At 53.8% G+C, this 115343-nt stretch carries 104 protein-coding genes and 1 tRNA gene (2 of these 105 running past the window's edge); 30 read left to right on the top strand and 75 right to left on the bottom strand.

All coding sequences use genetic code 11. From position 1 onward, the window contains the following. The 3 genes from R2K28_RS04765 to R2K28_RS04755 form a co-directional block, all read left to right on the top strand. Nucleotides 1–1990, top strand: partial view of a nitric oxide reductase activation protein NorD gene (locus tag R2K28_RS04765; RefSeq protein WP_316368233.1) — the 3' portion only. Its footprint begins 242 nt before the window's first position; only the last 1990 of its 2232 coding nucleotides appear in the window; the start codon falls outside the window, past its left edge; its stop codon occupies nt 1988–1990. 185 nt (nt 1991–2175) lie between these two features. After that, entirely contained in the window at nt 2176–3240 is a 1065-nt protein-coding gene (aroG, locus tag R2K28_RS04760) for a 3-deoxy-7-phosphoheptulonate synthase AroG (RefSeq protein WP_316368232.1), read from the top strand. Between the two features lie 29 nt (nt 3241–3269). Then, nucleotides 3270–5357 (top strand): EAL domain-containing response regulator, encoded by a 2088-nt coding sequence (locus tag R2K28_RS04755; protein WP_316368231.1) that lies wholly within the window; start codon nt 3270–3272, stop codon nt 5355–5357. Nucleotides 5358–5381: 24 nt separating this feature from the next. Here R2K28_RS04755 and R2K28_RS04750 read toward each other — a convergent pair whose 3' ends face one another. The 8 genes from R2K28_RS04750 to R2K28_RS04715 all read right to left on the bottom strand — a co-directional run bounded on the left by R2K28_RS04750 (nt 5382) and on the right by R2K28_RS04715 (nt 15792). Beyond that, nucleotides 5382–5903, bottom strand: a complete 522-nt coding sequence (locus tag R2K28_RS04750; protein ID WP_442871423.1) for a hypothetical protein — start codon at nt 5901–5903, stop codon at nt 5382–5384. Nucleotides 5904–6107: 204 nt separating this feature from the next. Continuing rightward, nucleotides 6108–6686, bottom strand: a complete 579-nt coding sequence (locus R2K28_RS04745) for a DUF302 domain-containing protein (RefSeq protein ID WP_316368230.1) — start codon at nt 6684–6686, stop codon at nt 6108–6110. A gap of 65 nt (nt 6687–6751) precedes the next feature. Beyond that, the gene (locus R2K28_RS04740) at nt 6752–7387 is read right to left on the bottom strand and encodes an AAA family ATPase (RefSeq protein ID WP_316368229.1); all 636 of its coding nucleotides are present in this window, start codon (nt 7385–7387) and stop codon (nt 6752–6754) included. A gap of 95 nt (nt 7388–7482) precedes the next feature. Continuing rightward, nucleotides 7483–8337, bottom strand: a complete 855-nt coding sequence (locus R2K28_RS04735) for a hypothetical protein (protein WP_316368228.1) — start codon at nt 8335–8337, stop codon at nt 7483–7485. 602 nt (nt 8338–8939) lie between these two features. Further along, on the bottom strand, nt 8940–9560 hold the full coding sequence (locus tag R2K28_RS04730; protein ID WP_316368227.1) for a hypothetical protein: 621 nt from the start codon (nt 9558–9560) through the stop codon (nt 8940–8942). A 398-nt stretch (nt 9561–9958) separates the two neighbouring features. After that, nucleotides 9959–14056, bottom strand: coding sequence for an efflux RND transporter permease subunit (locus R2K28_RS04725; protein WP_316368226.1), 4098 nt, complete (start codon nt 14054–14056; stop codon nt 9959–9961). Between the two features lie 123 nt (nt 14057–14179). Beyond that, nucleotides 14180–15337: an efflux RND transporter periplasmic adaptor subunit gene (locus R2K28_RS04720; protein ID WP_442871422.1), complete on the bottom strand. Its 1158-nt coding sequence runs from the start codon at nt 15335–15337 to the stop codon at nt 14180–14182. A gap of 59 nt (nt 15338–15396) precedes the next feature. Further along, on the bottom strand, nt 15397–15792 hold the full coding sequence (locus R2K28_RS04715; protein WP_316368225.1) for an SCP-2 sterol transfer family protein: 396 nt from the start codon (nt 15790–15792) through the stop codon (nt 15397–15399). A 433-nt stretch (nt 15793–16225) separates the two neighbouring features. Here R2K28_RS04715 and R2K28_RS04710 point away from each other — a divergent pair, with 433 nt between their 5' ends. After that, complete coding sequence (locus R2K28_RS04710) at nt 16226–17728, top strand: dynamin family protein (RefSeq protein WP_316368224.1); 1503 nt, start codon at nt 16226–16228, stop codon at nt 17726–17728. 41 nt (nt 17729–17769) lie between these two features. Here R2K28_RS04710 and R2K28_RS04705 read toward each other — a convergent pair whose 3' ends face one another. Both R2K28_RS04705 and R2K28_RS04700 read right to left on the bottom strand, forming a co-directional pair. Then, nucleotides 17770–18948 (bottom strand): diguanylate cyclase, encoded by a 1179-nt coding sequence (locus R2K28_RS04705; RefSeq protein WP_316368223.1) that lies wholly within the window; start codon nt 18946–18948, stop codon nt 17770–17772. A 12-nt stretch (nt 18949–18960) separates the two neighbouring features. Beyond that, entirely contained in the window at nt 18961–19827 is an 867-nt protein-coding gene (locus R2K28_RS04700; protein ID WP_316368222.1) for an HDOD domain-containing protein, read from the bottom strand. Between the two features lie 294 nt (nt 19828–20121). Between R2K28_RS04700 and R2K28_RS04695 the strand changes: the two genes are divergently transcribed. Both R2K28_RS04695 and nadA read left to right on the top strand, forming a co-directional pair. Continuing rightward, entirely contained in the window at nt 20122–20817 is a 696-nt protein-coding gene (locus R2K28_RS04695) for an NUDIX hydrolase (protein WP_316368221.1), read from the top strand. Nucleotides 20818–20832: 15 nt separating this feature from the next. Then, nucleotides 20833–21897, top strand: a complete 1065-nt coding sequence (gene nadA / locus R2K28_RS04690; protein WP_316368220.1) for a quinolinate synthase NadA — start codon at nt 20833–20835, stop codon at nt 21895–21897. Between the two features lie 40 nt (nt 21898–21937). On the opposite strand, the gene R2K28_RS04685 is transcribed toward nadA, so the two are convergent. Continuing rightward, a complete protein-coding gene (locus R2K28_RS04685; RefSeq protein WP_316368219.1) occupies nt 21938–22504 on the bottom strand; it encodes a hypothetical protein in 567 nt (188 codons plus the stop codon). A 195-nt stretch (nt 22505–22699) separates the two neighbouring features. Between R2K28_RS04685 and R2K28_RS04680 the strand changes: the two genes are divergently transcribed. Continuing rightward, nucleotides 22700–23572 carry a sterol desaturase family protein gene (locus R2K28_RS04680; protein WP_316368218.1) on the top strand — a complete coding sequence of 291 codons (873 nt, stop codon included), beginning with the start codon at nt 22700–22702 and terminating at the stop codon, nt 23570–23572. Then, nucleotides 23569–24357, top strand: coding sequence for a hypothetical protein (locus tag R2K28_RS04675; RefSeq protein ID WP_316368217.1), 789 nt, complete (start codon nt 23569–23571; stop codon nt 24355–24357). Before R2K28_RS04680 ends, R2K28_RS04675 begins: the two co-directional genes overlap by 4 nt. Before the next feature lie 41 nt (nt 24358–24398). Here R2K28_RS04675 and R2K28_RS04670 read toward each other — a convergent pair whose 3' ends face one another. After that, entirely contained in the window at nt 24399–25313 is a 915-nt protein-coding gene (locus R2K28_RS04670) for a DUF3108 domain-containing protein (protein ID WP_316368216.1), read from the bottom strand. A gap of 134 nt (nt 25314–25447) precedes the next feature. On the opposite strand from R2K28_RS04670, the gene R2K28_RS04665 reads away from it, so the two are divergent. Continuing rightward, the gene (locus R2K28_RS04665; RefSeq protein ID WP_316368215.1) at nt 25448–25804 is read left to right on the top strand and encodes a hypothetical protein; all 357 of its coding nucleotides are present in this window, start codon (nt 25448–25450) and stop codon (nt 25802–25804) included. 36 nt (nt 25805–25840) lie between these two features. Here R2K28_RS04665 and R2K28_RS04660 read toward each other — a convergent pair whose 3' ends face one another. From R2K28_RS04660 to R2K28_RS04650, 3 genes are all read right to left on the bottom strand, one after another. Further along, nucleotides 25841–26569, bottom strand: coding sequence for a potassium channel family protein (locus tag R2K28_RS04660; RefSeq protein WP_316368214.1), 729 nt, complete (start codon nt 26567–26569; stop codon nt 25841–25843). After that, a complete protein-coding gene (locus R2K28_RS04655) occupies nt 26569–28122 on the bottom strand; it encodes a potassium channel protein (RefSeq protein WP_316368213.1) in 1554 nt (517 codons plus the stop codon). Before R2K28_RS04655 ends, R2K28_RS04660 begins: the two co-directional genes overlap by 1 nt. A 169-nt stretch (nt 28123–28291) precedes the next feature. After that, a complete protein-coding gene (locus R2K28_RS04650; protein ID WP_316368212.1) occupies nt 28292–28684 on the bottom strand; it encodes a hypothetical protein in 393 nt (130 codons plus the stop codon). A 93-nt stretch (nt 28685–28777) separates the two neighbouring features. Between R2K28_RS04650 and R2K28_RS04645 the strand changes: the two genes are divergently transcribed. Both R2K28_RS04645 and R2K28_RS04640 read left to right on the top strand, forming a co-directional pair. Next, nucleotides 28778–29425: an ankyrin repeat domain-containing protein gene (locus R2K28_RS04645; RefSeq protein WP_316368211.1), complete on the top strand. Its 648-nt coding sequence runs from the start codon at nt 28778–28780 to the stop codon at nt 29423–29425. Between the two features lie 41 nt (nt 29426–29466). Next, nucleotides 29467–29751 (top strand): hypothetical protein, encoded by a 285-nt coding sequence (locus R2K28_RS04640; RefSeq protein WP_316368210.1) that lies wholly within the window; start codon nt 29467–29469, stop codon nt 29749–29751. Between the two features lie 100 nt (nt 29752–29851). On the opposite strand, the gene sbcB is transcribed toward R2K28_RS04640, so the two are convergent. Together sbcB and R2K28_RS04630 are read right to left on the bottom strand one after the other, a co-directional pair. After that, nucleotides 29852–31288, bottom strand: coding sequence for an exodeoxyribonuclease I (gene sbcB / locus R2K28_RS04635; protein WP_316368209.1), 1437 nt, complete (start codon nt 31286–31288; stop codon nt 29852–29854). Nucleotides 31289–31500: 212 nt separating this feature from the next. Next, nucleotides 31501–32427: a histone deacetylase family protein gene (locus R2K28_RS04630; RefSeq protein WP_316368208.1), complete on the bottom strand. Its 927-nt coding sequence runs from the start codon at nt 32425–32427 to the stop codon at nt 31501–31503. Nucleotides 32428–32678: 251 nt separating this feature from the next. Here R2K28_RS04630 and R2K28_RS04625 point away from each other — a divergent pair, with 251 nt between their 5' ends. Beyond that, on the top strand, nt 32679–35360 hold the full coding sequence (locus R2K28_RS04625; protein ID WP_316368207.1) for a bifunctional acetate--CoA ligase family protein/GNAT family N-acetyltransferase: 2682 nt from the start codon (nt 32679–32681) through the stop codon (nt 35358–35360). Between the two features lie 113 nt (nt 35361–35473). Here the strand turns inward: R2K28_RS04625 and rplS are convergent, their stop codons facing one another. The 5 genes from rplS to ffh all read right to left on the bottom strand — a co-directional run bounded on the left by rplS (nt 35474) and on the right by ffh (nt 38957). Then, nucleotides 35474–35818 (bottom strand): 50S ribosomal protein L19, encoded by a 345-nt coding sequence (gene rplS / locus R2K28_RS04620; RefSeq protein ID WP_116446832.1) that lies wholly within the window; start codon nt 35816–35818, stop codon nt 35474–35476. Between the two features lie 3 nt (nt 35819–35821). Then, entirely contained in the window at nt 35822–36583 is a 762-nt protein-coding gene (gene trmD, locus R2K28_RS04615) for a tRNA (guanosine(37)-N1)-methyltransferase TrmD (RefSeq protein ID WP_316368206.1), read from the bottom strand. Continuing rightward, nucleotides 36583–37089: a ribosome maturation factor RimM gene (gene rimM, locus R2K28_RS04610; RefSeq protein ID WP_316368205.1), complete on the bottom strand. Its 507-nt coding sequence runs from the start codon at nt 37087–37089 to the stop codon at nt 36583–36585. The genes trmD and rimM overlap by 1 nt, the downstream gene beginning before the upstream one ends. Nucleotides 37090–37138: 49 nt before the next feature. After that, complete coding sequence (rpsP, locus tag R2K28_RS04605; RefSeq protein ID WP_116446829.1) at nt 37139–37390, bottom strand: 30S ribosomal protein S16; 252 nt, start codon at nt 37388–37390, stop codon at nt 37139–37141. Between the two features lie 184 nt (nt 37391–37574). Beyond that, entirely contained in the window at nt 37575–38957 is a 1383-nt protein-coding gene (gene ffh, locus R2K28_RS04600) for a signal recognition particle protein (RefSeq protein ID WP_316368204.1), read from the bottom strand. Nucleotides 38958–39112: 155 nt separating this feature from the next. On the opposite strand from ffh, the gene R2K28_RS04595 reads away from it, so the two are divergent. Continuing rightward, complete coding sequence (locus R2K28_RS04595) at nt 39113–39907, top strand: cytochrome C assembly family protein (protein ID WP_442871421.1); 795 nt, start codon at nt 39113–39115, stop codon at nt 39905–39907. Nucleotides 39908–39950: 43 nt separating this feature from the next. Here the strand turns inward: R2K28_RS04595 and fliT are convergent, their stop codons facing one another. The 18 genes from fliT to R2K28_RS04505 all read right to left on the bottom strand — a co-directional run bounded on the left by fliT (nt 39951) and on the right by R2K28_RS04505 (nt 56272). Then, nucleotides 39951–40265 (bottom strand): flagellar protein FliT, encoded by a 315-nt coding sequence (gene fliT / locus R2K28_RS04590; RefSeq protein ID WP_316368203.1) that lies wholly within the window; start codon nt 40263–40265, stop codon nt 39951–39953. 49 nt (nt 40266–40314) lie between these two features. Continuing rightward, nucleotides 40315–40737 (bottom strand): flagellar export chaperone FliS, encoded by a 423-nt coding sequence (gene fliS / locus R2K28_RS04585; RefSeq protein WP_316368202.1) that lies wholly within the window; start codon nt 40735–40737, stop codon nt 40315–40317. A gap of 45 nt (nt 40738–40782) precedes the next feature. Continuing rightward, complete coding sequence (gene fliD / locus R2K28_RS04580) at nt 40783–42138, bottom strand: flagellar filament capping protein FliD (RefSeq protein WP_316368201.1); 1356 nt, start codon at nt 42136–42138, stop codon at nt 40783–40785. Nucleotides 42139–42175: 37 nt separating this feature from the next. Beyond that, on the bottom strand, nt 42176–42556 hold the full coding sequence (locus R2K28_RS04575) for a flagellar protein FlaG (protein WP_316368200.1): 381 nt from the start codon (nt 42554–42556) through the stop codon (nt 42176–42178). Between the two features lie 67 nt (nt 42557–42623). Next, the gene (locus tag R2K28_RS04570; protein ID WP_316368199.1) at nt 42624–43394 is read right to left on the bottom strand and encodes a flagellin N-terminal helical domain-containing protein; all 771 of its coding nucleotides are present in this window, start codon (nt 43392–43394) and stop codon (nt 42624–42626) included. 598 nt (nt 43395–43992) lie between these two features. Then, a complete protein-coding gene (flgL, locus tag R2K28_RS04565) occupies nt 43993–44898 on the bottom strand; it encodes a flagellar hook-associated protein FlgL (RefSeq protein WP_316368198.1) in 906 nt (301 codons plus the stop codon). A 4-nt stretch (nt 44899–44902) separates the two neighbouring features. Continuing rightward, nucleotides 44903–46864, bottom strand: a complete 1962-nt coding sequence (flgK, locus tag R2K28_RS04560) for a flagellar hook-associated protein FlgK (protein ID WP_316368197.1) — start codon at nt 46862–46864, stop codon at nt 44903–44905. Next, entirely contained in the window at nt 46865–47815 is a 951-nt protein-coding gene (gene flgJ / locus R2K28_RS04555) for a flagellar assembly peptidoglycan hydrolase FlgJ (RefSeq protein WP_316368196.1), read from the bottom strand. Then, nucleotides 47815–48933 (bottom strand): flagellar basal body P-ring protein FlgI, encoded by a 1119-nt coding sequence (locus R2K28_RS04550; protein ID WP_316368195.1) that lies wholly within the window; start codon nt 48931–48933, stop codon nt 47815–47817. Before R2K28_RS04550 ends, flgJ begins: the two co-directional genes overlap by 1 nt. An 11-nt stretch (nt 48934–48944) precedes the next feature. Beyond that, nucleotides 48945–49658 carry a flagellar basal body L-ring protein FlgH gene (gene flgH, locus R2K28_RS04545; protein WP_316368194.1) on the bottom strand — a complete coding sequence of 238 codons (714 nt, stop codon included), beginning with the start codon at nt 49656–49658 and terminating at the stop codon, nt 48945–48947. 14 nt (nt 49659–49672) lie between these two features. Beyond that, a complete protein-coding gene (gene flgG / locus R2K28_RS04540) occupies nt 49673–50458 on the bottom strand; it encodes a flagellar basal-body rod protein FlgG (protein ID WP_116446817.1) in 786 nt (261 codons plus the stop codon). A gap of 93 nt (nt 50459–50551) precedes the next feature. Continuing rightward, the gene (locus R2K28_RS04535) at nt 50552–51292 is read right to left on the bottom strand and encodes a flagellar basal body rod protein FlgF (RefSeq protein ID WP_316368193.1); all 741 of its coding nucleotides are present in this window, start codon (nt 51290–51292) and stop codon (nt 50552–50554) included. Between the two features lie 224 nt (nt 51293–51516). Further along, on the bottom strand, nt 51517–52791 hold the full coding sequence (gene flgE / locus R2K28_RS04530) for a flagellar hook protein FlgE (protein ID WP_316368192.1): 1275 nt from the start codon (nt 52789–52791) through the stop codon (nt 51517–51519). Between the two features lie 60 nt (nt 52792–52851). Further along, the gene (locus R2K28_RS04525) at nt 52852–53529 is read right to left on the bottom strand and encodes a flagellar hook assembly protein FlgD (RefSeq protein ID WP_316368191.1); all 678 of its coding nucleotides are present in this window, start codon (nt 53527–53529) and stop codon (nt 52852–52854) included. Between the two features lie 10 nt (nt 53530–53539). After that, nucleotides 53540–53953 (bottom strand): flagellar basal body rod protein FlgC, encoded by a 414-nt coding sequence (flgC, locus tag R2K28_RS04520; protein ID WP_316368189.1) that lies wholly within the window; start codon nt 53951–53953, stop codon nt 53540–53542. 2 nt (nt 53954–53955) lie between these two features. Then, nucleotides 53956–54345: a flagellar basal body rod protein FlgB gene (gene flgB / locus R2K28_RS04515; protein WP_116447653.1), complete on the bottom strand. Its 390-nt coding sequence runs from the start codon at nt 54343–54345 to the stop codon at nt 53956–53958. Nucleotides 54346–54484: 139 nt separating this feature from the next. Beyond that, nucleotides 54485–55318, bottom strand: coding sequence for a CheR family methyltransferase (locus R2K28_RS04510; RefSeq protein WP_316368188.1), 834 nt, complete (start codon nt 55316–55318; stop codon nt 54485–54487). 36 nt (nt 55319–55354) lie between these two features. Beyond that, nucleotides 55355–56272, bottom strand: a complete 918-nt coding sequence (locus tag R2K28_RS04505) for a chemotaxis protein CheV (protein WP_316368187.1) — start codon at nt 56270–56272, stop codon at nt 55355–55357. A 159-nt stretch (nt 56273–56431) separates the two neighbouring features. On the opposite strand from R2K28_RS04505, the gene flgA reads away from it, so the two are divergent. From flgA to R2K28_RS04490, 3 genes are all read left to right on the top strand, one after another. Continuing rightward, on the top strand, nt 56432–57145 hold the full coding sequence (gene flgA, locus R2K28_RS04500; protein ID WP_316368186.1) for a flagellar basal body P-ring formation chaperone FlgA: 714 nt from the start codon (nt 56432–56434) through the stop codon (nt 57143–57145). Nucleotides 57146–57262: 117 nt separating this feature from the next. Then, nucleotides 57263–57571 carry a flagellar biosynthesis anti-sigma factor FlgM gene (flgM, locus tag R2K28_RS04495; protein WP_116447649.1) on the top strand — a complete coding sequence of 103 codons (309 nt, stop codon included), beginning with the start codon at nt 57263–57265 and terminating at the stop codon, nt 57569–57571. A 5-nt stretch (nt 57572–57576) separates the two neighbouring features. Next, the gene (locus R2K28_RS04490) at nt 57577–58062 is read left to right on the top strand and encodes a flagella synthesis protein FlgN (RefSeq protein WP_316368184.1); all 486 of its coding nucleotides are present in this window, start codon (nt 57577–57579) and stop codon (nt 58060–58062) included. 41 nt (nt 58063–58103) lie between these two features. On the opposite strand, the gene R2K28_RS04485 is transcribed toward R2K28_RS04490, so the two are convergent. Genes R2K28_RS04485 through arsS form a run of 3 tightly spaced genes read right to left on the bottom strand, consistent with a single transcriptional unit; the run spans nt 58104 to nt 60439 of the window. Beyond that, the gene (locus R2K28_RS04485) at nt 58104–58730 is read right to left on the bottom strand and encodes a TIGR04282 family arsenosugar biosynthesis glycosyltransferase (RefSeq protein ID WP_316368183.1); all 627 of its coding nucleotides are present in this window, start codon (nt 58728–58730) and stop codon (nt 58104–58106) included. A 7-nt stretch (nt 58731–58737) separates the two neighbouring features. Further along, complete coding sequence (locus R2K28_RS04480; protein ID WP_316368182.1) at nt 58738–59424, bottom strand: TIGR04283 family arsenosugar biosynthesis glycosyltransferase; 687 nt, start codon at nt 59422–59424, stop codon at nt 58738–58740. Nucleotides 59425–59473: 49 nt separating this feature from the next. Then, the gene (arsS, locus tag R2K28_RS04475; RefSeq protein ID WP_316368181.1) at nt 59474–60439 is read right to left on the bottom strand and encodes an arsenosugar biosynthesis radical SAM (seleno)protein ArsS; all 966 of its coding nucleotides are present in this window, start codon (nt 60437–60439) and stop codon (nt 59474–59476) included. A gap of 277 nt (nt 60440–60716) precedes the next feature. Here arsS and R2K28_RS04470 point away from each other — a divergent pair, with 277 nt between their 5' ends. The 4 genes from R2K28_RS04470 (at nt 60717) to R2K28_RS04455 (ending at nt 62038) form a co-directional block, all read left to right on the top strand. Continuing rightward, the gene (locus R2K28_RS04470) at nt 60717–60962 is read left to right on the top strand and encodes a hypothetical protein (protein ID WP_116447645.1); all 246 of its coding nucleotides are present in this window, start codon (nt 60717–60719) and stop codon (nt 60960–60962) included. A gap of 210 nt (nt 60963–61172) precedes the next feature. Then, nucleotides 61173–61249: transfer RNA gene (locus R2K28_RS04465), tRNA-Arg, on the top strand. A gap of 23 nt (nt 61250–61272) precedes the next feature. Further along, the gene (locus R2K28_RS04460) at nt 61273–61755 is read left to right on the top strand and encodes a thermonuclease family protein (protein ID WP_316368180.1); all 483 of its coding nucleotides are present in this window, start codon (nt 61273–61275) and stop codon (nt 61753–61755) included. Nucleotides 61756–61774: 19 nt separating this feature from the next. After that, the gene (locus tag R2K28_RS04455; protein WP_316368179.1) at nt 61775–62038 is read left to right on the top strand and encodes a DUF2934 domain-containing protein; all 264 of its coding nucleotides are present in this window, start codon (nt 61775–61777) and stop codon (nt 62036–62038) included. A 31-nt stretch (nt 62039–62069) separates the two neighbouring features. Here the strand turns inward: R2K28_RS04455 and R2K28_RS04450 are convergent, their stop codons facing one another. After that, nucleotides 62070–62306, bottom strand: coding sequence for a fumarate hydratase (locus R2K28_RS04450; protein WP_316368178.1), 237 nt, complete (start codon nt 62304–62306; stop codon nt 62070–62072). 373 nt (nt 62307–62679) lie between these two features. On the opposite strand from R2K28_RS04450, the gene R2K28_RS04445 reads away from it, so the two are divergent. The 4 genes from R2K28_RS04445 (at nt 62680) to R2K28_RS04430 (ending at nt 69352) form a co-directional block, all read left to right on the top strand. Continuing rightward, nucleotides 62680–65538, top strand: coding sequence for a 2-oxoglutarate dehydrogenase E1 component (locus tag R2K28_RS04445; protein ID WP_316368177.1), 2859 nt, complete (start codon nt 62680–62682; stop codon nt 65536–65538). After that, nucleotides 65535–66728, top strand: a complete 1194-nt coding sequence (gene odhB / locus R2K28_RS04440; protein WP_316368176.1) for a 2-oxoglutarate dehydrogenase complex dihydrolipoyllysine-residue succinyltransferase — start codon at nt 65535–65537, stop codon at nt 66726–66728. The genes R2K28_RS04445 and odhB overlap by 4 nt, the downstream gene beginning before the upstream one ends. A 107-nt stretch (nt 66729–66835) precedes the next feature. Beyond that, nucleotides 66836–68359 (top strand): fumarate hydratase, encoded by a 1524-nt coding sequence (locus R2K28_RS04435; RefSeq protein ID WP_316368175.1) that lies wholly within the window; start codon nt 66836–66838, stop codon nt 68357–68359. A gap of 6 nt (nt 68360–68365) precedes the next feature. Continuing rightward, nucleotides 68366–69352 carry an oxidoreductase gene (locus R2K28_RS04430; protein ID WP_316368173.1) on the top strand — a complete coding sequence of 329 codons (987 nt, stop codon included), beginning with the start codon at nt 68366–68368 and terminating at the stop codon, nt 69350–69352. Nucleotides 69353–69406: 54 nt separating this feature from the next. Here R2K28_RS04430 and R2K28_RS04425 read toward each other — a convergent pair whose 3' ends face one another. Continuing rightward, nucleotides 69407–70630, bottom strand: coding sequence for a glucose-1-phosphate adenylyltransferase (locus tag R2K28_RS04425; protein WP_316368172.1), 1224 nt, complete (start codon nt 70628–70630; stop codon nt 69407–69409). A 454-nt stretch (nt 70631–71084) separates the two neighbouring features. On the opposite strand from R2K28_RS04425, the gene R2K28_RS04420 reads away from it, so the two are divergent. Both R2K28_RS04420 and R2K28_RS04415 read left to right on the top strand, forming a co-directional pair. After that, nucleotides 71085–72242: an ATP-grasp domain-containing protein gene (locus R2K28_RS04420; protein WP_316368171.1), complete on the top strand. Its 1158-nt coding sequence runs from the start codon at nt 71085–71087 to the stop codon at nt 72240–72242. Between the two features lie 34 nt (nt 72243–72276). Then, complete coding sequence (locus R2K28_RS04415) at nt 72277–73212, top strand: isoaspartyl peptidase/L-asparaginase family protein (protein ID WP_316368170.1); 936 nt, start codon at nt 72277–72279, stop codon at nt 73210–73212. An 87-nt stretch (nt 73213–73299) separates the two neighbouring features. Here R2K28_RS04415 and R2K28_RS04410 read toward each other — a convergent pair whose 3' ends face one another. Both R2K28_RS04410 and R2K28_RS04405 read right to left on the bottom strand, forming a co-directional pair. Next, nucleotides 73300–73509 carry an acetyltransferase gene (locus R2K28_RS04410; RefSeq protein ID WP_316368169.1) on the bottom strand — a complete coding sequence of 70 codons (210 nt, stop codon included), beginning with the start codon at nt 73507–73509 and terminating at the stop codon, nt 73300–73302. Between the two features lie 187 nt (nt 73510–73696). After that, nucleotides 73697–75277 carry a peptide chain release factor 3 gene (locus R2K28_RS04405; protein WP_116448578.1) on the bottom strand — a complete coding sequence of 527 codons (1581 nt, stop codon included), beginning with the start codon at nt 75275–75277 and terminating at the stop codon, nt 73697–73699. Between the two features lie 239 nt (nt 75278–75516). On the opposite strand from R2K28_RS04405, the gene R2K28_RS04400 reads away from it, so the two are divergent. Beyond that, on the top strand, nt 75517–76218 hold the full coding sequence (locus tag R2K28_RS04400; RefSeq protein WP_316368168.1) for a putative metalloprotease CJM1_0395 family protein: 702 nt from the start codon (nt 75517–75519) through the stop codon (nt 76216–76218). Between the two features lie 45 nt (nt 76219–76263). Here the strand turns inward: R2K28_RS04400 and rimI are convergent, their stop codons facing one another. The 22 genes from rimI to R2K28_RS04290 form a co-directional block, all read right to left on the bottom strand. Then, entirely contained in the window at nt 76264–76731 is a 468-nt protein-coding gene (gene rimI, locus R2K28_RS04395) for a ribosomal protein S18-alanine N-acetyltransferase (protein ID WP_316368167.1), read from the bottom strand. Beyond that, nucleotides 76728–77492, bottom strand: a complete 765-nt coding sequence (locus R2K28_RS04390) for a uracil-DNA glycosylase (protein ID WP_316368166.1) — start codon at nt 77490–77492, stop codon at nt 76728–76730. The genes rimI and R2K28_RS04390 overlap by 4 nt, the downstream gene beginning before the upstream one ends. 4 nt (nt 77493–77496) lie before the next feature. Further along, nucleotides 77497–79047 (bottom strand): 2-isopropylmalate synthase, encoded by a 1551-nt coding sequence (locus tag R2K28_RS04385; protein ID WP_116445547.1) that lies wholly within the window; start codon nt 79045–79047, stop codon nt 77497–77499. Nucleotides 79048–79291: 244 nt separating this feature from the next. After that, nucleotides 79292–80062, bottom strand: coding sequence for a CDP-diacylglycerol--serine O-phosphatidyltransferase (gene pssA / locus R2K28_RS04380; protein ID WP_316368165.1), 771 nt, complete (start codon nt 80060–80062; stop codon nt 79292–79294). Between the two features lie 302 nt (nt 80063–80364). Beyond that, complete coding sequence (locus R2K28_RS04375) at nt 80365–81669, bottom strand: DUF58 domain-containing protein (protein ID WP_316368164.1); 1305 nt, start codon at nt 81667–81669, stop codon at nt 80365–80367. Beyond that, the gene (locus tag R2K28_RS04370) at nt 81666–82640 is read right to left on the bottom strand and encodes an AAA family ATPase (protein ID WP_316368163.1); all 975 of its coding nucleotides are present in this window, start codon (nt 82638–82640) and stop codon (nt 81666–81668) included. The genes R2K28_RS04375 and R2K28_RS04370 overlap by 4 nt, the downstream gene beginning before the upstream one ends. After that, nucleotides 82615–83784, bottom strand: coding sequence for a DUF4350 domain-containing protein (locus tag R2K28_RS04365; RefSeq protein WP_316368162.1), 1170 nt, complete (start codon nt 83782–83784; stop codon nt 82615–82617). The genes R2K28_RS04370 and R2K28_RS04365 overlap by 26 nt, the downstream gene beginning before the upstream one ends. After that, nucleotides 83774–85231, bottom strand: coding sequence for a DUF4129 domain-containing protein (locus R2K28_RS04360; RefSeq protein ID WP_316368161.1), 1458 nt, complete (start codon nt 85229–85231; stop codon nt 83774–83776). Before R2K28_RS04360 ends, R2K28_RS04365 begins: the two co-directional genes overlap by 11 nt. A 13-nt stretch (nt 85232–85244) precedes the next feature. After that, nucleotides 85245–86234, bottom strand: a complete 990-nt coding sequence (locus tag R2K28_RS04355; protein WP_316368160.1) for a stage II sporulation protein M — start codon at nt 86232–86234, stop codon at nt 85245–85247. Beyond that, complete coding sequence (locus tag R2K28_RS04350) at nt 86234–86947, bottom strand: RDD family protein (RefSeq protein ID WP_316368159.1); 714 nt, start codon at nt 86945–86947, stop codon at nt 86234–86236. Before R2K28_RS04350 ends, R2K28_RS04355 begins: the two co-directional genes overlap by 1 nt. Nucleotides 86948–86950: 3 nt before the next feature. Then, a complete protein-coding gene (locus R2K28_RS04345; protein ID WP_316368158.1) occupies nt 86951–88213 on the bottom strand; it encodes a BPSS1780 family membrane protein in 1263 nt (420 codons plus the stop codon). 452 nt (nt 88214–88665) lie between these two features. Then, nucleotides 88666–89082, bottom strand: a complete 417-nt coding sequence (locus tag R2K28_RS04340; protein WP_316368157.1) for a hypothetical protein — start codon at nt 89080–89082, stop codon at nt 88666–88668. Nucleotides 89083–89135: 53 nt separating this feature from the next. Then, nucleotides 89136–91706 (bottom strand): TRAP transporter fused permease subunit, encoded by a 2571-nt coding sequence (locus tag R2K28_RS04335; protein WP_316368156.1) that lies wholly within the window; start codon nt 91704–91706, stop codon nt 89136–89138. Between the two features lie 54 nt (nt 91707–91760). After that, complete coding sequence (locus tag R2K28_RS04330; RefSeq protein WP_316368155.1) at nt 91761–92720, bottom strand: TAXI family TRAP transporter solute-binding subunit; 960 nt, start codon at nt 92718–92720, stop codon at nt 91761–91763. 333 nt (nt 92721–93053) lie between these two features. Continuing rightward, the gene (locus tag R2K28_RS04325; protein WP_316369687.1) at nt 93054–93731 is read right to left on the bottom strand and encodes an alpha/beta fold hydrolase; all 678 of its coding nucleotides are present in this window, start codon (nt 93729–93731) and stop codon (nt 93054–93056) included. A gap of 281 nt (nt 93732–94012) precedes the next feature. After that, the gene (lpdA, locus tag R2K28_RS04320) at nt 94013–95740 is read right to left on the bottom strand and encodes a dihydrolipoyl dehydrogenase (RefSeq protein WP_316368154.1); all 1728 of its coding nucleotides are present in this window, start codon (nt 95738–95740) and stop codon (nt 94013–94015) included. Nucleotides 95741–95879: 139 nt separating this feature from the next. Beyond that, nucleotides 95880–99113 carry an EAL domain-containing protein gene (locus R2K28_RS04315; RefSeq protein WP_316368153.1) on the bottom strand — a complete coding sequence of 1078 codons (3234 nt, stop codon included), beginning with the start codon at nt 99111–99113 and terminating at the stop codon, nt 95880–95882. Beyond that, a complete protein-coding gene (locus R2K28_RS04310) occupies nt 99110–100057 on the bottom strand; it encodes a cytochrome-c peroxidase (protein WP_316368151.1) in 948 nt (315 codons plus the stop codon). The genes R2K28_RS04315 and R2K28_RS04310 overlap by 4 nt, the downstream gene beginning before the upstream one ends. Nucleotides 100058–100362: 305 nt before the next feature. Next, a complete protein-coding gene (gene aceF, locus R2K28_RS04305; protein WP_316368150.1) occupies nt 100363–101709 on the bottom strand; it encodes a dihydrolipoyllysine-residue acetyltransferase in 1347 nt (448 codons plus the stop codon). A gap of 105 nt (nt 101710–101814) precedes the next feature. Further along, a complete protein-coding gene (aceE, locus tag R2K28_RS04300) occupies nt 101815–104469 on the bottom strand; it encodes a pyruvate dehydrogenase (acetyl-transferring), homodimeric type (RefSeq protein WP_316368149.1) in 2655 nt (884 codons plus the stop codon). Nucleotides 104470–104860: 391 nt separating this feature from the next. Next, entirely contained in the window at nt 104861–105541 is a 681-nt protein-coding gene (locus tag R2K28_RS04295) for a sulfur globule family protein (protein ID WP_316368148.1), read from the bottom strand. 95 nt (nt 105542–105636) lie between these two features. Continuing rightward, nucleotides 105637–105981 (bottom strand): sulfur globule family protein, encoded by a 345-nt coding sequence (locus tag R2K28_RS04290; protein ID WP_116476261.1) that lies wholly within the window; start codon nt 105979–105981, stop codon nt 105637–105639. A 189-nt stretch (nt 105982–106170) separates the two neighbouring features. On the opposite strand from R2K28_RS04290, the gene pyrC reads away from it, so the two are divergent. Next, entirely contained in the window at nt 106171–107202 is a 1032-nt protein-coding gene (gene pyrC / locus R2K28_RS04285) for a dihydroorotase (protein ID WP_316368147.1), read from the top strand. Between the two features lie 6 nt (nt 107203–107208). Here the strand turns inward: pyrC and R2K28_RS04280 are convergent, their stop codons facing one another. Then, nucleotides 107209–107958: an MlaA family lipoprotein gene (locus R2K28_RS04280; RefSeq protein WP_316368146.1), complete on the bottom strand. Its 750-nt coding sequence runs from the start codon at nt 107956–107958 to the stop codon at nt 107209–107211. A gap of 306 nt (nt 107959–108264) precedes the next feature. Here R2K28_RS04280 and rnt point away from each other — a divergent pair, with 306 nt between their 5' ends. Next, nucleotides 108265–108915, top strand: coding sequence for a ribonuclease T (gene rnt / locus R2K28_RS04275; protein ID WP_316368145.1), 651 nt, complete (start codon nt 108265–108267; stop codon nt 108913–108915). 12 nt (nt 108916–108927) lie between these two features. Here rnt and apbC read toward each other — a convergent pair whose 3' ends face one another. After that, entirely contained in the window at nt 108928–110019 is a 1092-nt protein-coding gene (apbC, locus tag R2K28_RS04270) for an iron-sulfur cluster carrier protein ApbC (protein WP_316368144.1), read from the bottom strand. 117 nt (nt 110020–110136) lie between these two features. Here apbC and R2K28_RS04265 point away from each other — a divergent pair, with 117 nt between their 5' ends. After that, on the top strand, nt 110137–110331 hold the full coding sequence (locus R2K28_RS04265) for a hypothetical protein (RefSeq protein WP_316368143.1): 195 nt from the start codon (nt 110137–110139) through the stop codon (nt 110329–110331). 28 nt (nt 110332–110359) lie between these two features. On the opposite strand, the gene R2K28_RS04260 is transcribed toward R2K28_RS04265, so the two are convergent. From R2K28_RS04260 to der, 4 genes are all read right to left on the bottom strand, one after another. Continuing rightward, nucleotides 110360–111013 (bottom strand): TetR/AcrR family transcriptional regulator, encoded by a 654-nt coding sequence (locus R2K28_RS04260; protein ID WP_316368142.1) that lies wholly within the window; start codon nt 111011–111013, stop codon nt 110360–110362. Between the two features lie 255 nt (nt 111014–111268). Then, nucleotides 111269–112717, bottom strand: a complete 1449-nt coding sequence (putP, locus tag R2K28_RS04255) for a sodium/proline symporter PutP (RefSeq protein WP_316368141.1) — start codon at nt 112715–112717, stop codon at nt 111269–111271. Next, complete coding sequence (locus R2K28_RS04250; protein WP_316368140.1) at nt 112707–114005, bottom strand: SPL family radical SAM protein; 1299 nt, start codon at nt 114003–114005, stop codon at nt 112707–112709. Before R2K28_RS04250 ends, putP begins: the two co-directional genes overlap by 11 nt. Nucleotides 114006–114030: 25 nt before the next feature. Further along, nucleotides 114031–115343, bottom strand: partial view of a ribosome biogenesis GTPase Der gene (gene der, locus R2K28_RS04245; protein ID WP_316368139.1) — the 3' portion only. It continues 79 nt past the right edge of the window; 1313 of the gene's 1392 nt are visible here — the last part of the coding sequence; the start codon falls outside the window, past its right edge; its stop codon occupies nt 114031–114033.

Raw genomic sequence — 115343 nt, 5'->3', positions numbered from 1 at the left:
GAAGCTCTCGCGCAGTCCCAACGGCAAAGCAATCCTCCCGTTCCTGCAGATGCTGCCTGAGGCCAGCCGCAGGCTGGGCAGTGTGGAGATGATGGAGCGGTTCATCAACCTGCTATTGGATATGATGGAGCAGACCTCTGGCTCCATTCACGGTTTTCATACCACCATACCCAGCCCGTCACTGCCGAATCTGCTGAAAAAGGTCCCCTATCTGCTAAGCCAACTCTCGCTGGAGGGTTTGAGCAACTGGATCGATTACGGCGTCCGCAACTACCGCACCCATCCGCAACGGCAGATCGACTACTTCAGCCTGCAGTCCGCCGACAGTCGCGCTATCCTGCAGCGGGAACGGCACGGCACCCTGTTTGCTGACCATGAGCGCAAGCTCGATCTCTACCTGCGATCCCTATGGCGCAGTAAGGCCCACTTCGTACCCTACTCTGAAGGCTTTGACGAACTGCGCAAACCCATGCCCTACTTCGACTCGCTGGGGATTCGTATACCCGACGTTTACGATGATCTGCACCAGGTCTCAGGTATCGATCGCTACCGAGCCCTGCTGGCCCATGTAGCCGCCCATCAGCGCTGGACCAGTCATGTGGTTGCGGACAACTACAGCCCCTTTCAACGGGTTGCCATCGAGACTTTCGAGGATGCCAGGGTCGATCTCCTCGCCACCCGTGAGTATCCAGGTCTGCGCAAGATCCTGCTGAAACTGCATCCCTGTCCCGATGAGAATGACTGCGACCCTGAAGTGGAGTCGTGCATTCGCCATCGCCTGGCGATGTTCTCCCATGCCGCCCTGAATCCGCACCATGGCTACACCAATCCGGATCTGCTGGAGTTTCTGAGCCGTTTCCATGCCGCCCTGGTTGACAACGCTTCGAGCACCCAGGAGATGGCTGCACTTGCCATCTCCTATATCGCCCGCACCCGCCGCCAGGCGGATCTCTCCGCGAATGTCTACTTCACCGATACCGAAGTCAGCTACCGCGATGACAACCGCCATATGTGGATCTACATCGAAGAGGGGGATGAGGAGGAGATGTTCGATGCGGAGCAAAAACCCAAAACCTCAGACCAGGAGATCCAGGGCCTGCCGCCTCGCCACTACCCGGAGTGGGACTACAAGAACAAGACCTACAATCCCGATTGGGTGAGCCTCTACGAGAGCCTCCACCCCCAGGGGGATGCGGGTTATATCGATGCCCTGCTGCACAAACACCAGGCCCTGGCAAAGCAGCTGAAACGTCTGCTGGACCTGCTCAAGCCGCAACAATATGTGCGTATCCGTTATCAGGAAGAGGGTAGTGAGCTCGACCTGGATGTGGCTATCCGTTCTTTAATCGAATACAAGAGCGGTCATAACCCCGATCTCAGGATCAATATGAGCCACCGCAGTGACGGGCGCGATATTGCGGTGATGCTGCTGATCGATCTCTCCGAATCGGTGGATCAGATACCCCAAGGCAGCCAGCAGTCGATTCTGCAACTCAGCCAGGAGGCGGTCTCCCTCTTGGGCTGGGCTATCGAGCAACTGGGTGATAGCTTCGCAATCGCCGGTTTCTCATCCAATACCCGGCATGAGGTACGCTATCAACACATCAAAGGGTATACCGAACATTGGAACGATGAGGTCAAAGGGCGTCTGGCCGCCATGCAGGCCGGCTGGTCAACCCGCATGGGAGCCGCCATTCGTCACGCCTCGCACTACCTAAGCGCCAGACAGGCGGATAAGAAACTGATGTTGGTCCTGACCGATGGCGAGCCAGCCGATATCGATGTACATGATGACCGCCAGCTCATCGAGGACAGCCGTAAGGCGGTACTGGAAGCGGAGCAGGAGGGTATCTATACCTACTGTATCAACCTGGATCCCGAGGCCGATGATTATGTGAGAGATATCTTCGGCCATCAATTCACAATCATCGACCGGGTTGAACGGCTGCCGGAACAGTTACCAAGATTGTTTATGGCCCTGACGAAATAGGCTGATCACAGATCGCTCTCCACTGTGATTTGATAGTTCTGTGAAAACCACTCAATTCCCCTGTCATTTGTAGCGTTTTCAGAGAGACTCACAACCTGATCATTCTGCGACCAATCATTTATCGCCGATTCATCCTATGCATGTATAATCCCATGATTATTTGATTCGCATTTAAACATCAACGCATGAAACAGACTGACGATCTTCGCATCAAGGCAATCAAAGAGCTGAGCCCTCCTGCTCAGGTTCATCAGGAGCTACCTATCACAGATAAGGCAGCCGATACCGTGTATAAGGCACGACAACGGATACACCAGATTCTGCATGATAAGGATGACCGGCTACTGGTCATTATTGGTCCCTGTTCAGTACATGATCCCAATGCCGCCATGGAGTATGCCCAGCGCCTGCAACCGGTGCGCGAGCGGCTCAAGACCGAGCTTGAAGTTGTGATGCGCGTCTATTTCGAAAAACCCCGCACCACTGTTGGCTGGAAGGGGCTGATCAACGATCCGACACTTGATGACAGATTCGAAATCAACACAGGCTTGCGTTTGGCAAGAAAATTACTCCTGGACCTGAATAATCTTGGCATTCCAGCCGGCACCGAATACCTGGACTTGATCAGCCCACAATATATCGCCGACCTGATCAGCTGGGGAGCAATCGGGGCACGTACCACCGAAAGTCAGGCCCATCGGGAACTCGCCTCAGGCCTCTCCTGCCCGGTAGGCTTCAAAAATGCAACCAATGGCAGTATGCGGGTTGCACTCGATGCGATCCGCTCATCTTCCCGCCCCCACCACTTTCTTTCTGTCACCAAGGAGGGCAGGTCTGCTATCTTCTCCACTCACGGCAATCAGGACTGTCACATCATTCTCAGAGGCGGCACCCGTCCCAACTATGACTCGGAAAGCATCAACATCGCGGCCGAAGAGATGGAAGGCAATGGCCTGAAACCCAGATTGATGGTCGATTTCAGCCATGCCAACAGCCGCAAGCAACATCCCCGACAGCTGCTGGTGGGGCGTGATATAGCCAGTCAGATCGCGCGGGGAGACCAGCGCATCATGGGGGCCATGATTGAAAGCTTCCTGGTCGAGGGAAGACAGGACAGAATAGAGGGAGAAACCTTAACCTATGGTCAGAGTATTACGGATGCCTGTATCAGTTGGGATGACAGCGAACCACTATTGGAAACCTTGGCCGATGCCGTACGACAACGACGTAAATTCGTCGATGCGGCTTGATGTCATGAAGAGAAACAGGATGATTCCAGATGCCTGAAGAAGCAATTGAGTTATTGGTATTAGGTAGTACGACACCGGAGGTTGAGGCCTGTCTTGATGCTTTGCGGAACAATGGCAATCCAGCCCATGCCACTCGAATCGAACATGATGCCGATCAGCTGGGCTCTGCCCTGAAAGAGAAAAAATCCCTCGACCTGCTGATCTACACAATCGATAACGAAGCGCTGGATACCACACAACTATTCGCACTCATTGGCGCCATCAACCCTATCATTCCGGTCATAGCAATCAGTGACATGCCGAATGAGGAGATGCAACTCGAGTTGATGAAACAGGGTATTACAGACCTGGTACAACGTAAGAATCACCCGCATCTGGTACAGGTAATACTGCGTGAACACAAACACCTCAGTGCCGTGCGCCGACTACAGCGCTTGGAGCGACAACTTGAGGAGGCGGAGGAGCGTTGTGATACGCTCACGGAAAGCTCCCGAGATGCCATCGCATATGTACATGAAGGTATGCATGTCACTGCCAACCGCGCCTATCTGGAGCTGTTCGGGCTTGCAGGAGAGGATGAGATAGAGGGTCTCCCCATCCTGGATATGATTGCATCGAACGAGCATCAGCCTTTCAAAAAATTATTGCGTAAACTGAGTGCCGATACCGAGCATTCAAGCGAGATGAAAACCACCTGTGTTCGCGACAACGGTAGCGAGTTCAGTGCGGAACTCCATTTCACACCCGCCAGTATCGATGGCGAATCATGCACACAGGTCATCATCCGCGATCAATCGATCTCCCGGGAGGTCGAGGAAAAGCTGCGTCTGCTCAGCACCCAGGACGTACAGACCGGTCTATACAACCGTCAATATTTCATTGGCCAACTGGATGAAGAGGCTAAACACCACTTCGATCGCGGTCAGAATCCACAGACACTTTTCTACATTACCCTGGATAATTTCACTGACATCCGCAGCAAAACAGGCATCAAAACGAGTGATGGACTATTGCTGCAGATTGCCGCCGAACTGCGTAAAAATGTCACAAAAGAGGATACTCTTGCGCGCTTTGGCGATCATACCTTCACCATCCTCAGCGCAACACAGGAGATGACGGCCACTGAAGACAAGGCCCGTGAAATCTGCAACCTGATAGCTTCCAACAACTTTGAGGATAACGGCAGCGATATACAACCCACCTGCAGCATCGGCGTGGTGTTCTCATCCGACGATGTTCTCAGCGGTCACGATTTTATCACTCAAGCCTACCATGCATGCGATCATGCCCGCTCCGATGGCGGCAATGATTTCTACGTCACCGATACCCGGTTACCGGAAGATTCGCAAGCAACCGCCAGCGAGGCCAACCTGAGCAACCTGATTCGTTATGCCTTCGAAAACGATCAGTTTCAATTGGCATTTCAACCCATTGTCAGCCTGCATGGCGATACCAGGGAGAATTATGCGGTCACGGTTCGTCTGATTGACGAGAGCCGGGAGGAGATACAACCTGAGCATTTTCTCAGTCAGGTGGATGCGCTGAATAGAATGCCAGAACTGGATCGCTGGGTCATACGCCATGCCATCGACGAACTCGCCACACAGCGGAAACAGGGTAAAAAGATCAACTTCCTGATCAGCGTTTCCGGTGCGACATTGGAAGACGATACCCTGTTGCTCTTTATTTGCGATTGCCTGCGCGATTATGAAGCCAAAGGCTCATGGGTCACCTTTCAGTTTGATGACAATGATGCGCGAGCACATCTACATCAATTGCAGAAGCTGGCAGAAGGATTGAAAAAGATAAAATGTAAAACCTGTTTAGGCCATTTTGGCTTAGCCAAGAAACCTGAGGCCATTCTCAGCAGTTTTCCCCTGGATTTCATACAATTTCACAGCTCTTTCCTCTCTGATCTATTTGAAAACCAGGACAAACAGGATAGCTTGAACCATCTCAATGAAGTGATTCAGGAACAAAACATCAAGACCATCGCATCAGGTGTGGAAGATGCCAGCAGCCTGGCCATCCTCTGGTCAATCGGTGTCAACTACATTCGTGGTTATTTTATACAGGAACCATCAGATTCCATAGACTACGATTTCCACACGGATTGAGTTCGCGCCTCTTCCCGGATGGGATTACCAAGGCATGAAGGAGTTCCAAAAGGTCATCGGTCGGGAGGCATCATGAATATTGTAGTTCATGGAGCTCATATCCCTTTGGATATTATAGGTGGCATGGGTCATGGTCTTGATCGACTCTTCCATGGAATCCATACTGGTGAGCATGGGTTCCAGGGTTCTGACATCCTGGGCCATCGATTCCACACTCACCGCCATGGTACGTACATTGGCTGAGAGTTGACCGACACTGTCAGTCATGGTCATCAGATTACTCGACATGATGTTCATATTGGAATCGACGCTAAGGGCAAGAAAATGGATATCCTTAGCGAGACTGAAGACCAGATAGAAGCCATACGCCGCCAATAATATGAAGGCGAAAAGAGAGGGATAGACGATCAACTCCCAACGCCGCGCGCTGGTCTCAAACGCCATTGACAGGCGATCCATCGAGTCCTGACTGCTTCTGCTGTCAGTCTCGGAGACGCCCTCTTCCACCCGGTCATTTTGGGGATCCTGGTCGTTTTTCTCAAGCATGCTTTTCCCGACCTAATAGTAATTATCTAATTCTGATTATTACGAAATATTAGCATAGCAACGGTTTATCACAATCAAAGTCTATTGATACACGAATAGAATTTATACCAAACTGACGTATTCAGGCACAAAAAAACCGGGCACGACCCGGTTTTTTTGTAAGTATGACAATTAGTTATCATACCACACCATAACCCATGGGAATCAGAACTCTCCTGTCGCACCCCGATTCATGATATCCAGAATTTGCTCCTTGACCTGTAGGGCAGCCTCCTTGAGTTCGGCTGGCAGCGGATTCCCGCCATAGATCATCATGTCCATATTCAGCGCCGTCAGCCAGAGATTTCCCTGGAGGTCCTCGATCAAGGTGATGCGGCAGGGCAGATAGGCGGAATAGGCATCGGAATAATCGAGCATCTCGCCTGCAATCAATGAGTTACAGAAAAGATAAATCTTTACAAATCGATATTCCGACCCCATCTTGGCCTCGATGTCCTTGGACAGGGGGAGTTCACCCACATTCGACATGTTGTGTTCATTGGCGACGAACTTCATGGTCTCTTCCACTTCCTCCCAGGTGAGTCCCTCCTCCACTGGAATCTTCCAGATACTCGCCTCAGCCACACTGCCGGTGGACAAGGTGGCCTGGGCAAACTCCAAGAACATGGGGCCGGCACCAGGATCAAAGGCTTCCAACGCCTTGCTGTATTTAAAATAGGTGGCGGCCAATCCGATGACTACCAGCAACCCAATCAGGGCAAAAAGATTTCTTATCATCCCCATCTCTCTCTCCAATGAACAACCAAATAGGTAAGTATCCCAAATCGAATCAGATATTAATGCCCTGCTTAATGATTGATGTAGTTGGGATACAACGCAGCTGTCAGTGCGTAAAACTCTTTACTGCCTTTTCCTCTCGGATCCAATTCATAAACAGCGAGACCCTCACTGAAGGATCGACGAAAGACCGTTCTTTGGCAGAGACGGTATTTTATAAAATCCACATCCGGCAGAGAGACCAGGGCGGCGGCAGCTTCATCGGACTCTCTGATCGCATGGTGGGTATCGGCCCGGTTGATGAATGCCAGCAATTCAGGGCGGTCACCACCCACTGCCTCATCGAGAAAATTGATGAAACGCTGGGTTGACCAGATATCAGCCTGCGAAGGTGGTACTGGAATTATCACCCGGTCCGCCAGGGCCAATGCCAACTTCATTGAATCGATATCGGAAGTTCCGACGTCAATCAACACTTCATCATAACCTGCGAGTTTCTTCCTGGACAACGCAGAGGCATCCTTGATTTTCAGATAGGGTTCATAACCCTCTTCCGAACGCACCTCTGATACATCACTCAATGTCGCCTGCGGATCGGCATCAATGACCAGTACTTCAGCCTCCGCCATTTCCAACCAGACAGCCAGATTGAAGGTCACCGTACTCTTACCGGACCCTCCTTTCAGACTACCGATAACTGTGATCATACACTCCCCTTTGTTATGTTCTCGTTGAAGCTTACGCCCGGTATCCAGGATTACGCGGCGCGCTTCTATTCTCTGTCGTCAGCTTCTCTGCAACATCAGTCCATTGGTGAATATTGAGAAACCCTTGGCCACTCCTGTTGCCTTGCCAGCTTATACCAGGCCCCTTCACCATCCGCCCGGCCATCATACCAGTTGACCCCGTATGGATTTGGCATGCTGGGTCGATGCATTGCCTGCTGCATACCAGGATAGGGCATTCCCGTTTGTGGTTGCCAAGCGGGAGCCATGCCGTAGGGATAGGATCTAGCCGACGGCCGCCATGAGTAGTTTGGCGCCGAATAAGGGTTGGCGGCGAGCCAGGCCGGCTGGCCAGGATAGGGATGCCTGCCGGATGCGGGCCGATTCATTGGCCGAAAGCGATGCCTGCCGAAGGGCGTGTAGCCTGTGTATCGGGGACTGGAGTAGCCCCTGGGGCTTGGGTATCCGTTGTCAAGTCTGTTGGCATAGTATCTGTCGCTTGGTCGAAACGCCGCATAGCGGTTGTAGCTGCGAACCTGGCGATAGGGGTCATGGGATGGTGGCGCAAAATAGGGCATGCTGGTGCGCATAGGATTGTAGCCATAACGCATAGGATCCCATTGCTTGACTCCGTAAGGCTGCGCGACCGGTGTAGCGGGCATGCGAACTCGCTGCCTAGGCGCGGAATGCCTGCCAGGGTTGACTTTGAGCGGGCGATAGACATAGTGGTTTGGAATTTCGATTTGTGCCGGCCTATAGGTCCATCTTGCTGGAGCACCCCTCAGCGACTGACGATCCATGGGTCTGAACCTATACCGATTGTTAGCGCCGTAACCCGGATATCCGGAAGAGGCCGCATGGGTCGAGTGCCGCCAATAGGCTTGATCAGGCGTGGCGACACGCTGTGGCCACTGATATCCGTTGCGAGGCATCGGCGTTGCCAAAGACCCGTTAGCGGGCCTAGTGTAAGGTGCGCTTGTCTCAGGAATCTTTTGAGCAGAGAGCCTATTGCGCTGTCCCTTCCAGGGCCTGAAGCGATACGCGTTCCGTCCATGCTGCGGATAGTTGTTGCCCCCCGCCCATTGGTCGTGCCGCAACTTCTGTTGAGATTGGCGAGTGTTTTTTCCCCACTCAATCATCTGAGTGCCCGGAGCAGGGAGCGGCCGCCACTGACTAGCGGCAGGATTGGAAGCACCCTCCATAGCAGAGCTGGAAGGCATCAGCATGACGGAGAATAACCCGGAAATCAGCAGTGCATACGTCGTGTTTCTCATCTGGATTACCTGTTAGCTTGATCCACCATCTAGTCATGAAGGGATCTAGACCCGACACAACCCAAAAATTTAATTTGTCGTTATTTTATACGGCACTACGAAGGATCCCACATCGTTATGATGGCAACTCCCTCGAACTATGCCAGATTAAAGCACAGTTTAGCGGTAAACAGCCCTATACAAAACCATCACAGTACTGTTTTTGTCAGAAGTCGATTGGTTTTGGGGGATGTAGACCAACTGCAGCAGCCAGGAACCCCCTATTCGGGACGAAACATGGGCGTTTGATAGGCATCAGTAAATGCTGGATTGTATGGAAATACATCTCTAGGGCCCCAATTCCCACCACCCTGTTTCTTATCCAATCGCTTGTCAGGGCGGAACTTATACGTCTTCTGACGCCTGGGTTCAGTAAGGCCGTAGCTATCGGTCGAGAGGAACATGCGGCTTTCATTTCCAGGCGGCCGTTGGTATTGCTTGTACTCTTCATTGCGGCGCTTTATACGCAGTTGATCTTTTGGCGTCAGGGTGCGGAAACGATACCCGTCCTTGTGTGGAGTAATGGTATGTCTCTCTTCTACTGGGCGATAGACGCCACGAGGAAAACCTGGCGGTGTCTCGGCATAATCAACGACCGAAGAGGGATAGAGGGACTGCCGGTATTGCTGCTGCTCATTGAATGATTCAGCCGGTGAATCAACATGCAGTTGATCATCCTCATCATTCAGGGGTCGCCAGCGATAACTTTCTTGCTGGAAAACAAATCCTGTTTGCGATGTGCTACGGAACTTGAAGTCGGCATAGGGCTCCCTTGCCAGGACATCACCAAGACCAACCAGACATGCAAGAGAGATCAACCACAGCAATGCATCGATACGCAAACTACCACTCCAAATTGCCTAGATGAGTATAGACCATGGGGACAGAACCAGAATCTCACTGACTGGTAATCGGCAGCAAAACGCCTGGGTTTAACCTTATGGACTAGGAAACCGGATTAACAGTTCCTAGGGCCTGTTAACACTAATCCAATGCACTCTGTTGTGCCTGAAAAAACGCCAATCAAGGCGCGAGGAGAGAAGTTTGGTCACTCCAAATGAACGACGAGCAACGCTGAGTGGCGCTTTTTCAGGCGCAACCCGAAGGGCTGGGGCTGTTTTTCCACCCAGCGGCGTTATCATTCGCTCATGTAGCCGGGCTACATCACGCTCATTCTGCCTTGCTGGGCGCAAAAACAGTCCCAGCAGAGTGCATTGGATTAGTGTTAACAGGCCCTAAACTACTTCAGCCTGATCCCTCTTCTGGCGGCTCTTTTACGTATCGGAAATTCCGTCACGTTGGAGACAGGCTTTGGCGCCGTCTTTGATTGCTCAGTAACAGATGCAGGTGAACCATTACCCTTACTCTTCAAGGCAGCCGTCTTCTTCTTTGCTGCCTGTTTTTTCAAGGTCGATGGACGCTTCCTCTGTTTTGCGCCACCGGTTGCCTGCTTGTTTGAAACGGATTTAACCTGTTTTTTCTTAACCGTCGCTCGTTGCCCCCCTGCCGGGTTGGCTTTAGTGATCAGCTTTTCAGGTTTCTCATGCTTGGCTGAGCTGCCCTCAGATCTTGCTTGCGAAGGCTTTGAGGATGCAGCTACTTTTTTTCTTGCGGGACCTTTGCTCCTGGTTTTAGCCCTGGCCGCCGGTGCGGCAGCAACGGGTACCTTTTCAACCTCGGCAGCAGGAGACACTGCTGGTGATGTCGTTGCTTCACCACTGCCACCTGAACCACCTGTTGTACCACCCCCAGACTTATCGCTCCTCTCGGCATGCCCAAGCCGTGCAGACTTGCCTTTACCAAACACTCCTTTTAACCATTGCCCGAGCAACAGGAATATGCCCCTGATCAGATAGAAAAACGTAGTGATGATGGCAATCACCCTTTGCCAGATATTTCCAAGCAAGGAGGGTTTCGTCTCAACCTCGGACTTGACCTCAACAGCTGGCTGAGAAGTGGCAACAGCCGCAATTGAGTCTTCAGATGTCAGTTCACTATCAACATCCAGACTGCTACCTACCGGTGCAGTAGTGGCGGCCACTTCCATAATGTCCTTACTGGCGGCTATGCAACCTAAAGGTATTACGATCAATGTCAGCACAGTGGAGACCATCACACCGGAGGCCAGGGAGATGGCCATGCCCTGGAAGATCGGATCGAAAAAGATTACCGAGGAACCACACACCAGGGCGAAGGCGGTAATCATGATAGGTCGGGTACGGGTCTTACAGGCCATGATAACAGCGTCGACCACGGAGGTGCCCTGCTGTACCTGATGGATGGAGAAATCCACCAGCAGAATGGAATTACGCACGATGATACCTGCCAAGGCGATCCAACCTATCATCGATGTGGCGGTGAATTCACCGCCCCAGCCGGCCTGGAAAAAGATGAAATGGGCAGGAATTATACCCAGCAGGGTCAGTGGAATGGGGGCCATGATCAGCGCCGGAATACGGAAGTTACCGAACTCCCACACAACCAGGATATAGATCAATACCAGGGCCACGGCAAAGGCTGCGCCCATATCGCGGAAGGTCTCAAAGGTCACCGTCCATTCACCCGCCCATTCGATACCGGTTTGGGAGTCGTTTTGGGGCGGACCCAGCCAGTCAGGTTCGATGGCAACATTATCTGGCGCTTTGTACTCTTGCTCAGCTAGCAGATCCTGTACCTGCAACATGCCATATACCGGGGCCGCCAGCTTACCTCCCACTTCAGCTACCACGTACTCCACATCCCGCAGGTCCTTATGGTAGATGATCGGATCCTCCAATACCTGCTCGAATCGACCGAGCTCACGCAGGGGCACGGTGATACCACTGCTGGAGTGGATGGGCAGATCCCCCAGGCGAGTGACTTCGGATCGCTCGGCCAGGGGCACCTGCATCATGATGTTGATCGGTTCATGACCGGCCCGCTGCTTGACATCGCCCAGGGGCGAACCACCTAGGGCCATACCGAGATTTCGGTTGATCGTATCCACGGAGATACCCCGGCGTACCGACTTTTCCGTGTCAACGGTAAAGCGCCAGTATTGATAGGGATCGCGCATGTAGTTGTCCACATCGCGCAGACTCTCCGTCTGCTGGAAAATATCGGTCAGGTCCTGAACCACCTGGCGCCTGACTTCAGGACTCGGTCCATGTACTTCGGCAACCACCGATTGCAGTACCGGGGGACCGGGGGGCATCTCCACCACAGCGATCTTTGCGCCGCTGCCCTTGATGAGCTCACCCAGCATGTGTCGGGTTTCCACCGCGATTTCGTGACTGGTGCGATCACGTTCGGTCTTGTCCAGGAGCTGCACCTGGACCTCCGCCTGCCAGGGATCGGAGCGCAGATAGTAGTGGCGAACCATGCCATTGAAATCGAATGGCCGGGCGGTACCCGCATAGACCTGAACCGCGGTAACCTCCGGCATGACACGGATCTTCTCCGCCATGCGATGGGCCAGGTTGGCGGTCACCGGCAGCGCGGTCCCCTCCGGCATATCCACCACCACCGAATATTCCGGCTTGTTGTCCAGTGGCAGCATCTTCACCGCCACCCATTTGAAATAGAAGAAGGAGCAGGTGACGAGGAAGGTTCCCCACATGATCAGCTTGAACAGCTTTGCCTTGCGGGGTGACTCGATCATCGGCATCAGAATGCCTTTAAACAGCCGCTCCAGCCACTCCGCCTCCTTGTGTTCCCGCTCCCCGGCCACCTCCAGGTAACGCATGCTCGGCCTTAGCCAGTGAGACACCGTCAGGTAGGGGGTAAACACGAATGCGGCAAACAGGGAGATCAGCATTGCCACGGAGCCGAGGGCGGGAATCGGCTCCATATAGGGCCCCATCATGCCACTGACGAATCCCATGGGCAGCAGCGCGGCAATCACGGTGAAGGTCGCCAGAATGGTTGGATTGCCCACCTCTCTGACCGCATCCACCGCTGTAACCACATCGGTGGATTTCTCCTCCAACCAGCGTCGATAGATATTCTCCACCACCACTATGGCATCATCCACCAGAATACCGATGGAGAAGATCAACGCAAACAGACTGACCCGGTCTATGGTGTAGCCCATGACCCAGGCGCTGAATATGGTCATCAGCAGTACCACCGGGATAACCAGCACCACCACGATGGCCGGCCGGAATGCACGGAATGCGCCCAGTACCAACAGGAACACAAAACCGGTCGCGACAAACAGTTTAAAGATCAATTCGGTGACCTTGTCGTCGGCGGTTTTACCGTAGTTGCGGGTAACGCTGACTTCCACATTGTCCGGTATCAGCGATCCCTTGATATGTTCCACCCGCTCCTTGATGGCATTCGCCACGGTTACCCCGTTGGAGCCCTCTTTTTTGGCGATTGCCAGGGTAATCGCAGGCACACCGTCGGCCTTGATATCGAGATCGCTGGCCGCACCGGTATAGAAGCCCACCAAATGTTTGGCATCCTCCGGCCCCTGTTTGACCCGCGCGATGTCGTGCACATAGACAGCCGTTCCGTTATGCGTACCTACCCTTAGACGATTGATATCCTCGATGGTCTTTAAAAAGGCGCCGGTAACCACATTGGAGTAGGTGCTACCCGCCTCCACACCACCGGCTTGCTTTTCAGCATTGGATTCGTGGATGGTATTCGCCACCTGATCCAGACTGATGCCGTAACCAGCCAATCGCTCCGGGAATACTTCGATCGTGACCTGTTCCCGCCGGCCGCCGACGACGAATCCGTTCCCTGTATCGGGCAACTCCTTCAAGGCCTGCAGTACATCGTGGCCCAACATCCGCAACTGCCCATCGTCCACGTCGGGTGCCCCATCCCGATCCAGGTCCTTGGACCAGAGGGTCAATGTCACCACCGGTACGTCGTCGATACCCTTGGCCTTTACCAGTGGCGGCATCACACCGGGGGGGATCAGATCCATGTTGGAATCGATCTTATCGTTGACCTTGACCAGCGAGGGCCCCATCTCTTCGCCCACCTCGAACTCGATGGTGACCACGCCACCACCCCGTTGAGAGGCGGAGTAGACATGCTTCACGTCGGGAATCTCCGACATGATGCGTTCCAGGGGTTCTATGGCCAAGGCGGCAACCTGGTCCGCAGCCGCACCTGGATATTGGACAAAGATATCCACCATCGGCACCGAGATCTGAGGATCCTCCTGGCGCGGGGTGATGATAAGGCCCAACAGCCCCATCAACATCATGGCGAGGAAAAACAGCGGCGAGAGCGGAGACTGGATAAAGAATCTGGCGGTTCTGCCCGCGATCCCCAGATGCGCCTCGTAGTTGGGATCCGTGGAGTGGAGCTGATCGAGTTTATCGTCGTTCTGGCTCATATTTTATCTCGAAGCATTGATATAAGGCAGGCCTTGCCACAGACCTAACCCGCTTTGTTCATATTGTAGAGAGAGTGTTTTGTTCTTCCGTGAAAATCGGGAAATCCCTCATGACCTCCGCTGCTACTGGCCCTGGGAGGAGGTCCAGCCGGCGCTAATCCCCAGCGGCGGATTACGCATTACCCGCTCACCTGCTTGCAGCCCCGACAATACAGTGCTGAATTCCCCACCCTGAAGTTTTTCACCCACCCGAATCAGTCTCAGCATCGGCTTGCCATCCTCTCCCACTACATAGACGCCGGGAAGGCTGCCATTGTAGCGTATCGCACTGACCGGTATGACCGGATTGGAGCGGGCCGGCGCATTGAAGTCGGGTACCAAAACCTTGGCATACATGCCCGGAGCAGAGACTCCCTGAGGCAGATCGAATTTGATGGTCACGGTGTGTCTTTGAGCATCGGCCATGGGAAAGATCTGGGCAACTCTAACCGGTACTTCACGGTCTCCCACATCGAGCTCCGCCCGCAGCATCATGCCTTCGTTGAGACCGGGCCGCAGCCGTCCCGGGACATCCACCACAATCTGCAGATACTCCACATCCGCATATTTCAACAGCGGCTGGCCAGGCTGTACGGTATCACCCACTTCCACAAACTTCTTCATTATCACCCCGTCGAAGGGGGCGAGACTCTTGGCATCCCGCAGTTTGGCGTCGATGGCCCGGATCTCGGCCTGCACCCGATAGATGGTATTTCTTGCCTGTTGAATATTGGTCCGGGAAGAGAAGATGTCCGCGCTTCGTTCAGCACCTTGATCCCGTTCACCGAATGCGTCCTCCATGGGACGGGTGAACATTTGATCGAACAGGTTTGGCATTCCCATGCCACCCATCGCGGATCTCGATTTCGGTGACCAGAGTTCACGATTGTACTGCACCCCCGCATTGCGCAACTGGGCATCGGCGTTAGCCAATTGGGCCATCGCAGCCTCACGTTTGGCCATCAGTTCGCTGTCATCCAGCTCCACCAGTTGATCGCTCTCCTTGAAGGTATCGCCCTCGATACCGGCGAGATAATTGACCCTGCCGGGAAGTTGTGCGGAAAGGGTGACCTCCTTGTAAGGAACCACCGTGCCACCTAGCGATACATTGGGAACGCCCTGTGTCTGCTGAACGACAAAATGTTCACCACCGGCCATGTTGGGCTGTGCCTGGGAACCTACTGTCACAAGGGAAAACACACAACCGGCCACAAGAACCTTCGCCTTCGATCTAAAGCCCATATTTCACACTACCCAGTGTTGATTCACTTAATAAGGGATATTACGCTACGACCTGCCTGTCAGACACGCCCCATGACGGCAAAGCTCTTGATGAAAGGCCCCGCCATACGCGGATCCTTTATCATGGACGAATAATCACCAACCACGAATTTCATTTTGCGCGAGGTGAAGGCCATGCCAAGTCCCATCATGCCGGGTGGCTTGGCAATCCATTTATTCCATTGTTCCATGGGGGCACGAATATCCCAGTTCAGGGTCTGACCGTTGTAAGCCTCTCCACTCGCCGCCTTGCCATTCTCAACTATGAGCACCCCTTGCGGGGCATCTTCACCATCGAATCCGTAACCGATTACACTGTTGAAGCCTATTTGAGACAGGGCGTCAGCCAACTCAGGTTCTGCATTCCAGTGAGTTGCAAAATCATTCATCCACGCCTCAGAAAACAGTTCTGCCATCTCATCACCTCCACAAATTCTTTACATTTTTTTAAGTTGTAGGTGAAATTCAAACCTACTTAAGAATCTGCCAGTATCTACGAAGGCGGGTACCATTGCAACCGACTAAATTCATCAGAAACCATTATAAATCATTTATTTAAGAATATCAGCAAATTATAATATTATTTTTACTTTCAGTAACATAAGGCACTTCAAAACGCCTATTTTCGCCTTAAATAACACAGAAAAAATATGGTTGTATTTTTCGATCCTCAGGATCGTTGCGAATCCAGCCTAATAGGGCACTGAAAACTGTCAACAAGTTAAAAAAACTATGTACACCACCGAGGCAGGCATTAAGATAACCCTGAATACCTGAATTCCACAATTCAGACCAGAGCAGCAACAATAACCAACCTGCAAGCCAGCATAATCGAGGAGCGAGACAGCCATGCATCCAGCCGGACAGGTCATAGAAGCACGCCTGCAACACCTAGAAACCCACCTGGAGCAGGAAAACCCAATCCTCCTCAGCACCGTGCAGAGTTTTCGCCAGCTCGATGCAGTCGCCTTCCGGCTCGGGCTGCTGGAGGGTGACAACTCATTTGCCACCCAGATACCCTGGTGGCCGCTGATCTCCATCCTCGGCACCTTCTCCGCCGGAAAGTCGACATTTATCAACCATTACATCGGCACCCCCCTACAGCGCTCCGGCAATCAGGCGGTGGACGACAAGTTCACTGTCATCTGCTACAGCAAGGAGGCGACCGCCCATGCACTGCCCGGCGTGGCCCTCGATTCCGATCCCCGCTTCCCCTTCTATCAGATGTCTGACGAGATCGAAAAAGTGGCGAAAGGTGAAGGAGAGCGTATAGACGCCTACCTCCAGCTCAAGACCTGTCCCAGTGAGAAGTTGCGCGGAAAGATTCTCATCGACTCTCCGGGGTTCGATGCCGACGCCCAGCGCACATCCACCCTGCGCATCACGGATCACATCATCGACCTGTCGGATCTGGTGCTGGTCTTTTTCGACGCCCGCCACCCTGAACCCGGTGCCATGCAGGATACCCTGAGCCACCTCATCGAACGCACTATCCATCGCAACGACACCGGTAAGTTCCTCTACATCCTGAATCAGATCGATACCACGGCCAGAGAGAACAATCCCGAAGACGTGATTGCTGCCTGGCAGCGTGCATTGGGTGAACGGGGACTCACAGCAGGCAGGTTCTATGCGGTCTACAACCCCGATGCAGCGGTGCCGATCGAGGATGAGGCCCTGCGTAATCGCTACGAGACAAAGCGGGACATCGACTTGAAAGAGATACACAGTCGCATGGAAGAGGTTGAGATAGAGCGCGCCTACCGCATTGTCGGCGCCCTGGAGAAGACAGCACGGGATATTGAGGAGCGCAGCATACCCTTGGTCAGCTCGGCGCTCGGTCGCTGGAAACAACGGGTACTGGTGGGAGATGCTGTGTTGATGGGCGGTCTGCTGCTGGCACTGTTGATATTCTCAATAAATGCGGGATATTGGCAGGGCTTCACCTTCGCACCCCCTTGGCTTGAAACAGGTGCCGACAGCCCTTTACCTTGGGTGATCGCAGGCCTGCTGGCGGTTGCCCTGATAGTCATCCATTTTGCAGTCAGGACCATTGCAGCCCGCAGTCTGTTGAAAGGCCTGCGCAGGCAGGTGACCAGTGCCGGGATCAAGGGCAATCCAGTCGGCGCCTTTCTCCGCAGCACCAAGCCCTGGCGCTCGATCTTTAGAAAGAACCCGGCCGGATGGGGCCGCAAATCAAAGCGGGAGTTACGCGAAGTCCTGCAGTCAACGGATACCTATATTCAGACTCTCAATGACCAGTTCACCAACCCGTCAGGCAGTGAAACCTTACTTGCGGCTGAGCCTGCCACGCCGAGCGAGACGCCAGTGGTTAGCGAGGAGAGTGTTTGACGGGGTGCCTGGGAGACAGGTCCAATTCGTGTCTTGGGGGGCTAGAGAAAACGCTTGCGACTGTTATGACCTTCGCGTTTACAGTCGTACATGGCGCGATCCGCCTTTGAGTAGAGTTGATCCAGCAATTGGCTGACGGACAGATCATGATCGTATTCAGGAGACAATGCGGTCATACCGATACAGGCAGTTAAATTCAAACCCACCAGGTCGCGTCCCGTATCGAGCTGGGCCAGGCGCTCCTGTATACGTTGCGCCAACAATTCCGCACCACCGATCCCGGTTTCGGCAAGCATAACTGCGAACTCTTCCCCCCCCACCCTGGCGAGAATATCACCGCCACGGGCCTCTTCCTTGAGCACTTTTGCTATCGCAATCAGAACATCATCGCCAGCCTGATGCCCCCACTGATCGTTGATGCGTTTGAAATAGTCCATATCGATCAGGAGTAAGCTGCAGCTCTGGTCGTGGCGCACAGCTCTGGATAGCAGTGCCTCGGCCTCAGTGAAAAAGTAGCGCCGGTTATGCAGTCCGGTCAATTCATCAATAGTCAACAGCTGCTCATAACGTTTGCGATGGGCTTCCGCTTCGTTTAGGGCATCATTCAGCTCACGGGTACGTTGCTCTACCTCGGACTCCAGGTCATTCAGCAATCTGTGGTTATACATGATCTGTCCAAGACAGCTGCAGAAGAGACTCAAGGTATGCTGTTGCCAGGGTTCGAAATACTCCGGCAAGGGATGAGATGCGTTCAACACACCCAAAACGTGCTTTCCCATCATGATCGGGGCACTGATCAGGGAACCGGGTAGATCCCCCCCCGATAGGGTGTTGATTAAAAAGTCGTCACTCTGGGAACAGTCTCGACAATACTGTAGCTGACCGGAACTAAAGGCCATCCCCGCAATGCCCTCCCCGGATTTGAACTGCATGGTCTCCCTTATTTGCATCCTCCGTTCCGAACCGCTGACATAGGCATGGGATTCATCCAGGTTGGTCCCTGCCACACAAATCAACCTATCCCCTTGAATGCTGAATACCGAACAGTTCTCAACGTTCTGATAACGTACCAGCTCATCCAGCGCTTTCTCGATCAACTCCTCTTCGCTAATACCATCAAGATTTATTTGTGATAGTGCACGTAAGGCAGAGAGCGAATCGAGCAGGCTAAAGAAGCGCTCTCGCAAATCCATGGATGTCTGATTGAAAGAGAGATCCATTAGAAACCTCGATTATTTGGCCAACAGCTTGGCAAGCACACGAATCTCCTCTTCCTTGTGGATAAAACCGGCCTTGATAGTTTCCAACTGCTCTTCAGACAGACCACAATTCTGTTCCATACCAGGTAGTGGTTGTGTCAGCTTCAGTTCGGTTGGCAGTGGTGTTTTCACCCACTCCGCAACACCGCCCACCAACAGGGTTTCACAAAGAGAGTCCGCATCATCCTTCCCATCTACTGACTGAGCAATGATATTCACTACTACTTCAGGCAGATGCCAACGATGGCCAAGCCACATCCCTGCCTGACGATGGTCTATCCCGATGATCTCTGTTTCAAGCTCCAGCCGGCTCCTGTCAGGTTGCTGTTTCGACTGCAACAGCACCCTGGCATATTCCTCGGGAAACTCATGCACCAAGATCAGCACACCAATATCGAACAGCAGCCCTGCCAGGTAAGCAGCTTCCGCGTCCGGTTTTCTTTCGCTGCTGACGGCAAGGCTGATCTGCCGTGACAGCATGGCAATAGAGAGCGAATGATTCCAATACTCTTGCAAATCGAAGCTACGACATCCGCTTGACTCGAACGCACCAGTAACCGCAATACTGAACGACAGGCTCTTCACCAAATTCAGTCCCAGGACACGAATAATCGCATCTTCGATGCTGAGAATAGGATTCTGCTGCGCAAAATAGGCTGAATTTGCCAGTCCAAGAATCCTTGCCGTGAGTCCCGGATCCTGATTTATGACAAGGGCCAGATCTTCCAATGAAAAACTGTCATCGCCCAACATGGCGAGCAGACGGGTGGCCGTCGCTGATAGCGGCGGCAAATACTGCAGCTTCTGTACCCTGTACTTTGCCTGATTGGATTGGTGCATGTGCTATTGCTGATAAAAAATAGAGCTTTCCACTCAGTTGTTAACGGCATTTGCATAGCTATCTTTAGTCCCCCCGTAACCTGAGATAGGTTAGTAGATCTCTTCACTTCAGGTATCTGGATGGGTTGGATATCAGACTGACCCACACCAGACCGCATAGCTGACTTACTGCTTGCACATACCAATAAATACCGGATACGAGTAGGGGGGAAAGCGCTGGTCAACCTAATGTGTAGTTGGTACACTAAGCCTGAATTGATCATTTACTGATCTGCCTGATCCAATCCAGGATCTATGCCCAATAGCGATATGCCACAAACCCGACAACACTGTTATGCCTACCCACACCCGGCAGTAACCACCGATGTGGTGCTATTCACCATCCGCCAACGCACCCTATCTGTACTGCTGATCCAACGCGGCACCCCCCCCTGTCAAGGGATGTGGGCGTTACCGGGTGGATTTCTGGAAATTGATGAAGACCTTGAGACCTGTGCAAAACGGGAACTATACGAAGAGACAGGGATCGAGGGCGTCTATCTGGAACAACTCTACACCTTCGGTGATCCGCAACGGGACCCTCGGGAACGGGTAATCAGCGTCACCTATTTTGCCCTGAGCCAATCCGACAACCTCTCCCCTAAGGCCGCCAGCGATGCGGCGCTTGCAGACTGGTTCTCAATGAACGAGTTGCCACAGCTCGCATTTGATCATGCAAAGATTATCCAATTGGCACGTACCCGCTTATTGTCAAAGTTGGGCTACTCCACAATCGCTTTTCAAATGCTGCCGGAGTATTTCACCCTCAGTCAGTTGCAATCCGTGTATGAGATACTCCTCGATGAAAACCTGGACAAACGCAACTTCCGCAAGGGGATACTTGCCCGTAATATCATAAAGGAGACAGGCGAGTACTCCCGCCTGGGAAATCATCGGCCGGCTAAAACCTACCAGGTCGTCAATCCGTCCCAGGTCGAAATCATAAAATAGAGAAATCAGAATCCCATGAAACCCGAATCACTCAAGCTTCCCAAGATCGTCGTTCCTGAGCACCCCCAATGGCCCTCACTCAGCGATCAGGAAAAGCAGGCCATCAAGGCCAGGATCAGGCGCAAGCTGGAACAGCAAAATGCGGTGCTCGTGGCCCACTATTACACCGATGCGGAATTGCAGGCCCTGGCGGAAGAGAGTGGCGGTTGCGTGGCTGATTCTCTGGAGATGGCGCGTTTCGGTGCCGCTCAATCCGCACAAACCCTGGTTGTCTGCGGCGTGAGATTCATGGGCGAAACTTCAAAAATCCTGAATCCTGAAAAGCGGGTCATCATGCCGGATCTTGGGGCCACCTGCTCCCTGGACGAGGGTTGCCCGGCCGATCAATTCACTGCCTTCTGCGATGCCCATCCCGACCATACCGTGGTGGTCTATGCCAATACCAGTGCTGAAGTGAAGGCCCGTTCTGACTGGGTGGTCACCTCTGGCATCGCCTTACCCATCGTTCAACACCTGGCCGAACAGGGCAAGAAGATACTCTGGGGACCGGACCGCCATCTGGGCAGCTACGTGCAGCGGCTGACGGGAGTGGAGATGCTGATGTGGCCAGGTTCATGCGTGGTGCATGAAGAGTTCAAGGCGGTGGCCTTGGAGCGAATCCGCCGCCTGCACCCGGATGCAGCGGTATTGGTGCATCCGGAATCACCCGAAAACGTCATTCAGCAGGCCGATGTCATCGGTTCCACCACCGCCTTGATCAAGGCCGTTTCGGAGATGGAGAACAGGGAGTTTATCGTCGCCACCGACGGCGGTATATTCTATAAAATGCAGCAGATGGCACCGGATAAGGTGCTCATCGAGGCCCCCACCGCCGGCGAGGGGGCAACTTGCGTCAGTTGTGCCCACTGTCCGTGGATGGGCATGAACTCCCTGCAGAACCTGGAGCAGGTCCTCGACTCAGGTGAGAATGAGATCCATATCGATGAGGCGGTCAGGGCGCGGGCGGTGATTCCGATCCAGCGCATGCTCGACTTCGCCGCTCAACAGGGCGTTGGAATGAAGGATAAAGGCAACGCTTGAATCTGTGCCAGACCAGCGGGAAGTGGCTACTGATGCACACCTACCAGGGGGTGAAAGAGTTCATGAAGTCCATTGGACGGCCCATTTGGTTGATGTCGCGACTCATGAATCCTGTGTTTACGGTTATGGTACGCATGGCCTGATTCATATCCGCGACATTCACCGTCATCAGCCCCAGATTCTGCTGCATGCTGCCCACATCGACGGCTAATGCACCAATGTTGCCGTCCATTGTGGCGATATGTTGCTCCATACTGTCGATCTTCTCCACCAGGACGGTGATATGACCCGTCATGGTATTGATATTCTGCGCCAACTGGCCCATGTTCTGCGACATCGACTGCAGGTGCTCCTCCATGCGCGGGTCTACTTGTTGTGTCAGGGTATGCATGTCGTTTGTGACATTGTAGATAAGGTAGAAACCGGAGAGGCCGAGCACCCCGACAACCACCAGCATGGGATAGATCATCCGCTCCCAGCGGGACATGCTCTTGTCGAAGGACTTGAAGAAGTTGGTCAAGGTGATTTCAAGCTTGACCATCGCCTTCTGCTCTGGCGACAGATTCTTGTACTCGGGCGAGAATGTTCGTGGGTCTTTCTCAAACATAGATAGTTTACTGTTGTAGGAGATTATTGGGACTGGGAATTATTTTTTACCATGATATATACATAATTATAGACACCGCCATACCCATTTAGGGCAGAATCTACAATTTTAGACAACTAAGCTAACCAGTATTACTGCAATCTTTTCGGTTAAACTTGGAATATTCCAATACCACCCTGGCCACAAGCAAGATATATGTCTGATTTTATCCTCGAGCATGAGCTGTCGATTCGACTAACGGCTTTTTTCGCAGTATTCGCCATCATGGCCCTGTGGGAGATAGCCTCGCCTTGCCGCGAACTGCGCTACCCCCGTACTAAACGCTGGTTGGGGAATATCGGTATTGTGATATTGAACTCACTGGTGTTGCGTTTACTCTTTCCGGCGGCGGCTGTGGGGATGGCGGCATTCACCACCCATGCCGGCTGGGGGGTCTTGAACGCCATCGCACTACCCTTCTGGTTAAGCGCCTTTATCGCGGTTCTGGTCATGGATATGGTGATCTATCTGCAACATGTAATGGTGCATGCAATTCCCATGTTGTGGCGTCTCCACCGGGTGCACCATGCCGACCCGGATTATGACCTTACCACCGGCGCCCGTTTTCACCCGATCGAGATCATCCTCTCAATGTTGATCAAGATCGCGACCATAGCCGCATTGGGCCCACCCGTGGTGGCGGTGGTAATATTCGAGGTATTGCTGAACGGCATGGCAATGTTCAACCATGCCAATATCAGACTGCCATCCCACCTCGACAGGGTATTACGCTGGATTATCGTGACACCGGATATGCATCGAGTACACCACTCGGTAGAACCGAACGAGACGAACAGCAACTTTGGTTTCAATCTCTCCCTTTGGGACAGGATGATGGGCACCTATTGCCAGCAACCCCGGCTTGGGCAGCAAGGGATGGATATCGGCCTCAGCTCCTTCAGAGACCCCCAAATTACGACCCGGCTCACGGGAATGCTGATGATTCCTTTTCTTCAGGACAAAGATGTCTACAGTATTAATAAGCGTTCTTGGAAGAGTGACAGGAACCCAGGAGATAAGCAGCCATGACCGCTGAAACCTATGATGTCTATTTTTCCGGCACCATTATCAAGGATCATGATCCGGCAGAAGTTAAGCGCAAAATCGGCGCTGTTTTCAAACTACAGGGCGATAAGCTTGATCGACTCTTCAGCGGCAAGCCGATCCCGATCAAAAAGGGCATCGATATGGATCGGGCGATTAAATTTCGCGTCACCTTCCGCGATGCCGGTGGATTGGTGGATATCGTGCCTGCCGGTACCCCTCCTCCTGCACCAAAACCAGCTCAACCACCCCGTCCGGAGGAAGAACCAAGGGTTGTAGCCACCGATGCCGGCTCAGGCAGTAGCGAGTTGACCTTCGCGGAGGGGCCCATGGAACCCGCCACAGAAACCGATTCAGACATGACACCCATTGCGGTACCGGACTACGAGTTATCATCAGCACAAGGCTTTGATTTGAGCGATTGCACACCCGAAGTGGAGGCTGCGGAGATCCCCGATATCAGCTCGCTGGATATGGACAAACCGGGCATCACAATCGATGAAACCGCTGAGCCGGAACCCCTCGAGATCGATACATCCGCGCTGGAATTGGATAAGCCTGGGGTGACTTTGATTGAAGAGGCACCCCCTGAAGCACCTGCGATCGACACCGCGGCCTTGAGTATGTCACCGGCCAACCAGGGCAGCCTGGAGGATTGTCAAACCCCTGTTGAACCTGCACCTATCCCAAATATCGACCACTTGGATGTGGTTGAACCCAAACCGGAGCCGAGCCAGGGCAAGGCAAAATTCAAGCTCTCGGACGAATAATCGAATCAGGGTAAATCACCTTATCGGAAGGGAGTTAGAGACTAAAAGCCAAGATAGCGTTCAAGGGAGGACTGAGTCGCTTCTGAAAAACCGGCGTCTTCACTGCCAAGGGGCCGACCCGTCTCAAGAATCCCCTCCATGGCGCCAAAGGTGCGTTCCGCGTAGAAGCGCAGTAACAGGCGTTCCTCGTCATCACTCAACCAGAACTCAGCCTTGTCAGTCCCTTTGCCACTCTCGGGATCAAGCTCCCACAATCTGACTTTAAACGCAGGGCGATTCCACCCGGCGCGTACCAACCGTTCCTGATTCACCTTGACCCGATAGGTATTGATCTCCTTCCCATTGAAGGTGGAGAAATCGATCTGTTCACCGCTCTTCAGCGGCATGCTGCGGAGTCGGTGGAGAAAACTGATATAGTCCAATGCCTCTGTGTCACCAAAGGCGATACGATGGGTCTGTAACAGTTTCTCCCATTGCTCATCGGGTAGCTGAGTGGTCTGCTGCAGACTTTGCGGAGGCTTGCCAGTCTGTTCGCTGTCCAGCTCGCCAGGCTGGTAATGATAGGCCTCTCCTTGGTTATGATCGAACCACAGCAGCGCCTCTTTGTGCTCCCTAGTTTTAAGGGATTTAACTGCCACCAGGGGATTCAGTTTGCGCGCATCCAGCCAACTGCGATAGTGCAACCTCACGGGATAGAGCATCTCCGCCTTACGATAGGGCTCAGTGGTAAGCTGCAGGCTTGTGACAAAGGCTGGATGATCATCAACACGCCCCATTGTCTGCTCCACAACCATGGTCATTTTAGCGATATCCAGCTCTACGAAGCCGGTAATCACACCCCTGAATTTCAGCGTGTATTCCAGGTGTTCGCCGAGCACAGGCGCCTTCGCTGCCACTGAAGATCCAGCGAGCATCAGCCCCATGACCAGGAATAGGGCTTGAATTCGCACAATCATTTGAAAATCTCCTGAGCTATATCCATTTGGCTATACTCCGCAATAGTTTATTGGCACGTTTCTAGCATTATCCCTTTTAAACACTGAATTGCAGCTGAATGCGTCAAATTTTTGTCTCTAGAGGAGTTAGCACTATGATCAGCCCCGTCAACAGTGACAAACCCATCAATACATCGACAGATCAGTCGGGGCGGTCCCACACCAGCCAGAAAACAGCAGAGGCATCGGCACAAGCCACGACCCAGCAAACTCAGGCCTCAGAAGCAAGCAGCACGACAGTTGATGTGGATCAGGCACGTCGACTCTACGATTTAGAGAACAATCGCATCCAGGCCTCGGCGTCCAACCTGGAGACACCCGAAGAGGCCCGCTCACTACTCGAAAACATTGTACAGCAGATAGCGACAACCCCCGAAGCGGCAGCAAAGGTCCAAGCCGGCAATGCCGCAGCAGACCCCATGTCGGCTATTCTGCAAAGCGCCCCCGCTTAGGATCGGGCGGAATCTGTCGGCGAGCCCTGATCGACTCTATAGATCACGGGATTCTGGTGGTGGTTCCAATAAATTGTCAGCAACGGCCTGCTTGAGACGGGAAATCTCCCGGTCCGGCCCGATCACGACCAATATATCCCCTGCATGCAAGCGGTGGGATACGCCACTGTTGGAGAAGATCAGCTGATTCCCCAACTCCAGGTCAACCACACCGGTGATGATCAGATTGAACTGTTTTTCCAGTTGCAGATCATTCAACACTACACCGGATAAGCTGGAGCCTTCGGGCATCTCTATCTCGGCGATATCGATATGTTTGCCAAACAGCGAGCTTTCCAGCATCTCCACCAGATAGGGTCTGGCAATACGCTCATGCACCCGGTGACCACTGATCTCGTAGGGATCGATTACTTTTGTCGCTCCCGCCGCCTTTAAGCGCTCCCCGGACGCAGCTGATTCACACACGCAGACAATCTTGAGATCGGCATCCAGGGCCCTGGCGGATAGGGTCAGAAAGAGATTGTTCGGTTCTTCGGAAAAGAGACAGAAAATCGTCTTCACCCATCTGCCGATGCCGATTTCTCGCAGCTTGTCATCATCCTTGAAATCGACCACGGCTGCCTGCGCTCCCTTGGCCAGCAGCGCGCCCACCTCATCCATATCGTTGCTGTAGAGATAGGCCTGAATACCACGCTCCGCCAATTGCATCGCGACCTCATGTCCCAGTGCGCTGCAACCGAATATCAAGGTATCGAGCCGGCTCATCAGAGGGTTCCCCTTTCGAGACAATCACGGAAGTGAACCACGCTGTATTCATGTCCCAGCAGGACTAACAGATCATCCTTGTAGAGGGTGAAATTGTGTTTCGGATTAAAGAAGAAGCAGCGCCCTTGCAGATTATAGCGGGCATGCTCTTCAGCCGTTTCGGCACTCTCTTCGCGTATCACGCCAAAGGGTGTCAGTTTACGCTGCTTGAAATCGATGCTATCCATACGCCGCCCAACCAACACACTTTCATGCTTGATGCGCACCGCCTCAATCCCCTCTTGGGATTGTCCGGTCAAGAGTCCGTAAATGGCCTCGAAAGCGACCGGTTGCCCGGCATACTGGGCAGCCATCAGACCGAACACCTCATTGGGAGCGACGCAGTAGTCGGCCCCTGCACGATCGAGCTTGGAAACATTCTCCCGATGATTGGCGCGGGAGATAATCTCGATATGCGGATTCAACTGTTTTGCGGAAAGGGTGATATAGACGTTGATCACGTCATCCCCTGTGAGACACAGCAGTCGCCGGATACGCTTTTCGATACCCAGACTCGATAGCAGCTCGGTATCCTCACCATCCCCGACCACCGCCAGATGGCCTCGCTGCTTGGCGATGCGCACATTCTCTTCCAGGGGATCTATCACGATAAATGGACGTTTGTCCGCAGCCATACGCTCTGCGACCACCTGACCTACCCGTCCAAAGCCGCACACCAGGGTGTCGATGCGTTTGCGCTCCACCTCGGAATAGATCCGATGGGCGCGAATTTCATCGATCTTCTCACCGAAGGCGGAAACGATGATCGAGGTAAAAAATGAGATCACGCCCAAGCCGGCAATGATCAGTACCAGAGTGATAACCCGACCCTCGGTGGTATGGGGTGTTATGTCGCCATATCCCACCGTAGACATGGTCACCAGCGCCCAATATACACTGTCAAAGAAACCGGTTATCTCGGCATCCTGCTGATCGGCCTCAAAGAAGAATATCGCTGTGGCGGCGGTAAAGGTGATGAATGCCATGAAGATGAACAGGGTCACCAATTCTATCCGCTTCTCGGATAGCACCTTGACGAATTCACTGATACTGCGGGTGTAGCGGAACAGCTTGAAGAGACGAAACAGCAAAAAGATACGCAGGAAGCGCAACGGCCGGTAGCTTGGAATAATCGCCAGCAGATCGATAATCGCCAGCGGTTGGATGACGTATCGCAGTTTACCCGTTACTGCATGCCATAGTGCCGGCCAGAGGCGGAAGGGTTCATTGATAAACTCGGCCCGCTCATAACGCTCGAGTATCACCTTGTGGCTGTCATTGAAGATCCAGAAACGCAACAGATACTCGATGATGAATATGCCAACGGCGATCATCTCGAACAGATCGCCAAACAACCCCAAGTCATTTTTCACTTCATAGATCAGCATCCACACCGTGGTCAGCACGAGCAGGATCATGAAGATATCGAAATAGGGACGGATCGGCGCGCGTGGATTTTCCAGCAGATTATAGACAGCCCCTTTCAAACCCGTGTAGCGGGCGGAACCCTGCATCGTATAACAATGTTTGATGACGCGATGGGAGAATGACATGTGACAGAGGCTACTCACCGATTACCAATTTTCATTTACAACCCTGACCCCCAGGTATTCAGGCGGGGAGTTGGCTATGCTTCTGGCTATATATCGGCAGATCTGACAAAACCTGGAGCGAATGCGGGCCTCAAGGGCGCTGCCGGGAGGCCGATTCCAGTTCGATGCGTTCATTATTGGCCACACTCACCTCCCTGCCATCCAGGGTGACGAAATAGCGCTCCTCGATATCACCTCGCCGCGCCTGGTAACTCACACTTCTTCCTGTCTGGGTGTCGACCACTATTACAGTGACCACACGTGCGGAGTCCTGCCACTGTACGAACAGGTAGCCCCCGCTGCCCAGCAACAGCATCGCCAACAGGGAGTATGCCCCCCATTTCATCAAGGGATTTGCACCCTGCCTCGCAGGGACGCCGGGCTGTCGATCATGGGAGATGGCCTCTACCCGTTGCTGTCTGTTTTTGACTACCAACCAGGCGATGGCAATGACCGTAAGGGTGAGGATTAATTTTGTTATCATGTCGGATCAACCCTATCACGTGGATGCCATCAGGCCAATCATTGACAGCCCGTGCTTGCAGCTTTGGTAGAGAACCATTTACTATCATCCACTATGCCCAACAGATTCAACCTTATCAGTCTCATCTGTCTCTACACGCTCATCGGCTGTAGTCAGCCCAGTGAACCGACGATCACGCTGGCACGCGCAGTCCAAGTCGGCGATATCGATCAACTTGAACGCAATATCCATTGGAACGGCGACATCAACAAACCAGGACCGGATGGATTCGCGCCGCTGCATGTGGCGGCGACAAAGGGCAGCCTTGTGATTACCAAGATCCTGGTCAAGAACGGCGCTGATCTGGAACTTGTCGATCCACAAGGCCACTCGCCTCTGCTCAAGGCCCTGATTGCACGCAACACTATCATTGCGGAATATCTTTTCAAGCAAGGGGCAAAACTCGACCCAGACACTGCCCTGCATGAGACCGCGAGACTGGGCAGTGCCGATCGGGATGTGATTGGATTCCTGATACGCCAGGGTGCGGCACTTGATAATACCGATGCGGAAGGTAATACTCCCCTGCATTCGGCAATTCTCAATGATCAGCGGGTGGTGGCCAAATACCTCATCAATCGCGGGGCGAGTCTGGATATCCGTAATCGAGCGGGGCAGACACCATTGGCGATTGCCCTTGAACGGGAAAATAGTGCTATCGAAAGAATTTTACGCCAGTTCGGTGCCAGTGATGAGCGCTGAACACGAGTTATCACCCATTAAAATTAGGAACAGTATTTCACATGGCATCAACACCTGAAGAACTCAGCGTCACCTACTCGGAAGATGGCATCGACGTGGTCAAGGAACTGGATAAGGTCGTACTCTCCAAAGGAGCATGGACAACCATCATATTTCGCTATCAGGATTGGGACAGGGCCAAGCAACTGTACGGTGCTGACAAATTCACCATTCGCCGCTACCAGAAACGTAGCGGTGAATACATGCAAAAGAGTAAATTCAACATCTCCAGCAAGGACCAGGCGAAGGGGATTATCGAAGCCTTGCAGAAGTGGACCGAGGAGTAGTTGGATGAGGTGCGGCAAGCCGCACCCTAGGTTTGGGCGATTTTTTCAAACCGAGTCCTAGTGGGCCAAGCGGGAAGTTCTGTAATTCTCAGCCAGCCCACTAGCCGGGAGCAATCTGTTCGGCCCAGGCCAGCAACGGACCGATCAACGCCCGTTTTTCCGGGGAGAGCAGCGGATCCGCTTCCAAGTCGTCGAGCTTCGCCAGATATTCATCCAGGGTAATAGTGCCACCGCCATCGGCCTCCATTAACCTGGCTTCACGAAACTCCTGCCAGCGCTGTCTTTCCTCCTCTGTAAGCAGGTCCGGCCAGTTTCTTGCACGATACCTGAACACCATTTCCGGTAGACGGGCATCATCAAAGACCAGGGGGAATTGGACCAGGGATGCCGGCTCGGTGGCTATTAGTGCATCCATTCGCTGACGATCATCGCGGGAAAAGAATCCGCCACTATAGAGTGCCTGATCGGGATCACTGATCGGCTCGAACTCCCTTGCTTTATGGATAGACGCCACCTTGTTGATGAAAGCTGCATCAGCCAACAACTTTTGTCGATAGACTTCACCCTGTTTCACATCGATACACCACCGCTGCGCCGCTTCCTCTGTGAGGGTGGAGAGGGGGACCACCACCGGGCACTTGTTGATATGTACCGTCTTTAAGGGAAGACGCTCAATTCCCTCAGGCAGATCTGCAGTGGGTGTAAATAACCGTTCATGCAGCACCTCTTCCGACAGCTCGAACAGGGGCGCCGGATCATGGCGCAGATCGTATACGATCACCCCATTGGGATTGACCGGATGCTTCAGCAGAGGCACAACCATGGCGATACAACCCAGCGCGGCCGGATACATGGAAGAGACATGCAACACCGCCTGGCGCTGCTGCAGGTTCAGTCGGCCGGCAATCACTTTTTTATTGCGACTGTTTAACAGATAGTCATAGAGCTTTGGCTGGCGTTGTTTTATCAGCCGCGCCAGCTCGATGGTGGCATACACATCCGACAGGGCATCATGGGCGGATTCATGGGAGATGTCATTGGCGGCGCTGAGTACCTCGAGACGGAAGCTGGTGACACCCGCCTCGTTTTGCGGCCACTCGATACCCTCCGGTCTCAGGGCATGGGTCAAACGTACCATATCGATGATGTCCCAGCGGGATGATCCGTTCTGCCACTCCCGTGCGTAGGGATCGTAGAAATTCCGGTACAGGGTGTGGCGCGTCACCTCATCATCGAAGCGAATGGTGTTGTAACCGACGCCACATGTCTCCGGTACGGAAAGCTGTTGTTGGATCCGCTTGATGAATTCCGCCTCGATCAATCCCTCTTGAAACGCCTTTTGCGGGGTGATGCCGGTCACCAGGCAGGCCTCCGGCTGGGGCAGCATGTCGTCACTCGGCCTGCAGTAGACGACCAACGGGTCATCGATTGGATTCAGCTCCGCGTCGGTACGCACACCCGCGAATTGAGACGCCCGGTCCCGGCGCGGATCGGCGCCCCAGGTCTCGTAGTCATGCCAATAGAAACTGAATGTCATAGTCTTAAATATGTCCGCAAATGAACGCAATTAGCAGTTCAAATAAAAACCCGATGCATACGTAGGGTGCGGCTCGCCGCACCAATACACAAGCATCATTATGGTACCAATATGTCTAGAGGATTTAACGGTGCGGCAAGCCGCACCCTACACGATACAAGCACCGAGCGGAATGAATAAAATCCACTTGCGTTCATTTGCGGACTTATCCCTCAATTCAAATCCATCAACACCCGGATATGCGCCTCGACGCTGCGCGCCAGGGCGTGGGGTTCATAGCCACCCTCCAGCACTGAGACAATCCTGCCGTTGGCGTACTGATCCGCCAACCCCTTGATCTGCTCTGTCACCCAGCGATAATCCGCTTCCGTCAAACTGACGCCCGACATGTCATCCTCGATATGGGCATCGAATCCGGCGGAGACAAAGAACATCTGCGGTCTAAAGTGATTCAGTGCCGGCAACCAATGGCTGGTAACAGCTTCCTTGAAATCAGCACTCTTTGCCGTCGCCTCCAGAGGCGCGCATATAATATGATCGGGACTCTCCTCAATGGCGGTATAAGGATAGAAGGGGTGTTGAAAGGTGGAACAGACGATCACCCGTCGGTCGTCGCGAAAGATATCTTCACTGCCATTGCCATGGTGTACATCGAAGTCGAGTATGGCGACCCGTTGCAATCCATACACCTCCATGGCATGGGCCGCACCGACAGAGGCGTTACCATAGATACAAAACCCCATGGTACGCATTCTTTCTGCATGATGGCCTGGAGGCCTGACGTTACAAAAGGCATTCGACAGATCCTCGTTCATGATCAGGTCGACCGCTTTTATGACGGCACCCGCCGCCCGTTTCGCCGCCTGTAGACTCTGCGGGCTGACAACCGTGTCCGGATCGAGATGGGCATGACCGGTTTGGGGCATCAACTTGTCGACTTGGGAGAGATAGGCTGCATCGTGACAGCGTAGCAACTGCTCCCTGGTCACCTCGGGTGCATCGTAATGGCGTAAAAAATCATACAGTTGTGCAGCCATCAAGCGGTCATCTATCGCCCGCAGACGGGCTGCGTTTTCAGGGTGTCCCACACCGGTATCATGCAATAGGCAATCCGGGTGTGTTATATACGCGGTCTTCAATCTCCAACCCCCACTTTCAAAGTCTCTATTTAACTAAGTAATACTCACTATCATCTTTTAAAAATCACTACTTAGTTAAAGAAATTGTCATCATATAAAGGTAAACTTCAAGCCCATCTTGCCGCTACTCAAGAGTGATATTCACTGATTTTTTCTTTCTCGATATTGTCAGAATTTCACACTCTGCCTTAATGGGTAATCAAGGACATCATACTCCATATCATCTTCCGAAGTTCAACAGGCTGTAGATCATGCAATCACACTATTTGACACCTCTCTTCTCGCCAAAAAGCATCGCCATGTTTGGTGCCAGCGACAGGAAAAACTCCGTCGGCGAGGTGGTATTCAAAAACCTCATTTCAGCCGGATTCAAGGGTCAGATCTACCCAATCAACCTGAAGCATGACAAGGTTCAGGGTAAAAAGGCCTATAAGAGTATCGATGTAATCAATAAACCTGTCGAACTGGCAGTGGTCGCCACACCGGCAAAAACGATTCCCGCAATCGTTCAGGCCTGTGGTGAACATGGCGTCAAGACCATGATCATCCTGTCTGCCGGTTTTCGTGAAACCGGCGTAACCGGGCGCCGTCTGGAAGACAAGGTGGTGGAGCTGGCGAAGGAGTATGGGATACGCTTCATCGGCCCCAACTGCCTCGGATTGATCCGCCCGGATAAAGGCCTCAACATCACCTTCGGCAACAACAACGCGACCCCGGGCAATCTGGCACTGGTCTCCCAATCAGGAGCGATCTGCACCGCCATCCTCGACTGGGCCGAGGTAAACGACATCGGTTTTTCCACTGTGATTTCCACCGGTATCGGCGCTGATCTGGATTTTGGCGACTACCTGGATTACCTGGTATCCGATCCCATGACCGACAGCATCCTGCTGTATGTGGAGGGGATCAAGAATGCCCGACGTTTCATGAGCGGTTTGCGGGCAGCGGCACGCATCAAGCCGGTTATCGTACTCAAGGTGGGTCGCCATGCGGCGGGGGCGGAGGCCTCCATGTCTCATACCGGCGCCCTGGTTGGCAGCGATGAGACCTTTGCAGCCGCCCTCTCCCGTTCCGGTGTATTACGGGTGGAAACGGTCACCCAGCTATTCTCTGCCGCCAAGGCGCTCTCCTCCCGTTATCGCGTCTATGGGGACAGGCTGGCGATCATCACCAATGGCGGCGGTCCTGGAGTCATGGCCGCTGACCGGGCCTCGGATCTGAATATCGAGCTGGCGGAATTCGGTGGCGACACGATTACTGAATTGAACAAAGTCCTGCCGGATGTCTGGTCCCATGGAAATCCCGTGGACATCATTGGTGACGCACCCCCCGAGCGCTATCGTGCCGCGGTCGATACCTGCCTTAACGACCCGGGTGTGGATGGCACCATCGTTATTCTTACCCCGCAGGCGATGACCGAACCTGAAGAGGTTGCCAATGCCCTGATCGATCTGGCGGATCACCACAAGAAACCGATCCTCACCAGCTGGATGGGGGGAAATCAGGTGGAAAGCGCACGCAAACTATTCAACAACGCCAAGCTTCCCACCTTCCGCACCCTGGAGAATGCCGTTGACGCCTTCTCCTATCTCTCTTCCTACCAGAAGAATCAGCGCCTGCTGCTGCAAACACCAGCCAAGAGCTCCAGGCGACACATCGACCCCGATACGGAAGGTGCAAGACTGATCATCGAAAGCGCCCTGGCTGAACAACGTAAAATCCTTACCGAACCCGAATCATTCGCCCTGCTCGGTGCCTTCCGTATCAACGCAGTGCGTAACGGTATCGCCCGTTCCGCCAATGAGGCGCTGATCCTGGCTGAATCGATCGGATTCCCCGTCGCCATGAAGATCTACTCCCCCGACATCTCCCATAAATCCGATGCCGGCGGCATTCGACTCAATATCAGTAACGCCCAGGTTGTGCGCAGCACCTATCGTGATCTGATCGAACAGGTCAAGGAGACCCGCCCCGAGGCAAATGTGGAGGGGGTAACCGTTGAACAGATGTATCAAAGCCCGAATGGACGGGAACTGCTCATCGGCATCGTACGTGATCCGGTGTTCGGACCGGTGATCAGCTTCGGCAGCGGCGGCACCGCCGTGGAGGTGATGGGTGACTCGGCCATCGCCCTGCCACCCCTCAACCGCCGCCTCGCCAGCGACCTGATCGATCGTACCAAGGCCGCTAAACTGCTGAGTCAATTCCGGCATATGCCCCCCGCCAACCGGGAAGCACTGATCGATGTGTTGTTGCGGGTCTCCACCATGGCCTGTGAACTACCCTGGATCCAGGAGATGGACATCAATCCCCTGATTGTCGACGACCAGGGGGCGATTGCCGTGGATGCACGCATCCGGGTCGATTTCCCACGTCCCTCCACCGACCCTTACAACCATTTGGCCATCCACCCCTACCCGGTCAACCTGGTCAACCGCACCCAGTTGCCCAACGGCACCAATATCGTGATCAGACCAATTCGGCCGGAGGATGCCGACCTGGAACAGACCTTCACCCGTCAGCTCTCCGACGAGGCGAAATATTTCCGCTTTATGAGTTCCATTCAGGAGCTGACCCCGGAGATGCTGACACGCTTCACCCAGATCGATTACCACAACGAGATGGCGCTGATCGCGGTCACCGAGGATGACAACCATGAAATCGAATTGGGTGTCTCCCGCTATGTGATCAATCCAGACAAGAAGAGCTGCGAGTTCGCCCTGGTGGTATCCGATCAGTGGCAGCGCCAGGGGATCGGCCATAAGCTCATGCATCAGCTGATGGAGATCGCCCGGGATCGTGGCCTGGAGAAGATGGAGGGAGAGGTATTGAGTAATAATTTCAAGATGCTGGATCTGATGAAATCGCTCTACTTCGGTATCTCCACATCACCGGAGGACAGCAGCATAAAACAGGTGGTGGTGGATCTGTAGGGTGCGGCAAGCCGCACCCTACATTTTTTCGTCTTCTTTTCTGTTCGTCAGGCACGAAAAAGCCGCCCTGTCATGGAACAGGGCGGCTTTTTTCAGCACTGTAAGGTTGCGGCTTAGATCTTCTCTTTGATGCGTGCGGCTTTACCGGTGCGGCCACGCAGATAGTAGAGTTTCGCCCGGCGCACATCACCACGACGGGTCACCTTGATGGAGGCCACGGTTGGGCTATAGGTCTGAAAAACACGCTCAACACCCTCACCGTGAGAGATCTTGCGAACGGTGAATGCTGAGTTGAGGCCACGGTTGCGCTTGGCGATCACTATGCCTTCGAAGGCCTGCAGGCGTTCACGCTGCCCCTCCTTAACCCGAACTTGAACCACAACGGTATCACCGGGGCCAAAATCTGGAACCTCACGCCCCATCTGCTCGGCTTCGAGTTCTGCGATGATATTGCTCATGGTCTATTGCTCCTGTGTCTGCTCCGCGTCTCCCGACGCAGCAATGATTTCTGCTATTAACTTCTCTTCTTCAACCGTCATCTGACGGCCCTGCAACAGATCGGGACGTCTCTCGCGGGTACGTTTCAGTGCCTGCTGCAGACGCCAGCGCCGTATGGCGTCGTGGTTTCCACCTTGCAGTACCTCCGGTACCGACATGCCATCGATCTGCTCAGGACGGGTATAGTGCGGACAATCCAGCAACCCGTCCATGAATGAATCCTGTTGTGCGGAATCGGCATCCCCCAGGGCACCGGGAATCAGCCTTATCAGCGCATCCAAAACCACCATCGCGGCAAGCTCGCCGCCACTTAACACATAGTCGCCTATGGACCACTCTTCATCCACATAGCGCTCTATAATGCGTTCATCCACACCTTCATAGCGGCCTGCTATCAGTAGCAGTGGTTGTCGACTCTCAACTACCGCCTGTGCCCGCTGTTGATCGAACCTCTCTCCCTGTGGGCTCAGATAGATCACCTTCGCCTGCGGAGATGCCTGCAACGCCGCATCGATTGCCTGCTGCAGCGGCTGGTACTTCATCACCATGCCGGGTCCACCGCCATAGGGCCGATCATCCACCGTGCGATGCACATCCTTGGTGTAGTCACGCGGGTTCCAGAGTTCGATCTGCGCCAGTTGGCGACCGATCGCCCTGGCCACGACGCCCTCCTTGGTCAGGGCATCGAACATAGCCGGCATCAGCGTGACCAGGTCGAATCGCATCAGAACTCCGGGTCCCAGTCCACGGTAATCCGCCCGTGTTCCAGATCCACCTCCTGTATGGCCTCTCCCGTGGTGTAGGGTATCAACCGTTCACGCTCACCGCGGACCACCATTACATCGTTGGCCCCGGTCTCGAAGAGGTGTGAGACGACACCCAGTTCGACCCCTTCGAGGTTCACCACCCGCAATCCTTGCAGATCGGTCCAGTAGTATTCGCCAGATTCCAGTGCCGGTAGCTGCTCACGCTGGACAGCGATGTCACACTCCACCAATGGCGCGGCAAGATCCCGGTCATCGATTCCCTGCAGCTGGGCGACTACGCCCTTGCCCTGGCTGCGACCGGCAATCAGCTTATAGTGCTTCCAATCACCCCCCTGTTTGAGATACCAATCCCGATAGCGGACAATTCCCTCTCTCGGTGAGGTATGGGAGTAGATCTTTAGCCAACCCCTGACACCAAACAGGCCAGAAACCCGGCCCATTATTATCAACTCATCTTGCGGCATCTTCTCCGTCCCTCTATGGGGCTTCCACCCGGGACGGGATGACTGACTGTCAGGCTGCCTGTTTAGCTGCCTGTTTCAGTAGCGCCGTCACCCGCTCGCTCGGCTGCGCACCCTTGGATACCCAGTGCTGCACGCGCTCCTGATCGACTCGCAGTTCCTCTTCGCCGCCGACCGCAACAGGATTGAAGAAACCGAGACGTTCAATATAGCGACCGTCACGCGCATTGCGGCTGTCGGTCACCACAATGTGGTAAAAGGGTCGCTTCTTCGCGCCGGTTCTTGAAAGGCGTATGGTTACCATTGATGTATCCTTAGAAATTCGCTAACACACCGGAACCTGCCCGGCGGGAAACGGCGTATTATAACTAACTTTTGGCTGATGTGAAGAAAAAATTTTTGACTGTTGGATTATGAATTTTGCATTGGTGGAGTGAGCGCAGCGAACCCATCAATTCAACATTCTCAATTAAAAACAAAGCGTTGAATCAGAACGGAAAACCGCCGCCCCCCGGCGGCATCCCCCCGCCCGGAAACCGACCTGCCATCCCCTTCATCATCTTTTTCATGCCGCCGCCCTTCATCTTCTTCATCATTTTCTGCATCTGCATGAATTGTTTGAGCAATTTGTTTACATCCTGCACCTGGGTGCCGGATCCGGCGGCGATCCGCCGTTTGCGGGAACCCTTGATCACAGCGGGAAAGGAGCGCTCGTGGGGGGTCATGGAGTTGATGATGGCGATCAGGCGGCCAATCTCTTTGTCGTTCACCTGATTTTTCACATGATCGGGTATCTCTCCCATGCCCGGCAACTTGTCCAGCAGACCGCTCATACCCCCCATATTGGCCATCTGCAGCATCTGCTCCTTGAAATCCTCCAGATCGAACCCCTTGCCCTTCTGGAGTTTTTTCGCCAGTTGCGTCGCCTTCTCCTGATCGACCTTGCGACCCACCTCCTCCACCAGGCTGAGGACATCGCCCATGCCTAGGATGCGCGACGCGATTCGATCTGGGTGAAAGGCCTCCAGGGCATCGGTCTTTTCACCCACACCGATAAACTTGATCGGCTTGCCGGTGATCTGGCGTATCGACAACGCGGCCCCGCCACGGGCATCGCCATCGGCCTTGGTCAGAATCACACCTGTCAGGGGTAGCGCATCGTTGAAGGCCTTGGCGGTATTGGCCGCATCCTGTCCGGTCATACTATCCACGACGAACAGGGTCTCCACCGGATCGAGGGTTTGATGGAGCTGCTTGATTTCACCCATCATCTGCTCATCCACGTGCAGTCTGCCGGCGGTATCCACAATCAGTACCTCGGCAAATCCCTTGGCCGCCTCCTTAACCGCCCGTTGGGCGATGTTCAGGGGCTTCTCATCGCCCGAACTGGGTATGAAATCGACTCCCACGTCCCGGGCCAGGGTCGCCAGCTGGTCTATCGCCGCCGGTCGGTAGACGTCACAGCTCACCACGCTGATCTTCTTTTTCCCCTGCTGCAGCAACCAGCGTGCGAGCTTGGCCACACTGGTGGTCTTACCCGAGCCCTGTAATCCCGCCATCAGGATTACCGCCGGTGGCTGTGCCGCCAGATCGAGGGCCTCGTTGGCCTCACCCATCACATGAATCAACTCGTCATTGACGATCTTTATCAAGGTCTGGCCCGGGGTGAGGCTCTTCATGACCTCCTCACCGGTCGCTTTCCGCTTCACCTGATCGATGAATTCACGCACCACCGGCAGGGCCACATCGGCCTCCAGCAGCGCCATGCGCACCTCGCGCATGGTCTCCTTGATATTTTCATCCGTGAGACGGCCCTGGCCGCGTAGATTGGTGAGCACCTTGCCCAGCCGTTGAGTCAGATTGTCAAACATGGTTGTCCTAATGGGTACGAACAATAAATCAGTATACCAGTCCGAGAGAATTACTCCCTATCTCTTTCACAGCAAGTGGAAAATATGCGAATATCGCGGCTTATTCCCATCTACCAGGGCCTGCTTACAGACCCGAGTTAAGGATTTACAGGATCTTGATCGCCACACTCGCCATTATCACCTATCTAGCCGCCGGCTCGATCCTGGCACTCCGGCTGTTCCGAAATCAGGAAGGCTCGAAGCTGCCCCGCGCCCTGGCGCTGGGTGTGGGATTTCTCGGAGTGGCCCTGCATGCCGTTCCCCACTATCAAAACCTCATCTCATCCTCCGCTATCAATTTGGGCATTTTCAATGCCATGTCCCTGATCGCCTGGACCATCACCCTGCTGCTATTGGTCTCCAGCATCAGTAAGCCGGTTGAGAACCTGGGCATTGTCATCATGCCCCTGGCAGCGATTGCCCTCTATCTGGAGAGCCGCTATCAGACGGTTCACTTCATCACCGACCAGGTCTCCAGCGGTTTGACCATCCATATCCTGGTCTCCATGCTGGCCTATAGCCTCTTCGCCCTGGCCAGTGTGCAGGCGATATTGCTCGCCATTCAGGATCACCACCTGCGGCAACGCCATCCTGGCGGCTTCATTCGCGCCCTGCCTCCACTGCAGACCATGGAGAGCCTGCTGTTCGAAATGATTGCGGTGGGATTCGTGTTGCTGAGCCTGGCCCTGCTATCCGGATTCGCTTTTCTGGAAAATATGTTTGAGCAGCACCTTGCCCATAAGACGGTACTTTCGATTATCGCCTGGGTTGTCTTCGGTACCCTGTTATGGGGGCGTTATCGCTTTGGATGGCGGGGCCAGAAGGCGCTGATCTGGACCCTCAGCGGATTTGTGGTACTGATGCTCGCCTACTTCGGCAGCAAGGTGGTGATCGAGTTGATTCTCAGCTGAGATGATTCTGTCGGGAGAGGGTTAACGGTATGCGGGGACGGACTCAATCCTGAGCCTGTTTCCGATAGGCCTGGATCGCATCCCTTCCGAGTTTCAGCTTTTTCCCGTCTTTCATGACATCCACCCTGGCCGCTTCGCAGATTGCCAGGGTGCGGTCATTCAGCGCCACGATCTGTTGCACCCTCTCCTCAAATCCCTCGCTGCTGGATGCTTCAGGATCGGCGAAGATCACCTTCAGGGTCTGCATCCGCTTGTGGTCCAGCTGCTCCAGCTCAGACCACTGCTCCTCCCCGGCCAGGCGGAGAATCTCTTGGCTCAACTCAAAGGCAAGTTTCAGGTTCTGCTCGAGCGTAGGCACGGTGTGCTTCCCCCAACGCCTTTTTATCCAGGGTCGATGCTGACAAGGGTTATTTGGTTTTCACCACGTCATCGATGTTTTTGGCATTTTGAATGGCTTCCGGCATGGCATCCCAGGCGGTTTTGATCTCTTTCAGCAACGATGCCACTTCATCCAGGGCCTCAACATCCTGATTGATGTTTGCCTCGAACAGACGCCGGATCATGTAGTCGTAGAGCATATCGAGATTGTTGGCTATTTCCCCGCCCTGTTCAAAATCCAGGGCACCTCGCAGGGCCTCGATAACCGAGATGATCCAGTTGATCTCATTGTGTCTGGCTTCGTGCTCCTTGCGCTGAATCGACCCGCGTGCATTGGAAATCCCATCCAAGGCCCCGGTCATGAGCATCTGGACCAATCTGAATGGGGTGGCATACATGGCTTCTGATGAAGCGGCTTGACGATAACTGTTTATTGCTGAGTTACTTACCATTATTAGACCTTCAAGCTGTCTGAATTAAGCCAATGCTGTATACACTCAGCTGTTCTGGATAGAAGCCAGCTGACTGGTGAGAAAGCTGCTGGTACTTTGCAGTATAGCAACCGTTTGATCCAAGGCTGCGAATTGATTGATGAGTTTTTTCTCATAATCGTCCAGCCGCAACTCTGCCCGTTCGATCTGTGTCTGCACATTGTCCTTCTGATTGTTCAGACTTTCATCTTTGGAATCGATAACCCCACCCACATCCAGCAGCAGATCGGCGTAGTTAAAGAAACGGTTGGCAAAACCTGTGGTTTCATCGGTCAGGATCTGCGCCACACGATCGAAATCGTTGACCAATGCATCCGCTAGGTCGCTGCTGTCGAGGGACAGAACACCTTCTCTATCCCTGGTGATTCCGATCTCAAACAGGTAGGCATCGGCGGCATCCACTGTCGCGACCTGATTCAGGACATCGACAAAACCCTGTCTCATCCTGCGCAGGCTGCTGTCGCCCCCCAATGAACTCTCTTCCATGGCGTCGAACTCATCCATCACCGTGTTGTAGGCATCGACCAGTCCCTGGATCTTCTCCTCGATTTGGGTGTTGTCCCGGGTGATTCCGATCGAAGCACTGCCAGCTGCCACCAGTCCAATGGAAACCCCGGATATGGCGCTGGTCACCGTATTCGATGCACTATTGACGGTAAACCCGTCGATGGTGAGCAAGGCATCCTGGGCCGTCTCCACCTGTTCCGCCAGACCGTCGCCGCCGGCACCGATATAGAACAGCCTGGAGAGGCCGTTGGCATCGGTATTGTTGCCGTCATCCCCATCCACGAAGCTTACCGAAAAGCCATTCGCCGCACCGGTCTCCTGACTGGTGAGGATCAAGCGACTGCCACCAGCCTCATTCAGGATGGTGGCCGCAACACCTGGGTTGTCGGCAGCGCTGTTGATGGCATCACGCAGACCCGCCAGGGTGTTATTGCTGGCATCCACGGTCAGATTCATGGTCGACCCATCGACAGTGATCGACAAGGTACCTGTACCGACTGCTGTGTTACTGTCCGCATAAGCGGAAGAGGCCAGCTTATCCCCGCTCGCCAGGTGATCCACAACGATGTCATAACTCGACACCGCGGCGTTTTCATCGGCGCTGACGGTCACTACGGATTCGTCACTGGTGCTGGTGGAAAATGCCGCCAGACCGGTAGCGGTGGTCAGCTCTTCCACGCTGCTCTTGAAGGTGTCGATAGCGCTCTTGATCAGTCCATAGTCACTGATCTGCTGATCGATCTCCTGCTCACGGGAGCGCAATTGATTAAGCGGTCGAGACTCGATCTGCAACAGCTGATTGATAATGGTATTCCAATCGTTTCCTGAACCGATGCCTGAAAAGCCGATTGCCATGATAAGCTAAGCCTCACCAGTAGTATGAGTACGACGTTTAAACCTTGTCATCCAGCAAGACGCCCGGTAACAGCTCGTCCTGCATCTCCTCGATATGGGAAATAACATGCAAAACCTGTTCCGGAGGTATCTGCCTGACCAATTCACCGGTTTCGGAGTCGACCACCCGTATAACCTGGGTGCCGGTTTCCTGATCGATGCTGAACTCGAGATTCCGATTGACCATTTGCGTCAGGTTTTCGACATTCAGCGCCAGTTCTTTGCTGTCGATAACCAATGCTTGCTCAATTTCCGCTGCCGGTTTCTTTTCCCCCTCTACTGAGGGAGTCTGAACTTGCACAGCAGGAGTCGCAGCAGTCTTGGAGACCTCACGTTTGTAGCCATACTCATTGGCTAAATTGTTGATTACGTTTGACATGATCACACCCTATCCATTTGAGGGTTAATCATGGGGGCGGCTCACTGTGCCACCCCCACGGTCATGCTTAACTGAGCAGACCCAGTGCCAGCTGTGGCAGTGAGTTGGCCTGCGCCAAGGCGGCCACGCCAGCCTGCTGCACGACCTGAGCACTGGTCATTCTAGCGGTTTCACGAGCGAAGTCCGCATCCATGACCCGTCCGGCTGCCGCATATTGTGCCTCTTCGATGGAAGCGGCTACGCGAGAAGCCGATGACAGACGGCTCTGCAGACTACCGACGTTAGCCAGTTCGGCTGCCACGGCATTGAGGTCCGTGTCCACCGAGGCGATACTGGTGATGGCAGCGGTGTGAGCGGGTGATGCTGAGGAGACAGTGATGGTCTGACCGGCGTTGGCGCCGACCTGAATCGCACCACCGCCACCGAACACTGCTGTGCCGTTGAAGGTTGCGCGAGCCAATGCGTCCGTGATCTCAGTTGTCAGGGCGGCGAACTCAGTTGTCATATAACCCTGCTGGGCTGCGGTGTAGAGACCACTGGCGTGTTGCACGGCGAGTTCGCGCTGACGTTGCATCATGTCACTGACGGTCTGCAGGGTAGCGTCTGCCACACTCAGATAGGAGATGCCGTCTGCGATGTTACGCTGAGCGACGGTCATGCCCCGTGCCTGACCGGTTTGCAGCTGTGCGATAGCGAGGCCGGCGGCATCGTCTTTCGCCATGTTGATACGCAAGCCGGAGGAGAGACGCTGGACTGCGGTTTCAAGGTTGGATTGGGTGCGACCTAGGTTCTTCTGTGCCGCAAGGGAGAACACATTAGTGTTGACTGTGATTGCCATTTTTTAATTCCTCTATCGAACCGACGATGGCATCTGTCTAAGCGCTCTATCGTCGGTGATTTGCATTTAGCGGATATACCAACAAGTTTGGTATTTACCGCCTCCGATATTTGTAGCGGCCCACAAGGCGGGAACTTTAACCCGATTCCCCCTTCGCAGGGCCAGGCCCTAAACCCTACCGGATAAAATTAGTCATTGTTTATACTGATGTTTTTTTAGATCGCCGAGAAGACTTCAGGAGGAAACTAGATCCTATGCCTTAGCTTCCCGTGCGTTCCACTGCGGGCACGCCAATCGGCACGTGCGGTTATCCAGTCAAGATGGGACACCAGGCTACCGCCCAATAACAGGTGCTATGGATTCGATCCCAATGCCCTATCTGAATCAGGCCAGGGGTTCGATCTGCAGCCTCCCAGATTAGTACTCCGTCAACATGATAATGATGGATGCAGAGCCCACCCAAACGGCCAAGGCAAGGCGCAGTCCGCAGGGAATGGCGCACCCTTTCCAAGGAGTGCAACGCCGCCTTGGCCGTTTGGGTGGGCTCCCGGAGGGCGAGCCGATAAGCAGCCATCCGCGTTGTTGTGTTGACGGAGTACTAGAGATAGTTGAAGAGTGAAAGACCCTGCACCATGTTGAAGGTCTGTTGCGCCGCTTGCAAGGCCACCAGATCCTGTTCGAAACGACTGATCGCCTCTGCGATATCCAGGTCTTCGGTTTCGGAGAGTGCGCTCTCCATGGTGAAGATGAAGTCCTCGTTGATGTAGCGCTGTTCATCAATGGTGTTGAGACGTGCGCCGCCCCGCGCCCTGACCGTGACCATGTGTTCCTGAGCCAGCTGCAGATCCTCCATGAACACGCTGTTCGGGGCATCCGCCTCCATGCCGGCGATAATGCCATGCACGGTTTCGAAGATATTGCGTCTCCCGCCCGCGGCGGTTTCAACATTCATGAACACATCGTAACCGTTTTCCCGATCCTGAACCTGCCGGGTGGCCGAGATCTGCAGGGTCCTGGTGCCCATGTCGCCGCTGTAGGCGAAGACACCGTCCGCGGGATTGTCGAATGGCAGGCTGTCGGCATCATAACCGGCGAAGATATATTCACCGTCACTGTCCCGGGTATTGGCCAATGCCATCAGCTCATCATTGAGCTGGCGCAACTCTTGGCCGATGGCCTGGCGAGCGGCAGGGGAATAGGTATCGCTCTGTCCCTGTATGGCCAACTCCATGATGCGTGGCAACAGGTTATCCACGCCCCTCAGCGTCGCTTCCTGCAGCTCGAGCCGGGACTGGGCCCGGTCGGCATTGTTCTGATACTGTTCAACCTGGGTAATGGAGGTCCGCAGGTCGAGCACATAGGCGGCACCGGGCGGATCATCCTTGGGGGTCAAAATGCGTTTGCCGGTGGAGATCTGCATCTGCGCCCTGCTGACCTCGGACTGGCGTTGCAGCATGCTATTGATACCACGGTCGAACAGCATGGATGTGGAAACGCGTGCCATACCATTACCTCCTGACTGCGCCTAATAGGGTGTCGAACAGGGTCCCGGCAACGGAGATCACCTGGGCTGATGCCTGATAGGCCTGCTGAAACTGAATCAGCTTGGCTGCCTCTTCATCCAGGTTGACACCCGAGATCTCCGCCATCGCCTCCTGCGAACGGACCAGCAGACTCTCCTGGGCCCCCAGGTTCAGTTCCGCGTGGCGGGTTTTCGATCCCACATCCGAGACCATCTGGATATAGGTGGCATCGAAGCTGGCCGTTCCACCCAGCAATAGGTTCTGGTTCTGCAGGCCGTCCAGGGAGAGGGCGTTGCGATTGTCACTGCTGCCATTGGTATTGTTGCTGATGGTGAAGCTGTCACCATCGGCGGGCACCCCGGCAATGGAGAAACTGATATCGCCATATAAGGCAAATTGGGCACTCGGCACGTTGGTACCGGCAATCGTCGACGTATTGAGATTATCGTAAACGATGAAATCGTCGAACGGGTCCACACCGGGTGTCGATCCGGGATAGTAGACCTCGAAGCCGCTGGTGGCTCCACCCTGGTCGTCGTACACCAGCTGGATATCGCCGCCCACCAGGGGCAGGCCGGTCATGGAGCTGTTGCCCGGTTGGGTAATACGGGCGTCGCCGCTATTCAGGGGATTGCCGTTGCCATCCACCGCAGGCTGCACCTGCACGGGACCGGCAGCCGCCAGCCGCCGCACATCGCTGATCAGCAGATTGAGATCCTGTGAAGCGGTACGGGTCGGTTGAATCAAAAAGGTATCACCGGTGATGGCGCCGGCGGCATTGATATTGATATCCAGGCCGTCAACGATATTGGCACCTGCCGCCAGGGTCTGGGTTGCACCAGAGACCAGGTTCTGCAAGATAAAATCGGCACCGTCGTAGGTCAGCTCATAGCTGTTACCGGTAAGATTGCCCACATTGTCGTAATCGACGGTGATGGAGCTGCCGTTGCCCGGTTGCGACAACACCTGAACCGAGCTGGTGCTGAACAGGGCGGTACCGACCAGGCCATCCAGATCCAGGCCCATCTGGTGCTGGGTATTGAGTTGATCGGCAACACCGAGGGCGACCAGGCCCACCCTGTCCTGAGTTGGATCGAGAATCTCGCTGCGGAACCTCAGCATGCCGCCAATGGTGCCGCCGGTGATCTGATCGGTAATGACCTGGGTACCAAATGAGTAGTTGAAGGTGATCTCCATATGAGTGGGATCGAGACTGGATGGCTGGGTGCCAAGGGTGGCGGCACTGGTATCCATCACCAGGGGCTGGCCCCTACCGATGAAGACATTGTAGGCCCCGTCGCTCTGCTGCAGGACCTGGATATCCACCAATTCCGACAGTTCGTTGACCAACTGGTCCCGCTGATCCAACAGATCGTTTGGGGTACTGCCGTAGGCAAGTTTGATATCCGCATTGATATCGGCGATGTTTTGCGCCACACGGTTGATCTCACCCACGTTGAATCCGATCTGATTGTTCAATGTGGTGCGGCTGTTCTCGAACTGCTGCTCGAAATAGTGAAAACGGTCGGCCATCGATTCCGCCTCGGTCAATACCAGCTGACGCGCCGGAATCGAGGTGGGGTCATCGGCCAGTCCCTGCAGGGCATTGAAGAAGTTCTGGATGGTGGGTTGAATACCCGCATCCGGATCCGCCACCAGATCATCGAGTCGTTGCGCGCCTTCATAATAGGCACTCAATTCCGAGGTGACGGTCAAGCTGGTACGCATCTGGCCGGCAACGAAGGTATCGTACTGGCGCTGGATTTCCGAGCTCTCGACACCGGTACCGATATAGCCTGCCGGGCTGAGATCCGGCTGTCTGGTGTTAAAGTCTATCCGCTGACGGCTGTAGCCCTCGGTGTTGACATTCGAGATGTTGTGTCCGGTGGTATCCAGGGCGTGCCGATTGGCAATCAACCCGGAGACACCGATGGATAGTATGCTCACTTAAATCGCCTCTGTTTCACTCTGTATCGACTGCTCGACCATTCCCTTAAATCGGCTCAGGGCGGTCTGCATCTCCGTTCCCTGCATCACCCGCACTATCTTCTGCGCATAGTCGGGGTCGGTGGCGTACCCCGCATCCTGCAGCGCCTTGAAGTATTCCGCGGCATCCTGGGTACTTTGCAGGGCCTCCGTGTAGCGCGGATTCTGTTTGAGAAAGGCCACATAGTCCCTGAAACTCTCATCGAATGAAGCGTAGGTACGGAAATACTCACGCCGGCGCACCGCCACATCCTGTTCAAACTCCAAGGTCTCCTGTCTTACCCGGTCACCGCTCCAGCGCTGATCGGCCTTGATCCCAAACAGGTTGTGGCTGCTTCTACCATCCGCAGATTGCATCACATGCCCACCCCAGCCGGTCTCCAGGGCCGCCTGGGCAAGCAGCGCCTCGGTGGGCAACCCCAGCTCCTTGGCGGCACTGTCGGCGGCCGACCAGAGGGCCTCCACAAAGGATTCCGGTGAGTCGATGTCGGCCGACGGCTGCACTGCCGCCGCTCCCTTGTTGGATTCCACCCTATTCGCTAGCTGAGATCTTGCCAGTGCCGATGGGTGCAGCCAGTATGACTCCAGGGAGGTATTCGGCTCAGACTGCTCGGCTTCATCCACCCCCAGCTGATTGCGCAGCAGCTGCGCCATGCCCAGGCCGCGCTGTTCAGAGAGGTGGACCGAGAGTTGCTGGTCATACATATCCCTTACGAACTCGCTCTGCTTGCTCTCGAACAGACCGTTGCCGAAGCTGGCCTGGCGCATCTGCTTGACCATCATCTGTACGAACAGGGATTCGAACTGTCGCGCTACCTGTTCTGCCGTTCCCGCCTGATCATCACGCGCCTGATGCTTGAGGGCCGTGAGTCCGGAAAAGTCGTGATAGAGGGCGGCGCCGGAGGTATTCATCAGATCACCAACAGTTCGGCTCGCAGGGCACCGGCCTCTTTCAGGGCCTCGAGGATGGCTACCAGGTCACTGGGTGCTGCACCCACCTGATTGACGGCGCGCACCACATCATCCAGGGATGCACCGGGGTTGAACAGAAACATATGATCCTTGCCCTCTTCGGTAATCGTCACCTGGCTCTGGGGTACCACCGCAGTCTGCCCTGCCCTGGCGAATGGACCGGGTTGGGAGACAGCCGTCTCCTCACTGATGCTGACCACCAGGTTGCCGTGGGAGACCGCGGCCGGATAGACCCTGACCTGACTGTTGATCACCACCGTACCGGTGCGTGAGTTGATGATCACCTTGGCCGAGGTCTTGCCCGGCTTGACCTCCAGCTCCTCCAACATGGAGATGAAAGTGACCTTTTGTCCAGGATCGATGGGAGCGTTGACCCGAATCGAGGTGGCGTCAACGGCCTTTGCCGTACCCGGGCCGATGGTGAGATTGATCGATTCGGCCACCCGCATGGCGGTGGTGAAATCCCCGTCGTTAAGATTGAGGGTCAACAAAGCCGCCTGGTTGAAGTCATTCGGTACTTCACGTTCCACGGTAGCACCGTTGGGGATGCGTCCTGCACTGGGTATATTCACCGTCAGCTTGGAGCCATCAGACCCCTCTGCACTGAGACCGCCCACCACCAGGTTGCCCTGAGCCAAGGCGTAATTCTTACCATCAGCACCTTTCAGTGGCGTCATCAACAGGGTACCGCCACGCAGGCTTTTGGCATTGCCAAGTGATGAAACCGTGACATCGATCTTCTGACCCACCTTGCTGAATGGGGGAAGGTCGCCATGCACGATCACGGCAGCAACGTTCTTCGGCTTGATATTCACACCATCGGGTATCTGCACACCCAATTGGGAGAGCAAGTTCTTGAGGCTGTTGATGGTATAGGGCGAATCGGTATCTTTATCGCCGGTACCGTCAAGGCCCACGATCAGACCATATCCGATCAGTTGATTGGTGCGCACACCCTGGATCGAGGCCAGGTCTTTGATCCGTTCCGCCCATACGGCCTGGCTTGCCAACAGGAAGATCGATAACGCGATGATAACTTTGTGTACGATGACGTTCATTGCATGACACCTCAGAAGGGCGAGAGCACACTGTTAAAGAAACGGGCCAACCATCCCATGGAGTTGGCATCCGCCAAGGCGCCTTCACCCACATAGGTAATGGTGGGATCGGCGATGCGGGTGGAATCAACGGTATTTCCCGGTGTGATATCCCTGGGCCGAACGATGCCCGACAGGCGGACATACTCGGTGCCCTGGTTGATGCCGATACGCTTTTCACCCCGCACGTAGAGATGGTTGTTCGGCAGTACCTCGATCACCGAGACAGTGATACTGCCATTCAGGGCATTGCTCTGGGTGGCACTGCCGTCGCCACTGAAATCGTGGGTCGAATCGAGACTGAAACCGAGCCCCACGTCCTTGTTGTTGGGAACCGGTACGAAGCCGGGTACGTTGAACTGCATCGACTGACCAAACAGGGTGGGATTGGTGATACTGTTACTGCTGCTTTTCGCCGTAGAGGTGGTGGCCGATTTATTCGCCTGGGTACTCTCAACCAGATTCACGGTCAACAGATCGCCGACTCGCCGGGCCCGGATATCCTCGAACCAGGCCTGTTCGTAACCCGCCTGGTAGATAGCGCCATTGCCCCTTGGCGCGGGCGGCGGCATGACCGGTCGAATCGGTGCATAGGCTGCATCCCGGGTCGGGGTTGTGCTATAGCAACCCGCCAACAACGGTAAGGTCATGATCATGATCAATATGCTGTTGCGGAATCTATCCATCAGAGTGACTCCCGTTAGAGTTGCTGATTGACATAGGAGAGCATCTCATCAGTGGTGGAGATGGCCTTGGAGTTCATCTCGTAGGCGCGCTGGGTCTCTATCATATTGACCAGCTCCTCCACCACATTCACATTCGAACTCTCGAGTGCCGCCTGGATCAGGGTACCGGTGCTATCGGTACCCGGTATCGCGGTACTCACGCCACCGCTGGCATTGGTCTCACGATAGAGGTTGTCACCGATCGGTTCCAAGCCCTGTGGATTGACGAAATAGGCCAGCTCGACCTGTCCGATCTGGGTCGGTGTGTTGTTGCCCGATACCAGTGCCGAGACCACGCCATCGGAGCCGATGGTCAGGCTGGTGGCGTTGCTGGGTACGGTCATCGCCGGCTGCAACTCATAACCGTTAGGCGTCACGATGTTGCCGTCGGCGGTGAGGCTGAAGGTGCCGTCACGGGTGTAGACGATATTGCCGTCCGGATGCAGGACCTGAAAATAACCCTTGCCCTGGATGGCCACATCCAATGAGTTTCCGGTTTGAACGATATTGCCCTGACTATGCTCTTTCTGGGTCGCCACCACCCGTACACCGGTGCCCACCATCAAGCCGGAAGGCAACTCGGTATTCTCGGAGGATTGAGCACCCACCTGACGCAGGTTCTGATAGATCAGGTCGTTGAATACGGCCCGGTCCCGTTTGAAACCGGTGGTATTTACGTTGGAGAGATTGTTGGATATCACAGACATGTTGGTCTGTTGCGCGTCCAATCCGGTTTTTGCGATCCAGAGTGCCGGGTACATAGTCTCTTCCTCGTAATTGATTAATCTGGTTAGTCATGCGTTGCCGTGCAACGCCTCTCTCTAATATCTATATCAGCAATTTACTTGCCAACATCAGCTCATGCTCATGAGCTTGGCCGAGGCGCTGTCCAGATCCTCAGCGGTCTTCATCATCTTGACCTGCATTTCAAATTTACGTGACAGCTCGATCATGGTGACCAGGCTGTCCGCCACATTGATGTTGCTGCTCTCAAGGGCACCGGATACCAGCTCAGTCGCGGCATCCGCGTCCGCCTCTTCACCATCCTGCAGTCGTAGCAGGCCATCTTCCCCCTTGATCAACTGCTCCGCATCAGGATTGACCATCTTGATACGGTCGATAATCGCCAGCGCCTCCGGGGTAGCGCCCTCAGGCAATACGGTAATGGTGCCGTCTGGGGCGATCTCCAGGCGCTCATAGGGCGGCAATGCAATCGGTCCGCCATTGCCGATCAGCGGCAAACCCTGGCCGTTGGTTACCAGTCCATTGGCATCCACCCTCAGGTCGCCGCGCCGGGTATAGGCCTCAGAACCATCGGCTACCTGCACCGCAAAATAGCCATCGCCCTTCACCGCCAGGTCGAGAGGATTACCGGTGGACTGGATGCTGCCTTTGTCAAAATTGATATTCGGGCGCTCATCCAGGGCGTAGACCCGGGTCGGGTATCCCTGGCCAAACACAGGCATACTGCGGAATTGATTGAGGTCTTCCATGAAGCCCGGGGTATTCACATTGGCCAAGTTATTGGAGTTACTGGCCTGGGCGATCAAGGTCTCTTTTGCCCCGCTCATGGCGACGTAAAGCATGCGATCCATGGGTTGCTCCTGTTCTTTGATTCAGTTCGCGCTATGGCTTTTACTGAAACACTGCAAGAAACAAACCAACTGTTTGAGTTTTGAGTTAGGTGATGGAAGAAAAAAATGAGAGTAGCGAACCTACTAACTAAAAACTAAAAACTTATAACTCAAAACTCTTCAGAAAAAATCGCCCCTCCCGTCCCCCGTACACTGAGGACAGAAGTGGCGACTACCCAGCCTTCTTAACGGATATTGATGACTGTCTGGGTAACGGCATCCGCAGTGGTGATGACCTGCGCATTGGCCTGGAAGTTACGTTGTGCGGTAATCAGATTGACCAACTGCTTGGCCAGATCGACGTTTGAGTTCTCCAGCGCACCGGACTGAATCAGACCGAAACTGCTGGTACCGGCCTCACCCAACTGCACGTCGCCGGAGGCGAAAGACTCTGCCCAGCTGGTATCGCCAATCTGGCGCAGCCCCTGGTTATTACTGAAGCGGGCCATTGCAATCTTACCCAAAGGTTCTGATTGACCGTTGGTGAAGCGGGCAAATACCACCCCGGTGCCATCCACGTCCACACCGCTCAGACGGCCCGAGGTAAAACCATCCTGACTCAACTCATTCACAGAAAAGCCTGAACCGAATTGGGTGGTTGCACTGTAATCAAAGGTCAGGGTGGTGATATCCGCAGCGCCGCCACCCGGGTTGAAGGTGTCGATGGCCACGTTACCCAAGGCATCCACATCCCCTACACCGGTATCCAGGGCACCCGCGGTAGTGAATTGAACGTCCGCGAAGGCGTTACCACCCACGGTGACATTCACCCCGTCCACGAAGGTAAAGACGTTCCACTGATTGTCCGCCACCTTGCTGTAAAACATGGTTGTGGTATGCGCGGTTCCCAGGGAATCATAGATCGTGGTCGCGGTGGAGTGATTGTAGCTCTGCGGATCCGGCGGAAAGGTAAAGGTAGGCGCAGTCGGATCGAGAGTGACCACCGGCGGTTGTTCCGCCGCGCTCAGATTGAGGGTCGCATCGATATCGCTGGTGGCCTGTGGCGTACCGGAGACCACGGGTAGATTCAGATCACTGGTATCACCGGTGTTGAACAGGGTTCCGGTGGTGCCGATACGGGGAAAGATCTGCACCCTGGCACCGGTATGATCAACCACGTTGCCATCCCGGTCCACGCTGAAGGCGCCGGCTCGGGTATAGGTCGTGTCACCGGCGGAATCCTCCATCACGAAGAAACCCTCTCCGTTGATCGCCAGATCCAGGTTGTTGGAAGTAAATTCAGTGCTGCCCTGGGCAAACTGTTGTGCAACCCGGGTGACGCGAACGCCCCTTCCCGGTACTGAACTACTGACATCACTGATGGAATTTGCATAGATATCGGCAAACTCGGCACGGGATTCCTTGAAACCGACTGTGCTCGCATTGGCGATATTGTGCCCAGTCACATCAAGGTCGGTGGATGCCGCATCCAATCCACTAAGCGCTATACGAAATGCCATCTCTGTTCTCCTGTCTCTTCACTGTATGCAAGCAACGCTGACAGCATTGCTGCTGATGTTCTATTGAATCTGTGCCACGTCATTCATGGAGATCTGACCAAGGCCACTCAGGTTGAGCTGAATACCCCCTGACCCACCCAGATTGACACTCTCCACCTCTGCGGATACCAGGGTGCTGGGGGCCATCTCAGCATCATCCACATTGGCAATCGCACTCACCTGATAGAGTCCGTCACCCACATAGTCGCCGGCATCGTCATAACCGTCCCAACTGAAGGCGACCTGACCGGCCTCGTGGGTACCGAGTTGTAATTCACGCACCAGTTCACCGGACTGACTGGTAATCATCACCCGCACATTGGTTGCCGACGAGGGAAGCACGACACTGCCCTGCAACGGCTCTCCACTCGTTAACGCACCGACACTGCTCTCAACCAACACATCATGACCCACCAGGGTTGCCGCTTGTAGGGCCTGATCGGAAGTCAGCGCAGCGCGCAGTTCATTGAACGAGCTATTTAAGTCATCGATACCGGATACCGTGGCAAACTGGGATACCTGGGTCGCCATTTCCGAGTTTTCCATCGGTTTGAAAGGGTCTTGATGGGTCAACTCTGTGACCAGGAGTTGCATGAAGTCCTCCAGTCCCAGCTGACCCTGCTGCTTTTCCTCTTGAATGCTGTTGTTGGTCAGACCGATATCTTCATACAGATCGTATTGGCTGGTGATGGCTGTCATGGTTATCTCCTTACTGGCCCATGCGAAGGGTGGCGAGCAGTAGCTGTTTGGCTGAGTTAGCCACTTCCACATTCCCCTGATAGGAGCGTGAAGCGGAGAGCATGTTCGCCATCTCCTCAACCATGTTTACGTTCGGACGAAAGATATAACCCTCCTCGTTGGCAAGGGGGTGATCGGGTGCGTACTCCTGCACCAGGGGCGCCTGACTTTCCACAACCCCCGCCATCCGCACACCACTCGCTGCCGCATCCGGATTGGACTGGTCCAGCAGGGTCTGGAATACCGGCTGTCTGGAGCGATAGGTCTGATCGAGACTGCTGCTCACTGCATCGGCGTTGGCCATATTGCTGGAGACGAGATTGAGACGCAGACTCTGTGCGCTCATACCCGATGCAGCCGTATCAAATATTTTGAAGAGAGACATGCTCATTCACCCTTGATTGCTTTGCGTATGCCACTGATCTTGCTGTTGATGAAGCTTAGACTCGCCTGATACTCAACCGCATTGCTGCTGTAGGCCACATGCTCCCGCTCGGTATCCACCGTATTGCCGTCCAGTGATGGCTGCATAGGGGTACGGTAGAGCAGTTGTGATGGAGGCACAGGACCTGATTCAGGCTGAATATGTTGATTGTCAGTGGTCCTCAGACGAGTAGAACTGTTCATTTCACTGTTTAGAAGTGCCTTGAAATCGAAATCCCGGGCCTTGTAACCGGGTGTGTCGGCATTCGCCAGATTCGCGGCAAGGACCTCGGCTCGCTGCGAACGCAGCACCAATGCCCTTTCATGTATTCCAAACAGATCGTCGAAGTTCATGGATAGCTCCACAGCTCTCTTTGCCACTGAAGATGCAGGGAGCGTGCCAAACCTGTTCGCTGCTGTATTGGGAGGGGAAAGGGACTTTTTACGCCAGGAGTGCGGCAAGGGGGTGCCGCATCACGGCAAGCTTTGCCGTTTAGGACTTCAAACGATATGAGATGCCGCCGTGACCCACCTTCATCTCAAAACGATCGGTCAGCTGGTTGATCGATTCGGTGGACCCCAGAAACAGATAGCCTCCTGGATTCAATGCGTTAGCCATCCGGTCGACAATATCTCGCTTCAATTCATTGGAGAAGTAGATGAGTACATTACGGCAGAAAATGACATCGAATTTTCCCAGGCCGTGATAGCTGCTAGCCAGGTTCAGGGAACTGAAACTGACCCGGCGCTTGATCTCAGGCTTTACTTCGAGACAGCGCTCTTTGGGCAGGAAGAACCTGTTTTTTTGTTCCTGGGTAAGGCCCCGTTCAACTGCGAGACCACAGTAGACACCTGCGCGCGCCTCATCCAGCATCTTGCTCGAGATATCGGTAGCGACAACCTGCACCGGCCTGGCCGAGGGTTTCAAGGTTTGAAACTCCTGTGTGATCATGCTGATGTTGTAAGGCTCCTGACCACTCGAACAGGCAGCTGACCAGATACGTATCGAACCGCCTCGTTGCTGATTCAGATCAGGCAGAATGGTCTCTTTCAACAAAATGTAGTGGCCAATATCCCGAAACCAGAAGGTTTCATTGGTGGTCATGGCATCGATGACCTTCACCTTCAGGCGTGTATGGGCTGGTGATCGAATCAGATCCATCAAGGCGCCCAGAGAATCGACCTGCGCCTCTTTTATTATACTATTCAATCTACTGGAGACCAGATACTCCTTTCCGCTACCCAGCAAAATTCCACATGCCTGCTGGAGAAAAGACTTGAACGACTCATACTCCGCCGGTGATATGCTGGCTGACCGATGATACATTTTTTTATTTCTAGCTTATTTATTCAGGTAAAACAGTTAGGCCAAGCACTTTATACGCTCGGTGACGCGGCTGACCAATTCATCCGGCATGAACTTGGCGAGAAAATGATCGGCGCCTACTTTTTTCACCATGCTCTCATTGAATACGCCACTCAATGAAGAGTGCAGGATGACATACAGATCTGACAGTTTGGGATTGTCCCGTATCGCCGTCACCAGCGAGTAGCCGTCCATTTGCGGCATTTCAATATCGGAAATTACCATTGCCAACCAATCATTTAAGTTACCCTCTTCCGACCACTTAAGAAGCAGATTCAGCGCCTCGCTGCCATCTTTCGCCAGCACCGCCTCTATGCCTATCTCATTCAAGACCTTTTTGATCTGATTGCGTGCCACCATTGAGTCGTCAACCACCAGAATCTTCAACTTGCTCAGATCTGCACCTGTCTCCTCCACAGGCTGAGTCAAATCCTCATCGATACCCAACACTTCACTGAGTACCTTCTCCACATCGATGATTTCAACCAGCATATCATCGATTTCGGTGACTGCAGTCATATAACTGCTGCGTCCCAATCCCTTAGGTGGGGGCAGAATATCCTCCCAGTGAGTGTTGACAATACGTTCGACACTGCCAACCAGAAAGGCGAGCTGTCGACGATTGTATTCGGTAATGATGATGAAATAGTCCGTTGCTTTCTCCATCCTTGGGCCGCCTATGGCGTTACTCAGATCCATCACCGGTATATTGTTGCCCCTGAGAGAGGCGACACCACGAATAACCGGGTTGGAACCAGGTAATTCTGTGAGATGAGGACACTGTACGACCTCTTTCACTTTAAACACATTAATGCCGAAGACCTGGCGTCCCTGCAACCGAAAAAGCAACAATTCCAATCGGTTCTGTCCGGCTAGTTTGGTTCGTAAATCGACATTGTCCAAGACGCCAGCCATGGTTTTTCCACCCCGTAGTTCGAGAAGTTCATTACATAGAGTATGGCGGCTTTAACGGAGTGACCTTTAGTGCTGCGAGCCATAGTCCGATTTACACTGCCAAATATCACGGCATGGTGATTGCATATAATTTAAGCAATCAATCGAGAGACCAAGATCATGCTACGGAAAAAAGTGATAATTGAGACACTGCTGGCAATGCTCCTGTTCACGGCCACAGCAATCAGTCACGGGGCGAATGGGCTCCATCAGTCCCATGACTCAATCGCCGATGCGGTCAAGGAGTATCTGCTGCAAAGCGTGGCGAAGCAGAACAGCCATGCAAAGATTGTCATTACACCCCTGGATCACCGCCTCAAACTGAGCCAATGCGATAGCCCATTGCAGACCTTCAGTCCACCCGGCGGGAGTAAAATGGGGCGTACCTCGGTGGGTGTTCGCTGCGAGAGCCCGGCACCCTGGTCGCTGTATGTCTCCGCCAAGGTCGGTCTCGAATTACCGGTGGTGATCGCGACCCGGGATCTGGCCAGAGGCCAGGCAATCACCAAAGCCGACGTGAAACTGGAAATTTCAGATACCACTCACCTGCTTAGAGGTTATTATGAATCCGTCGATGAGATCGTCGGCCGGACGCTGAAGCGCACACTCCGCAGGGGCAAGGTCGTTACACCTTCATTGCTGGTGGTGCAAAAGACCGTCGCACGGGGTGAACAGGTCACCATACTGGCGGCCGCGGGCAGCATCGAAGTGCGCATGCAGGGCAAGGCGATGAAAAACGGTAATCCGGGCGACTTGATACCGGTGATGAATGTAAAATCGAAGAAAAAGCTGCAAGCACGAGTCATCTCGGAAGGGCTGGTAAGGGTGGACTGAACACAATTTGAGGCTGATTCCCGGGGAATCTAACTCTCGAGTAAGGGAGTCAGCAACTAAAGTAACAGTGCCGGAAGTCGATATTTAGAGTAAGCGACAAGTAAACGAGGATAAGCCATGGCGGTTGAAATCAATAGTCTCTCCAGCAGTAATCTGAAGGGTACGGGAGACAGTGGTCTGGTGACACGCTCTGGCTTGCCGGGAGGCAAACGTTCCGCCACATCCACAACCTCCCGTAAGGATCGGTTTGATATGACCGGTTCTGCCGGCAAGCTGTTGGAATTGGAGGCACGCATCGCCGCAATGCCCATCGTCGATGCGCAGAAGGTGGAGGCTGTGCAGAAAGCCCTTGCCACCGGTAGCTTCACCATCGATCCGCAGACCGCAGCGGATAAGATGTTGGCAATGGAACTGTCACTGCCCTGACTCCCATGAACTATTCATCCGAGACCGCTGAGGCCTTCGTCAAAATCCTGGATAACGAGATTGAGCAGTCCCAACGGCTGCTCGATCTGCTGCGTGCGGAACATGCCCTGTTGCAAAAGGGATCACCGCAACAGCTACAGGACCAGCTGGAGCAGAAAAAACAACAGCTGACACAGGTGGAAGCCGCTGTGCTTGCACATAACCGGTTCATCGAACAACAGGGACTTGTTGCGGACAAGCAAGGGACAGAAACCTTTATCCAACAATGCAGCGACAATCAGCGGGCGGCCGCCACCTGGCAGCGATTCACCTCCCTGCTGGAGGCGTGCCACAAGCAGAATGAGATCAATGGCGGAGCCGTTCAACTCAATCAGCGCCATGTCACCCAATCACTGGATATCCTGCGTGGCATCAGTCAAAGCGACAAGACCTACGGCGCTTCCGGTGAATCGAAACCCAACACCACCTCAAAGTCATTGGGTAAGGCCTGATCCCGCATTCAGTCGGCATCAGGTAGTTGTACAGAGGTCCCTCAAAACCGGCATAGTCCAGGATATTCACGCTGCAATCGTTCCAGATCCTGGGGTCTATCCAGATCCCAGAGTTGCGCCAACTCCCGCCAATGCCAGCCCAATTCAGAGAACACCTGTCTGGTCGATGCCGCCACATCGCCGCCACCCCAGTTGTGTCCCTCGAAAAGACGTCTGTGGTAGCTATTCAGACCTAGCAGGACATAACCTCCATCCTCGGCTGGCCCCAGCACCGCCTCTTCGCCCTCGCTCAACCAACGCGCGGTCTGCTCTATATGGGGTAGAGCCAATGCAGGACAGTCCACCCCAACCAGTATGATATGGCGATGACGGGTAAGGGCCTGTTGTGTAGCCAGCCCCATCCGCGCTCCCAGATCATCACCTTGCTGCAGGTGGATGGGCAACTCATACTCAGCGGCAAGTTGTTGCCACAGGGGATGCCCACGATCCGGGGTCACCCAGAGTTCCGTCGCATACGGGGTTTGCCTGCAAGTCCAGTCGACCAGGCGTAACAGAAGTCGGATATAGAGCTGGGTCGCCGCCGCCTCGCCAATGGCGGGAATCAGGCGTGTTTTCACTGCACCCACAGCAGGCGTCTTGGCAAAGATCAGGATTGCACACTGCTGCATGACCGGTTCAGCCCGGCACTGCTGGATAGAGCCTGACAAGGAATTTTGGACTGATACCGATCCAATAGGCGAAGCGCAACATCCACATCAGCATAATGGTGCGGATAATCCCCTGTGACTCCCAGCGACGGCTGGAGGTTACCAGGGGGCCAGGCAGACAAACCCCGGAGGTGAGTCGTTTCAGGCGTCGACTTATGGCGATATCCTCCATCAGCGGTTGTTCAGGAAACCCCCCTACCTTTTCAAACAGCTGGCGATGCATAAAGATGCCCTGGTCCCCGGTTGCGATGCCACTGAAACAGGAGCGCCAATTCATCATCCGCTCAATTATCCGGAACAGGGGCTGAGCGCCACTCAGCCTGACATCGAAACGTCCCCACCTCGGTTCGCCGCCGACAGCCTGCAAAATGGCACTCCCCATAGCTTCTCCAACCCTGCTGTCGGCATGCAAGAACCAGTAGATATCCCCGCATGCCTCCATGGCACCACTATTCATCTGGCGCGCCCTTCCCGGAGACACATGCAGCACTCTATCCACATAGGATTGCAAATTCCCAATCAACGCCAGATCACGGCTGCCACCATCAACCAGAATCAACTCATGGCCAGCTCCGCGCAATGGTTGCAGATCCATCAAACAGCGCTCTAAACCCGGCCCCTCATTCAGGCAGGGGATAATAATGCTTATCATCATTGAGTCGTTGTTGTGAAGACCAGACACCACCAAATCCCGGTAAATCGGATTACTCTTTCAATGCGCCCCCACAACTACTACCTTGACCGGCAGTACAGCCGTAGCAATGCTCTGCAACCTGGATCGGCAGGTCTGTCAGATCCGCCTCGAACAGATCTCTCAGGCGAGGTCGCACCCTGTTCTCTATTTTAAGATGGATCTTCAGCATCTGGTTAAAATCACAGTCGTAGAGATAACCACGCCAGTCAACACTCAATAGAGTGCGGCACATGACATTCTCCAGATTGTAGGGTCGATAGGCATCCCGCAGTAGCTGCAGATAGCTGTTGAATTCACCTTTGGATTGCAGATAGCTGCCAAAACGTTGGATCGGCATATTGGTTATGGTCAACAGTTGATTGAAATGAATACCATAACCTTCCAGCAACTGCTTTTTATACTCCGACTCGAGGGGAGCTTGTGACGGTGGCAGGGTGGGACCTATCGGGTTATAGACAAGATTCAGCATCAAGCCACTCTCAGGCATGCCGTAGCCCAGGCGATTCAGTTTGATCAATGCCTCGATACTGCCTGCATAGCTCCCTTTGCCACGTTGTTGGTCTACGTTCTCCTCCAGATAGCAGGGTAAGGAAGCGACGATCTCAACCCGCTGTTGGGCCAGAAAATCGGCCAGATCCTGCTGTCCCTGCTCCAGCAAGATAACCAGGTTGCTGCGATCGATGACATGCACACCCAGCTGCCTTGCCTGTTTTACCAGATAGCGGAAATTGGCGTTCAACTCCGGTGCGCCCCCGGTAAGATCCAGGCGCTTCAGTTTATGTCGTTGCAGGAAGGTCAATACATCATCGGCAGTACGCCTATCCATCTCCTCCTTCCTTTTTGGACCGGCATTGACATGACAGTGGACACAAGAGAGGTTGCAGCGGAATCCGAGATTGACCTGCAGGGTCTCCAGCCTTCCCCGGGTGATGCCAGGAAAAGTGCTGGGCTGAAGGAGGTGGGCCGTATCGATCATGTCTGCTCCCGATTCTTGTTTTCTGAGGTTACCCACATCATACGTGGCTAGAAACAGTTCAGATGCGTTGTGTGATGCCGCACACAAATCCAATCTGACCAAGCATCAGCCAATACTGTATAACTATATGTTATCTAATGACTATTTTAAAAACTACCCGATATATATTCCGCACATTCCATGAACCATTCCAGCAACCCGTACTCTATCCTGGTATGAGGATATTTTAGTTTTTGTTTATTTACTTATGATTGCCATTATCCCAAGGAGTAGTGCAATGTTACCCATACTGTTAGGCCTGGTTCTTGCCATGTTGTTCGGTCTGATGTCATTTTTTGTCTATGGGCTTGAGGGATTAGTCAACTATCCCTGGATCGATGCCGTATTCTGGGGTCTGATTGTCACTGGCGCGGCCATCACACTGATCAACCAGGCGGGTCAATGTCTGGTCTGCAAGTTTCACAAACTGATCACGATCAAACCCTTTGAAAGATACTGTAACGATCTGGCTTGCGCAAAGTGAACTTGAGGATTTGGATAAGATGGCCTGGTAACTCCCAATGTGAAGATAACAGGCCCTTGAATTTGGGCTGATAACGTCCCCAGTTTGCCGAGCCCGGTACGACACAGTAAACTTCGCCTCACCCATGAAATGCGCGACCTATACCAGGTCATGCTGCATGGTCAGCGCTTTTAGCAGGTTTCAGAAAAATGGCGTCAATCATTTACATCCGCCCTCGTAGCTCAGCAGGATAGAGCAATCGCCTCCTAAGCGATAGGTCACAGGTTCGACTCCTGTCGAGGGCGCCAATCTGAATCATGTGAGTAATCAGATGCTGCATTGGGAAATCTTCCAATACCACCCTCGACAACCATTGTTGCTGACCTTCCTGTTGGTCGGCGTCAGTCTCCTTAACAGCTGCTATGCCGCCACGGCAGAGGGCCAGGTGGTAGAGATACACAGTGGCGATCGCATCACCATCAGATTGTCGGATGGTTCATATAGAGGGGTCAAACTTTTTGGCATTCGCATACCAAGCCCGGATAAAGATTCGGCCAGGATAGCGAAACGCCATCTAAGCATGTTACTGGCGGGGCGTTATGTCAGCGTGGAATACACTACCCTTTCATCCAGGGGTGTTATACTCGGAACAGTCCTACATGGGGGAGCGGATATCTCTCTAAGGATGTTATCCGATGGTTTGGCCGTGGCGGCAAACCATCCCCGGCTGCAAGCATCGAGATTGAAACGCTATAAACAGGCCGAGGCCACCGCCCGCACTCGCGGACTCGGTTTTTGGCAAACATTGAGATAAACGATCACGAGGTGGTCTGATGGGGAAGAAAAGAGACAAAGAGAAAAGCAAGAAGGAAGGCAAAAAGCTAACCAAGAAAGATAAAAAAAATGTCTCAAAAAAAGAGAAAAAAGGCGCTAAAAAAAGCTCTGTAGTCAATCAGGACCAACGCCTGGACATGATCGCCGAAGCAGCCTACTTTATCGCTGAAAAGCACGGTTTCGATCCAGACAGGGTGGTCCTGGATTGGCAGCAGGCAGAACAGCAGATAGATGCCTTGCTAAAAACCGACAAATCGAAATAGGCTGTTGGCACCAGGCCAGCGCCCTAAAAAATCATCCCTTTTTCTTCTTTTTCACCTTAGTCTTAGACCGGGACTCCTTTCTGCGAAGGCGTTTCAGGTTCTCCTCCAATGCGGCTTCCAATGCCTTATAGACCTTCAGCTGCGCTGCCTGATAATGGGTTTCCGGTTCTCCAACCAGTTCCAGCCGGGCACCGAAATAGGCCAGATCCGCCTCCAACGAGATCGGATTGAGATTGACCCTTAATTTGTTACTATCTTGTCCAGACAATAGCTTTCTCTTTTCACCTGACTGCCATGTGCGGTGCCTCACAAATAAACGGACTCAGCATAGAGTCTTGTCGTTAAGTGTGTCTAGTGGAGACACACCTCAACAGCATTGCGGTACAAGCTGTTTTCAAACCCTCATGGGCGAACCACAGAAAGCAATAATCCATATGAGACACCACACTATTTTAGCAGAGCTAGGGCATGATTCGAGATAGAGTATGGTTAATGTATTGATTAAAGCAATATTTTATATAAAACGCACATAGAATTTTTTCTACTATCTTCTGTCAATCTAGCTGTCTGTGCTAACATTTACTGATAGCTGCCCAAAAATAAATTATCCATCAACCAAACACCCAAATGGGCTTTGAAAAATGACCGATTATCTGGATTTACTCAGATCCACCTCCGCCTATTCAGGCGGCAATGCCACATTTGTTGAAGAGCTCTACGAAAATTACCTCAAAGATCCGCAGAGTATCCCGGAGGATTGGCGAAGAGAGTTCGACAGTCTACCGAAACAAGACCATATAGACACCGCCCACGAACCCATACGCCAGCGTTTTCTCCATCTGGTCAATGAAAAGCGCTCTGCAACCGTTACCGCAAACGAGAATCTCTCTCCCGGTGCCGCTGAACAGCAGGCTTCAGTATTACGCTATATCAATGGGTATCGTATGCGTGGCCACCAGAACGCGGATCTCGATCCCCTCAAATTGCGCGATCCGGTGTATGTTCGTGACCTGGACCTGGCCTACCATAAGCTGGACAGGATCGACCAAAACACTATTTATAATACCGGCTCACTGTTCGCGCCAGAGCGCATGCCACTGCGGGATATTATCGAACTGGTCAAAAAAAGTTACTGCGGCAGTATCGGCACAGAGTATGGACATATTACCAGCACCCAGCAGAAGCGCTGGATCCAGGAACGCATCGAGCAACGGCACCTCTTCCAACAGTTCAGCCATAAACAAAAGATCTGGCTATTGACCCTGCTGACCGCGGCTGAGGGGATCGAAAAGTACCTGCATAACCGCTATGTAGGTCAGAAAAGGTTCTCCCTGGAGGGTGGTGAATCCCTGATCCCTTTGCTGGATGATCTGATTCAAAATTGCGGCACCAACGGCATCAGCGAAGTGCTCATCGGCATGGCCCATCGCGGGCGCATCAATGTCCTGACCAATATATTGGGCAAACCGCCGCAGGATATCTTTGATGAATTCGAAGGCCGGGTGACAATCGATCCGGTGCGTCTCTCCGGTGACGTTAAGTACCACATGGGTTTCTCCACCGATATCAACACTGAGGGTGAGATGGTGCATGTGGCATTGGGCTTCAATCCCTCGCACCTGGAAATCATCAATCCCGTCATCGAAGGTTCGGTAAGAGCACGGCAACGCCGCCGTGGTGATCATGACGGATCCAGGGTATTGCCTATCCTGATCCACGGCGATTCGGCGTTTGCCGGCCAGGGCGTGGTGATGGAGACCCTGAACCTGTCGCAAACCCGTGGCTATACCACCGGTGGCACGGTACATATCATCATCAATAACCAGGTCGGGTTCACTACCAGCAATCCCATGGATACCCGCTCTACCCTGTATTGCACCGATGTGGCCAAGATGGTGCAGGCACCGATCTTTCACGTCAATGGGGATGATCCCGAAGCAGTGCTCTACGTCACCCGCTTGGCGCTCGAATTTCGCATGCGCTTTCGCAAGGACGTGGTAATTGATGTGATCTGCTATCGCCGCCTTGGTCACAACGAAGCCGATGAACCCGCCGTCACGCAACCCGAGATGTACAAGAAGATCCGCAACTACCCTACCCTGCGAACCCTGTATGCGGATCAACTGGTGCAGGAATCGGTGATCTCTCCCCAGCACGCCCGGGATCTGGTGAATAACTATCGAGACTCCCTGGACCAGGGCATTGTGGTGGCAAGGCCTGTAACCTGCGCCCTGCGTCATCCCTATGCCGTGAGATGGAATGCCTATAAGGGTATCGAATGGGAACACCCGGTGGATACCCGCCTGAACAGTGAGCGTTTTGCAATGCTGGCAGATCAACTCCTGCATGTACCAGGCGGCTTTGAACTCCACCCGCGGGTTGAGAAGATATGGACAGAGCGACATCGCATGGCCACCGGTGATCAGTTCGTCGATTGGGGTTTTGCCGAGAACCTGGCCTATGCCTCGCTGTTGACAGAGGGCATTCCGGTGCGGCTCTCGGGCCAGGACTCGGGACGCGGGACCTTCTTTCATCGTCACGCGGTGTTGCATAATCAGGCCGACGGCGAATCCCTGATACCCCTGCAGCACCTGACCCCTGACCAGGCCGATTTCCTGGTCATCGACTCTCTGTTATCCGAGGAGGCGGTGCTCGGTTTCGAGTATGGCTATGCCACCGCAGAGCCCGGTTGCCTGACGATCTGGGAGGCCCAATTCGGTGATTTCGCCAACGGGGCTCAGGTTGTCATCGATCAGTTCATCACCTCGGGCGGTGAAAAGTGGGGCCTGTTATGCGGTCTGACCATGTTCCTGCCCCATGGCTATGAAGGCCAGGGCGCCGAACACTCCTCAGCCCGTCCGGAGCGCTTTCTGCGCCTTTGCGCCAACCACAATATCCAGGTCTGCGTACCCAGTTCGGCATCCCAAATATTCCATCTGATAAGACGCCAGATGCTGCGACCCTATCGTCATCCACTCGTCGTAATGACCCCGAAAAGCCTGCTCAGGCACCGTTTGGCCACATCCCCCAAGCAAGACCTGCTGGAAGGCGGATTCAAGAATGTCATCGACGAGATCGATGACATCGATCCGAAAAAGGTGAAGCGCCTCATCATGTGCTCCGGAAAGGTCTATTATGAATTACTGGAGACCCGTCGCTCCCGTGGCCTGGATGATGTGGCGATAATCCGCATAGAGCAGCTGTATCCCTTCCCGCAAAAGGATTTCGACAAGGTCGTAAAACGCTACAAGAGTGCAAAAATGGTTATCTGGTGTCAGGAAGAGCCGCAAAATCAAGGTGCATGGGATCAGATCAAACACCGCTTCTACCCCCTAACCTCGAAAAACAGGCAGCTCTGTTATGTTGGTCGTGCTTCAGCAGCGGCCCCCTCCGTCGGTTACCGCTCGGTACATATCAAGCAGCAGGAAACCCTGATTGACGAGGCCCTCACCGGACGTATCAACCCCCGCATGAACTACAGGAACCAGGACTATCAATGAGCATCGAACTACGCGTTCCCCAACTTCCCGAATCGGTTACAGATGCAACTATTCTGAGTTGGCACAAACAGCCGGGTGAACATGTCGAACAGGATGAAACCCTGGTCGATCTTGAAACCGACAAGGTCGTACTTGAAGTGCCGTCACCACAATCAGGCACCCTGACCACGATTCACTTCAAAGAGGGTGAAACCGTTGAGGCTGATGATCTATTGGGGGTTCTGGAGGCCGGTGCGGGGACACCCGCCACTCAAGAGCAACCAGCAGAAGCCCCGCAAGCGGAGCAAGAACCACCCGCACTCTCTCCTGCTGTAAGGCGACTGGTGAAGGAGAGCGGTATCGATCCCAACAGCATTCAGGGCAGCGGTAAAAACGGACGTATCGTCAAATCCGATGTGGAAGCGGCCATCGCCGCACAAAACAGTACAGCGGTAGCCACAAGCCGTGTCGAACCTACGCCATCCACTCCGCCCGCCCCTGCCCCAACGGGCCGGGTTGAAGAAAGGGTGCCAATGACACGCCTGCGCAAGCGGGTTGCGGAACGATTGGTGGAGGCGCAGCAGACTGCCGCCATCCTCACCACCTTCAATGAGGTGAATCTGCAGGCTGTCTCCGATCTTCGGGTTAAATATCGGGATGAGTTTGAAAAACGCCACAATGTACGCCTGGGATTCATGGCCTTTTTTGTCAAGGCAGCAGTCGAGGCGTTGAAACAGTATCCGATTATCAATGCCACCATGGATGGTGACGATATCCTCTATCACGGCTACTTCGACATCGGTATCGCTGTCTCCTCCCCTCGCGGCCTGGTGGTACCGATACTGCGTGACGCGGATCAGCTCAGCTTCGCCGCCATCGAGCAGAGAATCAAGGATTACGGCCTCAAGGCCAAGGAGGGATCATTGAGTTATGATGACCTGACCGGGGGCACATTCTCCATCACCAACGGCGGTGTATTCGGTTCCATGCTCTCCACACCGATCCTCAATCCACCCCAGAGTGCGATTCTCGGCATGCACTCCATTCAACAACGACCGGTAGCGGAAAAGGGTGAGATCGTGATACGTCCTGTTATGTATCTGGCGCTCTCCTATGATCATCGTATTATCGACGGTCGGGACGCAGTACAGTTCCTGGTAACCATCAAGCAATTACTGGAGGATCCCAGTCGCTTGCTACTGGAAATCTGATTCTGCATTAACAATAATCTTGCTAATCAGCCTCAACAAATAGAAAAAATACGAGATCAACGACAGACCGGTATCTACCGGTCGACACTGTATTGACAGGATTGACCATGACCCGCATCCGCCAGGAAGACCTTATCCACAGCATCGCCGATGCCCTGCAGTTCATCTCCTACTATCACCCGGTCGACTTTCTCAAGGCCATGGGTGAAGCCTGGGCCAAAGAGGAGAGTCCCGCCGCCAAGGATGCAATGGCACAGATCCTGGTTAATTCCCGCATGTGCGCCGAGGGGAGGCGTCCCGTCTGCCAGGACACCGGTATGGTGGTGGTGTTTCTCAAGATCGGCATGCAGGTTCAATGGGATGGCGAAATGTCGATCAGCGATATGGTCAATGAAGGTGTGCGGCACGGTTATGCCCATCCCGACAATGTGTTGCGATTTTCCATGGTCAACGATCCACTCGGCAGTCGCAAGAACAGCGGCGACAACACCCCTGCGATTATTCACATGGAACTGGTGCCGGGAGACAAGGTTGAGGTGAAAGTCGCTGCCAAGGGGGGCGGTTCGGAAAACAAATCCCGCTTCAAGGTGCTCAATCCCTCCGGTTCTCTTGTGGACTGGGTGTTGCAGGAGGTGCCCAAAATGGGGGCCGGATGGTGTCCTCCCGGGATGCTTGGCATCGGTGTCGGAGGCTCGGCCGAAAAGGCCATGCTGCTGGCCAAAGAGTCACTCATGGAACCCATCGACATCCATGAATTACAGGCACGGGGTCCGGAGAATCGCAAGGAGGAGCTGCGCCTGGAGATCTATGACAAGGTCAATGCATTGGGTATAGGTGCGCAGGGACTCGGTGGCTTGACCACCGTGCTGGACGTAAAGGTCAGCGACTTTCCCACCCACGCAGCATCGCTGCCGGTGGGCATGATCCCCAACTGCGCCGCCACCCGCCATGTGGAGTTCACCCTGGATGGCAGCGGGCCGGCCCTGCTCACCCCCCCTGCCCCGGACGACTGGCCTGATGTCACCTGGGAGGCCTCTCCGCAGGCCCGCCGGGTCGATCTGGATAGTATCAGCAAGGAGGAGATAGCAAGCTGGCAACCGGGGGAACTCATACTCCTCAATGGCAAGCTATTGACCGGACGGGATGCCGCGCATAAGCGTATTGCCGATCTCTATGCCAACGACCAGCCACTCCCCGACGGCATCGATTTCCATGGCCGCTTCATCTATTACGTGGGACCGGTCGATCCTGTACGCGATGAGGTGGTAGGTCCGGCCGGTCCCACCACTGCCACACGCATGGATAAGTTCAGCGAAGTGATGTTGGATCAGGCGGGTCTATTCGGCATGGTCGGCAAGGCCGAACGGGGGCCCGCAGCCCTGGCAGCGATAAAGCGCCATAAAGCCGTCTACCTGATGGCTGTGGGCGGTGCCGCTTATCTTGTTTCCAAGGCGATTCGCAGCTCCCGTCTGCTGGCATTCGAGGATCTCGGCATGGAGGCGATACGGGAATTCGAAGTGGTCGATTTCCCCGTCACTGTGGCCGTAGACAGCCGCGGTGACTCCGTTCATCAGATGGGTCCTGCCGAATGGCGGGGCAAGATAGGAAAGATACCAGTTGTATCGGAGTAGTTCGACATGACTTCTTATAAAGCCTTTCGTATACATCGGGACAATGCCCAGCACTCAGCAGGGATTGAAGCGCTTGAGTTACAGACCCCGGATAAGGGTGAAATCCTGATCCGGGTGCAATACTCCAGCATCAATTACAAAGATGCCCTGGCTGGGACAGGCAAGGCGCAGATCCTCAGACGCTATCCACTCACCGGCGGTATCGATGCCTGTGGAGAAGTTGCCGAGAGCGGTGACAAGCGCTTCAAGCCCGGTGACACGGTGATCGTCACAGGATATGAGCTCTCCACCACCGCTGATGGCGGATATGCCGAATATCTCAGGGTACCGGCAGACTGGGCAGTACCCCTGCCCCAAGGCCTATCAGCCTCCCAGTCGATGATTTTGGGCACTGCCGGTTTCACCGCTGCCTTGGCCCTGCACAGGATGGAAACCAACGGCCAACGCCCAGACATGGGCCCGATACTGATCACCGGCGCCACAGGCGGCGTGGGTTGTATCGCAGTCAACATCTTCGATGGCGAGGGATTTGAGGTGCATGCTGTCACCGGCAAGGCCGATCAACAGGCCTATCTGGAACACCTCGGCGCCCAAGAGGTGTTGGGGCGGGAGCAGGTCAACAGCTATCACCATGCCCTGGAAAGAGGCGTGTGGGGCGGCGCTGTGGACAACGTGGGTGGTAAGACGCTCTCAAGCATCACACGTAAGATCAGACCCTGGGGCAACATCGCAGCCATAGGCCTGGCCGGCGGCCACGATTTGAACACCACGGTGATGCCTTTTATCTTGCGTGGCGTGAGCCTGCTCGGTATCAACTCATCAGGTTGTCCTGGCGAGATCAGGGAGGAGCTCTGGCAGCGCCTGGCCACCGACCTCAGGCCCAGGCATCTGGACGACATCCTGACCCAGACAGTCTCCATGGAACAACTGCCAGAGATCTTTGAACAGATGCTGGCGGGCAAGATCGTGGGGCGCACCCTGGTGACCCTGTAAGATAGCTTGAGAAGATATCCTGGCTAGGGCCTGTTAACAGGCCCTAGAGGCCTTTCAGCTTCTGAAGCGATAACCCTTTGGCACCACAACCACCCCCTTGGGTGAAACGGTAAAGCGGGCAGCATCGCTCTCCTGATCAAATCCGATACGCACCCCTGGCGGGATCACCACACCCTTGTCGATGATACAGTTCTCCAACTGCGCTCCATCGCCAACCTTCACAGCATCGAAAAGGATTGAGTTGTGGATCACCGCTTCATCGCCGATCAGGGTCTTAGGAAACAGAATGGAGTGTTGCACGCTGCCACCGACGATGAGTACGCCATTGGCGACGATGGAGTTGATAAAGATTCCCTCGCTGCCGGAGACGCCCGGTACGGTCCTGGCTGGCGGATTTTGCCCATGGTGGGTACGGATCGGCCATTCAGGTTGATACAGATCCAGTGACGGAACCGGGTCCAGTAACTCCATATTGGCGTCGTAGTAACTGTCAATGGTGGCTACGTCACGCCAATAGCGATCCTGACTGACGCGTCCTGCCTCGCCACCGAATTGATAGGCGTAGACGCCCCCATCGCCAACCATTCTTGGCAGGATGTCCTGGGTAAGATCATGGCTGGAACCAGCCAGATCATGATCCTCCTCCAGCGCCTCGATCAACTTATCGATGGAGAAGAGATAGATCCCCATTGAAACCTGGGCGGTTGCAACATCGTCATCATCAACCTGATGCTGTACCTGCAGGGTCCCATAGGTGTTGACTCGACTGTTCTGGTCCATATCCAAAACCCCGGAAAGACCGACCTCTGGGAAAGGGCGCTGCATGCATGCAACCGTAACACTGGCATTCTGCTGCATGTGAAAGGCGATCATGGGAGCATAATCCATGCGGTAGATATGGTCGCCAGGCAGGATCAGTACCCGCTCAGCCCCACTGCGCTTGAGCATGTAGAGATTCTGGTAGACCGCATCCGCGGTACCATCATACCAACCACTGCCCCTACGCATTTGCGGTGGAACCGCAGTGATGTATTCCCCCAGTTCCGGATTGAAGAGCGACCATCCATCTCGCAAATGCTTTTGCAGGGAGTGGGATTTGTACTGGGTCAGTACCAGAATCCTGCGGAGTCCGGAGTGGAGACAGTTGACCAGGGAAAAATCGATAATCCTGTATTGACCGCCGAAGGGTACCGCGGCCTTGGTACGCTCCAGCGTCAGTGGTTGCAGGCGTGAACCCTGACCACCCGCAAGGATGACCGTCAATGTCTTATCTAGCATCTTTTGCTCCGGTATATCTAAGACCCATCAACAGCCATCTGCCTATCGAGGGTTCCCAAGTGAGATCTTGGTAGCTGAACAAGCAAGAAACAGTCCCACACAAGGATATCCATTTCAATAACAAATCCTGCGGCTCACAGCTCAAATACTGTTCCCACCCATCGATCATACGGCCGTTGGGCGCACTATTTTCATCCACCAATGACAGTGTCGACAGCATCGGTGCACTCTGATAGCGCATACCACCCCTCGGCAAATCGCAACATCCACATATAACAAAGCCGCGCATGATCTCGGGTGAGCATTGATATCCCTGCGATATTTCCAGTCAATTCATGAACCTACCTATTTAAATGCCGCTGATAACCTGGATGTATAAATGCAAAATCCTAGAATCTGGCGCCTATTTTGCAGATGAGAGGGGAATCATCCGATACAAAGACAGGGCAGATTCATGATCACAAAGGGAACACAAGGGATTCATCAGGCAAAAGGTAGCGTGGTCCACCAGATTCCGGCCAGACCAACAAATCCTAGGGTCTTCAATCACGATATCATGTCATGCACCGCCGAGGGCGTAAAAGGCAACTACCTCTATTCCGGCAGAGTCCTTGGTGCCACCGAACATGACGATATGATCCAACTTCACCCATTGTTGAAGAGCGAATGGGAAGAGATTACTGATCACTACTCGCGCATCGGTCTGCACCACAGCCACAATGTAATCTGGGACATCAGCCCTGAATATATGCCTGTTCATGGCGGCATCACCCCATCACACTTTTTCTATGGTGACATGGAGCTTAAAAAGGGCGGTGATATAGGCTGGGCCAAAACCGTCGAGTTCATCAATTCCAAGAACAACTTCATGTCCCTGGCAGACGAGTTGGGAGTGCCTGTACCAAAGACAAGCTGTTTCAACAGTGTCGCAGAGATATCGGATGAGGAGCTCAGCACCTTCCCCTTCCCCTGTTATCTCAAAGCCGCCATCTCGGTTTCCGGCGTCGGCATCTATCGATGCGAGGATCGGGATGCCTTATCACTGGCGATGTCAAACTTTGCCGCAGACACTCCTGTGCAACTGCAACAGGAGGTTAAGACAGAGACCTTTCTCAATCTGCAGTATCGGATAACCGATGGAGAATGCAGGAGACTGCTTGCCACGGAACAGATTCTCGAGGGTACGGCCCACCAGGGAAATTTCTATCCCACACCTTACGAACCCTGGGGAATTGTTGAGCCTATGGCCGAATGGATGGCAGAGCGCGGCTTCAAGGATATTCTTGCCTTCGATGTGGCGGTATTGCAACAGGGGCAGAAGAGCGAGTATCTCGCCATCGAGTGCAATCCTCGTTACAACGGCGCATCCTATCCAACCTTGATAGCGATGAAATGCGGTATTGATGAGTGGGAATCTTGTAACTTTTCAACCTGGCATCGCTCTCTCGATAGCTTGGATATTCGTGACCTCGAGTACAATCCGTCAACTGGAGAGGGTGTCATTATTGTCAATTGGGGCACGATCCTGGTCGGCAAGGTCATGTTCATGATCGCAGGTAACCGGACAACACGTCAGCGAATCAAACTAGAGTTGCAGCAACGCCTCTGGTAGCTTTACAGCAGGATCAACGCAAACACAGAAAACAATGCAAGAGACCTTCTCGCTGATGGTGCATGGCGGCGCCGGTGCCCTGGACAATGTCAAGGATAATAAAACAGCCCTACGCTATCTGGAGAGCATCCGTACCGTTCTGGAACACGGCCGTGAGATACTCATTCGCGGTGGTAATGCCCTGGAAGTGGTGGAGTCATGCGCATCACAGTTGGAGGACGACCCGGTTTTCAACGCCGGATGCGGTTCCGTTCTCAATGAGAACGGCAAGGTGGAGATGGATGCCGCTATCATGGATGGTCGCGACCTCTCCGCGGGTGCAGTCGCCGCGGTGAGCAATATCGCCAATCCAGTCCAATTGGCGCGTCTGGTGATGGCGGAGAGCGAACATGTGATGTTGATCAGCGAGGGCGCGATGAAGTTTGCCGCCCACTGCGGTATGCCCCTGACGCCGGATCACTATTTTTTCACGCCTGACCGTATTCAACAGCTGGAACAGGCGCGCCTGCAGCACCGAATCATGCTCGACCATGATGACAGCAGTGAGGCCTCCGAAGAGCAGAAGTACGGCACCATCGGTGCCGTCGCCCGGGACCTGGAGGGGAATATGGCTGCTGCCACATCCACCGGGGGCATAGTCAACAAACGCATGGGACGGGTGGGTGATTCACCGATCGTCGGGGCAGGTGTATTTGCCGATAATCAGACCTGCGCGGTATCAACGACCGGATTTGGCGAGGATTTCATGCGCACTGTCCTTGCAAAGACGGTCTCTGATGCCATGGAATTTCTCAACTGTGACGCCAAGGGAGCGGTTGAGTATGGCATCGAATATCTGCTACGCAAGGTCAAAGGCAGGGGTGGTATGATCGTCGTAGACCACCAGGGCAACTGTGCTGCCGACTTTACAACCAAAAAGATGATCCACGGCTGGATAGAAAAATCGGGCCAAAGCAATGCGAGTTTCTGATCCTGAACCAAGACACCCTGGATCAGGACCTGGGCAAGCATCGAACTGGATATTGGATCAACCCCTGGTCGTAGCCACAGAGATCGATCAATGCTGCCGATATTTGGAATCCAACCAGCATTGAGGGAGTGATTCCCCGGAAGGGAATTTCATCTGATCCTTGGCAAACTTCTCCGCATCCTGCATCTCTTCTCCCGCATGGAAGCGGCCAATGATATCAGGATGATTCGGATTAAAAAGGTCTGTCAGACTCAATACTTCAACCAGCTTTTCACTATTTTTCTGCATTAGAAACATCAACTACCTCCTTCTCACCCAGGGCAGTGGAGATCAACCCTAACAATTAAAGAGCCTCCATCATCTTCAAGGCTTCTATAGTAATTATGGATTAGCAATGGCGATTTTCAACGCGCTATGAGTATGGAGTTAGCGCTCCATGCTTTCCCGACCCTGTGACCGTGAGTAACCTCGATTGGTGAGGATTCTATAGTTCCCGTGTGGCTAGAAATTCGATATCGGGCCAACGCTCCATGGCCAGGTCGAGATTCACCCGGGTGGGTGCCAGGTAGACGAGTTGATCATCCCCATCCAAAGCCAGGTTGTCATGGGCCTTATCCTTGAAACGCTCCAGCATTTTTTCATCCTGGCAGGCTATCCAACGGGTGGTGACCACATTCACCGGCTCGACGATTGCCTCGACCTTATATTCATGTTTCAGTCGCGCCACCGCCACATCGAACTGCAGCACACCCACCGCACCCAGAATAAGATCGTTGTTTTTCAATGGCCTGAAGACCTGGGTGGCGCCCTCTTCGCACAGCTGCAACACCCCTTTCAACAGCGCCTTCTGCTTGAGCGGATCTTTCAATACCACGCGGCGGAACAGCTCCGGGGCAAAATAGGGGATGCCCTCATATTTCAGCGCTTCACCTTCAGTGAAGGTGTCACCGATCTGGATGGTGCCATGATTATGCAGACCGATGATATCTCCCGGCCATGCCTCCTCCACATGGCGACGTTCATCGGCCTGGAAAGTAATGGCATTACTGATCTGCACAGTTTTGCCGATACGGACTTGCCGCATCTTCATGCCTTTGCGATAACTGCCTGAACAGACACGCAAAAAGGCAACACGATCCCGGTGTTGCGGATCCATGTTGGCCTGGATCTTAAAGATAAAGCCGCTGAACTTTGACTCGGACGGCTCTACCAGGCGCTGTTGGGTAGTGCGGGACAGGGGTCCCGGGGCATACTCGACGAAGGCATCCAACAGCTCTTTGACACCGAAGTTATTGATTGCCGAGCCGAAAAACACCGGTGTCAATTCACCCCGGGCATAGGCCTCCAGATCCAGTTCATGACTGGCGCCACGCACCAGTTCGATCTCCTCACGCAGCTCCCCGGCCTGGCTGCCGATCAGCTCATCCAGCTTGGGATTGTCGATCCCCTCGATGATCTCACCCACCTGGATCTTGCCGCCGTGGGTGGCGCTGAAGAGATGGGTGGTATCGCTACGCAGATCGTAAACCCCCTTCAGACGCTTACCCATGCCGATCGGCCAGGATACAGGGGAGCACTTGATCTTCAGCACCTCCTCGATCTCATCCAGTATCTCCAGGGGATCCCGCCCCTCCCGGTCGAGTTTATTGACGAAGGTGAGAATCGGGGTATCACGCAGACGGCATACATCCATTAATTTAATCGTCCGCGCCTCCACGCCTTTTGCCACATCGATGACCATCAATGCGGAATCCACCGCCGTCAGGGTACGGTAGGTATCCTCCGAAAAATCCTCATGGCCGGGGGTGTCGAGCAGATTGACGATCTCATCCCGGTAGGGAAACTGCATCACCGACGAGGTGACCGAGATACCCCGCTCCTTCTCCATCTCCATCCAGTCGGAGGTGGCATGCCTTGCCGCTTTGCGCCCTTTGACGGTGCCCGCCATCTGGATCGCCCCCCCATACAGGAGCAGTTTCTCCGTCAAGGTGGTTTTACCCGCATCCGGGTGGGAGATGATGGCGAAAGTACGTCGCCGGCTGAGTTGTTCAAGCAGTTCGGACATTGAAGCCTAGTTTCACCGTTAAAAAGCCGCGGATTATACCCCATTCATGGCCAGGGTAGTGACTTACTCAGCCTGAGGCCCCACTCATAGGGTTTAGAATGGAGATGAACCATATCCGGATAGTGATTGGACACGCGGCGGGAAGCTAATTCCGAAAGCTTAGGTATTGTTGGTGGCTATCAAGCCATAGCTTGGTTTGTTGCTTATAATTGTGGCAGGTGAAATGAATTGGTAACACTATGGATCTCTCCGTCGGCATGCTATCTGGACTCGGCAATACCGCATCTGCGGCAGATCGAACTTCAGTCGGCGCCAAGGCCTCTAGCAGCGAGACAAGCCCGTCTGGCGGCGCCTATGCAGACTCTGCCGCCACCCCGGCTACCCGTGAAAGCACCACCCAACGACCGGTTCGTGAGAGCACAGAGAGCAGCCAATTAACCCAGGAAGAAAAGGCTGAAGTCAGGGAGTTGCAGAAGAGAGACCGGGAGGTCCGGGCCCATGAGGCCGCCCATCGGGCCGCCGCGGGCGGTTTGGCTTCCGGTGGCAGCTACACCTATACAAGAGGCCCCGATGGCCGTAACTACGCTGTGGGCGGAGAGGTTTCGATCCGCATGCCCTCAACCAACAGCCCGGAACAGCGGGTCAGGCAGGCCGAAACAGTCCGCCGCGCAGCCCTGGCTCCGGCTGACCCGTCTCCCCAGGATCGTCAGGTCGCGGCACAAGCTTCGGCAATGGCAGCACAGGCAAGAAGTGAAGTTCAAGCCGCGCAGCGTCAGCAACTTGCGGAAAACCAAAGTAAGGCGGCTGGCAGTAGCAGTGATGGGGAACCGGCAAGGGATCAAGTCGCCCCGCTTGAGCAGCGGGCCATTGCATCCTTTAAAGCCGTTGGCAGTATGGCCAGCCTGCACAGCAATCCCACTGTTATCGATGAGATGATATAAACCGCTGCATTTTCCAGTCCCCTATCGGATCTGCCTGGCCAGACCCTACAACTCCAGTGACATCAGCAATGCATCCTCCCGGGATTGATTCTGGTCCGGATAGTAGCCACGTCTCTGGCCTATCTCCACAAAACCCAATTTTTCATACAGCCCAATTGCAGCTATGTTACCGGCCCTGACCTCCAGATAGACTGTCTCGGCGCCATGTTGACGGGCTATTTTCAACAGGCGTTGGATCAACTTCACGCCTAACCCCTTGCCTTGCCACTGGGGATCGATACAGATGTTGAGAATGTGTGACTCATCGATCACCACAGACATCACACCATAACCGATCACCTGTTGATCGAGGGTCAGCACCCAGCAGCAGTAGCCGACACGCAGGCAGTCATGAAAGATCCCCAGAGTCCAGGGGAAGGGGTAGACCGACTCCTCGATCGTCAGGACCTGGGGGAGATCCTCTGTCTGCATGGGCCGGATGCCTAGCAGTGGATCCAGTAGCTGGGCACTCACACTGAATCTTCCCGTAATACGGAAAGCGCCAGTTGCAGATCCTGCCAGGCCTTGCCTTTCTGTTCCGGGGATCTCAATAGATAGGCGGGATGGTAGGTCACAACCAATGGAATAGCCGCTTGTCCGAAGCTGTGAATCCGCCCCCGCAGCTTACCCACGGCAATATCGGACTTGAGCAGATTTTGTGCCGCAATGCGTCCTACAGCGAGTATCACTTTCGGCTTTATCAGTTCAATCTGTCTTAACAGATGGGGTTCGCAGTGGAGGGCCTCCTCGGGCTTAGGATCACGGTTGTCGGGGGGCCTGCATTTGACAATGTTGGCGATGAAGACCGCTTCACGTTTGTAGCCCATGGCCAACAGCATCCCATTCAGCAGCTGACCGGCTCGACCGACGAAGGGTTCACCCTGCCGATCCTCGTCGGCACCGGGGGCTTCACCGATCACCAGCAGGTCTGCCTGGGGATCGCCGACACCGAATACAGTTTGCCTACAACCGGCACGCAGCCCGCACGCCTTGCATCCCTTGACACTTTGCTGCAGTGCCTGCCAATCGGGTTGCTCGTTTGCCGTCACTTCCCTGACGTGTTCAGTCTCCTCTATGTGGTCGGTTTTAAGCATGTCCGTTGCAGGCTCGGCCAGCTGGGCCTCGTTCCCGGCATTCGGGATGTCATCTACCTGCCCGACCTCGACGCTCACCCGGCGTTGCCATAGGGTGAGACCCATCGCTTTCAGATATTGATTGCGGCGCGGCTCAAGCATCCCGCTACACATCCCCGGTTTGCGGATGGGCCTTCTCCACCGGTTCCAGTATCTTGTTCACCGCATTGATATAGGCCTTGGCCGATGCAATGACAATATCGGTATCGGCGCCCTGGCCATTGGCGATTCTTCCGCCCTTTTCCAGTCTTACCGTCACTTCTCCCTGGGCATCGGTGCCGCTGGTAATGTTGTTTACCGAATAGAGCTGCAGCTCCGTACCGCTATTGACGATGCTTTCGATGGCCTTGAAGGCCGCATCCACGGGACCACTGCCCGAGGCGGCTCCAGGCTCTTCATCGCTATCGACGCTGAGGGTCAGCTCTGCATGGGGAATTTCACCGGTTTCGGAACAGACCTTGAGGGCAATGAGCTTGACCCTTTCGTTGAATGATTCGGTCTTGGTATCGGTCACCAATGCCTGCAGATCCTCGTCGAAGATCTCATGCTTTTTGTCTGCCAGCTCCTTGAAGCGGGAAAAGGCGGCATTCAGCTCCTCTTCCGACTCAAAACTGATACCCAGGCTCTCCAACCGGGTGCGAAACGCATTGCGTCCGGAGTGTTTGCCCAGGACCATGCGGTTCTGGCTCCAACCCACATCCTCGGCGCGCATGATTTCGTAGGTCTCCCTCGATTTCAGTACCCCATCCTGATGAATGCCTGACTCATGGGCAAAGGCGTTTGCGCCAACAATCGCCTTGTTTGGCTGTACCGGAAAACCGGTAATATTGGAAACCAGTTTGGAACAGGCAACGATCTGAGTGGTATCGAGCATGGTCTGGCAAGAGAAGATATCGGGCCGCGTACGCGCTGCCATCACCACCTCTTCCAGGGATGCGTTGCCGGCCCTCTCTCCAAGGCCGTTGATCGTACACTCGACCTGGCGCGCACCATTGCTGACAGCCGACAGTGAATTCGCCACAGCCAAACCTAAATCGTTATGGCAGTGGACGGAGAATATCGCCTTGTCAGCGTTCGGGATCCGTTCACGCATACGCAGAATCAGCTCGCCGAACTGGTGAGGCATGGCATAACCCACCGTGTCGGGAACATTCAGGGTGGAGGCGCCCGCATCGATCACCGCCTCGAAGATTCGGCATAGAAAATCGATTTCGGAACGACCCGCATCCTCGGCAGAGAACTCCACGTTGTCGGTATACCTTCTGGCACGTTTGACCGCATGCACTGCCTGCTCGATGACCTGTTCCGGGGTCATACGGAGTTTATGCTGCATATGAATCGGCGAGGTCGCGATAAAGGTGTGGATGCGCGCCGAATTGGCTGACTTCAATGCCTCGCCCGCACGGTCGATGTCCTTGTCCAGGGCACGGGCCAAGCCGCAAACCGTAGAATCCTTTACCACATTGGCCACTGCAGACACGGCCTCGAAGTCACCCTGGCTTGCAATCGGGAATCCCGCTTCTATGACGTCGACCCGCAGTTTTTCCAAGGCCTTGCCTATGCGGACCTTTTCATCTTTTGTCATGGATGCACCAGGACTTTGCTCGCCATCGCGCAAAGTGGTGTCGAAAATGATCAATCGATCAGCTTGGCTCATACTCCGCTCCAGCGGGATTCAGCGCGGTGGCGATTAGCGACCGACTATCCAGCTATTTTCAAGTTAACAATCGAATATAACCCACCCCCTGGGGAATGCCAATCATCCATATCCCATCTCTCAATTAGGGTTATGAATCCGCACTGATCGGTCTCGGGGCCAAAGCCCAGATACCCTTATCGGCCAGGCTAATCAGGCAGCAGTTGGATCACTGGGGAGGCTAGCAGATTCATCAGGATGGGAATCAGGCATCATCACCCTTACGCTCACTGACGGTTCTATGCTCCCGATGCTTGCGTAACTGGGCCAGGGTCAGCACCGGCCCGGAGACCCCATAGGCGAGAAACAGCAGAAACAGCACCGTGGGCGGATGGGTTTGTACAATCGCCAACACGATCACCACCACCACCAGGACAATGAAGGGCACCTTGCCTTGAAAATCGATCTCCTTGAAGCTGTGGTAACGAAAGTTGCTTACCATCAGCAAACCGGTGAGGGTGGTGATAACCGCCGCCGGCCAACCAAGAGTGTCTCCATCCATACCATAATCGACACCCAGCCAGACACCGGCCGCTATAATGGCGGCCGCTGACGGACTCGGCAGTCCCTGGAAGTATTTCTTGTCCGCACTGGCCAGTTGGGTGTTGAAACGGGCCAGACGCAGGGCGCCTGTAGCCGTGTAGATGAAGGCGGCCAACCACCCCAGCTTACCCAGATCGCTCAATGCCCACATATAGACAACCAGGGCCGGCGCCAATCCGAACGAGACCATATCCGACAGGCTGTCATACTCTGCGCCGAATGCGCTCTGGGTCTTGGTCAGCCGCGCTACCCGCCCGTCCAGGCCATCCATCAGCATAGCCACAAAGATGGCAACAGCAGCCAGCTCAAATTTACCGTTGACGGCCGCGAGAATGGAATAGAAACCGGCGAACAGGGCGGCAGTGGTGAACAGGTTCGGTAACAGATAGATCCCTCGACTGCGTTTCTTCTGCTTGATCTCTTCAGGCTCCATGGTACCGACCCATTTAATTTAAACTCTAAGGATTATAACAAGGCTGATGGTTAAAAGCGCCACACTTGGCGGTACCTGCTTACCCACAATGTTCGGCCACTGAATCGGTGACCGGGTGATAATGAGTGGGTCCGGCTTGCCCCACCGTTTAACCATCCGGTTACACCAGTACCATACTGATGCTTATCGATTGGTGCGGCAAGCCACACCCTACGCAAGATAACCATTTGCGATGATTCGCGTTCATTTACGGAGTTATAATTATTTCTTGGGGTGAGGGTCGGTGAGGGTGGACAGCCAGCTCAAAGGCGACCCGATCCCTTCACATCGAGATAGGCATTCACCAGGGTTACAGGCAGTTGCTGAGGCCGACAGTCAACCATCAGGGCACCCCGGTGAACGAGTCTCTCATGCACCTGTTTGCGCTCTCCAAGATAATCCATCACGGCTTGAAAGCGTAACGCCCCTTGCAGGTTGACCACTGGGGTTTGTACGACTGCATCCAGGGACGCCTCATGCAGATCCGCTACGACTACCAGATGTCTACGCGCCAGCAGCGACACTGCCTTCAACAGATCATCCCGCTCCTCGTTGCGACTGTTGGTCATAATAATCACCAGGGCCCGACGGCGTTGCAACGGCATCAATTTGTGGGCAGCGCCGAGATAATCCGATGCCTGCAGGGTAGGCTCGATATCGTAGGTTCGATCCAGGAGGCGGCGCACCACATCTCCACCTTTCATTGGCGGCTGCCAGCGCTGGTCTCCACCAAAGCTTAGAAACCCCACAGCATCTCCCTGACGATCCGCCACATAGCAGAGCAACAGCATCGCATTCAATGCCTGGTCCAGATGAGCGCCCCCCCTATCTTCATGCCGCATATGCCTACCGCAATCGAGCATGAAGACAAGCTGTTGATCCCGCTCATCCTGATACTCCTTGGATATCAAGCGGCGATAGCGGGAACTGGCCTTCCAGTCGATCTGCCGCAAGGAGTCCCCTGTACGGTATTCCCTGAGCTGATGAAAATCACTCCCTTCGCCGCGGCGCTGGCGCTTGCGAACACCCATTTGACTGAGATGATTGTCGGTTGCCAGTAACGCATAGCGGGCAATTTCACGAAAGTTCGGGAACACCCGAACCCGTGAGAGATGACCCACAAAGCGCTTCTGTCGCCACAAACCCAGAGGCGAGAGGATGACCAGGTCAGCGCCACTAAATCGCCCCTCGCCCCGGCGTTCGGGCAATACACGATAGAACAGATTGGTCTGCCGGTGTGCGGGTAGAACCAGGGATTGAGGCAGCTGGTCCGCCTCGAATTCTGCGGGATAGTGATCATGAACCACCACATCGAGTGCGATGTCCGAGGGGTTGCGCAGACCCAGCTCCACCCCGGTCCAACCCCCCACCGGAATACTGGTCCGGGTAACACGCACCAGTTCAGGTGTAGGCAATCGCCGCAGTCGCAGCAGATCGAGCAGGGCAAGTACCAGCAGTGTTGGAGTGAGCAGCTTCCAGAGTAACGCCCAAGGCGGAAACCAAACCGCCAACAGGGCCGGCAGCAACAGCAGGGACAGAGCGATTGTCAGGCGGGATGTGGGGATCACTGGCGCGGCGCAGGTATGTTTGCCAATAGGTCGTTCAGCACATCGTCTGGCTGATAGCCTTCAATCTCCAGGTCGGTGGCGAGTCGAATGCGGTGTCGCAGCACCGGCAGTGCCGCCACTTTGATATCGTCAGGGGTCACATAATCGCGCGCGGATAAAAATGCCTCGGCTCTGGCCACCCGCAGCAGCGCGATACTTCCGCGCGGTCCAGGGCCTGCCTCGATACCGTTCCAGTCCCGTGCCGCCCTGACCAAACGCACTGCATAATCGATGATCTGTTCATCCATCTGCAATTGTGCGATATGCGCCTGTAACTGCGGGATCTCTTGCGCATTCAACTGGGGCCGGATGGCGGAGGTATCGAGCTGATCACCAACCGCCCCCTGGGTCACCTGTTTTACCATCGACTGCTCATCTCCCTCCGCAGGATAGTCAATAAACACCTTGAGCAAGAAACGATCGAGTTGTGCCTGAGGAAGTGGATAGGTGCCCTCCTGCTCGATCGGGTTCTGGGTCGCTAAAACCAGAAACGGGGGAGAGAGCGGAAAGGTACGGCCTTCGATGGTGACCTGCTGCTCCTGCATCGCCTCCAGGAGTGCCGATTGGGTCTTGGCCGGCGAGCGATTTATCTCATCCGCGAGCAGCAGGTTACAAAACACAGGTCCCTTGCGTACCCGGAAATTCTCGCTCTTCATATCGAACATGATATGCCCGGAGATATCGCTGGGCATCAGATCCGGGGTAAACTGAATACGGCTGAACGACCCCTTTACCGCAGCCGCCAAACACCGAACCAGTAAAGTCTTGCCCAGACCTGGCACTCCTTCCACCAACACATGCCCTGCCGATAAAAGCGCCAGTGTCACTTCATGTATAACACGCTGCTGACCGATTACCGCACGCGCTATCTCAGCCTCCAGCCCTCTTGCACGTTCTATAATTGACTCATCTAAGCCTGCTTCCGCTACCATTATACTCGTTCCTTTCTGGGTGCAGCACTGCAAAAAGTCGCTGCAGATTGGTTGTGGTTTTGATCAATTGACCTGTATCACCTTGCTCGGAATAGAGTGCTCTGTGTATCGACTCGGCAGTCATACCCGTCTGTTTCGCCAGCCAGTTGCAACGGGCCTTTTGATCCAACGGTTGCAATACAGGGTGGCTGGCCAACCAACGTTTTTCAACCTCCCTACGCGAAGCCTCAAGCAGTCCCACTGACGGGTTGTAGCGCCAGGCAAAGCCTGCACTTGCCTGCAGATGTTCCAACAGATCCCGGTGTTTTGTCATGCGTGGGGTAAGCAGTGGACCGGTGGTGTATTGGAGTTGCCTGATAGCCACTATTCCAAACAGTACCAGGCTGATCATCAGATAAGGCGCATTACGCCACAATAGCGTTAACAGGGATGGCACCTGGGAATCGTACAACAACCAGGCATCATCCACATCATCGGCAAGGTAGGCCAATAGCAGGGCATGATCCTTTTCACCAATCTGAGTATTGGTTAAAAAATTGTTATCGCTGAGAAAGGTAACCTTGCCCGCGCCCCAGGAAAAACGCAACAGATGGGGGTAAGCATCATCAGGTGATGCAAAATAGGGCGTCTCGCTATCCACACTGAACCACCTGTCCAAATCGAAATCGATCTGCAAAATCACCTCGCTCCACGGCAACATGACCGAACCGGCCTGCTCCCTTTCGTCGAACTCATCCGTTTCTATTCCCACGCCAAAATGTTCCAGGAGCGGATGCCTGCTCCCCTCCTCCACAGCATTGCCGGGGGTCACAACCAGATGCCCGCCACGCTCCACCCAAGCCAAGAGTGAAACCACGCGGGACTCGGGCAGGGGGGGCCCAAGATCTCTCACCAGAAGCAACCCGGATTGTGGCGGCGGTTCGACCAGAAGCTGACGGCCCGAGTGACTTTGCACAGAGATCCCAAGGCGAGACAGATAGTATTCGGCAGCCAGCAGGGGATTGCGTCTTGCCTCTTTCCCCATGTTGCCGCGAACCTGTTCCGAGACATACTCGAAATTATTCGTAAACCAATGAGCAAAGATCCCTCCTATGAGGATCAGCACTATCAGACCAAGGGCAATTGGGAGCCTGTTATTGCGCACTGCTCACCCCAAAAAAACCGTGCCAATCACGACACAGCAGCAGCGCCTTCTCTTCCGGTGGCCGGATATGTCCATAGGCTATTTGCTGCCACATGCCGGTAAGTTTGGAGAAGTAAGCGCTGGTCTCATCTGCAATCTCGCCGCGGACCCGGCGCAGGCACTCACCCTCGGTTGCCCCCTCGACGATCTGTATGGCATGGTCATGAACCAGCACCGACAAGGCGGCCCTGTAGAGAAGACTGAATCCGCCTCGATAATCCCCGGCCTGAATCAGGGAGGCGGCCTCTGTGGCCGGGTCCGCCGGTAAACTCTCCGGACGCAGGTCGAGACCGGCAACCTGAGTGGGAATATGTCTGTTGCTGTTGCGTTGAGATTCCCCCCTGCCCTGCAACAGGGAACGGTTTTGCAAAAACCAATGCAGCAGATAGGCGAGTACGCCGGCCGCAGCCAGCCACATGATCAGCTCAGCGTAAAATGCCATGCTGGTGCCAAAGCCGCCAAGCACCCGCTGTAACCACTCAATCAACCAATTATTATCATCCTGCTCCGACTCCTCTCCAATGAACTTCCAGTGTCCGCGCTCTTGGTAGCGTCCGAAACTATCGTCAGCCAATATCTCACTGATCAGATCCCGGGACTCCTGGGAATCCATTTCCAGGGCGGTAGCCGTTCCGGGTTGCACCCCTATGATCGTTAGAGAAGCGGCGAGAAGGAGCGATGCGGCACCCATCAATCGCCTGCGCTGATGGCGTTGAGCCATGTTTCTCAAACCGATTTCAAGGTCCCAGGCCTCCAGCTGACTACGCCGGTTGAGATAGAGGGCAAAGCCTCCGGATACATAAAAGGGAGCGACTATGGACATCGCCAGCAAGGCGCAACCATGATGCAGCCACTCACTCAACGGGTCTGGATCGAAAATGTAACTATGCCAATCGATCCACAGCATCTCCTGGGGGATCAGGCTGATGATGAGTAAAATAAAACCCAGCTCCAATATGATTTCAAAATGGAGTCCTACCAGGGTCAGCCATCCGGCCGCATGTGTGCCTCTGCTGAGAACCCCGATGCGACTGCTGCGATGGTGGCCCTTCAATCCCTCGAGGAGTGCCACCGGCATGACAAAAGAGCGGGATGGATTTAACCGGCCCCAAGTAAGATTGGCGACTAATCGGGGCAGCACAATCTTGAACCCACTGCGATATAGGGTCTTGATCGACGTGGTTTCAGCAAACAGGCGACGACTCAACCAATAGAGCAGAGCCGGCTCATAGAGGGGCTTGAACCACCACAGCAGCAGACCAGCCAGCCACAGGGGCAGAGGCAGCAGTGCCAGGACGATCATGACTGGTAGTGCACTGCAGAGCCACAGGGTCCAAAGCGGAAGGAACCACTTGCGAGCCATGGCAAAACCCAGATCGATGCTCTCCCAGGCCTGCCGTGGTCTCAACTTGATGGCTATCCTAGTGAGGTCCACGCCGCCCCCTGCCCACCAGTAACAGATAGGCGATAACCGTCGTCCAGAGTATTGCCGCCACAACATATTTGGTTGCGGGCTGGATCTGCATGGATGACCAAAAGGCCTCGATAAAGGCCGCTACGAGCAGCATCAGCGCCGCCCCCAAGACCAGCTGCAATGCCTCTTGTGCCTGTTCCTGCAATGCCTGTACGCGGGTCCGCTGTCCAGGTGCAATCACCGCATGCCCGAGACGCAGTCCTGCAGCCCCGCAAATGACGATGGCGGTCAACTCGAATGAGCCATGACCGGAGACGAATGGCCAGAAGGTATCGTGATAGCCGAGTTGACTCAAGTGGCCGGCCAGGCCACCGATCACCAAACCGTTAAACAACAATATAAACAGGGTCCCGACAGCAAATATTATTCCGCTGGCAAAGGCCCTGAAGCCGATTCCGATATTGTTCATGATGTAGTAACCGAACATGGTGAAGTCTGTTTCGGAACTGCGCTCGAGGGCACGACCGAGTCTTTGATTGGTCGGATCGTAACTGCTCTCCACCTGCGCCACAGTGGTTTCATCGATGAGGGTGTAGATCAAATCCTCCTGCAGATAACAACCCACACCCATCACTACAGCCGGTAACAGAAAGAACAGTAAAGCGATTGCGAAATAGCCGCCGCTACGGCGCACGGCACTGGGAAATCCGCTGTAGATAAAGCCAAGTATTCGCCAACGCCACCCCCCCTGCTGGCGATAGAGCAGGGAGTGCCCACGCAATACCTGGCCATGCAGCTGCTCAATCAGGGCTGGACTGAAACCGCGGCCTCGGGCCAGTGCATAGTGACTGCAAAGCTGACGATAGAGGGCGGGGAATCGTAACTGCTCTGACAGGGAACTATGCCGTTTGCCCTGCGCCCGCCCGAGATCATCCATCAATGCCGCGATCTCATCCCACAGGGACTGATTTTCCGCTTCGAACTGTTGTTGTCTCATCAGCGTCCCTTGAGAATCCAGTTTGCATAGGCATACAGTGTGTCGACCGCCGCACCACCCCTCAAGCCTGTCTGTTCAGTCAGCAACTCAGCCAGCTCCTGGCGTCGACCGAGGGATAGCTTCTCCCCCCGCTCGGCAAAGGCCAGCAAGGTCAGCTGCTCGGATTCGGAAAGCTCAATGGGCGGTTTTGTGGCAATCGCTTGGGGGGGAAGCTCACGCGTTTTCTGCTTATCACGATAGACCACCAGGGTTCCTGCTGCCAGATCTCCCAAGCGTTTGAAGCGTCTGTTGACCAGCATAGTCAACAGACCCGTTGCGTAGAGAAAAGGTAGAAAATCAGCGGTTCTCAATAGATTTCTGAGCACCGAGGCACTCGGCGTCACCGGTGTGCCATTGTCCTGTATGACATAAATCCCCATGGCGCGTTTACCCGGTGTGGCACCGTTTTGCATCTCGAACACCACAGGATAAAACCACTCAATGAGGAAAAAACCGATTAGAATCAGTGCCATGCCCAGGCCGCCCAAGAGGGACATCACAACCACCAGCACCAGATAGATCACAGCGCGCACTGCGGCATCTATCCCCCAGGCACAGGCACGTACCACTGGCCCGGCAAGGCGATAATCGAGTAACACACCCTCCGGGATCTCATAGCTCAGCAGGGTATCTAGCGGCTCTACAGCATCCTCTTCTATCAGATCAACCTGCATGGATCAGCTATAGTAGATATCCCGATAGGCCGCATAGATGGCGGCGATCAGGATCGGGGAGACGATCAGCAGTCCCAGGCCGAAGGGGATAACACCGACAATCATCAGCCCAATCGCAGCCAAGCTGTAGAGAAAAAACGGTAGGATATTCTTCATGCAACCCATGAAGCTCGCCTTCATCGCCTCCCAAGCAGACATATCGTTCAATGCAACCAACGCCGGAGCAAACAGGTAGGCCATGACAATCGGAATAAACAGCAGGGATGCGATCAGCAGTCCAATCACGAATGTGGATGAGAAGAACATCATCGCCATCGCCTCAGGATCGGCTTGTTGCGTAGCCAGGCTTCCGATACTGCCGAACATGAAGAGGGCAAATCCGACAACAAACAGGATCATAAAGATAAGATAGAAGACACCCACCAGTATCCCTTGTCCCGCATTGTTGGCGAATCCGGCAAACAGATGGCTGACAGATATATCGTCCCCCTGGTCTTGCTCATAACAGCCGATCATCAGACCGGCCAGCAACACTGGGGTCAGAACGTTGACAATCAGGGCACCCAGGATGGGCACCATACTCAGCACAAAGGTCAAAACAAACCAGATGACTATGATAGCAATCCAAGTCAATGGTGCCTGTTTGAAATGCCACCAGCCTCTTGTGATCCATTTGAATCCATTCCCTGCGGACACACCATGAGGTCCAGTCATATCCCCTTCCACAGGCTGCACCAGCTCAGCTTCCGGTGTGGTGTAGGGATTCTCTTCTGCTTCACTGTCGCTGCTTACCTGATTGACCTGAGTGGCCAGATCGGCCTCTCTCGCCTGAGCCGCTTTATATTTGGCCGCCACGATACCGCAGTTCTGGCAAATCCCCATCTGCATGTTCAAGGAGCCACACTTCGGACAGCGATCAGCGGCGGGATTCATAGTGGGATCCAACACCTCGGTAGCATCATCATCCCCATTATCGATTGCCGCGAGAGTTAGTTCGGAGGAGTTGTCGAGCATCATTGTATCCTCCACCGGCGGTTTTGGATCGATTTCGATGATCAGACCCAGCTTTTCAAGGGACTCCTGATACTTCTCCGCCTTTTCCAGATCGATATCCTTTTTCAAGGCCACCGAGCGACCGCTGACAATCAGCTTTTTGGCCTTTTCCGGTCCCAGTCTGAATTTTTCACTGAACAGGGCAATGATCCGATCCTGGTTTGTTCCCGGTTTCAGCTTGCCGGTATAGATGACTTTATATACTTCTGACATTACCCCTTGCTCCGGTAGACCCCATTGGAATGATCAGACCTATGCATCCCATTCTCCATATAAACGGCAACATGTGCCTGTTCTTAAATCGGGGCAGGATCAGCCAGAGCATAACCAGGCCTCATCCATGCCACACAAGTTAATGATTATTAAAGCAAATCCCAAATACGATGTCAGTTATGCTGCAATTTACTACGCATATCGAGTTGACTATGATCAATAAATCTGCAGTTTTTTAGTCGGTTTTCGACTGAGATGTCGCCGATGATGGTTACCCAATATCCTTTTGTCATCCCCTTGCATCCCCTCAACCCTAGAGTCGCTATAGAAAAGGCTGAACATTTATCCCAGCAGCAGACTGGATAGATCGAGGGTAAATTTCCTTTAATGCATAGTGTCCGCCAGATCCCCCCACTTATGCAATAAGTTACAACACATCGAGCGTCAAAAACTCAAATGGAATCCTCAATAACGCCCTCCAGCAGGGTGATTATCTCATCTGTTGCCTGTTTTGCATTGCCGGCGAGATGTGGAGAACGATAGGCAACATAAACCTGCTCCGGATCTGCATGCTTTACATAGACTGCAATGGTGAACGGACATATGGCAATATTCTCAGGGGATGCCTGGGCCATCTTGTGGGATAGCAATGCACTGCAAAACTCAACCGATTCAGCCTTGGTAAATACCTCGCTGTAACCCAGATCCGGCGCGGTGCGATTCAACATATCACTCACATGCAGGGTACCGCTGACCAACAACCCTCTTTCGATTATCGCCATCTTGATGTTCTCCAGGACATCCTCGAAGGGTTCTTCCGACTTGTAGACTTTTATCGGAGAGGGGGTTTCGGCAGGTCCGTTTGCCATACATAGACTGGTGAAGAGGTACAGCATACAGAGTGCCGCTAAAACACGCATAATTATACTCCCGAGGTTGTCTGCTCCTGCAGCTTGCCGCGATGATACTGGAGCCACAGTATACCTCCAAGCAACAGCAGCGGCGGTATCAGGAACCAACCCCTATGGGGCTGATCCCCCTGACTGTAGTAACCGGTAATCCGATGATCGAATCCAGCCATGAGACCGGCCTGCTCGGCCGCGCTGAGGAAGCCAATATCGATAACACGAAGGGTATCGCCATCTGGCTCGGTAATAAAGCCCAAGCTCTCCAGGTAACCACCTGCCGATGATGCAGGTTTTGCAAAAAGGATCTCCCGGGTCGACATCAGGCCCTCTATATCTTCCACCTCAAGCTGTAGCCGCACCTTAGCCTCCGTCGGTAGGGAATCGATATATGATTCCACATCCTGCACAGGCTGCCACAGCTTGGCGGGGAAGAGATATCCCTGCAAAAAGTCGGGGCGGAAGAGGGAAAAAACGAGCAACAACAGCACCAGTGTCTCCCACAGGCGATTACGCACCAGCAACCAACCCTGGGTTGCTGAAACAAACAGCAACATTGCCGTGACACCTTGAATTACAACCATCAGAAGCTCGAACGGGCCATCGATCCCAATCAGCAGCAGATTGGTATTGAATATGAACATGAATGGCAGTATTGCCGTGCGGATATCGTAATAGAAGGATTGGAGGCCTGTTCTGATCGGATCACCGTTCGAGATACCGGCCGCCGCATAGGCAGCCAATCCCACGGGTGGCGTATCATCGGCCAGGATACCAAAATAGAAAACAAACATGTGCACGGCCACCAGTGGTATATCCAAGCCGTGGGCGGCCGAGAGCTGCACGATCACCGGCGCCATCAGTGTGGAGACAACGATATAATTAGCGGTTGTGGGCAGACCCATCCCAAGAATCATGCAGATCAAGGCGGTTAACAGCAGCATCAGGAACACCGAACCGAGAGAGAGGGTCTCGACCAATTCCCCCATCACCTGCCCTATACCCGTCAGACTGACTGTACCAACCACGATCCCCGCAGTCGCGGTCGCCACACCGATGCCGATCATGTTTCGCGCACCGTTCTCCAGTCCAACAATCAATGCATCAAAGCCCTGGCGAAAACCGTGGATTGCAGAGTTACCCTGGTACAGGGCACGCAGCCCTTCCTGGGTCAGTTGAATCACTATCATCAAGCAGATGGAGTAGAACACAGCGGTGGCTGGTGAGAGGCGCAACATTATCAGACACCAGACAAGCACCAGGATTGGAAGCAGAAAGTGAAGTCCTCCCAACAGTGCTGTAGTGACAGTCATGGTTTTAGCTGATTGCTGCTCACGTGCGCGCAATCCACAACGCACCTCGCAATAGATCAGCAAGCCATAAAAGAGCAGAATCAATCCAGCATTGGCATAGAAACTGTAACTGCCAAACAGGCTGCTCAGCGTAGTAAGCAGCCAATAGGCCAGAAACAGGAAACAGCTCACCCCCGACAGGGTCAACCCCCAACCCAGCAGTCGCTGCTTGACAGTTACGGCTCTGATGCGCTTCTCTGCCTGCATCCCGGCCTTGATCGCCTCCAGGTGTACCAGGTACATAAGACCGATATAACTCAATACCGCTGGCAGAAAGGCATGTTTTATCACCTCGAGATAGGAGATATTCAGGTACTCCACCATCAGGAAAGCGGCCGCCCCCATCACCGGCGGCATTATCTGACCATTGGTCGAGGCTGCCACCTCGATGGCGCCGGATTTCTCTGCACTGAATCCCACCCGCTTCATCAGCGGAATGGTAAAGGTACCGGTGGTGACCACGTTGGCGATGGAGGATCCCGATACCATACCGGTCAGTCCCGATGCCAATACTGCAGCCTTCGCCGGGCCTCCACGTCGATGCCCGACCAGGGCATAGGCGACACGGATGAAATAGTGACCACCTCCCGCCTGTTCCAGCAGGCTGCCAAAGAGCACGAACAGAAATACGAAACCGGCGGAGACGCCCACAGCGACACCGAAAACACCCTCCGTCGACAACCATTGATGGGATGCGACCCGGGCTAGCGAGGCGCCCTTGTGGGCAAGCAGATCGGGCAACCAGGGTCCGGCGAACGTATAGCCAAGGAAACAGACCCCGATCACCATCAATGGCCAACCCAGGGCGCGCCGTGTGGCCTCCAATAACAGCAGTAAACCCAATATGGCGACAATGACATCCCAGGATGTGGGCGCGCCTGAGCGGTCTGCCAATGCCTCATAGAAGAGGAACAGGTAGATGGCACAGATGGCAGCGGCGAAAGCGAGCAACCAGTCGATATAAGGTATGTCGTGAGCAATCACCTTGCGGCGGGGAAAAGAGAGATAGGCCAGAAAAATTGCGAACGCGAGATGGATGGACCGGACCTCGGTGTCATTAAAGACCCCGATACCCAAACTGAACGGCACCGGCGAAGCGACCCACAGCTGAAACAGGGCCCATGCCAGGGCTGTCCCCAACAGCACCTTGCGTGCAAAGCCTTTCGGCCGCCTACCGCCAAACTCGGCCGCCTCGACCAGTTCAAGCTGCAGTTTATTGTTTTGCGCTTGGTTCATCGCGGTTCAGACACACAACCCCTGGTCGGGTGGGTAATAGAATAATGGGCGTCCTTAATCTCCGCTTAGTAAGCCCTTCTCTTTATAGTAACGCAGCGCACCGGCATGGAAGGGAGCGGAGTTTCCCTGCAGCATCTCCTCGGCCTGGAGATGGGAAAAAGCGGGATGCAGTTTCCTGAAAACCGGTAGATTCTCAAACACGGCCTTGACCAACTGGTAGACAACCTCCTCGTCCACCGTCGCGGATGTCACCAAGGTTGCCTTGACCCCGAAGGTAGAGGTCGCACTCTCAGTACCTCGGTACATGGCTGCAGGAATGCTCGCGTGAGCATAGTATGGGTTGGCGGCGATCAGTGCATTCACCACATCACCGCTTACCGGCACCAAATTCGCATCACAGGCGGTAGCTGCCTCTTTGATTGACGCATTCGGATGGCCCACCGTGTAGATCATGGCATCGATTTTATTATCGCACAGTGCCCTGGCCTGCTCAGTGGCCTTCAGCTCTGAGGCTAATTTAAACACATCCTTGCTCCAGTTATATTCGTTCATCAGCACTTCCATGGTGCCGCGTTGCCCAGAACCCGGATTACCGATATTGACCCGCTTGCCCTTCAGATCGGTGAACACCTTGATATGACTATCGTCACGCGCCATCACGGTAAACGGTTCGCTGTGAATGGAAAAAACTGCGCGCAGGGACTTGAATGGGCCCTGCTGGCTGAATTTCGAAGTGCCATTGTAGGAATGGTATTGCCAGTCTGACTGAGCCACACCGAAATCGAGTTCACCGCTGGCAATGGTATTGAGATTAAAGATCGAGCCACCAGTGGACTCCACGGAACAACGAATACCATGGCTATCCCGACCTTTATTCAGTAGCCGGCAAATGGCCCCTCCGGTTGGATAGTAGACACCTGTCAATCCTCCGGTGCCGATACTGGTAAAGCGTTGCTCGGCCGCGAAACCGAGCATTGGCAACAACAACAGCCATAGGGTGATAAGTTTGCTCATAGATCCTCCTGCTAATTGTGGCAACGATACTGCATCTAGGGCCTGTTAACACTAATCCAATGCACTCTGCTGGGACTGTTTTTGCGCCCAGCAAGGCAGAATGAGCGTAGTGTAGCCCGGCTACATGAGCGAATGATAACGCCGCTGGGCGTAAAAACAGCCCCAGCCCTTCGGATTGCGCCCCGAAGGAAGTGCCCTTGGGGTGCGCCTGAAAAAGCGCCACTCAGCGTTGCTCGTCGTTCATTTGGAGTCACCAAACTTCTCTCCTCGCGCCTTGATTGGCGCTTTTTCAGGCACAACAGAGTGCATTGGATTAGTGTTAACAGGCCCTATCTAAAGGAAGCCTTTTACAGCCTGAGCAAAAAGCAGTGGTTGCTCTGCGTATAACCAATGTCCGGCACCATGCAGCATGCGTTTTCGATAATGGGGAAAGAGCTGGCCTATCCTCTCTCGATAGGCATCAATGACGTAATCCGATCTCTCAGCATGAATGAAGAGTACCTCACCAGCGTAGATAAGCCTGTCTGGCTGGGGAAATCCGATTAAATCCGGAATCGACTTACGCAACACCTCAAGATTGAATCGCCACGACCAACCCTCAGGTTGTTTGACAAGATTCTGCAGCAGATATTGTCGCACACCCCTATCTACCACCCACTCGGCCAGCCGCTGATCTGCTGCATCCCGGTGCTGAATCTCATCCAGCGGCACTCCGCTTAATCCCTGAAAGATACTATCGAAACTGTGTGCATAGGCCACCGGTGCAATATCTGCAACCACCAGCTTTTTAATCCGCTCAGGTTGCTGCAAGGCCAACCACATAGCAACCTTGCCTCCCATACTATGTCCCAGCAGGCTTACCTCACCGACAGCCAAATCATCGATCAGTTGCAACAGATCCCCGGCCATAACCCCATAGTTCATACATTCATGGTGGGGAGACCTGCCATGATTGCGCAGGTCGGGAGCGATGATATGGAAATCATCCTCTAGATGTTTCACAACCCCCATCCAGTTATTAGCCGATCCGAAGAGGCCGTGTAAGAGACAGAGCGTTGGCTGATCCGGATTGCCGAACTCACGACAATGTAATGTGACCGCATGCTCTTTCATAACAGGTCAAGGGATTCCGGATGGGGGCGAAACAGCAACTCCTGCTCGACCATGCAGAGGATCCCCCGGATAATCAGCTGGGAATCCTCACCTTGCTCTGGAAATCTATCGATAAGCTGACGGCCGCTGAATCCATCTGATAAGTGAGCGGCTTGCGCTAACTTGTCCAATGCCCAAGTCTATTTTCGTTTCTTCGGCGGCAGCAGATCGGTAATCGAGCCTTCTGCCATCTCCGCGGCAAAACAGATGGTCTCATTCAAGGTTGGATGAGGATGTATGGTCAATCCGATATCCTCAGCATCGGCCCCCATCTCCAAGGCAAGTACGGTTTCACCGATCAGCTCACCGGCGTTCGGACCGACGATACCTGCACCAAGAATCCGTTTCGTGCTCGGATCGAAAAGCAGTTTAGTCAAACCCTCGTCGCGACCGATACCCAGGGCACGACCACTGGCCGCCCAAGGGAAAGCACCCTTCTCATAGGCTACACCCTGGGCCTTGGCATCGGTTTCCGTCAGCCCCATCCAGGCAACCTCCGGGTCGGTATAGGCCACCGACGGCACGGTCATGGGATCGAAGCTGGCCGGCAGGCCAGCGATGACCTCTGCGGCAACCTTGGCCTCATGGGTCGCCTTGTGAGCGAGCATGGGCTGTCCAACCACATCACCAATGGCGTAGATATTCGGGACATTGGTACGCATATGCTCATCGACAGGGATAAAACCTGCATCATCTACCGCCACACCTGCCGCTTCCGCATTGATCTTCTTGCCGTTGGGGGTACGACCGACAGCCACCAGCACACGATCGTAGGTCTGCGGTTTCTCTGGCGCCTGCTTACCCTCGAAGGTCACCTTCAAGCCGCTTTTCAGGGCCTGGATATCGGTAACCTTGGTACCCAGCATGATCTGTCTGTAGCGTTTTGCAATGCGCTTCTGCAGGGGTCTCACCAGGTCTGTATCACAACCCGGAATCAAACCATCCTGCAGTTCCACCACATCGATCTCACTGCCTAGGGTACTGTAGACTGTGGCCATTTCGAGTCCGATGATGCCTCCACCAACGACCAACATGCGCTTTGGGACATCCGCAAGGGCCAGGGCACCGGTAGAATCGACCAGACGCGGATCATCATTGGGAAATCCAGGTATCTGCACCGGTCTGGAGCCACAGGCAATAATGGCGTCGTTGAATCCGATTGAGACAGAGCCGCTGGATGTCTTGACTGCGATCCTGTTTGGCGATTCAAAGCGGGCAACCCCATGCACCAATTCCACCTTGCGTTGCTTGGCCAGTTGCTTCAGACCACCGGTCAGACGTTTCACCACCTTATCCTTGCCAGCGCGTAGCTTATCCAGGTCAATCTTCGGCTTACCGAAGCTGATCCCCATGCTGGTCATCTCTGCCGCCTCATTGATCACATCAGCCGCATGCAGCAATGCCTTGGAGGGTATGCAACCCACATTCAGGCATACCCCACCCAAATCATCGTAACGTTCAATCAGAACCACTTTTTTACCCAGATCAGCTGCCCTGAAGGCCGCCGTATAACCACCCGGCCCGGCACCCAGCACGACCACGTCCACCTGCTTGTCGGCACTGCCCCTAACCGCCTCGGATACAGGTGCCTTGGTCGGTGACGGTTTATCATCCAATGCGCTGCCTTGAGACAATTCAAGCTTGAGTATCTTCCCACCCATGGAGATTTTGTCGCCGACCTTGACATGCAGATCCTTCACCACACCTGCATAAGGAGAAGGTATATCCATGGTGGCCTTATCACTCTCCAGGGTGAGGATAGAATCTTCCGCTTCGATCCTATCTCCTACCGCAACCAATATCTCAATGATATCCACCTGCTCAAAATCACCGATATCGGGTAGGGTAATCTCTACGATGCCGCTCATGGACGCTCCTCGGTCTATTGTTGTAACTATTCTCCCCATTTATAGCACTTCTGCATGACGGATCGTAGCCGAACAATCGGAATTCAGCGGCGAAAGGAGGATAAAGGGTGATTTTAGTTGGAATCTCGATCCAATCGGGTCAGGAAGTGCCGGTGCCTTGAATGTCCCGTTGCAACCAAGCCGTCATGTTACTGGCGGTCATCGGTTTTGCATAGTAGTAGCCTTGCAGATTTGTACATCCATTCTGCACAAGAAACCCGGCCTGCGCTTCGGTCTCGACACCCTCTGCAATCAATCCCAGATTCAAACTGCTCGCCATGGCGACAATCGTCTTCACCAGCGAGGCGTCTTCGGCATCATCGGGTAGGTCACTGACAAAAGAGCGATCGATCTTGAGGAGATCAACAGGGAACCGCTTCAGATAACTGAGTGAAGAATAACCGGTTCCAAAGTCGTCTACCGCGAGATTGACACCTAGTGTTTTGAAGCCTGTAAGCCAGGTAATCGCTTCTTCCGTATCTCTCAACAGCAAGCTTTCGGTAATTTCCAAGGTCAGCACGTCCGGATCAAGATTCGTGTCACGCAAGACCTGTTCCAGAAAGTCTATCTCCAAGCCTAGCTCACGCTGGCGGCTGGAAAGATTGACCGCCAGTCTAAGGTCGCTATGCCCCGACTTATGCCACTTGCCTAACTGGTTACAGGCGCCCCTTATCACCCAATCACCGATCGGAGCGATCAATCCGCTATCTTCAGCCAGCGGTATAAAAACATCGGGGCCGATGATACCTCTATGGGGGTGATTCCAACGTAACAGCGCTTCAACGCTTATCACCCTGCCAAACTCGGCATCCACAACAGGCTGATAATAGATCTCCAACTCAGAGCGTTGAACTGCAAGTCTTAAATCAAGTTCCAGTTGCTGTCGCTCCAAAGTCCGCTGCTGCATCGAGGCGGTAAAAAACTGATAGTTGTTTCTGCCACGATCCTTGGCCTGATACATTGCCATATCCGCATTTCTCAAGAGTGAATCCGCATTCATTGCATCATCAGGAAATATGGTTATACCAACACTCGCACCAATGAATATTTCACGCTCATAAAGAGTGAATACCTTGGTAATTCTATCGATTACTTTTGTGGCGATGTTGGCCACTGCGTCCATATCACTCACGTCCTGCAGTAATATCACGAACTCATCACCACCAAACCGGGCAATGGTATCCGATTCCCTGACACAGTCACTGATACGCTCAGCGGCGAGCTGCAGCAATTCATCCCCCATGACATGGCCGAATGTATCGTTGACCATTTTGAATTGATCTAAATCGACAAACAGAATGGCCAGCTTCCACTGTTCTCTGTGTGCTGATCCGATAGCCTGCTTCAGGCGATCGGAGAACAAAGAACGATTGGGCAACCCGGTCAAGGCATCGTAGTTTGCCTGATAAAGGATCTGCTCCTCATTCTCTTTATGTTTGGAGATATCCGAAAAGACCGCCACATACTCTTTCGCTATACCCTCTTCATCAGGGATTGCCGCTATCGACAGCCATTCCGGAAATACACTGCCGTCCTTGCGCCGGTTCCAGATCTCACCTGACCAGTAGCGTTTATGCAAGATCGAATCCCAGAGCTCTTCATAGAAGCTTTCATCATGCCTGCCGGAACTGAGCATGCTTGGCGGCTGACCGATGACCTCCTCGGGAGAGTAGCCAGTAATACGTGAAAACGAGGGGTTGACGGTCTTGATCATATTGTCGGCATCGGTGACCATGATTCCTTCCTGGGTCGTATCGAACACCGTTGCATTCATGCGCAATTGATCTTCAGCACGTTTTTGTGCCGTGACATCCTCCTTTACCGCGATAAAGTGGGTAATCTGCCCCCTGTCGTCTCGCAGTGGCGATATTGATGCCGACTCCCAGTAGATTGAGCCATCCTTGCGCTTATTGTGAAATATACCGCGCCACTCCCTGCCGGCCAGTAAGGCATCCCACATTGCTCTGTACTCTTCCTTGGTCTTATCACCACTTTTGAGTATGCGTGGATTCTTGCCTACCACCTCTTCCGCACTGTAACCGGACACCTTTTCGAAACGCGGATTTACATACTCGATAACACCCCTGGTATTCGTTATCATCACCGACGCGGGACTCTGCTCCAGCACCCTGCCGAGCTTTCTTAAATCGACTTCAGCCTGCTTTGTCTCTGTGATATCGCTCCTGACACAAACAATGCCGCCTTCATTGGTATAACTATTACTTGCAAGATACCAAGCACCATTGTCGATCTGTTCCAGGTACTGTCCCATGGGCATCGATTCAATAATCGGCTCACCCTCGAGGCTCAAAGTCTTGATCCGATTACCCGTAACCGATTGCAATGCATCGATATTGACGCCCTCTTTGATCCACTCCTTCAGCCAGGAGTAAAACTCAGTAAAACGTCGGTTGTACAATACCAGGTGACCCTCCGCGTCAAACAGTGCAAAAGCTTCCGAAAGGTTGTCTACCGCATCACGTAGCCGGAACCATGCTCGATTGACTTCATGGTGCGCAGTCTGCAGGCGCCTTATCAATTGCCAAAGACTCAGCAGCAAGATGATTACAAATGCTGAAAGCGTCATGATCAAGTGTCTTTTATTGGTGGTTTCATCCACCCGGCTTTGCTCATGTCTTGAATGTATAAGTTCGAAATACTCCTGTGTCGGGATAGCCAAATAGCGCGCCTTCAAAGCCCCAAGCCGTGTCAAGTCTTCCAGGTTGGATTCCATATGGAAGAGTACATGTTCAAATTTCTGTTTGCTTACTGGTGAAGAAAACACATAGCTCTTCAGTTGCTTCAATGTTGCATTGAAGTCATCCAACTGCGAATCGGAATAGAAGAGATCATAGGCCAACAGGGAGTTGAGCAGCTGTAAAATATCCTGGTAGACCCTGGGGTCCTCGGATTTAAGCTCTTGTGCGGCAGTAGGAAGATAGAGAATACCGTTGCGCACCACTGCTGCCTGAAATTTGATCTTTTCGAGAACAGACTGTTTCTCATCCATACCACCCCAGTACTGTTCTGTAAGGTCAAGTAAAGTGTTGTCATCCACTTCCGCCACTTTGACGTTAATCTTTTTACGCAACTGACGAAGACGATCGTTGGTCTGCACCAGTGGATCATATTGATTCAACAGAAATGAGGTGATTCTCAGGACATCCCGATCAAGACGCGCATCCGTCTCCTTCAACTGCAGCAGGTCATTTGAGAGTTCTGCGTAATGTTGGGTTTCATTATCCCAATAGACGACCAGCAGTAGAACAAACGCAATCCAAAGCGATACCAGCAATAGGCTGCGTCTGTTGTACAGCTGCTTGAGCATATTCATGGTTTCAACCTGATATGCTCACCAACCAAGGTGTAGAGGAAGGATATAATATCCTCGATATCATCATCCGGTAGCTCACGACCCAATTGGTAACGACCCATGATCCGTATCGCTCCCTCCAGGGTTGGCTCGGATCCATCATGGAAATAGGGTGGATTGATTGCTGCCAGGCGCAAACTGGGTACTTTGAAGTAGTGCTTGTCTTCACTCAGCTTGGTGACATTATAACGACCCAGGTCAGCGTCTGTGATTTCGCGTTGCGTATCCTTAAAATAGTCTCCCTTCGCACCCATTATGCCATACATGTTACCACCCACATTCACACCCTGGTGACAACTGACACAGCCATAACTCTTAAACAGACGATAACCGCGCAGCTCCTGCTCGGTGAGCACCCTTTCCTCCCCCTTGAGCCACCGATCAAAACGTGAATTGACAGTGACTAGAGAACGCTCAAAGACCGCTATGGCAGCAGCAATATTTTCCCCGGTCATACCATCATGAAACAGTTCTTCGAACTCCTCCATGATGGCTGGGTCTTTACTCAGTTTGGAAATGACCTCCTCCCAGTTGGAGTTCATCTCGATAGGATTATGGACAGGACCGGGTGCCTGTTCCTCCAATGTCTGAGCACGACCATCCCAGAAATGGACAAAATTGTAGCTGGAATTGAAGACGGTGGGAGTCTTGATGTTGCCAACACTTCCCCCAACGCCAACAGAATTTTTCTTATCATCAGTCCCGCCCGTGGAGAGGATATGACAGCTGGCGCAGCTGATACTGTTATCCTGGGAGAGTCGGGTATCGTGAAACAACTTATCCCCAAGGGATACCAATCTTGCATCCAAGCCAGGATCGGAGGCCAATGGCCCTATCGGCTCGTTCTTTACCTCGGCAGTTAGAGTAAAGGACGATATCAACCCAAATAACAGTAGTAGTTTCAACAGGATATTCATATACACTTGACGCTGAGCGCGACGTCATTAGACATCCCTGAAGAAAAATCATCCATAGTGGGGTGACGCAATGCTCCCCACAACAGGTTAGCGGTCTTTCCATTCCTAACTTTAAGAGATGATACCTAATAAAACCATAAACTTAGGATGCCCACTCACCCTTTACCCCATGGGCGAGTGGATCTTTTATTCTAACCCTATGAATTAGTAGGTTTTTTTTGAATATTGTGAATATTTCAGACAGGACCGCCGAAGAGACCATCCATTGTCCGGATCAGATCGGTCCCTGGCGATCAGAGTAATAAGCGCCGAATATCACCCAGTATGGAAGAGAGATAGGTGGTGAACCTGACACCATCTGCGCCATCGATCACCCGGTGGTCGTAGGATAGAGAGAGGGGCAAGATCAAGCGCGGCAGGAAGGCCTCCCCATCCCAGACCGGCTGCATACTGCTGCGGGAGACGCCGAGGATCGCCACTTCGGGGGCGTTCACAATAGGCGTGAATGCAGTACCACCAATTCCACCAAGGCTGGAGATTGAGAAACATCCGCCCTGCAAATCGGCCGGCGCCAATTTTCCATCCCGTGCCTTGGCGCTGATTTCCATCAACTCGCCGGCAAGCTGGAAGACACCCTTTTGATCCACATCGCGTATCACCGGCACCACCAGCCCATTGGGCGTATCCACGGCCACCCCGATATGAATATATTTCCTATATATCAAGGACTCCCCATCCGCAGACAGGGCGGCATTGAATACCGGCATCTGCTTAAGTGCCCCTGCTACCGCTTTCATGAGAAACGGCATCAAGGTCAAGCGTACAGACTGCTGTGACGCGGCCTCCTTTTGCCCCTGCCTGAAGGCCTCAAGCTCGGTGATATCCGCCTCGTCAAACTGGGTGACATGCGGCACGCTCAACCAACAGCGATGCAAATGAGCCCCACTGATCTTCTTGATGCGATTCAGCGGTGATGTTTCAATCTCACCAAAACGGCTGTAGTCAACATCCGGGCCCAGGGGCATCTCAAAGGGTGTCCGGGTTAATGCTGCCTCGTCACCCTGCCGCAGGGAGCGTTTGACGAACCTTTGAATATCCTCTTTCAGGATTCTGTTTTTAGGACCACTACCTTTGACCGATGAAAGATCAACACCCAATTCTCGGGCAAAGCGACGTACCGCCGGACTGGCATGTGGGGTGGCCTGTCCTCCGCTCTCGATGAATCCCACAGGCACGGGGGGCACACGGGCCTCTTTTTCACCCGGAAGCCGCGCCGGCTGCTCAGAAGCTGAGGCTGGCTCTTTGTTTGGTGCCGGAGCCGGTGCTTGCACAGTTTCTACTTCTTCAGCCGCCGGTGTGGGTGTAGTTGCTTCGTCACTCTCCGATTGTTGCTCGCTCTCTTCAGCCTCAATGACGAGTATCTTGTCTCCTTCCTTGACCCGATCACCAACCTTGAGCAACAGCTGTTTAACCTCGCCGCTATGGGGGGAGGGAATCTCCATCGTAGCCTTATCGCTTTCAAGGGTTAACAGGGACTCCTCTACCGCGACCCGGTCACCCTCTGAAACCAGAATCTCAATGATCTCGACCGAGTCGAAATCACCTATATCCGGTATCAGTACATCTGTCGTTTTACCCACGTCTTGTCCTCTTTGCCGGTTTGGCATCATCTATTTCGTTCAGACCATTGCCTTAGCACACACCTAGTAACCGGCTTGATAGTACCGGTTCTTAGAATTACCCCGCTAAACCTCAACCGGGTTGGGCTTGTCTGGATCGATTTTGTACTTCTTGATCGCCTGACTTACTTTGTCTGGTTTGATCTCACCCTGGTCAGCAAGCGCCTTCAAGGCAGCGATCACGATGTAGTAACGGTTTACCTCAAAAAACTTGCGTAACTGGCTGCGCATATCACTCCGGCCAAATCCGTCCGTGCCTAACACACTGTAATTTGCGCTGATGAAGGGACGGATCTGATCCGCATAACTGCGAATATAATCTGTAGCTGCCACCACAGGCCCCTTCTGACCGCTTAGTTTTTCAGTGACATAACTTAACTTTGGTTTCTCTTCCGGATGCAGGGTATTCCATCGCTCGACATCCAAGCCGTCACGACGCAATTCATTAAAACTGGTAACGCTCCATACATCCGCAGAGACCTTGAACTCTTTTTCAAGTAACTCCGCTGCGGCAATCACTTCACGCAGGATAGTGCCACTCCCCAGCAGTTGCACTCGTTGCTTATGTTTGCCACCACTATCCAGCAGATAGAAACCGCGAACTATGCCCTCCTCCACTCCCTCAGGCATAGCGGGTTGCAGATAGTTTTCATTCATCACGGTAATGTAGTAAAAAACATTATCCTGCTCTTGGTACATACGCCGCATGCCATCCTGAACAATCACTGCCAATTCATAGGCAAAGGCCGGATCATAACTGACACAGTTCGGTATCGTCCCGGCAATGATATGGCTATGTCCGTCCTGATGTTGCAACCCCTCTCCCGCCAGGGTGGTGCGACCGGCGGTACCACCGATAAGGAAACCCCGGGCCTGCATATCCCCTGCCGCCCAAGCCAGATCGCCAACCCGTTGAAAGCCGAACATCGAATAGTAGATATAGAATGGGATCATGCTGATCCCGTGATTACTGTAGGAGGTGGCGGCAGCTATCCAGGAAGACATCGCACCCGCTTCGTTGATGCCCTCTTGCAGAATCTGCCCCTTCTTGTCCTCCCGATAGAACATCACCTGGTCGGCATCTACCGGCTCATACAATTGCCCCACCGAGGAGTAGATACCCAACTGGCGAAACATGCCTTCCATGCCAAAGGTACGCGCTTCATCAGGCACGATGGGAACAATCTGCTTCCCAACCACTTTATTCCGTACCAGCATGTTGAGCAGGCGTACAAATGCCATGGTTGTGGATTGTTCCCTTTCCCCACTGCCTTCCAACAGGGCCTTGAATTCCTCCAGAGTCGGCACTTGCAGCGGCTCAAGTTTGGTCCGGCGTTGCGGCAGAAAGCCACCCAAGTTCTGGCGATGCTCATGCATATATTGCATTTCAGGGCTATCTGCCGGTGGTTTATAAAAGGGCGCGGCGCTTATCTGATCATCCGAGATCGGGATGTTGAAACGATCACGAAACGCCTTGAGGGCCGCTTCTCCCATCTTTTTCTGGGAGTGGGTGATATTCTGACCCTCACCGGCCACACCCATACCGTAACCCTTAACTGTCTTGGCCAGAATAACTGTAGGTTGTCCTTTGTGTGACACCGCCTCCGCATAGGCCGCATAGACCTTATGCGGATCGTGTCCACCTCTGTTGAGACGCCAGATATCCTCATCGGTCATATTGGCGACCATCTCATCGAGTTCCGGATATCTACCGAAGAAGTGCTCGCGTGTATATGCGCCACCCTTGGCCTTGTATGCCTGGTAATCGCCATCGACACACTCCTCCATACGCTTCAGCAGGATGCCGTTCTTGTCCCGCGCAAAAAGCGGATCCCAATAACCACCCCAGATCACCTTGATCACATTCCAGCCTGCACCACGAAATACGGCCTCAAGCTCCTGAATGATCTTGCCATTGCCTCGCACTGGTCCATCCAGGCGTTGCAGATTGCAGTTAATGACAAATACCAGATTGTCCAGACGCTCGCGCCCAGCCAGGGAGATGGCACCGAGCGCCTCCGGCTCATCCATTTCACCATCTCCACAGAATGCCCAGACTTTACGCTCATCCGTATTCAACAGACCACGATCATGCAGATAGCGCATGAATCGCGCCTGATAGATAGCCATCAATGGGCCCAGACCCATCGACACTGTCGGAAACTGCCAAAATCCCGGCATCAACCAGGGATGGGGATATGACGAGAGGCCCTGACCGTCCACCTCCTGTCGAAAACTGTAGAGCTGTTCTTCACTCAGGCGGCCTTCCAGGTATGCCCTGGCATATACCCCAGGCGCGGAGTGTCCCTGAAAAAAGATCAGATCACCGTCCCGCTCCTTGCTGGGGGCGTGGAAAAAGTGGTTGAAGCCCACATCGAATAGGGTGGCACCGGAGGCAAAACTGGAAATATGACCGCCCAACTCTGTGGATATCCTGTTTGCCTGGACCACCATGGCCATGGCGTTCCAGCGTATGAAAGACCTGATCCGACGCTCCATGGCCCGATCGCCGGGGAAACGCTGCTGCTTGGTCACCGGTATGGTATTCACATAGGCCGTGTTTGCACTGAACGGCAGGTAAGCACCGGACCGGCGGGCCTTATCAACCAAGCGCTCAATGAGAAAGTGGGCGCGATCCACACCTTCGTTCTCGAGTACGGCCTCCAAGGCATCCAGCCACTCCTGTGTCTCTAGCGGATCGGTATCGGGTCTAGTCGGCATCGTTATTCTCTGACGGTTATTCTGGCAAACAAAATCCGTTCTCCAGCTTGGAGATCAGGATCTATCTCATACGGCTGAGAAACTATTTGGCTAGCCAATGGTTTGAATTGATAGGCGTAATATACAGCAAGACGGGTTACTTTTCAGCGTTTTGGATGATTATTTTTCTGACTTAATTCCCTGTTTTTGCTGTTAATTAACCTTTCCTGGTCGGGCGTGCCAGAATAACATGCCATACCATGATCCAAACCTCAGCGGTCCCGATTCTGCAATAGTGCGACTGATAGTACCCGGTGTGTCCTGGGCAGATAGCATCTTCCAAACAATATAAAAAAGGCGCTACCGGTTTAACCGGTAGCGCCTTCACTAGTAGCCTGCAGTGGTATTCTTCTTAGATGTCTTTGCGAGACTCGAACACAGGCATTTCGAAGGGTTTGCGCTCCATAGCAACTTTGCGGCGCTCTTCCATCATTTTCATAGCCTCAGCGCGACGCGCTTCCATCTCTTTGACCATCTCGTCACGGCGAGCCTGAGACTCTTCCATACGTTTAGCGATGGCTTCGGGCATCTCTGGTCTGGCAGGAGCCATACCGTCATAACGGGTTTGCATCTGATCACGCTGAGCCTGCATCTGCTCCTGGAAGGCCTTCATTTCAGCTTCCATAGCAGCACGGGGATCAGCACTATATTTTTCGGCATATTCACGTTGCGCAGCAACCGCCTGTTCGAAGGCCTTTTGTTGTTGCTCGGCAAATGCCTTCTGTTGTTCGGCAAAAGCCTTCTGCTGCTCTTCCATGGCAGCCTTCTGCTCTTCGGTCATTGTAGGAACAACAGGGGCATGACCGTATGGCGCATATCCGTAGGGAGCATAGCCATAGTAGTTGCGATAGTTGTTGTAGCCGCGGCCATAACCGTTACCGCGTGCACTCATGTTAAAATTGAAGTCGAAATCACCAGCACCGAAACCGTCACCAAAGAAATCGTCACTCCAATCGTTGCCCCACCAAGCGTTAACGGTTGCCGATGAGGCTGCCATGGCGATTGCCGCGGCAATGATAGAAATCTTTTTCATTTTTTAGTACCCAGAATTTTTTAGTGTAAAACCACGCTGTCTGCCCTTGCACGTCCCTGTGCCGAGAAGTCCTTGTGCTAAAGTATTTAACCGCTTTACTTAGCAGGTGCAGCCTGTGTTGCAGGAGCTGCCGGTGCAACCGGAGCTACTGGTGGGTAGCCATAGCCATAAGGGGCACCATAACCATAAGGTGCGCCATAGCCATAGGGACCATAACCATAGTAGTCACGATAGTAGTTGTTGCCGCGACCATAGCCGGAACCACGGGCACTGCCGCTCATACCAAAGCTGAAGTCACCGGAGCCATCACCCCAGCCGTCGCCCCAACCGTCGTTGCCCCAACCCCGGTTACCGTAGCCTGGGCCGCCCCACCATGCGGAAGCGGAAGCGGAAGCAATGATCAATGCAGCAGCTGCAGAAGCTTGAACGATCTTTTTCATTATTCACTCTCCTCGAGATAGAATGTAATCATGATGTTTTTTGAGAAAGCAGATATAGCGTAGCCTTCGAGGTATAGAATATTAGAAATTACTTAAATTAACAAATTGCGATTTTTAATTGTAAAAAAACATTAAATAGGCATTTTCTAATATAATCAGAAATCCAAAACCGGACCGAAATAGCACTCCATGCAAATTAGCCTAATCAGACCAGACGACTGGCACCTGCATCTGCGGGATGACGATGCCATGGCATCCGTGGTGGCCCACACCGCCGAACGATTCGCCCGTGCCATAGTGATGCCCAATTTGAAACCGCCGGTTACAACGACAGCCATGGCCATGTCGTATAGGGAGCGAATTCTCGCTGCACTTCCGCAGAACAGTGACTTTACCCCCCTGATGACACTCTATATGACTGACCATCTCAGCAGTGACGAGGTGATTGCCGCGAAAAATAGTGGGATAATCAAAGGGATAAAGCTTTACCCCGCGGGTGCGACAACCCATTCAGACGCGGGGGTCACAGACATACGCCGCTGCTATCCGGCCCTCGAAACGATGCAGAAAGAGGGACTCCCTCTACTGATTCATGCCGAAGTGACCGACCCGGATGTGGATATCTTCGATCGTGAGCAGGTGTTTATCGATCGCCATCTACAACCCTTGACCCGGGACTTTCCTGCCCTGCCAATGGTTTTCGAGCACATCACCACCAAGCAGGCGGTTGATTTCGTGCGTGCCAATGAGGGCAGACTTGGGGCGACCATCACGGTGCAGCACCTGCTCTACAATCGTAACGCCATGCTGGTCGGTGGCATTCGCCCCCACTTTTACTGCTTGCCGATCCTGAAACGGGAGAGCCACCAAAGGGCATTGATCGAAGCGGCAACCAGCGGTGAATCCCACTTCTTCCTCGGCACCGATAGCGCTCCCCATCCTCAACATGCCAAGGAGTGTGCCTGCGGATGCGCTGGGTGTTATACCGCATATGCAGCAATTGAACTCTATGCGGAGCTATTCGAACAGGTCGATGCACTGGAGAGGCTGGAGGGATTCGCCAGTTTGTTCGGGCCGGATTTCTATGGCCTGCCCCGGAACCGGGAGACCATCACCCTGGAGAAGAGGGAGTGGGTAGCACCCGAGAGCTACCAGTTCGGTCAAGACCGGGTAGTCCCCTTGGGTAGTGGTGAGACAATCAGCTGGCAGCTGGTCCGCTGATAGGCGCTATTCGTTTTCTTCCAGGAGCTCCTCTTCATCATCGAAAAAGGTGTCGTCGAAGAGATCGTCCTCATCCATATGATCGGGACCATCTTTTATCTGTGAATCCCTTTTTTGCAGGTAGAACTCCCTTTGGAAGGCATATCTATCCACTGCTGCCTCATCCAGAACATCCCCTGCCTCAAGCAAATCGGCACGCACATCGATGAGTCTCAAGGTCGTCAGGGCATAGTATGTCTCTTGACTCGGGTAACTGATAGGGTTCAGCCAGGTGTCGCCAGCCAAGCCTATCAGGTCGCGAAGTGTGGTGGGCCCGAGAAAAGGCACAACCAGATAAGGGGTATCACCCATCCCCCAAAAGCCCAAGGTCTGTCCCAAATCCTCCTTGTAGTTTGGGATCCCCATATCGGATGCCACATCGAATAGGCCGAATATACCCAGTGTGGTGTTGATACAGACCCGTCCAAGATCGGTCAAGGCATGGGTGGGTTTGAGTTGCAGAAGATTATTCACCGCGGAGGGAACATCCGCGAGATTATTGAAAAAATTAGTTATCCCCAGATCCAAAACCGAGGGTGTAACCACACGATAACCCTTGGCTATGGGTTTCGCCACGTATATGTCAACCTCCTGGTTGAATTCATCGATCCCACGATTGATCGACTCAAGTGGATCGGTTGGGTGTCTGTTTTGTATGCTGGCGCAACCTGTTAAAAACAGCAGCAGTAGACCGACGATGACAATCCTTTTACTCACAGTTATCAAGCTCATTGTTTGGCTGGCAATTCGCGCCCCACGTGAACTAGGGTTGGAAGTCACCATTACCATATTCTTCTTTAACACATACCCAGCAATCAGGTTCGACATCATATCAGCCTGATCGGCCGTAGGTGAAATGAAAAGTGCAGAATCTGCCTTACCCTAGTCACAACCGCCAGCAAGCAGGATGGTATGGAAAGTGTGCTATTCCTGGGTACGAAATCCAGGCCGGAACAATGCAGATGCTAGGCATTGGACGAAAAAGATTCGAAATAATCACTACCTTTCTCTATCCTAGGGCCGATGAATGACATCAGCTACAACAGCGCCATGGCGCAGCGATTTCGCGGCTATCTGCCCGTGGTGGTAGACGTTGAGACCGGTGGTTTCGATTCAGCCAAGGATGCACTATTGGAGATCGCCGCCACGACAATTGCCATGGATCAGCATGGCTTGCTCTACCCCGCCGAGACCCACGCCTATCATCTGCTGCCGTTTGAAGGGGCCAATATCGATCCCAAGGCACTCGAATTCAACGGCATCGATCCTGAGCACCCCTTTCGTGACGCCATTGCGGAAAAGGAGGCGTTGCGGCTACTCTTTATCCCCATCCGCAAGGCCGTCAAGGCAAGTGGGTGTAAAAGGGCGATCCTGGTCGGTCACAATGCATTTTTCGATCTCGGTTTTCTCAACGCCGCTGTCGAGAGAACCGGGATCAAACGCAACCCTTTCCACCCATTCAGCACCTTCGATACCGTCACCCTGGCGGGAGTGGCCTATGGCCAAACCGTGCTCGCCAAGGCAGCAAAGGCCGCCGGTCTCGACTGGGACAGCAGTGAGGCCCACTCGGCCATCTATGATACGGAGCAGACCGCAAAATTGTTCTGCAACATTATCAATAAATGGCAGACGTTATCGCCAGAGAGACCTTGGATAAAGGAATCAGCAACCTAGTGCCAATAGTCGCTAGTTGTTCTGAATCACGATATTCGGGAATTTGGCCGCATAATCCTTGGCCTGCAGAGAGAGCTTGGCCGCTGTCTTGCGGGCAATTTCGCGGTAGATCTGAGATATACGGGATTCGGGCTCGGCAACAACGGTCGGTTTGCCGCCATCGGTCTCTTCCCGGATACGGATATCCAGGGGCAGCGCACCCAGCAGGTCCACGTTGTACTGCTCGGCCATGGATGAACCACCGCCCTGACCGAAGATATGCTCTTCATGGCCGCAGTTTGAGCAGATATGGGTACTCATGTTCTCCACGATACCCAATACCGGAACCTCCACCTTCTCAAACATCTTGAGACCCTTACGCGCATCCAGCAAGGCTATGTCCTGGGGGGTTGTGACGATCACAGCGCCCGATACAGGTACCTTTTGCGCCAAAGTCAGCTGTGTATCACCGGTACCGGGGGGCAGATCCACCACCAGATAGTCTAGATTGTCCCAATTGGTATCATTCAGCAGCTGCTCCAGGGCCTGGGTGACCATGGGACCGCGCCAGATCATGGGTGTCTCTTCATCAATCAGAAAGCCGATCGACATCGCTTGCATGTCATAGCCTTGCATCGGCTCGAGGGTTTTGCCGTCCTTGGAGTCCGGCTTGCCATTGATACCCAGCATACGTGGCTGTGACGGACCGTATATATCGGCATCGAGTACACCAACCTTGGCCCCCTCCTCGGCCAGGGCGAGGGCGAGGTTGACTGCGGTGGTGGATTTACCAACCCCACCTTTACCGGAAGCAACGGCGATAATGTTCTTGATGTTGTCGATCGGCTTGAGCGCCTTCTGTACAGAGTGGGCAGCAATCTTGGAACTAATTTTGACATCCACGCTTTCCACGCCGGGTAGAGCCTCTACCTTTTCCCGCACGGCTGCAGAAATGACATCTATACAACCCTTTGCAGGAAAGCCCAGTTCCACTGTTACGCCTACCTTGCCACCCTCAATCTCGATACCCTTGATTGCCTTGGCGGTTACCAGATCCTTCTCAAGGTTTGGTTCCACATATCCCTTTATGGCCTCGTTTACGGAATCTTGTGTCAGTTCAGACATCGTCAGTTACTCCTGCTGCGGACAGTTTAGGGGTCCGTCATATTTACTGAAAAATCATGGCGGTGGATTCTACACGAAAATCGTGACGATATACCAAGTAATTTGCTGGGTTTTGGAATGGAAGAGACTGGACCGGTGAAGAATTCAGGCCTAGGAGAAACCCTGACCTATCCAGAGATTGAAACCGCACCCCGTCGTAAAACCATTTTCGACCGCCCCAAGGGATTGAAAATGAAGGAAACAGGAAATCAAGTTTCCTGTTTCCCTGCCAGTCATATCTGGGATGGCATAAGTCAACGCTTGCGCAAATAGATCCTTACACACCGACCAGCGACACCGGTCATTTGGGATAATCGATCGCTTGACCCATGGTTCGCGTGATTACGCTATTGATTTCGGTGGTACGAAATCCGGTCAGATAGTGGTTGATCAGGTGCATACTGAGCTGATGACCCGACAGCTTGCCCTCCATATAGGGATGGCGTGTGATGGTCATAGTGGCGATACCATGCACACCGTTCCAAAGCGCCCTGGCTGCCAGTGCGATCTCTTCATCCGGCCGGGCCGCCAAGGCCTTAAGCTGCTTTTCCACCAATTCGTAGAGACGTTCCACCTTCTCTCTATAGATCTCCATGGACAACCCATCATCCCGCGGTTGATGTTCAAATACCATCCGCCAACGATGTGGATGCCGAGCGGCAAAATCGATATATACGCTTGCCAGTGCCAATACACACTGTTGCGGGAGCCGGCAATGGGTCAAGGCATCAACCTGGACGGCATAGAGTTGATCCAGGGTCCGCCCGTTAATCCGTTGAATCAGTTCATCTAGATTTCTGAAGACAAAATAGAGACTGCCGACCGTATAGCCGATGGCTGAGGCCACCTTTCGGGCTGATAGACCATCATATCCTTCGCCTTCAATGATCGCCTCTGCAGCCTCAAGCGCCATACACTCAATTTCTGATTTGCTGTGTTCACCCCTTCTTCCCATGATTACTCCTTTTACCTTAGTGCTTTCCGTTGCTAAACATATCCATTCGTCGTGTACCTGCTGAGTCGTTAGTTCACTATCACACTATTCAAATAATCGCACAGTGATCTCATGCACAAGATTCCCATATGAAACAAATATTATTAAATGGCGTTTATTTGCATGAAGTGGGATTTATGCTGTGAAACACAGGGTGTCGAGCAGCCATTACCCGCAATAATTCACACCAAGATAGCGATTTTCAGGAGACTCTTCTCACCCGATCGGCTTCGATTTTTGCCTGGTGAACCTGCTGAGCAGCAGGATCATCACCAATGAGATAGCAAACCCCGGGATGATCTCATACAGGTCGAACAGACCACCCTGAAGCGGTTTCCAAATCACGACGGTCAATCCGCCACTCACAATACCGGCCAACGCACCCCAACGGTTCATCCCTTTCCAGTAGAGGGAAAGGAGTACCACCGGACCGAAGGCTGCACCAAATCCAGCCCAGGCATAGGAGACCAGGTCGAGAACTTTATTGTCCCGATCCAGCGCCAGCAGAAAGGCGACTAATGCGATTGAGAACACCGCCAGACGACCGACGATCACCAGTTCGGCTTCAGTCGCTTGTTTGCGCAATAACAGCCGATACAGGTCGCCGGTAAAGGTGCTGGATGAAACCAGCAGCTGGGAGTCTGCGGTACTCATGATCGCGGCCAGAATAGCGGCCAGACATATTCCCGCAACAAGGGGATGAAACAGCATATCGACCAGACGGATAAATACCTTTTCCGCATCCTGCAGAGGGACTTCGAATATGGGAATCCCCACCAGACCGACCAGGCAGGCAGCGGTCAGGGTTATCAAAACCCAACTCACCGCTATACGTTCCGCCTTGGGTACGAACTCGCTATGTCTTATGGCCTTGAAGCGTGCCAGGATATGCGGCTGGCCAAAATAACCAAGCCCCCAGGCCAGCAATGAGACGATGGCAATCATGCCGAGTGGCTCCCCGTGGCTATCCGTCAACGGATTGAGCAGCTGCGCATTAGTACTGCTCACACTTGATAGAAAGTTTGCCAAGCCGCCCTGCTCCATAACCACATAGAGGGGTATGGTCACTAACGCCAGCAACATCAACAGACCTTGAAAAAGGTCAGTCCAGGAGACTGCAAGAAATCCACCGAATGCGGTGTAAAGGATAATGATCAAGGTACCCGATGTGACTGCCCAAAAATAGGGAAGTCCGAATACCGCCTCGAACAGTTTGCCGCCGGCGACAAGCCCGGAGCTTGTGTAGAAGAGAAAAAACAGCAAGATAAAAAAGGATGAAGTAATCCTGATCATGCCGCTGGTATCGTTGAATTTATTAGATAGATATTCCGGTAATGTGAGTGCATTGCCTGCCGCTTCAGAGGCAATACGCAATCTTGCCGCTACCAATCGCCAGTTGAGCCAGGTGCCGATCAGCAAGCCAAAGGCAAGCCACAACGATTCCAGACCTGCCAGGTAGGCATAGCCCGGCAGACCCAGCAGTAACCAGCCACTCATGTCGGAGGCACTGGCACTCAATGCGGTCACCCAGCTACCCAGGCTTCTGCCACCCAACACAAAATCGGAGAGACTTTTGGTTCTACGCCAGGCGACGATACCGATGATCAACAGGGTCAGCAGATAACAGAAGAAACTCAAACCCGCTAACAACTGGTCACTGCTCATTCCTTTTCCCCTTGTTAAAGATCTTCTTAAGGTAGGCCTGTTTCATCACCTCTTCAAAGGCTTGATTGGATGGATAATCATAACCGAATACCGGCTGCCAAAGGCGTTGATTCTCCATACACAGATAGAAAAAGACATCATCGTGCCAGGCCTGTAGCGACTGATAAGCAAAGCGGAACATCTCTTCCTTGATCGCCTGGGGATAGGAGAGCTTGCCATCGCTCTCAACCATCGGCATCTGCAATATCTTGCTGCGAAACGCTTTGCGAGCACGCAGCTGCTTGATAACCGGTTTAATGTAGGTCAGGGTGCCCAGTGACACCAGAACCACCTCATCTTTGGAAAATTCTCTCACAAGCTGTTGCAACAGAGAGCCGTAATCCTGACGCCAATCCGCATAGTGAATCATGGGGTGGAAGTGAAATCCAACCAATGCACCACGATCCGCCAGACGGCGCGCCGCCTTCAGACGGTCCTCCAAGGACGCGGTTAAGCGCTCCTCATGCGCAATCAATGTCGGGGTGTTGAGCGACCAGGTACAGAGCAGGTTGGGAGGAAGGTCCGCCCTCAGAAGGTGGTTGATATTTTTCGATTTGCTCTTCAGTTCCAGGATTACATTCGGATGACGGTGGGCAAAATCAAGCAACGCATCCAGCACTCCTCCCTGGTTGCCCCACATGAGCGAATCCGATGACTGTCCGGTACCGATATGATAGATGCGATCCGGGTCGATCTCGAGTCGCGCCAGTTTCTCAGCAAACCGGCTGTCGAATCGCACTTCATCGCCGTGATAAAAGGATTGAATACTGCAGTAGCTGCAGTCGAATCCACAGTTCTCCACCGCATCCAGGGTCATCAGGTTGCAGCATCGGGTTCGCGGCGATGCCACCGGACAGGGCCCAAGGGCCAGCTTGTCCTTTTCGGTTTCGATGCGTCTGATGCGCTGCGCATCATATCCGGTTGTCACCGTTAACGGCGGGTAACGCTTGGGCTCCTGCTTCAACCGCAGCCAGTGTTGATGTACTGCCTGCACGAGTTTTTGCCGCCGTTGTTTCGGATCCAGTATGGCGCTGTCCATCTCGGGCCAGATCTCATGCAGCGGTCGCTCTCCCCACATCACCAGATCGACTGCGATATCGCTGAGCTGTCGCAGTTGTTGCTGGGTAAAGCGGAACTCGAGGGAGCGGCGCCTGAGGAATTGGTGATGCAGTGCATCGAGCCGATCCATACCCGCCTCTGTCAGCAGTGTCTCCAGCTTCTCCTCGTAGGCTAAGGATTTTGCCTTCATTGAACTCGGGCCTGTCTACACTAACTCAACGTTTGCGCGTCACGAATTGCTTCAGTCGCTGACGCTTCTGTATCTGACGTTTGGTGAGTTTATTGCGCTTACCTTGATAGGGATTGTCACCGGAACGGAACTCGATTCGGATCGGCGTACCGTCCAATCTCAGCGCTTTACGAAAGCGACTCACAAGGTAGCGTCTATAGGTGTCGGGAACCCGTTCTGTCTGGTTGCCGTGAATCACGATCAAGGGTGGATTTTTTCCCCCCTGATGGGCATAGCGAAGTTTGATACGCCGACCATGCACCTGGGGAGGCTGATGCTCCTGAACCAGTATTTCCAGCAGACGTGTCAGATCCGGTGTCGCCAAGTCGCGCATTGCGTTGGCATAGACCCGTTCCACCAGGTCGAACAGATCCCCCACACCGGATCCGTGTAGCGCGGAAATATAGTGGTGTTGTGCAAAATTCAGGAATGGCAGCTTGCGTTCGACCTCGCTTTTGATCCACTGCCGCTGTTCATCGATCAATCCATCCCATTTATTGATTACCAGGATCAGCGCCCTGCCACTTTCAAGCACATGCCCGGCCAGGTTGGCATCCTGCTCCCCTATACCCTGTTGGGCATCGAGCACCATCAGCACCACATTGGCCTCTTCGATCGACTGCAGGGTTTTGATGATGCTGAATTTCTCAATCGCTTCCCTGATACGTGAACGACGCCTGACACCGGCGGTATCGATCAGGGTGTAGTGACGTTCGTTGCGGCTGAAGGGAATATAGATGCTATCCCTCGTGGTACCAGGCTGATCGAAGGCCACCACACGCTCTTCTCCCAGCATACGATTGACCAATGTGGATTTACCCACATTGGGACGACCGACCACTGCAATCTTAATTCCCCCCTCTTCCGGCGGACCTGCTTTCTCTGCAACCGGCAGGGAGTCGAGCACCTGATCGATGAGACTACGCACACCCCGACCATGTACCGCAGCAATGGTATGGAGCTGGTCAAAACCCAGACGATGGAAATCGCTGGCGGCGATATCCCCCTCCATCCCGTCGCTCTTGTTGACAGCTAAGGTCACTGGCTTACCGGTGCGACGCAGCTGTTGGGCGATCGCTTCGTCGCCAGCGGTACACCCCTCCTTGGCATCGAGCAGAAACAGAATATGATCGGCTTCACCAATCGCCTGCCTGACCTGCTGCTCCATCAACTGATCTATGCCTATCTTATCCCCGCTTATACCGCCTGTATCCACCACTACGAAGGGATGATTGCCCAGCTTGCCAGTACCGTATTTACGATCCCGGGTCAGTCCGGGTTGATCTGCCACCAGGGCAT

The organism is Candidatus Thiodiazotropha sp. CDECU1, from assembly GCF_963455295.1.
Lineage (GTDB): Bacteria > Pseudomonadota > Gammaproteobacteria > Chromatiales > Chromatiaceae > Thiodiazotropha.
This window is presented reverse-complemented; position numbering and strand designations above follow the sequence as displayed.

Excerpts from the sequence above, each read along its gene's own strand:
- R2K28_RS04335 (WP_316368156.1), bottom strand. The coding sequence starts at position 91,706 with ATGAACCAAGCGCAAAACAATAAACTGCAGCTTGAACTGGTCGAGGCG.
- R2K28_RS04400 (WP_316368168.1), top strand. The coding sequence starts at position 75,517 with ATGGATCTCTCCGTCGGCATGCTATCTGGACTCGGCAATACCGCATCT.
- R2K28_RS04350 (WP_316368159.1), bottom strand. The coding sequence starts at position 86,947 with ATGCAGGTTGATCTGATAGAAGAGGATGCTGTAGAGCCGCTAGATACC.
- sbcB (WP_316368209.1), bottom strand. The coding sequence starts at position 31,288 with ATGACATTCAGTTTCTATTGGCATGACTACGAGACCTGGGGCGCCGAT.
- R2K28_RS04645 (WP_316368211.1), top strand. The coding sequence starts at position 28,778 with ATGCCCAACAGATTCAACCTTATCAGTCTCATCTGTCTCTACACGCTC.
- R2K28_RS04505 (WP_316368187.1), bottom strand. The coding sequence starts at position 56,272 with ATGGCTGGCGTCTTGGACAATGTCGATTTACGAACCAAACTAGCCGGA.
- R2K28_RS04510 (WP_316368188.1), bottom strand. The coding sequence starts at position 55,318 with ATGTATCATCGGTCAGCCAGCATATCACCGGCGGAGTATGAGTCGTTC.
- flgL (WP_316368198.1), bottom strand. The coding sequence starts at position 44,898 with ATGGCACGCGTTTCCACATCCATGCTGTTCGACCGTGGTATCAATAGC.
- R2K28_RS04725 (WP_316368226.1), bottom strand. The coding sequence starts at position 14,056 with ATGAGCCAGAACGACGATAAACTCGATCAGCTCCACTCCACGGATCCC.
- R2K28_RS04435 (WP_316368175.1), top strand. The coding sequence starts at position 66,836 with ATGACCCGCATCCGCCAGGAAGACCTTATCCACAGCATCGCCGATGCC.
- R2K28_RS04755 (WP_316368231.1), top strand. The coding sequence starts at position 3,270 with ATGCCTGAAGAAGCAATTGAGTTATTGGTATTAGGTAGTACGACACCG.
- R2K28_RS04720 (WP_442871422.1), bottom strand. The coding sequence starts at position 15,337 with ATGGGCTTTAGATCGAAGGCGAAGGTTCTTGTGGCCGGTTGTGTGTTT.
- R2K28_RS04370 (WP_316368163.1), bottom strand. The coding sequence starts at position 82,640 with ATGGTAGCGGAAGCAGGCTTAGATGAGTCAATTATAGAACGTGCAAGA.
- R2K28_RS04650 (WP_316368212.1), bottom strand. The coding sequence starts at position 28,684 with ATGATAACAAAATTAATCCTCACCCTTACGGTCATTGCCATCGCCTGG.
- fliS (WP_316368202.1), bottom strand. The coding sequence starts at position 40,737 with ATGGTAAGTAACTCAGCAATAAACAGTTATCGTCAAGCCGCTTCATCA.
- nadA (WP_316368220.1), top strand. The coding sequence starts at position 20,833 with ATGAAACCCGAATCACTCAAGCTTCCCAAGATCGTCGTTCCTGAGCAC.
- R2K28_RS04455 (WP_316368179.1), top strand. The coding sequence starts at position 61,775 with ATGGGGAAGAAAAGAGACAAAGAGAAAAGCAAGAAGGAAGGCAAAAAG.
- R2K28_RS04680 (WP_316368218.1), top strand. The coding sequence starts at position 22,700 with ATGTCTGATTTTATCCTCGAGCATGAGCTGTCGATTCGACTAACGGCT.
- R2K28_RS04660 (WP_316368214.1), bottom strand. The coding sequence starts at position 26,569 with ATGAGCCGGCTCGATACCTTGATATTCGGTTGCAGCGCACTGGGACAT.
- R2K28_RS04460 (WP_316368180.1), top strand. The coding sequence starts at position 61,273 with ATGCTGCATTGGGAAATCTTCCAATACCACCCTCGACAACCATTGTTG.
- trmD (WP_316368206.1), bottom strand. The coding sequence starts at position 36,583 with ATGCGATTCGACCTGGTCACGCTGATGCCGGCTATGTTCGATGCCCTG.
- flgB (WP_116447653.1), bottom strand. The coding sequence starts at position 54,345 with ATGAACTTCGACGATCTGTTTGGAATACATGAAAGGGCATTGGTGCTG.
- flgM (WP_116447649.1), top strand. The coding sequence starts at position 57,263 with ATGGCGGTTGAAATCAATAGTCTCTCCAGCAGTAATCTGAAGGGTACG.
- R2K28_RS04685 (WP_316368219.1), bottom strand. The coding sequence starts at position 22,504 with ATGTTTGAGAAAGACCCACGAACATTCTCGCCCGAGTACAAGAATCTG.
- R2K28_RS04625 (WP_316368207.1), top strand. The coding sequence starts at position 32,679 with ATGCAATCACACTATTTGACACCTCTCTTCTCGCCAAAAAGCATCGCC.
- flgE (WP_316368192.1), bottom strand. The coding sequence starts at position 52,791 with ATGGCATTTCGTATAGCGCTTAGTGGATTGGATGCGGCATCCACCGAC.
- R2K28_RS04265 (WP_316368143.1), top strand. The coding sequence starts at position 110,137 with ATGGAAGAGACTGGACCGGTGAAGAATTCAGGCCTAGGAGAAACCCTG.
- R2K28_RS04695 (WP_316368221.1), top strand. The coding sequence starts at position 20,122 with ATGCCCAATAGCGATATGCCACAAACCCGACAACACTGTTATGCCTAC.
- R2K28_RS04480 (WP_316368182.1), bottom strand. The coding sequence starts at position 59,424 with ATGATGATAAGCATTATTATCCCCTGCCTGAATGAGGGGCCGGGTTTA.
- R2K28_RS04325 (WP_316369687.1), bottom strand. The coding sequence starts at position 93,731 with ATGGGGGTTGTGAAACATCTAGAGGATGATTTCCATATCATCGCTCCC.
- R2K28_RS04410 (WP_316368169.1), bottom strand. The coding sequence starts at position 73,509 with ATGTTTCTAATGCAGAAAAATAGTGAAAAGCTGGTTGAAGTATTGAGT.
- rimM (WP_316368205.1), bottom strand. The coding sequence starts at position 37,089 with ATGCCGCAAGATGAGTTGATAATAATGGGCCGGGTTTCTGGCCTGTTT.
- R2K28_RS04535 (WP_316368193.1), bottom strand. The coding sequence starts at position 51,292 with ATGGATCGCATGCTTTACGTCGCCATGAGCGGGGCAAAAGAGACCTTG.
- R2K28_RS04700 (WP_316368222.1), bottom strand. The coding sequence starts at position 19,827 with ATGCACCAATCCAATCAGGCAAAGTACAGGGTACAGAAGCTGCAGTAT.
- R2K28_RS04715 (WP_316368225.1), bottom strand. The coding sequence starts at position 15,792 with ATGGCAGAACTGTTTTCTGAGGCGTGGATGAATGATTTTGCAACTCAC.
- flgJ (WP_316368196.1), bottom strand. The coding sequence starts at position 47,815 with ATGAATACCTCCGGCGCCGCCCTCTATCACGACTTTTCCGGACTCACG.
- R2K28_RS04295 (WP_316368148.1), bottom strand. The coding sequence starts at position 105,541 with ATGAAAAAGATTTCTATCATTGCCGCGGCAATCGCCATGGCAGCCTCA.
- R2K28_RS04390 (WP_316368166.1), bottom strand. The coding sequence starts at position 77,492 with ATGCTTGAGCCGCGCCGCAATCAATATCTGAAAGCGATGGGTCTCACC.
- flgA (WP_316368186.1), top strand. The coding sequence starts at position 56,432 with ATGCTACGGAAAAAAGTGATAATTGAGACACTGCTGGCAATGCTCCTG.
- R2K28_RS04670 (WP_316368216.1), bottom strand. The coding sequence starts at position 25,313 with ATGATTGTGCGAATTCAAGCCCTATTCCTGGTCATGGGGCTGATGCTC.
- R2K28_RS04330 (WP_316368155.1), bottom strand. The coding sequence starts at position 92,720 with ATGAGCAAACTTATCACCCTATGGCTGTTGTTGTTGCCAATGCTCGGT.
- flgH (WP_316368194.1), bottom strand. The coding sequence starts at position 49,658 with ATGGATAGATTCCGCAACAGCATATTGATCATGATCATGACCTTACCG.
- rnt (WP_316368145.1), top strand. The coding sequence starts at position 108,265 with ATGAATGACATCAGCTACAACAGCGCCATGGCGCAGCGATTTCGCGGC.
- R2K28_RS04740 (WP_316368229.1), bottom strand. The coding sequence starts at position 7,387 with ATGATCACAGTTATCGGTAGTCTGAAAGGAGGGTCCGGTAAGAGTACG.
- R2K28_RS04570 (WP_316368199.1), bottom strand. The coding sequence starts at position 43,394 with ATGGCAATCACAGTCAACACTAATGTGTTCTCCCTTGCGGCACAGAAG.
- R2K28_RS04490 (WP_316368184.1), top strand. The coding sequence starts at position 57,577 with ATGAACTATTCATCCGAGACCGCTGAGGCCTTCGTCAAAATCCTGGAT.
- ffh (WP_316368204.1), bottom strand. The coding sequence starts at position 38,957 with ATGTTTGACAATCTGACTCAACGGCTGGGCAAGGTGCTCACCAATCTA.
- R2K28_RS04250 (WP_316368140.1), bottom strand. The coding sequence starts at position 114,005 with ATGAAGGCAAAATCCTTAGCCTACGAGGAGAAGCTGGAGACACTGCTG.
- R2K28_RS04315 (WP_316368153.1), bottom strand. The coding sequence starts at position 99,113 with ATGAATATGCTCAAGCAGCTGTACAACAGACGCAGCCTATTGCTGGTA.
- R2K28_RS04665 (WP_316368215.1), top strand. The coding sequence starts at position 25,448 with ATGATCAGCCCCGTCAACAGTGACAAACCCATCAATACATCGACAGAT.
- R2K28_RS04345 (WP_316368158.1), bottom strand. The coding sequence starts at position 88,213 with ATGTCAGAAGTATATAAAGTCATCTATACCGGCAAGCTGAAACCGGGA.
- R2K28_RS04705 (WP_316368223.1), bottom strand. The coding sequence starts at position 18,948 with ATGGATCTCTCTTTCAATCAGACATCCATGGATTTGCGAGAGCGCTTC.
- pssA (WP_316368165.1), bottom strand. The coding sequence starts at position 80,062 with ATGGAGCCTGAAGAGATCAAGCAGAAGAAACGCAGTCGAGGGATCTAT.
- R2K28_RS04575 (WP_316368200.1), bottom strand. The coding sequence starts at position 42,556 with ATGTCAAACGTAATCAACAATTTAGCCAATGAGTATGGCTACAAACGT.
- odhB (WP_316368176.1), top strand. The coding sequence starts at position 65,535 with ATGAGCATCGAACTACGCGTTCCCCAACTTCCCGAATCGGTTACAGAT.
- R2K28_RS04260 (WP_316368142.1), bottom strand. The coding sequence starts at position 111,013 with ATGGGAAGAAGGGGTGAACACAGCAAATCAGAAATTGAGTGTATGGCG.
- R2K28_RS04340 (WP_316368157.1), bottom strand. The coding sequence starts at position 89,082 with ATGGCAAACGGACCTGCCGAAACCCCCTCTCCGATAAAAGTCTACAAG.
- R2K28_RS04385 (WP_116445547.1), bottom strand. The coding sequence starts at position 79,047 with ATGAGCCAAGCTGATCGATTGATCATTTTCGACACCACTTTGCGCGAT.
- R2K28_RS04415 (WP_316368170.1), top strand. The coding sequence starts at position 72,277 with ATGCAAGAGACCTTCTCGCTGATGGTGCATGGCGGCGCCGGTGCCCTG.
- rplS (WP_116446832.1), bottom strand. The coding sequence starts at position 35,818 with ATGAGCAATATCATCGCAGAACTCGAAGCCGAGCAGATGGGGCGTGAG.
- R2K28_RS04430 (WP_316368173.1), top strand. The coding sequence starts at position 68,366 with ATGACTTCTTATAAAGCCTTTCGTATACATCGGGACAATGCCCAGCAC.
- R2K28_RS04550 (WP_316368195.1), bottom strand. The coding sequence starts at position 48,933 with ATGAACGTCATCGTACACAAAGTTATCATCGCGTTATCGATCTTCCTG.
- aroG (WP_316368232.1), top strand. The coding sequence starts at position 2,176 with ATGAAACAGACTGACGATCTTCGCATCAAGGCAATCAAAGAGCTGAGC.
- R2K28_RS04745 (WP_316368230.1), bottom strand. The coding sequence starts at position 6,686 with ATGGGGATGATAAGAAATCTTTTTGCCCTGATTGGGTTGCTGGTAGTC.
- R2K28_RS04445 (WP_316368177.1), top strand. The coding sequence starts at position 62,680 with ATGACCGATTATCTGGATTTACTCAGATCCACCTCCGCCTATTCAGGC.
- R2K28_RS04710 (WP_316368224.1), top strand. The coding sequence starts at position 16,226 with ATGCATCCAGCCGGACAGGTCATAGAAGCACGCCTGCAACACCTAGAA.
- arsS (WP_316368181.1), bottom strand. The coding sequence starts at position 60,439 with ATGATCGATACGGCCCACCTCCTTCAGCCCAGCACTTTTCCTGGCATC.
- R2K28_RS04425 (WP_316368172.1), bottom strand. The coding sequence starts at position 70,630 with ATGCTAGATAAGACATTGACGGTCATCCTTGCGGGTGGTCAGGGTTCA.
- R2K28_RS04405 (WP_116448578.1), bottom strand. The coding sequence starts at position 75,277 with ATGTCCGAACTGCTTGAACAACTCAGCCGGCGACGTACTTTCGCCATC.
- R2K28_RS04485 (WP_316368183.1), bottom strand. The coding sequence starts at position 58,730 with ATGCAGCAGTGTGCAATCCTGATCTTTGCCAAGACGCCTGCTGTGGGT.
- R2K28_RS04750 (WP_442871423.1), bottom strand. The coding sequence starts at position 5,903 with ATGCTTGAGAAAAACGACCAGGATCCCCAAAATGACCGGGTGGAAGAG.
- flgG (WP_116446817.1), bottom strand. The coding sequence starts at position 50,458 with ATGTACCCGGCACTCTGGATCGCAAAAACCGGATTGGACGCGCAACAG.
- R2K28_RS04525 (WP_316368191.1), bottom strand. The coding sequence starts at position 53,529 with ATGACAGCCATCACCAGCCAATACGATCTGTATGAAGATATCGGTCTG.
- R2K28_RS04735 (WP_316368228.1), bottom strand. The coding sequence starts at position 8,337 with ATGCCTCGCAACGGATATCAGTGGCCACAGCGTGTCGCCACGCCTGAT.
- R2K28_RS04655 (WP_316368213.1), bottom strand. The coding sequence starts at position 28,122 with ATGCAGGGTTCCGCCCGCTACACGGGTTTGAAAGGGGCTGTCTATAAT.
- flgC (WP_316368189.1), bottom strand. The coding sequence starts at position 53,953 with ATGTCTCTCTTCAAAATATTTGATACGGCTGCATCGGGTATGAGCGCA.
- R2K28_RS04420 (WP_316368171.1), top strand. The coding sequence starts at position 71,085 with ATGATCACAAAGGGAACACAAGGGATTCATCAGGCAAAAGGTAGCGTG.
- rpsP (WP_116446829.1), bottom strand. The coding sequence starts at position 37,390 with ATGGTAACCATACGCCTTTCAAGAACCGGCGCGAAGAAGCGACCCTTT.
- R2K28_RS04355 (WP_316368160.1), bottom strand. The coding sequence starts at position 86,234 with ATGAGACAACAACAGTTCGAAGCGGAAAATCAGTCCCTGTGGGATGAG.
- R2K28_RS04640 (WP_316368210.1), top strand. The coding sequence starts at position 29,467 with ATGGCATCAACACCTGAAGAACTCAGCGTCACCTACTCGGAAGATGGC.
- fliD (WP_316368201.1), bottom strand. The coding sequence starts at position 42,138 with ATGGCAATCGGCTTTTCAGGCATCGGTTCAGGAAACGATTGGAATACC.
- aceE (WP_316368149.1), bottom strand. The coding sequence starts at position 104,469 with ATGCCGACTAGACCCGATACCGATCCGCTAGAGACACAGGAGTGGCTG.
- R2K28_RS04470 (WP_116447645.1), top strand. The coding sequence starts at position 60,717 with ATGTTACCCATACTGTTAGGCCTGGTTCTTGCCATGTTGTTCGGTCTG.
- R2K28_RS04675 (WP_316368217.1), top strand. The coding sequence starts at position 23,569 with ATGACCGCTGAAACCTATGATGTCTATTTTTCCGGCACCATTATCAAG.
- R2K28_RS04290 (WP_116476261.1), bottom strand. The coding sequence starts at position 105,981 with ATGAAAAAGATCGTTCAAGCTTCTGCAGCTGCTGCATTGATCATTGCT.
- apbC (WP_316368144.1), bottom strand. The coding sequence starts at position 110,019 with ATGTCTGAACTGACACAAGATTCCGTAAACGAGGCCATAAAGGGATAT.
- pyrC (WP_316368147.1), top strand. The coding sequence starts at position 106,171 with ATGCAAATTAGCCTAATCAGACCAGACGACTGGCACCTGCATCTGCGG.
- lpdA (WP_316368154.1), bottom strand. The coding sequence starts at position 95,740 with ATGAGCGGCATCGTAGAGATTACCCTACCCGATATCGGTGATTTTGAG.
- putP (WP_316368141.1), bottom strand. The coding sequence starts at position 112,717 with ATGAGCAGTGACCAGTTGTTAGCGGGTTTGAGTTTCTTCTGTTATCTG.